The sequence below is a fragment of the Brachybacterium atlanticum genome (genome assembly GCF_025669985.1).
Taxonomy (GTDB): Bacteria; Actinomycetota; Actinomycetes; order Actinomycetales; family Dermabacteraceae; genus Brachybacterium; species Brachybacterium conglomeratum.
On the sequence record NZ_JAKJJW010000009.1, the window covers coordinates 1 to 113508 of the forward strand.

102 protein-coding genes, 3 tRNA genes and 1 pseudogene (1 of these 106 only partly in view) are annotated in these 113508 nt (G+C 73.1%); 66 read left to right on the plus strand and 40 right to left on the minus strand.

The genetic code is table 11. The features are described from left to right. Together L3K22_RS06065 and L3K22_RS06070 are read left to right on the plus strand one after the other, a co-directional pair. Positions 1–874 (plus strand): C40 family peptidase (locus L3K22_RS06065; RefSeq protein ID WP_263310589.1); only part of this gene is annotated, 874 nt, incomplete at its 5' end. Positions 875–987: 113 nt separating this feature from the next. Beyond that, entirely contained in the window at positions 988–1815 is an 828-nt protein-coding gene (locus L3K22_RS06070) for a hypothetical protein (protein WP_263310590.1), read from the plus strand. Here the strand turns inward: L3K22_RS06070 and L3K22_RS06075 are convergent. The 3 genes from L3K22_RS06075 to L3K22_RS06085 all read right to left on the minus strand — a co-directional run bounded on the left by L3K22_RS06075 (position 1812) and on the right by L3K22_RS06085 (position 4695). Beyond that, positions 1812–2654, minus strand: a complete 843-nt coding sequence (locus L3K22_RS06075) for an HAD hydrolase family protein (RefSeq protein WP_263310591.1) — start codon at positions 2652–2654, stop codon at positions 1812–1814. The genes L3K22_RS06070 and L3K22_RS06075 overlap by 4 nt on opposite strands. A gap of 79 nt (positions 2655–2733) precedes the next feature. Continuing rightward, on the minus strand, positions 2734–3588 hold the full coding sequence (locus tag L3K22_RS06080; RefSeq protein WP_263310592.1) for a putative RNA methyltransferase: 855 nt from the start codon (positions 3586–3588) through the stop codon (positions 2734–2736). Between the two features lie 234 nt (positions 3589–3822). Then, a complete protein-coding gene (locus L3K22_RS06085) occupies positions 3823–4695 on the minus strand; it encodes a C40 family peptidase (RefSeq protein ID WP_263310593.1) in 873 nt (290 codons plus the stop codon). Positions 4696–5047: 352 nt separating this feature from the next. Between L3K22_RS06085 and L3K22_RS06090 the strand changes: the two genes are divergently transcribed. Then, a complete protein-coding gene (locus tag L3K22_RS06090; protein WP_263310594.1) occupies positions 5048–6475 on the plus strand; it encodes a mycothione reductase in 1428 nt (475 codons plus the stop codon). A gap of 138 nt (positions 6476–6613) precedes the next feature. Here L3K22_RS06090 and L3K22_RS06095 read toward each other — a convergent pair whose 3' ends face one another. After that, the gene (locus L3K22_RS06095; RefSeq protein WP_263310595.1) at positions 6614–9538 is read right to left on the minus strand and encodes an LCP family protein; all 2925 of its coding nucleotides are present in this window, start codon (positions 9536–9538) and stop codon (positions 6614–6616) included. A gap of 121 nt (positions 9539–9659) precedes the next feature. On the opposite strand from L3K22_RS06095, the gene L3K22_RS06100 reads away from it, so the two are divergent. Next, the gene (locus tag L3K22_RS06100; RefSeq protein WP_263310596.1) at positions 9660–11120 is read left to right on the plus strand and encodes a GuaB1 family IMP dehydrogenase-related protein; all 1461 of its coding nucleotides are present in this window, start codon (positions 9660–9662) and stop codon (positions 11118–11120) included. A gap of 141 nt (positions 11121–11261) precedes the next feature. Beyond that, complete coding sequence (gene galE, locus L3K22_RS06105) at positions 11262–12260, plus strand: UDP-glucose 4-epimerase GalE (protein ID WP_263310597.1); 999 nt, start codon at positions 11262–11264, stop codon at positions 12258–12260. A 141-nt stretch (positions 12261–12401) separates the two neighbouring features. Here the strand turns inward: galE and ilvA are convergent, their stop codons facing one another. The 3 genes from ilvA to L3K22_RS06120 are packed head-to-tail and all read right to left on the minus strand — an operon-like array spanning position 12402 to position 14550. Next, positions 12402–13709 (minus strand): threonine ammonia-lyase IlvA, encoded by a 1308-nt coding sequence (gene ilvA / locus L3K22_RS06110; RefSeq protein ID WP_263310598.1) that lies wholly within the window; start codon positions 13707–13709, stop codon positions 12402–12404. Next, complete coding sequence (gene ispF, locus L3K22_RS06115) at positions 13706–14254, minus strand: 2-C-methyl-D-erythritol 2,4-cyclodiphosphate synthase (RefSeq protein WP_263310599.1); 549 nt, start codon at positions 14252–14254, stop codon at positions 13706–13708. The genes ilvA and ispF overlap by 4 nt, the downstream gene beginning before the upstream one ends. Beyond that, positions 14251–14550 (minus strand): PTS sugar transporter subunit IIB, encoded by a 300-nt coding sequence (locus tag L3K22_RS06120; RefSeq protein WP_263310600.1) that lies wholly within the window; start codon positions 14548–14550, stop codon positions 14251–14253. Before L3K22_RS06120 ends, ispF begins: the two co-directional genes overlap by 4 nt. 162 nt (positions 14551–14712) lie before the next feature. On the opposite strand from L3K22_RS06120, the gene L3K22_RS06125 reads away from it, so the two are divergent. Both L3K22_RS06125 and L3K22_RS06130 read left to right on the plus strand, forming a co-directional pair. After that, positions 14713–15489 carry an IspD/TarI family cytidylyltransferase gene (locus L3K22_RS06125; RefSeq protein WP_263310601.1) on the plus strand — a complete coding sequence of 259 codons (777 nt, stop codon included), beginning with the start codon at positions 14713–14715 and terminating at the stop codon, positions 15487–15489. A 10-nt stretch (positions 15490–15499) separates the two neighbouring features. Then, positions 15500–15811, plus strand: coding sequence for a hypothetical protein (locus tag L3K22_RS06130; protein ID WP_263310602.1), 312 nt, complete (start codon positions 15500–15502; stop codon positions 15809–15811). Between the two features lie 2 nt (positions 15812–15813). On the opposite strand, the gene L3K22_RS06135 is transcribed toward L3K22_RS06130, so the two are convergent. Next, positions 15814–16551, minus strand: a complete 738-nt coding sequence (locus L3K22_RS06135) for an IspD/TarI family cytidylyltransferase (protein WP_263310603.1) — start codon at positions 16549–16551, stop codon at positions 15814–15816. 8 nt (positions 16552–16559) lie between these two features. Further along, positions 16560–17042 (minus strand): CarD family transcriptional regulator, encoded by a 483-nt coding sequence (locus L3K22_RS06140; RefSeq protein WP_010551260.1) that lies wholly within the window; start codon positions 17040–17042, stop codon positions 16560–16562. A 276-nt stretch (positions 17043–17318) separates the two neighbouring features. Here L3K22_RS06140 and L3K22_RS06145 point away from each other — a divergent pair, with 276 nt between their 5' ends. Next, positions 17319–17816: a hypothetical protein gene (locus L3K22_RS06145; protein WP_263310604.1), complete on the plus strand. Its 498-nt coding sequence runs from the start codon at positions 17319–17321 to the stop codon at positions 17814–17816. 90 nt (positions 17817–17906) lie between these two features. Here the strand turns inward: L3K22_RS06145 and L3K22_RS06150 are convergent, their stop codons facing one another. Both L3K22_RS06150 and L3K22_RS06155 read right to left on the minus strand, forming a co-directional pair. Continuing rightward, complete coding sequence (locus tag L3K22_RS06150; protein WP_259813394.1) at positions 17907–18596, minus strand: response regulator; 690 nt, start codon at positions 18594–18596, stop codon at positions 17907–17909. 1 nt (position 18597) lies between these two features. Continuing rightward, the gene (locus L3K22_RS06155) at positions 18598–19863 is read right to left on the minus strand and encodes a sensor histidine kinase (RefSeq protein ID WP_259813393.1); all 1266 of its coding nucleotides are present in this window, start codon (positions 19861–19863) and stop codon (positions 18598–18600) included. Positions 19864–20036: 173 nt separating this feature from the next. Between L3K22_RS06155 and phoU the strand changes: the two genes are divergently transcribed. Next, positions 20037–20717, plus strand: a complete 681-nt coding sequence (phoU, locus tag L3K22_RS06160; protein ID WP_263310605.1) for a phosphate signaling complex protein PhoU — start codon at positions 20037–20039, stop codon at positions 20715–20717. A 176-nt stretch (positions 20718–20893) separates the two neighbouring features. Here phoU and L3K22_RS06165 read toward each other — a convergent pair whose 3' ends face one another. The 8 genes from L3K22_RS06165 to L3K22_RS06200 all read right to left on the minus strand — a co-directional run bounded on the left by L3K22_RS06165 (position 20894) and on the right by L3K22_RS06200 (position 28954). Next, positions 20894–21244 (minus strand): DUF4235 domain-containing protein, encoded by a 351-nt coding sequence (locus tag L3K22_RS06165; RefSeq protein ID WP_263310606.1) that lies wholly within the window; start codon positions 21242–21244, stop codon positions 20894–20896. Positions 21245–21306: 62 nt separating this feature from the next. Beyond that, entirely contained in the window at positions 21307–22350 is a 1044-nt protein-coding gene (locus tag L3K22_RS06170) for an LCP family protein (protein WP_263310607.1), read from the minus strand. A gap of 34 nt (positions 22351–22384) precedes the next feature. Further along, complete coding sequence (gene trmB / locus L3K22_RS06175) at positions 22385–23200, minus strand: tRNA (guanosine(46)-N7)-methyltransferase TrmB (protein ID WP_263310608.1); 816 nt, start codon at positions 23198–23200, stop codon at positions 22385–22387. A 7-nt stretch (positions 23201–23207) separates the two neighbouring features. Further along, positions 23208–23633: a QcrA and Rieske domain-containing protein gene (locus tag L3K22_RS06180; RefSeq protein ID WP_263310609.1), complete on the minus strand. Its 426-nt coding sequence runs from the start codon at positions 23631–23633 to the stop codon at positions 23208–23210. Positions 23634–23771: 138 nt separating this feature from the next. Next, positions 23772–24338, minus strand: coding sequence for a peptide deformylase (gene def / locus L3K22_RS06185; RefSeq protein WP_010551269.1), 567 nt, complete (start codon positions 24336–24338; stop codon positions 23772–23774). Continuing rightward, a complete protein-coding gene (locus tag L3K22_RS06190) occupies positions 24335–25516 on the minus strand; it encodes a YihY/virulence factor BrkB family protein (RefSeq protein ID WP_263310610.1) in 1182 nt (393 codons plus the stop codon). The genes def and L3K22_RS06190 overlap by 4 nt, the downstream gene beginning before the upstream one ends. A gap of 148 nt (positions 25517–25664) precedes the next feature. Next, positions 25665–28211 (minus strand): glycoside hydrolase family 65 protein, encoded by a 2547-nt coding sequence (locus tag L3K22_RS06195; RefSeq protein WP_263310611.1) that lies wholly within the window; start codon positions 28209–28211, stop codon positions 25665–25667. Beyond that, on the minus strand, positions 28208–28954 hold the full coding sequence (locus L3K22_RS06200) for an HAD family hydrolase (RefSeq protein ID WP_263310612.1): 747 nt from the start codon (positions 28952–28954) through the stop codon (positions 28208–28210). Before L3K22_RS06200 ends, L3K22_RS06195 begins: the two co-directional genes overlap by 4 nt. 91 nt (positions 28955–29045) lie before the next feature. On the opposite strand from L3K22_RS06200, the gene L3K22_RS06205 reads away from it, so the two are divergent. Together L3K22_RS06205 and L3K22_RS06210 are read left to right on the plus strand one after the other, a co-directional pair. Further along, the gene (locus L3K22_RS06205) at positions 29046–29717 is read left to right on the plus strand and encodes an SRPBCC domain-containing protein (RefSeq protein ID WP_263310613.1); all 672 of its coding nucleotides are present in this window, start codon (positions 29046–29048) and stop codon (positions 29715–29717) included. 70 nt (positions 29718–29787) lie between these two features. Continuing rightward, positions 29788–31101, plus strand: a complete 1314-nt coding sequence (locus L3K22_RS06210) for an MFS transporter (protein WP_263310614.1) — start codon at positions 29788–29790, stop codon at positions 31099–31101. Between the two features lie 57 nt (positions 31102–31158). Here L3K22_RS06210 and L3K22_RS06215 read toward each other — a convergent pair whose 3' ends face one another. Continuing rightward, positions 31159–31695 (minus strand): CarD family transcriptional regulator, encoded by a 537-nt coding sequence (locus tag L3K22_RS06215; RefSeq protein WP_263310615.1) that lies wholly within the window; start codon positions 31693–31695, stop codon positions 31159–31161. Between the two features lie 392 nt (positions 31696–32087). On the opposite strand from L3K22_RS06215, the gene L3K22_RS06220 reads away from it, so the two are divergent. From L3K22_RS06220 to L3K22_RS06230, 3 genes are read left to right on the plus strand one after another with little or no spacing between them, the layout of a single operon-like run. After that, positions 32088–32765: an ABC transporter ATP-binding protein gene (locus tag L3K22_RS06220; protein ID WP_263310616.1), complete on the plus strand. Its 678-nt coding sequence runs from the start codon at positions 32088–32090 to the stop codon at positions 32763–32765. After that, positions 32762–34288, plus strand: coding sequence for a hypothetical protein (locus L3K22_RS06225; protein ID WP_263310617.1), 1527 nt, complete (start codon positions 32762–32764; stop codon positions 34286–34288). The genes L3K22_RS06220 and L3K22_RS06225 overlap by 4 nt, the downstream gene beginning before the upstream one ends. 13 nt (positions 34289–34301) lie before the next feature. Continuing rightward, complete coding sequence (locus L3K22_RS06230; RefSeq protein ID WP_263310618.1) at positions 34302–35000, plus strand: class I SAM-dependent methyltransferase; 699 nt, start codon at positions 34302–34304, stop codon at positions 34998–35000. Positions 35001–35111: 111 nt separating this feature from the next. Here L3K22_RS06230 and L3K22_RS06235 read toward each other — a convergent pair whose 3' ends face one another. Both L3K22_RS06235 and L3K22_RS06240 read right to left on the minus strand, forming a co-directional pair. Then, a complete protein-coding gene (locus L3K22_RS06235) occupies positions 35112–36320 on the minus strand; it encodes an aminotransferase-like domain-containing protein (protein ID WP_263310619.1) in 1209 nt (402 codons plus the stop codon). A 197-nt stretch (positions 36321–36517) separates the two neighbouring features. Next, positions 36518–36591: transfer RNA gene (locus L3K22_RS06240), tRNA-Gly, on the minus strand. A 137-nt stretch (positions 36592–36728) separates the two neighbouring features. Here L3K22_RS06240 and L3K22_RS06245 point away from each other — a divergent pair. The 3 genes from L3K22_RS06245 (at position 36729) to L3K22_RS06255 (ending at position 38915) form a co-directional block, all read left to right on the plus strand. Beyond that, a tRNA-Pro gene (locus L3K22_RS06245) sits at positions 36729–36802 on the plus strand. An 85-nt stretch (positions 36803–36887) separates the two neighbouring features. Continuing rightward, positions 36888–38411, plus strand: a complete 1524-nt coding sequence (gene tig / locus L3K22_RS06250; RefSeq protein ID WP_263310620.1) for a trigger factor — start codon at positions 36888–36890, stop codon at positions 38409–38411. A 102-nt stretch (positions 38412–38513) separates the two neighbouring features. Further along, positions 38514–38915 (plus strand): dihydrofolate reductase family protein, encoded by a 402-nt coding sequence (locus L3K22_RS06255; protein ID WP_263310621.1) that lies wholly within the window; start codon positions 38514–38516, stop codon positions 38913–38915. A 166-nt stretch (positions 38916–39081) separates the two neighbouring features. Here L3K22_RS06255 and L3K22_RS06260 read toward each other — a convergent pair whose 3' ends face one another. Next, positions 39082–39918, minus strand: a complete 837-nt coding sequence (locus L3K22_RS06260; protein ID WP_263310622.1) for a C40 family peptidase — start codon at positions 39916–39918, stop codon at positions 39082–39084. A 399-nt stretch (positions 39919–40317) separates the two neighbouring features. On the opposite strand from L3K22_RS06260, the gene L3K22_RS06265 reads away from it, so the two are divergent. The 7 genes from L3K22_RS06265 to nrfD all read left to right on the plus strand — a co-directional run bounded on the left by L3K22_RS06265 (position 40318) and on the right by nrfD (position 48951). Continuing rightward, positions 40318–40893 (plus strand): ATP-dependent Clp protease proteolytic subunit, encoded by a 576-nt coding sequence (locus L3K22_RS06265; protein ID WP_050815762.1) that lies wholly within the window; start codon positions 40318–40320, stop codon positions 40891–40893. 82 nt (positions 40894–40975) lie between these two features. Next, on the plus strand, positions 40976–41641 hold the full coding sequence (locus L3K22_RS06270) for an ATP-dependent Clp protease proteolytic subunit (protein WP_259813396.1): 666 nt from the start codon (positions 40976–40978) through the stop codon (positions 41639–41641). 158 nt (positions 41642–41799) lie between these two features. Then, entirely contained in the window at positions 41800–43140 is a 1341-nt protein-coding gene (gene clpX, locus L3K22_RS06275) for an ATP-dependent Clp protease ATP-binding subunit ClpX (protein WP_263310623.1), read from the plus strand. After that, entirely contained in the window at positions 43137–43481 is a 345-nt protein-coding gene (locus L3K22_RS06280; protein WP_259883140.1) for a chorismate mutase, read from the plus strand. The genes clpX and L3K22_RS06280 overlap by 4 nt, the downstream gene beginning before the upstream one ends. Positions 43482–43541: 60 nt before the next feature. Beyond that, positions 43542–46838 (plus strand): formate dehydrogenase-N subunit alpha, encoded by a 3297-nt coding sequence (fdnG, locus tag L3K22_RS06285; RefSeq protein WP_263310624.1) that lies wholly within the window; start codon positions 43542–43544, stop codon positions 46836–46838. Next, positions 46835–47836 (plus strand): 4Fe-4S dicluster domain-containing protein, encoded by a 1002-nt coding sequence (locus tag L3K22_RS06290; protein ID WP_263310625.1) that lies wholly within the window; start codon positions 46835–46837, stop codon positions 47834–47836. Before fdnG ends, L3K22_RS06290 begins: the two co-directional genes overlap by 4 nt. Beyond that, entirely contained in the window at positions 47833–48951 is a 1119-nt protein-coding gene (nrfD, locus tag L3K22_RS06295) for an NrfD/PsrC family molybdoenzyme membrane anchor subunit (RefSeq protein WP_263310626.1), read from the plus strand. Before L3K22_RS06290 ends, nrfD begins: the two co-directional genes overlap by 4 nt. A 44-nt stretch (positions 48952–48995) precedes the next feature. Here the strand turns inward: nrfD and selD are convergent, their stop codons facing one another. Beyond that, the gene (selD, locus tag L3K22_RS06300) at positions 48996–50015 is read right to left on the minus strand and encodes a selenide, water dikinase SelD (protein ID WP_263310627.1); all 1020 of its coding nucleotides are present in this window, start codon (positions 50013–50015) and stop codon (positions 48996–48998) included. A gap of 73 nt (positions 50016–50088) precedes the next feature. Between selD and L3K22_RS06305 the strand changes: the two genes are divergently transcribed. From L3K22_RS06305 to selB, 3 genes are all read left to right on the plus strand, one after another. Continuing rightward, positions 50089–50183, plus strand: a tRNA-Sec gene (locus L3K22_RS06305). Positions 50184–50299: 116 nt separating this feature from the next. Continuing rightward, positions 50300–51778, plus strand: a complete 1479-nt coding sequence (locus L3K22_RS06310) for an L-seryl-tRNA(Sec) selenium transferase (protein WP_263310676.1) — start codon at positions 50300–50302, stop codon at positions 51776–51778. Continuing rightward, on the plus strand, positions 51778–53586 hold the full coding sequence (selB, locus tag L3K22_RS06315; protein ID WP_263310677.1) for a selenocysteine-specific translation elongation factor: 1809 nt from the start codon (positions 51778–51780) through the stop codon (positions 53584–53586). The genes L3K22_RS06310 and selB overlap by 1 nt, the downstream gene beginning before the upstream one ends. A gap of 96 nt (positions 53587–53682) precedes the next feature. Here the strand turns inward: selB and L3K22_RS06320 are convergent, their stop codons facing one another. After that, on the minus strand, positions 53683–53886 hold the full coding sequence (locus L3K22_RS06320) for a hypothetical protein (RefSeq protein WP_263310628.1): 204 nt from the start codon (positions 53884–53886) through the stop codon (positions 53683–53685). 188 nt (positions 53887–54074) lie between these two features. On the opposite strand from L3K22_RS06320, the gene L3K22_RS06325 reads away from it, so the two are divergent. Next, positions 54075–55385 (plus strand): hypothetical protein, encoded by a 1311-nt coding sequence (locus L3K22_RS06325; protein WP_263310629.1) that lies wholly within the window; start codon positions 54075–54077, stop codon positions 55383–55385. Between the two features lie 67 nt (positions 55386–55452). Here L3K22_RS06325 and L3K22_RS06330 read toward each other — a convergent pair whose 3' ends face one another. The 7 genes from L3K22_RS06330 to L3K22_RS06360 all read right to left on the minus strand — a co-directional run bounded on the left by L3K22_RS06330 (position 55453) and on the right by L3K22_RS06360 (position 64290). After that, a complete protein-coding gene (locus L3K22_RS06330; RefSeq protein WP_263310630.1) occupies positions 55453–55965 on the minus strand; it encodes a hypothetical protein in 513 nt (170 codons plus the stop codon). A gap of 28 nt (positions 55966–55993) precedes the next feature. Then, positions 55994–58675 carry a valine--tRNA ligase gene (gene valS, locus L3K22_RS06335; protein WP_263310631.1) on the minus strand — a complete coding sequence of 894 codons (2682 nt, stop codon included), beginning with the start codon at positions 58673–58675 and terminating at the stop codon, positions 55994–55996. A 186-nt stretch (positions 58676–58861) separates the two neighbouring features. After that, positions 58862–59920 carry a lipoate-protein ligase LplAB gene (lplAB, locus tag L3K22_RS06340; protein ID WP_263310678.1) on the minus strand — a complete coding sequence of 353 codons (1059 nt, stop codon included), beginning with the start codon at positions 59918–59920 and terminating at the stop codon, positions 58862–58864. Positions 59921–60067: 147 nt separating this feature from the next. Continuing rightward, a complete protein-coding gene (locus tag L3K22_RS06345) occupies positions 60068–61363 on the minus strand; it encodes a hypothetical protein (RefSeq protein WP_263310632.1) in 1296 nt (431 codons plus the stop codon). A 224-nt stretch (positions 61364–61587) separates the two neighbouring features. Then, positions 61588–62640: an ABC transporter ATP-binding protein gene (locus L3K22_RS06350; RefSeq protein ID WP_263310633.1), complete on the minus strand. Its 1053-nt coding sequence runs from the start codon at positions 62638–62640 to the stop codon at positions 61588–61590. Then, positions 62637–63422, minus strand: coding sequence for an ABC transporter permease (locus L3K22_RS06355; protein WP_263310634.1), 786 nt, complete (start codon positions 63420–63422; stop codon positions 62637–62639). The genes L3K22_RS06350 and L3K22_RS06355 overlap by 4 nt, the downstream gene beginning before the upstream one ends. Positions 63423–63495: 73 nt before the next feature. Next, positions 63496–64290: an ABC transporter permease gene (locus L3K22_RS06360; protein WP_263310635.1), complete on the minus strand. Its 795-nt coding sequence runs from the start codon at positions 64288–64290 to the stop codon at positions 63496–63498. 182 nt (positions 64291–64472) lie between these two features. On the opposite strand from L3K22_RS06360, the gene L3K22_RS06365 reads away from it, so the two are divergent. The 4 genes from L3K22_RS06365 to L3K22_RS06380 all read left to right on the plus strand — a co-directional run bounded on the left by L3K22_RS06365 (position 64473) and on the right by L3K22_RS06380 (position 69119). Beyond that, the gene (locus L3K22_RS06365; protein WP_263310636.1) at positions 64473–65783 is read left to right on the plus strand and encodes a dicarboxylate/amino acid:cation symporter; all 1311 of its coding nucleotides are present in this window, start codon (positions 64473–64475) and stop codon (positions 65781–65783) included. A 191-nt stretch (positions 65784–65974) separates the two neighbouring features. Next, on the plus strand, positions 65975–66754 hold the full coding sequence (locus tag L3K22_RS06370) for an SDR family oxidoreductase (protein ID WP_263310637.1): 780 nt from the start codon (positions 65975–65977) through the stop codon (positions 66752–66754). Further along, on the plus strand, positions 66754–68655 hold the full coding sequence (locus tag L3K22_RS06375) for an ABC transporter ATP-binding protein (RefSeq protein ID WP_263310638.1): 1902 nt from the start codon (positions 66754–66756) through the stop codon (positions 68653–68655). The genes L3K22_RS06370 and L3K22_RS06375 overlap by 1 nt, the downstream gene beginning before the upstream one ends. A gap of 188 nt (positions 68656–68843) precedes the next feature. After that, on the plus strand, positions 68844–69119 hold the full coding sequence (locus tag L3K22_RS06380) for a hypothetical protein (protein ID WP_263310639.1): 276 nt from the start codon (positions 68844–68846) through the stop codon (positions 69117–69119). A 22-nt stretch (positions 69120–69141) separates the two neighbouring features. Here the strand turns inward: L3K22_RS06380 and L3K22_RS06385 are convergent, their stop codons facing one another. Continuing rightward, complete coding sequence (locus L3K22_RS06385) at positions 69142–69414, minus strand: 2Fe-2S iron-sulfur cluster-binding protein (protein WP_010551319.1); 273 nt, start codon at positions 69412–69414, stop codon at positions 69142–69144. A 90-nt stretch (positions 69415–69504) separates the two neighbouring features. Further along, a complete protein-coding gene (locus L3K22_RS06390) occupies positions 69505–69765 on the minus strand; it encodes a hypothetical protein (RefSeq protein ID WP_263310640.1) in 261 nt (86 codons plus the stop codon). 478 nt (positions 69766–70243) lie between these two features. Here L3K22_RS06390 and ileS point away from each other — a divergent pair, with 478 nt between their 5' ends. The 3 genes from ileS (at position 70244) to L3K22_RS06405 (ending at position 75695) form a co-directional block, all read left to right on the plus strand. Further along, the gene (ileS, locus tag L3K22_RS06395) at positions 70244–73540 is read left to right on the plus strand and encodes an isoleucine--tRNA ligase (protein ID WP_263310641.1); all 3297 of its coding nucleotides are present in this window, start codon (positions 70244–70246) and stop codon (positions 73538–73540) included. 279 nt (positions 73541–73819) lie between these two features. Then, the gene (locus tag L3K22_RS06400; RefSeq protein WP_505661135.1) at positions 73820–75100 is read left to right on the plus strand and encodes an S-layer homology domain-containing protein; all 1281 of its coding nucleotides are present in this window, start codon (positions 73820–73822) and stop codon (positions 75098–75100) included. Positions 75101–75254: 154 nt separating this feature from the next. Continuing rightward, positions 75255–75695 (plus strand): hypothetical protein, encoded by a 441-nt coding sequence (locus tag L3K22_RS06405; RefSeq protein WP_263310643.1) that lies wholly within the window; start codon positions 75255–75257, stop codon positions 75693–75695. A 73-nt stretch (positions 75696–75768) separates the two neighbouring features. Here the strand turns inward: L3K22_RS06405 and L3K22_RS06410 are convergent, their stop codons facing one another. Beyond that, positions 75769–77382 (minus strand): hypothetical protein, encoded by a 1614-nt coding sequence (locus L3K22_RS06410; RefSeq protein WP_263310644.1) that lies wholly within the window; start codon positions 77380–77382, stop codon positions 75769–75771. A gap of 342 nt (positions 77383–77724) precedes the next feature. Between L3K22_RS06410 and L3K22_RS06415 the strand changes: the two genes are divergently transcribed. The 5 genes from L3K22_RS06415 (at position 77725) to ftsY (ending at position 81858) form a co-directional block, all read left to right on the plus strand. Further along, positions 77725–79074 (plus strand): bifunctional folylpolyglutamate synthase/dihydrofolate synthase, encoded by a 1350-nt coding sequence (locus L3K22_RS06415; RefSeq protein ID WP_263310645.1) that lies wholly within the window; start codon positions 77725–77727, stop codon positions 79072–79074. Positions 79075–79079: 5 nt separating this feature from the next. Further along, the gene (locus L3K22_RS06420; protein WP_263310679.1) at positions 79080–79484 is read left to right on the plus strand and encodes a DUF4233 domain-containing protein; all 405 of its coding nucleotides are present in this window, start codon (positions 79080–79082) and stop codon (positions 79482–79484) included. Positions 79485–79519: 35 nt separating this feature from the next. Continuing rightward, positions 79520–79945 (plus strand): nucleoside-diphosphate kinase, encoded by a 426-nt coding sequence (ndk, locus tag L3K22_RS06425; protein WP_053917468.1) that lies wholly within the window; start codon positions 79520–79522, stop codon positions 79943–79945. 106 nt (positions 79946–80051) lie between these two features. After that, a complete protein-coding gene (locus tag L3K22_RS06430) occupies positions 80052–80216 on the plus strand; it encodes a hypothetical protein (RefSeq protein WP_191460536.1) in 165 nt (54 codons plus the stop codon). A 136-nt stretch (positions 80217–80352) separates the two neighbouring features. Continuing rightward, complete coding sequence (gene ftsY / locus L3K22_RS06435) at positions 80353–81858, plus strand: signal recognition particle-docking protein FtsY (protein ID WP_263310646.1); 1506 nt, start codon at positions 80353–80355, stop codon at positions 81856–81858. 68 nt (positions 81859–81926) lie between these two features. On the opposite strand, the gene L3K22_RS06440 is transcribed toward ftsY, so the two are convergent. After that, the gene (locus L3K22_RS06440; protein WP_263310647.1) at positions 81927–83318 is read right to left on the minus strand and encodes an acetamidase/formamidase family protein; all 1392 of its coding nucleotides are present in this window, start codon (positions 83316–83318) and stop codon (positions 81927–81929) included. A gap of 288 nt (positions 83319–83606) precedes the next feature. Here L3K22_RS06440 and L3K22_RS06445 point away from each other — a divergent pair, with 288 nt between their 5' ends. Genes L3K22_RS06445 through L3K22_RS06455 form a run of 3 tightly spaced genes read left to right on the plus strand, consistent with a single transcriptional unit; the run spans position 83607 to position 87701 of the window. After that, positions 83607–85022, plus strand: coding sequence for an ammonium transporter (locus L3K22_RS06445; RefSeq protein ID WP_263310648.1), 1416 nt, complete (start codon positions 83607–83609; stop codon positions 85020–85022). Further along, positions 85019–85357: a P-II family nitrogen regulator gene (locus tag L3K22_RS06450; RefSeq protein ID WP_263310649.1), complete on the plus strand. Its 339-nt coding sequence runs from the start codon at positions 85019–85021 to the stop codon at positions 85355–85357. Before L3K22_RS06445 ends, L3K22_RS06450 begins: the two co-directional genes overlap by 4 nt. Continuing rightward, positions 85347–87701: a [protein-PII] uridylyltransferase family protein gene (locus L3K22_RS06455; RefSeq protein ID WP_263310650.1), complete on the plus strand. Its 2355-nt coding sequence runs from the start codon at positions 85347–85349 to the stop codon at positions 87699–87701. The genes L3K22_RS06450 and L3K22_RS06455 overlap by 11 nt, the downstream gene beginning before the upstream one ends. 138 nt (positions 87702–87839) lie before the next feature. On the opposite strand, the gene L3K22_RS06460 is transcribed toward L3K22_RS06455, so the two are convergent. The 3 genes from L3K22_RS06460 to L3K22_RS06470 form a co-directional block, all read right to left on the minus strand. Then, positions 87840–88871: a methionine synthase gene (locus tag L3K22_RS06460; protein ID WP_263310651.1), complete on the minus strand. Its 1032-nt coding sequence runs from the start codon at positions 88869–88871 to the stop codon at positions 87840–87842. Next, positions 88868–89866 carry a putative oxygenase MesX gene (locus tag L3K22_RS06465; protein WP_263310680.1) on the minus strand — a complete coding sequence of 333 codons (999 nt, stop codon included), beginning with the start codon at positions 89864–89866 and terminating at the stop codon, positions 88868–88870. Before L3K22_RS06465 ends, L3K22_RS06460 begins: the two co-directional genes overlap by 4 nt. A 178-nt stretch (positions 89867–90044) precedes the next feature. After that, the gene (locus L3K22_RS06470; protein WP_263310652.1) at positions 90045–90998 is read right to left on the minus strand and encodes a LysR family transcriptional regulator; all 954 of its coding nucleotides are present in this window, start codon (positions 90996–90998) and stop codon (positions 90045–90047) included. A gap of 97 nt (positions 90999–91095) precedes the next feature. Between L3K22_RS06470 and ffh the strand changes: the two genes are divergently transcribed. From ffh to L3K22_RS06560, 18 genes and pseudogenes are all read left to right on the plus strand, one after another. Continuing rightward, complete coding sequence (ffh, locus tag L3K22_RS06475; protein ID WP_263310653.1) at positions 91096–92706, plus strand: signal recognition particle protein; 1611 nt, start codon at positions 91096–91098, stop codon at positions 92704–92706. 655 nt (positions 92707–93361) lie between these two features. After that, entirely contained in the window at positions 93362–94345 is a 984-nt protein-coding gene (locus tag L3K22_RS06480; protein WP_263310654.1) for an endonuclease domain-containing protein, read from the plus strand. After that, positions 94342–95463 (plus strand): amidohydrolase family protein, encoded by a 1122-nt coding sequence (locus L3K22_RS06485; RefSeq protein ID WP_263310655.1) that lies wholly within the window; start codon positions 94342–94344, stop codon positions 95461–95463. Before L3K22_RS06480 ends, L3K22_RS06485 begins: the two co-directional genes overlap by 4 nt. A gap of 291 nt (positions 95464–95754) precedes the next feature. Further along, positions 95755–96739, plus strand: a pseudogene (locus L3K22_RS06490) (Nramp family divalent metal transporter). A 242-nt stretch (positions 96740–96981) separates the two neighbouring features. Next, positions 96982–97461 carry a 30S ribosomal protein S16 gene (gene rpsP, locus L3K22_RS06495; RefSeq protein WP_263310656.1) on the plus strand — a complete coding sequence of 160 codons (480 nt, stop codon included), beginning with the start codon at positions 96982–96984 and terminating at the stop codon, positions 97459–97461. Position 97462: 1 nt separating this feature from the next. Further along, a complete protein-coding gene (locus L3K22_RS06500; RefSeq protein WP_010551342.1) occupies positions 97463–97705 on the plus strand; it encodes an RNA-binding protein in 243 nt (80 codons plus the stop codon). Position 97706: 1 nt separating this feature from the next. After that, positions 97707–98750, plus strand: coding sequence for a hypothetical protein (locus tag L3K22_RS06505; RefSeq protein WP_263310657.1), 1044 nt, complete (start codon positions 97707–97709; stop codon positions 98748–98750). Continuing rightward, a complete protein-coding gene (rimM, locus tag L3K22_RS06510; protein WP_263310658.1) occupies positions 98747–99331 on the plus strand; it encodes a ribosome maturation factor RimM in 585 nt (194 codons plus the stop codon). The genes L3K22_RS06505 and rimM overlap by 4 nt, the downstream gene beginning before the upstream one ends. A 7-nt stretch (positions 99332–99338) precedes the next feature. Then, positions 99339–100067 carry a tRNA (guanosine(37)-N1)-methyltransferase TrmD gene (trmD, locus tag L3K22_RS06515; RefSeq protein WP_263310659.1) on the plus strand — a complete coding sequence of 243 codons (729 nt, stop codon included), beginning with the start codon at positions 99339–99341 and terminating at the stop codon, positions 100065–100067. Between the two features lie 343 nt (positions 100068–100410). Further along, positions 100411–100761: a 50S ribosomal protein L19 gene (gene rplS, locus L3K22_RS06520; protein ID WP_010551346.1), complete on the plus strand. Its 351-nt coding sequence runs from the start codon at positions 100411–100413 to the stop codon at positions 100759–100761. A gap of 28 nt (positions 100762–100789) precedes the next feature. Beyond that, on the plus strand, positions 100790–101359 hold the full coding sequence (gene lepB, locus L3K22_RS06525; protein ID WP_263310660.1) for a signal peptidase I: 570 nt from the start codon (positions 100790–100792) through the stop codon (positions 101357–101359). 31 nt (positions 101360–101390) lie between these two features. Beyond that, a complete protein-coding gene (lepB, locus tag L3K22_RS06530; protein WP_263310661.1) occupies positions 101391–102227 on the plus strand; it encodes a signal peptidase I in 837 nt (278 codons plus the stop codon). Next, positions 102224–103006 (plus strand): ribonuclease HII, encoded by a 783-nt coding sequence (gene rnhB / locus L3K22_RS06535; protein WP_263310662.1) that lies wholly within the window; start codon positions 102224–102226, stop codon positions 103004–103006. The genes lepB (L3K22_RS06530) and rnhB overlap by 4 nt, the downstream gene beginning before the upstream one ends. Beyond that, a complete protein-coding gene (locus L3K22_RS06540; protein ID WP_010551350.1) occupies positions 103003–103305 on the plus strand; it encodes a DUF2469 domain-containing protein in 303 nt (100 codons plus the stop codon). Before rnhB ends, L3K22_RS06540 begins: the two co-directional genes overlap by 4 nt. Positions 103306–103417: 112 nt before the next feature. Then, the gene (locus L3K22_RS06545) at positions 103418–103864 is read left to right on the plus strand and encodes a YraN family protein (RefSeq protein ID WP_263310663.1); all 447 of its coding nucleotides are present in this window, start codon (positions 103418–103420) and stop codon (positions 103862–103864) included. A 1-nt stretch (position 103865) separates the two neighbouring features. After that, positions 103866–105398 (plus strand): YifB family Mg chelatase-like AAA ATPase, encoded by a 1533-nt coding sequence (locus tag L3K22_RS06550; RefSeq protein WP_263310664.1) that lies wholly within the window; start codon positions 103866–103868, stop codon positions 105396–105398. Further along, entirely contained in the window at positions 105395–106612 is a 1218-nt protein-coding gene (gene dprA, locus L3K22_RS06555; protein ID WP_263310665.1) for a DNA-processing protein DprA, read from the plus strand. The genes L3K22_RS06550 and dprA overlap by 4 nt, the downstream gene beginning before the upstream one ends. Positions 106613–106668: 56 nt before the next feature. Next, the gene (locus L3K22_RS06560; protein ID WP_263310666.1) at positions 106669–107931 is read left to right on the plus strand and encodes a tyrosine recombinase XerC; all 1263 of its coding nucleotides are present in this window, start codon (positions 106669–106671) and stop codon (positions 107929–107931) included. A gap of 149 nt (positions 107932–108080) precedes the next feature. On the opposite strand, the gene L3K22_RS06565 is transcribed toward L3K22_RS06560, so the two are convergent. Then, positions 108081–108827 carry a murein hydrolase activator EnvC family protein gene (locus L3K22_RS06565; protein ID WP_263310667.1) on the minus strand — a complete coding sequence of 249 codons (747 nt, stop codon included), beginning with the start codon at positions 108825–108827 and terminating at the stop codon, positions 108081–108083. Positions 108828–109264: 437 nt separating this feature from the next. On the opposite strand from L3K22_RS06565, the gene rpsB reads away from it, so the two are divergent. The 5 genes from rpsB to L3K22_RS06590 all read left to right on the plus strand — a co-directional run. After that, positions 109265–110179, plus strand: a complete 915-nt coding sequence (gene rpsB, locus L3K22_RS06570) for a 30S ribosomal protein S2 (protein WP_263310668.1) — start codon at positions 109265–109267, stop codon at positions 110177–110179. A gap of 100 nt (positions 110180–110279) precedes the next feature. Continuing rightward, entirely contained in the window at positions 110280–111104 is an 825-nt protein-coding gene (gene tsf / locus L3K22_RS06575; protein WP_010551357.1) for a translation elongation factor Ts, read from the plus strand. 144 nt (positions 111105–111248) lie between these two features. After that, a complete protein-coding gene (gene pyrH / locus L3K22_RS06580) occupies positions 111249–112001 on the plus strand; it encodes a UMP kinase (protein WP_062949160.1) in 753 nt (250 codons plus the stop codon). Positions 112002–112086: 85 nt separating this feature from the next. Beyond that, positions 112087–112653, plus strand: a complete 567-nt coding sequence (gene frr / locus L3K22_RS06585) for a ribosome recycling factor (protein WP_263310669.1) — start codon at positions 112087–112089, stop codon at positions 112651–112653. Positions 112654–112698: 45 nt separating this feature from the next. Beyond that, positions 112699–113508, plus strand: the 5' portion of a protein-coding gene (locus L3K22_RS06590) for a phosphatidate cytidylyltransferase (RefSeq protein WP_263310670.1). It continues 90 nt past the right edge of the window; 810 of the gene's 900 nt are visible here — the first part of the coding sequence; it begins with the start codon at positions 112699–112701; the stop codon falls past the right edge of the window.

Consider the following 113508-nt stretch of genomic DNA (forward strand, 5'->3'; position numbering starts at 1 on the left):
GACGCTCTTCCGATCTCAGGCCGAGCCCCCCCGCGCCGACGCCGGCGCCGCGGTGCTGCCCGCCGTCGCCGCCCCCGCCGTCGGCATCCCCGCCGCGGGCGGTGCCGAGGATGCTGAGGGCGCCGGGGACGAGGCCGCCGTCGCCGCCCTCGCCCCCGCCGCCGGCACCGCCTTCTCCGTCGAGGTCGGCCCGACCGCCGAGGAGATCGCCGCCGCCGAGGCCGCCGAGCGCGAGGCCGCCGAGCAGGCCGCCCAGGAGCAGGCCGAGCAGGAGCAGGCCGAGCAAGAGCAGGCCGAGGCGCAGGAGACCGAGTCCGCCGACGAGCAGGCCGAGGCGCAGGAGACCGAGTCCGCCGACGAGCAGACCGAGACCCGCGAGGACGACTCCGCGGAGACCTCCTCCCGCTCCAACGAGCGCGAGGAGCCGGCCGAGGACGAGCAGCAGGAGAGCAGCTCGGACGATTCCCGCAGCTCCGAGCGCTCCGAGAGCAGCTCCTCCGAGGAGCAGGAGAAGTCCGCCCCGGCCCCCTCCGCCGCCAAGGGCAGCTCCATCCTCGCCACCGCCCGCTCCGGCATCGGCACCCCCTACGTCTACGGCGGCACCTCCCCGTCGGGCTGGGACTGCTCCGGCTTCGTGCAGTGGGTCTACGCCCAGCACGGCATCAGCCTTCCCCGCGGCGCGGGCGACCAGGCCGCCGCCGGCACCGTGATCCCGCGCTCCGAGGCCCGCCCCGGAGACCTCGTCTACAAGCCCGGTCACATCGGCATCTATGCCGGCGGCAACCAGTTCGTCGACGCCGGCAACAGCCGCGTGGACACCTCCGAGCGCAACATCTACTCCGGCAGCTGGACCTTCATCCGCATCGGCGGCTGAACGACCCTGCCCCTCGACGGCCCCGCCGCGCCCCTCCCGGGCGAGGCGGGGCCGTCGACATGCGTGGGGGAGGACACGGCGACGGACGAGAGGCACGGCGGTACCGTGTCCTGGTGTCCTCCCTGCGCGACCTGCTCTCCGTCCTGCTGCTGACCGCGGCGACGCTGCTCGGCGCCCTCTGGCTGCCCGGCGCATGGATCGAGCGCAACGTCGTGGACCAGGAGGGGTTCCTCGCGATCACCCAGCCGCTCGCCGAGGACGCCACGCTGCAGCGCTCCCTCACCGACAGCGCCGTGGACGAGGCGCTGGACCACGAGCTCGTCCCCGGGTTCGTCGCCGACCGGGCCACGCCGCTCCTCCAGGAGCAGGCCTCGAAGGTCACCGGCACCGAGGCCTACACGGAGGTGTGGGACCGGGCGATGGTCGAGCTGCACGGTGCGCTGTTCACCCCCGGCGCCTCGCCCCTGGACGTGGACCTGCTGCCGCTCGTCGACTCCCTGCTCACCGGGGTCGAGGACACCCTGCCGCTGATCGACGACCTGCCCCGCCCGGGGGAGGCGAGCGTGACCCTGGCCAGCATCCCCGACGTGCCGCTGCTGCATCGCGCCACGGTGCTGGACCCCTGGGCGCACCGGGCCGGCCCGATCGCCCTGGGCCTGGCCGTGCTCGCGGTCCTCGTCGCCGGGCACCGTCGCCTCATGCTCACGCTCGCCGGGATCGGCGCCGTGCTCGCCGGGCTCGCGACCTGGCTGCTCACCACCCGCATCGAGGGCCTCGTCCCCGACGCCGTCGACCAGGCGGTGTTCCTCGGCCCGATCGTGCAGGTCTTCGAGCAGCGCTTCGCCGCCGAGGTGATGCCCCAGGGCGTCATCATGCTCGGGGCCGGTGCGCTGGTCGCCGCCGCCGGGCTCGTGCTGATCGGGCTGCGCCGCAGCAGCTAGAGCATGCCGAGGCGGGCGAACGCCTCCTCCACGCCGTGCTCGGACGGGGGAGCGACCTCCATGTCCGCCGCGGCGAGCACCTCGGGACGGGAGCCGCGGATGGCGACGCCCGTGCCCGCGGCCCGCAGCATTCCCAGGTCGTTCGGTCCGTCGCCCACCGCGACCGTGTCCTCGATGCCCACCCCCAGGTGCTCGGCCGCCAGGCGCAGCCCGTCGGCCTTGTCGACCTCGGCGAGGTGCAGCTCCCCGGAGCCGCGGCCGTCCTCCGAGATCGAGTTCGGCAGCGCCCCGACCTCGGGACCGATCTCCGCGGCGAGCTGCTGGATCGGCACCGGCGAGCTCCACACCGAGATCTTCGCGAAGGAGACGGAGGCCGGATCCTCGGGCACCGAGATCGCCTCGAGGATGTCGGCGAAGCCCCGCCCCCGCTCGCCCGCGGCGGGGACGGGCGCCCCGCGGCGGCGACGCTCGAGCCGATCGGCCGACGAGGCCGAGCACCACAGCGCCTCGGGCGCCTCGAGCGCATAGGCGGCGCCGTGCGCCTCGAGCAGCTCGACCGTGCGCCGGGCGAGCGCGGCGGGGAAGCGCACATCGCGCAGCAGCTCCTCGCCGATCCGGAGGTGCCCGCCCGCCGAGGTGATCATGCCGTCGAACAGCGCGGCGACGTCAGGGGCGACGATCGAGGCGGGCCGTCCGGTGCTCAGCAGGATCGCATGGCCGGCCGCGCGGGCGGCGAGCACCGCCTCGGCCTGGGCGCGCGGGACGACTCCGCTCTCGGCGAGGGTGCCGTCGAAGTCGAGGAAGGCGGCACGGCGGCGGAAGGGGGTGGACGAGGACACGATGCTCCTGGGGTGGGACGGAGGGGACTCTCAGCCTAGGCGAGGGGGTGCATCGAGCCTGGGTGGCAGCGGCGAGCGCTCAGCGCGGACGGTACAGGCTGGCGAGCACCGAGACGGTCACCTCGCGGGGCGCCCCGCCGCGGCCGTCGAGGGCGGCGAGGTCCACGTGGCGGGCGCTGGGGGTCATCGCGACCAGGTCGCGGGCCATCGCGTCGTCGAGGGCGACCGTGAGCCGCAGCGGTCGGGAGTCCTCGACGGTGAAGTGCGGAGCGAGCGCCTCGGCGAGCCGCTCCTCCTTGCGCGGGTCCGGCCGGACCATCCCCGGCACGTGCTCGCGCAGCTCGGCCAGGTGCTCGGCCGCGGGCCGCACCACCAGCAGGTGCCCGCCAGGGCGCAGCACCCGCGCGAACTCCGCCGGGTTCCGCGGCGCGAACACGTCCATCACGAGGTCGACGCCCGCATCCCGCAGGGGGAAGGGCGAGAACACGTCCCAGCCGGCCGCGGCGGCCCGGTCGTGGGCGCGGGCGGCGAAGCGCAGGGCCCGCGGTGCGGTGTCCACGCCGAGCCCCTGCGCCCCGGGGACGCGGTCCAGCACCGAGGAGAGGTAGTGGCCGGTGCCGCAGCCGATGTCGAGCACGCGCGGATCGTCCGTGCCCTCGAGCGCCCGGGCGGCGAGATCCGCGGTGAGCGCCCGCAGGGCGTCGTACGCGCCGGTGGAGAGGAAGGAGTCCCGGGCCCGGGCCATGTCGTCGTCGTCCCCGCTGATGGGGGCGCTGCCGGGCAGCAGCGAGACGTACCCCGCGCGGGCCAGGTCGAAGCTGTGGCCGCTCGGGCAGCGGAGGGTGCGATCGGTGAGCGCGAACGGCTCCCGACAGTGGGGGCACAGCAGCGCGTCGAGCCAGGGGAGCAGGGAGGCGGGGACGGGACGGGACACGACCGACAGCGTACGTCCCGTCGCCGCCGGACTCTTCGGACGGCTGACGTGCCCGGAGCGCCGCCGGTCGCCCGGGCCTGCTCGAGAAGGCGCCGGGTCCGCCGCCGATCGGCTTCTTCCGCTCACCCGGCACACGCGGCAGGCCCGGCCCCGTGGAAGGGGACCGGGCCTGCGGCGCGGTGGTGCCGAGCGCCTCGGCGAGGGAGCCAGGGCTCGGCGGGCGAGCCGGTGGGCTCAGCGGTAGGTGACGAAACCGGTCGGGTTGCCCCAGATCGGGCGCTCGACGACCTGCTGCTTGGAGCCGGAGGCGTCGATGATCTTGCCGTCGCCGGAGTAGATCGCGATGTGGCCGGGCCACACCACGAGGTCGCCGGGCTGCAGCTCGGACTGCGAGATGCTCTGCCCTGCGGCGGCCTGCTGGCTGCTGGTGCGGGGCACGTCGATGCCTGCCTGACCGTAGGCGTAGGCCACCAGGCCCGAGCAGTCCATGCCGCTGAGCGAGGACTCGCCCCAGGCGTAGGGGGTGCCGAGGGCGGTGCGGGCCGCGTCGACGATCGCATTGCCGGAGGTGGAGGTCGAGGCGGTGCTGACCGCGGCGCTGCCGGCGGGGGCGGAGGTGGTCGAGATGGTGGCCTCGGAGCCGGAGTCGACCGAGCCGCTCCCGCCCTCGAGGGCGGCGCGGGTGTCGGGGCCGACCACGCCGTCCACGGCGATGCCGGCGGAGGACTGGACGTCCTGGACCGCGTCCTCGGTCATCGAGCCGAAGAAGCCCGTGACGGGCAGGTCGGCGCCGCGGTCGTTGAGCGCGGACTGGAGCTGCTCGACGGAGGCGCCGGAGTCGCCGCGGCGCAGCGTCTCGGCCGAGGTCTCGGCCGAGGTGGAGGCGGTGTCGGCGGCCGGGGCCTGCTCGGCGGAGGTGGACTGCGAGGAGGGGGAGTCCTCCATCAGCGCCAGGTCGTTCGCGTGGGCGGCGCCGCCGGTGAAGGCGGTGCCGAGCAGCACCGAACCGAGGACGGCGGCGCCGCCCGCTCCGGCCGCGGCGCGGCGGGCGGGGAGGAGAGGGGTGCGGGCGCGGCCGAGCGCGCGGTGCGAGTTGTTCAGAGCCATGATGCGGTGTGTTCCTAACGGCCTCGGGGCGAGGCGGGTGTCCTGCTGGTCCGTGCGTCCTGCGGTGACGACCCTCGGGGAGGGGGATCGTGCCCGGCTCCCCGGGCGGGGAGGCCGTTCCCGTGCCGCGCGGCCGCACCGCGGGGCGGGTGCCGGGCCGATGGGCTGTGGACGTGGCATCCACGATAGGAGCCGGGCCCCGGGGAGGAACACCGAGTTGAAAGGGCCGCCCCCTCGTTTTGAACGAGGTTTTGCCCGCGCCGGGCGAGCATGGTGCGACTTGGTGTGACTTGACGGTCCATGGGGGATCTGGGCCACATCATCGGCATCGGCGCGGGGCTAGCCTGAGGCGGTGACTGAGACGACCCATTACGACATCGCCCTCATCGGCTCCGGCTCGGCGAACTCCTTCCCGGGCCCCGACCTCGCCGACCGCACCATCGTGCAGATCGATCGGGGCGTCGGCCCCGACCGCGTGTTCGGCGGGACCTGCCTGAACCTGGGCTGCATCCCCACGAAGATGTTCGTGCACACCGCGGATCTCGCGGCGACCCCCGCGGACGCGGCCCGCTTCGGCCTGACCGAGCAGCTGCAGCACGTGGACTGGCCGGCGATCCGCGACCGCATCTTCGGGCGCATCGACCCGATCACCGCCGGCGGCGAGGCCTACCGCCGCGACCACGAGGACAACGCGAACCTCACCCTGCTGCGCGGCACCGCCCGCTTCGTGGGGGAGAAGGAGCTGCTGGTCGATGGCAACGACGGCAGCCGGCAGCGGATCACCGCCGACACCATCGTGCTCGGCGCCGGCTCCCGCCCCGTCCTCCCGCCGATCGACGGGCTCGCGGACCTCGCCCCGCACACCTCCGACACGATCATGCGCGTGGAGGCGCTGCCCGCCTCCCTCGCGATCCTCGGCTCCGGGGTGGTCGCCGTCGAGATGGCGCACGTGCTCTCCGCGCTCGGCGTCGAGGTCACCCTGATCGCCCGCTCGCAGCGGGTGCTGCGCGCCGCCGACGCCGACGTCTCCGCGCGCCTCACCGAGATCCTTGGCGAGCGGGTGCGCCTGGTGACCGGATTCGACACCACCTCGGCCCGGCGCACGGCCGTCGGGGTCGAGCTGCGGGGCACGCGAGAGGGCCGCGAGGAGACGCTGCGGGCCGAGGAGCTGCTGGTCGCCGTCGGCCGCCGCCCCAACTCCGACCTGCTGGATGTGCGGGCCGCGGGGATCGACGTGGCCGAGGACGGCCGCGTCGAGGTCGACGCGTACCAGCGCGTCCTCGCAGGGGGAGAGGTGCGCGAGGGCGTCTTCGCCTTCGGCGACCTCTCCAGCCCCCACCAGCTCAAGCACGTCGCGAACCACGAGCAGCGGATCGTGCGGCACAACGTGCTGCACCCCGAGCAGCTGCGGCGCTCCGACACGATGCCGGTCCCGAGCGGCGTGTTCACCCATCCCCACGTCGCCTGGGTGGGGATGGACGAGGAGACCGCGCGCGCGAGCGGCCGCGAGGTGCGCGTGGCGGTGCAGGAGTACGCCTCGATCGCCTACGGCTGGGCGCTGGAGGACACCACCGGCTTCGCGAAGATCATCGCGGACGCGGAGACCACCGAGATCCTCGGCGCCCACCTGATCGGCCCCGAGGCGACGACGCTGATCCAGCTGCTGATCCAGGCGATGAGCACCGGGCAGACCGCCCGCGACATCGCCACCACCCAGTACTGGATCCACCCGGCGATGCCCGAGCTGATCGAGAACGCGCTGCTCCAGCTCGTGGACTGATCCGGCTCGCGGACCGATCCCGCTCGCGGACTGATCCGGCTCGCGGACCGACCACCGTCGGTCTCCCGGCACACTGAACGGGGGCGGCCGGGGCATCTGCCCCGGGCCGCCCCCGGCTCCCCGCGTCGAGGGAGGTCCTCAGCCCTCCGCGCCCGGCAGGCAGGATTTCAGCGGGTCCTGCTCGATCTCCGGCGCGTCCGTCGGGGTGGCCTCCTCGGTGGGCGCCGAGGTCGTCGCGCTCGAGGACTCCTCCTCGGTGGTGGATTCCTCGGTGGTGGTCTCCTCCTCCGTGGTGGTCGCCTCGGCGGTCGGCTCCTCGGTGGTGGCGGTGTCCTCCTCCGGCGGGGCGCCGGTCTCCGCGGGCTCGGTCGAGCCGGGCTCGGTCTCGCCCTCCACGGACTCCGGCGGGTCGTTCTTCATCGAGTCCTTGATCGAGGCATCCGTCCACTCCTCGAGGTACTCCCAGTCCGGGTTCCCGGAGAAGGTGACGTCCTGCGTGATCGGGTAGGAGGTGAAGCCGCCGTCCTTGATGCGCAGAGCGAGCTCCACGAAGGCGTCGACGTTGCCCACGGGGATGTCGGTCTGGATGTTCTCCTCGGTCGCGGTCACCAGGCGCGGGATGGACAGCGCGAGGGAGGTGGGGTCCGCCTCCTCGCTCACGGCGCGCACGATGCGCTGCTGGCGGCACATGCGGTTGAAGTCGTCGGAGCCCTCGCGGGAGCGGGCGTACCACAGCGCGTGGTAGCCGTCGAGCTTCTGCTCGCCGGGCTCGATGTAGCCCTCGACCTCGCTCGCGCCGCCGCCGATCGGGATCCGCCGCTCGACGACGAGGTCCACGCCGCCCAGGGCGTTGACGAGGTCCTCGAAGCCCTTGAGGTTCACCATCGCGTAGTAGTCGGTGGAGATCCCGAGGGTCTCCTCGACGGCCCAGCGGGTCGCGGTCAGGCCCGGCTCGGGATCGCCCGGGAACAGGTTCTTGTTCTCCTCGGCCCACGCCCACACGGCGTTGATGAGGTTCTCGTTCTTCCCGTAGTAGTCGAAGCCGTCGGGGAACTCCTCCGCGGCGACCGTCCCCTCGGGGAACTCGACGTTCTCGAGGTTGCGGGGGATGGAGAACAGGGCGGTCTGGCCGGTCTCCGTGTCGATCGAGGCGACCATGATGGTGTCCGGCCGGGTGCCGGTGCGGTCGGCGCCGGCGTCCTGGCCCAGGAGCATGATGTTCAGGCGCGGGGTGTCCGCCCACGGGTCCGGGCCCTCGGCGAGCCCTTCGCCGTCGCCGCCGAAGACGCTCGTGGAGCCGAACAGGCCCTGCAGCGCCCAGAGGGACTGCACGCCGCGGCCGAAGGGCACCGCGACCGCGATGACCATCACGGCCGCCAGGGCGAGGGCGAGATAGCGCTTCGCGCCCTCGAGCCGTTCCTTGGTGGTCTGGGCGAGGTTCGCCAGCACGATCTGCAGGCACCACACGAGGCCGACGACCACCACCACGAGGAGCGCGCCGATCAGCACCCCGCGGTGGGTGCCCAGGGTCGCCGCGATCCGCAGCGGGTCGCCGATCACGAGGACCGCCGCGATCGTCGCGACCGCGAGGAGGAGCACGGCGAGCATGATCACGCCGATCTGTCGCATCCGCGTGGTGACGAGGCCGGAGCCGGGCAGCGCGGAGGTCAGCACGGTCCAGCCGGCGACCTTTGCGAGGGAGCCGTCGTCCGACGAGGGACGGTCCCCGCCGGAGCGCGAGTCGCCGGAGCCGCCGGAACCGCTGCGGCCTCCGCCCGAGGCCTCTCCGCCCCGACCGGCGCCCTGGCCGCCGCTCTCGCGGCTCGCGCCGCCGCCGACGTCACCGGTGCTCGCGGCGCCGGAGGCTGCGGTGCCGGTGCTCGGGGCGGTGGCCCCGGCTCCTGCCCCGAGAGCGGCCGCGGCGACGGCGACCGGACGGTCCCGGTCCTCCTCGCGGTCCTCGTCCCACGGTGCGGCGCGGTCGTGCGCGAGGGCGTTCTCCTCGTCGTGGGGGGAGGCGTGCTCCGCATCGTCCTCGGGCTCCGTGGGGGAGGGGACGACGGGGGCGACCTCGTGACCGGGGGCTAGAGGCGCCTCGGCCGGCGGGGGCGTCTGGTCGGACGTGATCCAGGCGTCCTGCGGGGAGGAGGTCGCAGAGCCCGCCGCCGAGGCGCTGTCCGCCGCCGAGGCGCTGTCCGCCGCCGCGGTGCCCGCGGCCGCCGCGGTGCCGGAGCCGGCTGCGGTGCTCGGGGCGGATGCGGTGCCCGAGGGGGCAGCGGCGGAGCCGCTCCCGGAGGGGGTGGCGCTCGCCGGCGTCGCCCCGTCGGCCGGGGTCGGGACGCCCGCTGCACGCCGTCCGCGCGGGGACGGGGACGGTGCCGACGCGCCCGGGCCGCCGTCGGCGGAGGTCTCGAGCTGCTCGAGTGGGAAGGCGGCGCGCCGTCCACGGGGCCGGCGCGGGACGGCCCGCTCGGGCCCCCGCGGCGCGGACGCACCGGTCTGTTCCGCTCCCGAGGAGGACGGCGTGACGCCGTTGGTCGCAGAGGCCGCCGCGGCAGGCTCGTCCGAGCGAGGTGCGGCGCCCGGGAAGGAGCGGCGCTCGGCGGTGTGCGGCAGGGAGCCGGTCGAGGCCGAGGACGCCCGCGACGCGGACCGTGCGCCTCGGACAGTGCGCGAGGAGCTCGAAGGAGTCGTGGCACGGGGTGCGGGGGCCTCCGCCGGACGCGCCTCGTCGGTCCGGGCGTCGGCCTCCCGCGGCTCGGCGGAGCGCTGGTCGACTCGTGGGGTGCCGGCGGGCACGGTGTCCGAGGGGCGCGCGTCGGCAGGTCGGTCGTCTGCGGTCGGCTCGTCGGCCGGCGCCTCAGGTGCCGAGGGCGCGGGGGCGGGCGTCGCCGCAGCGTCGATCCAGATGCGCTTGGGGTTCGGGGCGCCGAAGGCCGCGTCACGGTTCCGTCGAGCCTGCTCCTTGGGGAGCGGCGTGGATTCCGAGCGTCGGACCGGTTGCTGCCTGTGCCGTCCGGACCGACGGCGGCTGCGGCGCGGGGCCGAGAAGGGGTCCGTCATACGCCACATCCTAGGGATATGCCCGCGACAGGACGCGCAGATCGCTGTGTGGACCTCGTGGAGGTCCGCTCCCGAGCACCGCACGGGACCGCTCTCGCGCACCGTGCGTAGCATGGTGCCCATGCGCCTGGCCCATACCCCGACGACCGACCTGACCTACGACGACTGCTTCTTCCTGCCCGGTCGTTCCGCGATCACCTCCCGCTTCGACGTAGACCTCGGCAGCGACGACGGCACCGGCACCACGATCCCGCTGATCGCCGCGAACATGACCGCTGTCACAGGACGTCGCATGGCGGAGGTCATGGCGCGCCGCGGCGGCCTCGCCGTCCTTCCCCAGGACCTCGCCCCCGAGCGCATCGACTCGATCGTCCGCTCCGTGAAGTCCCGGGACCTGCTCGTGGACCACCCGCTCACCCTGACCGTCGACGGCACCCTCGGCCAGGCCGCGGACCTGCTGCCCAAGCGCCCCCACGGCATCGTCGTCGTGATCGACGAGGACCGCCGCGCCCTCGGCACCATCTCCGCCGAGGAGATCGCCGGGCGGGACTCCTTCGCCCAGGTCGGCGACGAGCTCAGCACCGACGTGCCGATCCTGACCCCCGAGGACCTCGAGGTCGAGCCCTCGCGCCTGCACGCCCGCATCGCCGCGACCCACCACGACGCCGCCGTGGTCGTCGACGCGGAGGGCGTGCTGCGCGGAGTGCTCACCGCCACCGGCGTGCTGCGCTCGACCATCTACCACCCGGCCACCGACGCCGAGGGCCGCCTGCGCATCGCTGTCGCCGTCGGGATCAACGCCGACGTCGCGGGCCGGGTCCGCGACCTCGTCGACGTCGGCGCGGACGTGATCGTGCTGGACACCGCCCACGGCCACCAGGACAAGATGATCGAGGCGATCCGCACCGCACGGACGGAGCTCGGCCCCCGCGAGGGGACGGCCGTGCGCCTGGCCGCGGGCAACATCGTCACCGCCGAGGGCACCCGCGAGCTGATCGAGGCCGGCGCCGACATCGTCAAGGTCGGCGTGGGCCCGGGCGCCATGTGCACCACCCGCATGATGACCGGCGTCGGCCGCCCCCAGTTCTCCGCCGTGCTCGAGTGCGCGTCCGAGGCCCGCCGCCTGGGTGGCAGCGTCTGGGCCGACGGCGGCGTGCGCCATCCCCGCGACGTCGCCCTCGCGCTCGCCGCCGGCGCCTCCAACGTGATGATCGGCTCCTGGTTCGCGGGCACCTACGAGTCGCCCGGGCAGATGCGCACCGACGAGTCCGGCCGACGCTACAAGGAGTCCTTCGGCATGGCCTCCAAGCGGGCCGTCTCCCACCGCACCGCCCACGAGGACGCCTTCGCCCGGGCCCGCAAGGGCCTGTTCGAGGAGGGCATCTCCACCTCCCGGATGTACCTCGCCGACGGCCGCGGCGGCGTCGAGGACCTCCTCGACGAGATCACCGCCGGGGTGCGCTCCTCCTTCACCTACGCGGGCGCGGCCAGCACCGAGGAGTTCCGCGAGCGGGCCGTGATCGGGCTGCAGAGCGCCGCCGGCTATGCCGAGGGCCGTCCGGTCGCCAGCTCCTGGAGCTGACCGACGCCGGGTGGCCGGGCGGAGCCTCCCGAGCGGTCGCCCCGCCGCGCCCGCAGCGGCCTGCCCGGTCGGCCGCCGCCCGCAGGCCCGCCGGGCGTGGGGAGGTCGGGGCGCGCGGCGGCGGCCGGTAGGCTTCGGACCATGACGACTCTCGTGATCGGTGGTGCCGGATACATCGGGTCGCACGTGGTGCGACTCCTCCTGGAGCAGGGGCAGCAGGTGGTCGTGGTCGATGACCTCTCGACCGGCCTGCGCAGCCGGACGGAGGGGGCCGAGCTCATCGAGCTCGACGTCACCCTGCCCGATGCGCGCGAGAAGCTCGCCTTCCACCTGCGCGCCTCCGGCGCGGACTCGGTGATCCACTTCGCCGCCCACAAGCAGGTCGGGGAGTCCGTCGAGAACCCGGAGATGTACTGGCACGACAACATCGCGGGCCTGGCCAACGTGCTCGCGGCCTGTGCGAGCGCCGGGGTGCGGGACGTGGTCTTCTCCTCCTCCGCCGCCGTCTACGGCGTGCCGGACGTGGACCTGGTCACCGAGGACCTCGCCCCGCAGCCGATCAACCCCTACGGCGCGACCAAGTACGTGGGGGAGTGGATGCTGGCCGATGCCGAGCGCGCCCACGGCATGCGCACCGTCGCCCTGCGCTACTTCAACGTCGCCGGGGCCGGCTGGCCCGAGCTCGCGGACACGGCCGTGATGAACCTGGTCCCGATCGTGCTGGACCGTCTCGAGCAGGGGAAGGCCCCGATCGTCTTCGGCGACGACTACGACACGCCCGACGGCACCTGCATCCGCGATTACGTGCACGTGCTCGACCTCGCCCACGCCCACATCGCGGCGCTGGACTACCTGCGCGGCGAGGAGCGGCCCCACCGCACCTTCAACGTCGGCACCGGCGAGGGCTCGAGCGTGCTCGAGGTGATCGAGGCGATCGCCCGCGCGAAGGGCATCGAGATCACCCCCGAGATCGGGGAGCGCCGCGCGGGCGACCCCGCGCGGCTCATCTGCTCCGCCGACCGCATCGCGAAGACCCTCGGATGGAAGTCCGAGCACGGCCTGGACGACATCGTGCGCTCCGCGGTCGAGGCCCGCTCGGCGGGGATCACGCGCGACGTCGAGGCGTATCCCGAGGCCTGAGACCACCTGCCGCCTGATGCCACGGCGCCCCTGCTCCACGAGGAGCAGGGGCGCCGTTCTGCGTGGGACTCTGCGTGGGGAGTCCCGGGCGTGCTCCCGCCGCTGCCGGGAGCGCTCCCGCTCAGGGAAGAGAGCGGTCGCTCAGGTGAGATAGCGGTAGATCGGGTCGTGCGGGTCGATCCGCTCGATCTCCATGTTCGAGGCCGCCATGCGCGCCATCAGCGGCTCGAGGTCCTCGCGGTGCCCGATCTCGAGGCCCACCAGCGCCGGGCCCTCCTCGCGGTTGTTGCGCTTGATGTAGTCGAACAGCACGATGTCGTCGTGCGGACCCAGCACCCGGTCCAGGAAGCGGCGCAGCGCGCCCGGCTCCTGCGGGAAGGTCACCAGGAAGTAGTGCTTGAGCCCCTCGTGGACGAGGGACCGCTCGACCACCTCGGTGTAGCGGGAGACGTCGTTGTTGCCGCCGGAGACGACAACGACCACGTCCCCGCCGTCCTCCCCGGCGCGGGCCAGGCCCTCGATCACGCCGGTCGCCACCGCGGTCGCGGCGAGCGCCCCGGCCGGCTCGGCGATGATCCCCTCGACCTGGTACAGCTCGAGCATCTGGGTGCACACCGCGCCCTCGTCCACCGCGATCAGCTCGGGAGCGATCGCCTGCACCATCCGCAGCGGGCCCGCGCCCACGCGGCGCACCGCCGCGCCATCGACGAATCGGTCCATCTCGTGGAGCGCGACCGGTCGACCCGCACGCACCGCCGCGGCCATCGAGACCGCGCCGGCGGGCTCGACGCCGACGATCCGGGTGGAAGGGCAGCGCTCCCGCAGCCAGGCGCCGCAGCCGCCCAGCAGCCCCCCGCCGCCGACGGGCAGCACCATCGTGCCCAGCTCCCGGCCGTGCTCCTCGCGCAGCTGCTCGGCGGCCTCGAGCGCGACGGTGCCCTGGCCGGCCATGATCGTGGGGTGGTCGAAGGGAGGGACCTGCACGGCGCCGGTGCGCTCGGCGTCGTCGGCCGCGGCCTCCGCGGCGTCGTCGAAGGTGTCCCCGATCAGCACCAGCTCGACCAGGTCCCCGCCGATCGAGGTGATCCGCTCGCGCTTCTGCCGCGGTGTGGTGCTGGGGACGTAGATCCGGCCGGACACCCCGAGGGTGCGGCAGGCCTGGGCCACGCCCTGGGCGTGGTTGCCCGCGCTCGCCGCGACCACGCCCGCCTCGCGCTGATCGGCGTCGAGGGAGTCGAGGAAGAGGTGGGCGCCGCGCAGCTTGTAGGAGCGCACGGGCTGGAGGTCCTCGCGCTTGAGCCAGACGTCCGCCCCGGCCAGGGCGCTCAGGCGCTCGCTGTGCTCGAGCGGGGTGCGGCGCACCGTCGTGCCCAGGCGCTCCGCGGCCTGCTCGACGTCCGGGGCGCGGACGGGCAGCGGGGACTGTTCGGAGCGGGAGGCGGTGGTCATGCTCCGTCCTCCTCGGGGCGGGTCTGCTCGGGTGCGCGGCCGGTCCCGGAGGCGCCGTCCGCGGGCACGAGCAGCGCGGTCGCCATCGCGGCCAGGCCCTCGCCCCGGCCGGTCAGCCCGAGCGCGTCGGTGGTGGTGCCGGAGACGGCGACCGGGGCGCCGGCGGCGGCGGTCATCGCCGCGCAGGCCTCCTCGCGGCGGCGGGACAGCCGCGGCCAGTTCCCGATCACCTGCACCGAGATGTTCCCGATCTCGTAGCCGGCCTCGCGGACCAGGCGCGCGGCCTCCCCGAGCAGTCGGGAGCCCGAGGCGCCCTCCCACTCGGGGCGGCCGACGCCGAAGTGCGTGCCGAGGTCGCCGATCCCGGCGGCGGAGAACAGGGCGTCGCAGGCGGCATGGCAGGCGACGTCGGCGTCGGAGTGCCCCTCCAGAGCCCGCTGGCCCTCCCAGCGCAGGCCCGCGATCCACAGATCGCGCGGGGAGTCCTCGGGTGCGGCGGCGTGCACGTCCACGCCGATGCCGATCCTGGGCGCTGCGGCCGTCATCGGGCCCCGTCCGGGTCGATGCGCTCCAGCAGGCGGTCGATGTCGTCGAAGGTGACCTTCGGGTTCGTGCCCAGCAGGAGGGGCATCGCGGAGACGCGCGGGATGCCGAGGGCATCGGGCAGGTCCACGGTGGAGACCACGAGGTCCGCGTGGAAGTCCGAGGAGAGCAGGTCCATCACCGTGGCCTGCACGACGGTGACGCGGCGGCCGCGGGCGGCGATGTGCTCGCGCACCTGCTCGGCGACCAGCGCGGAGGTCGCGATCCCGGCGCCGCACACGATGGCGATGGTGAGCATTCGAACTCCTGGTGCAGGGGAAGTGGGGGCGGGCGTCCCGGGGCGCGACGAAGGCGCCGACGGTCCGCCGACGGGATCGATTCTGTCACGTCCGGTCCGCGCCGGGCAGGCGGAGGTCCCGCCCCGCACGGTCCGCGCCCCACCACCGACTACGATGCCTGCGTGACCCAGCCCCGCCGCTCGCGCCCGGCCCGTCCCGTCGGACGGGCTGCGGGCGTCGTGCTCGCCGGAGGCTCCGGCACCCGGGTCGGGGCGGGCATCAACAAGGCCTTCCTGCAGCTGTCCGGGCGGAGCATCGCCGCCTGGGGTCTGAACACCCTCGCCAGCGTCGAGGGGGTGGGGATCCTCGTGTTCGTGGTCCGCCCCGAGGACCTCGAGCACGCCCGCTTCGTGGAGGCGCGCGAGACCGATGTGCCGCTGGAGATCATCCCCGGCGGGGACACCCGCCAGGAGTCCGAGCTGGCGGCCCTGCGCCATCTCGCCGACCGGATCGACAGCGGCGCGGTGGACACCGTGCTGATCCACGACGCGGCCCGCCCGCTGGTCTCCCACGGACTGGCCTCCGCGGTGCTGCACGCCGCGCGCGAGCACGGCGGCGCGGTCCCCGGGATCCCGGCCGTGGACATCGCCCCGGTCGCGCCGGGTGAGCGGCTCGCCGGCCCGGGGGAGCAGCGCGCCGGTGCGGGGGAGGCGGGCGCCGGACCTCTCGTGCGCGTGCAGACCCCGCAGGGCTTCCGCGCCGCGACCATCCTGGACGCCTACGAGGCGGCCGCGCGCGACGGCTTCGTCGGCACCGACACCGCCTCCTGCGCCGAGGAGTACACCGACATCCGGGTCACCTGGGTGCGCGGCGAGGAGACCAACTTCAAGATCACCTACGCCCAGGACCTCCTCCTGGCCCAGGACGTGGTCAGCGCGCTAGGTTTGAGGTCTTCGTGAGGAGGAGACGATGAGCGTCGAGGAGAGCTTCCTGCGGTGCACCGCGTGCGAGCAGGACGCGGAGCACGAGGTGGTCTATGCCGGGCGCTTCGTGTCCCAGATCCGCTGCACCGGCTGCGGCGCGGTGACCCGGCTGGACGTCTCGGAGGACTACCTCCCCGACCTGCGTCAGCGCATCTCCAGCAAGCCGCGCCGGCTCATGCGGCGGCTGCGCCGCGACCCGGGCGAGCTCGCGACCAGCCTCCCCGAGCGCACGCTGTCCAAACCGCTGCGGATGGCGCAGGAGTTCCGCACCGTCTGGCGCAACCGCCAGGACGGCTGAGCTCAGCCGCGGCGGGCCAGCCCCCGCCGGTGCGAGGTGTCCCTGGCCAGGCCCAGCGAGATCTGCGCCTGCCACAGGGTGAGCCGGTCCAGCACCGCGAAGCCCGAGTGCGATCCCTGGACGGTCCCCACCCGGGCGCCGGCGGCCAGGGCGGCGTGGATCTCGTCGAAGCGCCCGCCCGGAGGTGCCTGCTCCGCGCGGGTCTGAGCCGGGTCGAGGGCCGTCTCGAGCACCTCGCGCCGCAGCAGGCGGGGGCTCTGGAGGCCGGCGAGGGTGGAGCGGTCCACGTTGCGCAGCCCGCCCGGCAGCACCTCCTTGACCGAGTCGGTCATCGCGACCACCGGCACCACCGCGTCCAGGCCTCCGTGCAAGGAGGCGAGCACCTCGGCGACCACGGCCTGCGGGGTCAGGGCGCGCTCGGCGTCGTGGACGAGCAGGAGCGGGTCGTCGCAGACCTCGAGCGCGGCGCGCAGCGCCCGTCGGCGGTCCCCATCGGCCGCGAGGACCGTCAGGCGCGGGTCGAGCAGCGACCGCAGGTGTCCCGCCGCCTCGGAGCGGGCGACGACGACCGGGGCGGGCACGCCCAGCGCATGGAGGGTGCCCAGGAGCCGCTCGATCAGGCGCGAGCCGCCGAGCGTCTCGAGGGACGGCGTCTCGGCGTCGTGCGAGATCCCCGGCGCGGGCGGCGCCAGGGCGAGCACGAGCGGTCGGACCCGCCCCGGGGCGGACGAGGACGTCACCGGGGCGCTCAGGAGGCGAGGACCTCGTCGAGGATGGTCTCGGCCTCGGCCTCATCGGTCTTCTCGGCGAGGGCGAGCTCGGAGACGAGGATCTGGCGCGCCTTGGCCAACATCCGCTTCTCCCCGGCGGACAGGCCGCGGTCCTGGTCGCGGCGCCACAGATCGCGCACGACCTCGGCGACCTTCTTGACGTTGCCCGAGGCGAGCTTCTCGACGTTGGCCTTGTAGCGGCGGGACCAGTTCGTCGGCTCCTCCGTGTACGGCTGGCGGAGCACCTCGAAGACCTCGTCGAGGCCCTCCTTGTCCACGACGTCGCGGACGCCGACGAGGTCGACGTTGTCGGCGGGGACCTCGATCGTGAGATCGCCCTGGGCGACCTTGAGCTTGAGGTAGGTGCGGTCCTCGCCCTTGATGGTGCGGGTCTTGACCTCCTCGATGAGCGCGGCACCGTGGTGCGGGTAGACGACGGTCTCGCCGACAGCGAAGTTCATGTGGTGGGTCCCCTTTCCGTCGCTCATCCTACCATCCGGGTCGGATGGTGAAATGCCCGCCGACCAGCGCCGACCCGCTCTCGTCGCCGGTGCGGAAAGCGGTGCTGAGCGGGAGAGTCACCGGGCGGCCCGCAGCCTCCGGCGCGGCGCGGCGAGCGCCGAGGAGCCCGTCGCCGGACCTGCGGTGCGGTCCGTCCGAGGTGCCGCGGTGGGGTACCCTGTGAGGGCTGTCCCCGATCGTCCCCGCCGCTCCGCGGCATCGAACAGGAGTCCTCCGTGCGCCGTCCCCGCCGTCTCGCACTCTCCGTCGCCGCCCTGGGCCTTGCCCTCGCGGCGTCCGGCTGCACCTTCATGAGCCCGGTGCAGACCCACGAGTTCTACCAGGCGGGCGACGGCACCAACGCGAACCTCGAGGTCGACGGCGCCTTCCACGTCGGCGTGCGCAACGCCGTGCTGGTGATGGACGAGACTGGGACCGCGACCTTCTCCGCGACCGTCGTGAACTACTCCGACGAGGACCTCGTCGTCGAGCTCGAGGGCCAGGACGAGGGTGCCGCCGTGTTCTCCACGCGCGTGCAGGTCCCGGCGCAGGGCACGGTCGAGCTCGGCCCCGAGGAGGGTCAGCAGGCCGTGCAGATCGGTGCCCTCGACGTGCTCCCCGGGACGATCCTCGATCTCGCGGTCACCTCCGGGGACCTCTCCACCACGGTCTCGCTGCCCACGCTCGAGACCACCCTCAGCCACTACAGGGAGAGCGAGCCCGCCGCCGGCTGAGCCCGGCTCCGCGCGAGCCCCCTGGACGACGAGCGCCCCGCAGCCTGGCTGCGGGGCGCTCGCCTGTTCCGGGACGTCGCCGGCCCTCGCTCAGGCCCCGGACTCGAACTTGTAGCCCAGCCCGCGCACGGTCACGAGGTGGACGGGGTTCTTCGGGTCCTCCTCGATCTTCGCGCGCAGGCGCTTGACGTGGACGTCGAGGGTCTTGGTGTCGCCGACGTAGTTCGCGCCCCATACGCGGTCGATGAGCTGGCCGCGGGTGAGCACCCGGTCGACGTTGCGCAGCAGCATCTCCAGCAGCTCGAACTCCTTCAGCGGGAGGGCGACCTCGGTGCCGTGCACCTGCACCACGTGACGCTCGACGTCCATCATGATGCCGCCCGCGGTGAGGGTCGTGTCCTCCTCCGCCTCGGCCGTGTCCTGGCCGCGCCGCAGCACGGCCTTGATCCGGGCGAGCAGCTCGCGGGAGGAGTAGGGCTTGGTGACGTAGTCGTCGGCGCCCAGCTCGAGGCCCAGCACCTTGTCGAACTCGTCGTCCTTCGCGGTGAGCATGATGACCGGGACCGAGGAGGTGCGGCGGATCTCCCGGCACACCTCGGTGCCGCTCATCCCCGGGAGCATGAGGTCCAGGAGCACCAGGTCCGCGCCGTGGGCGGAGAAGATGCGCAGGCCGTCGGTGCCGGTGTCCGCGACGGCGACCTCGTAGCCCTCCTTCCGCAGCGAGTAGGAGAGCGGGTCCGAGAACGATTCCTCGTCCTCCACGATCAGGATGCGTGTCATCTCAACTTCCCTTTCCAGAGGGTCGGTCGGAGGGTCGGGGGCGCTCGTCGCCGGGAGCGTCGGTCGAGGCGGTCGCGCGCGGGTTCGCGGAGACCTCGAGCGTGCGGGAGCCGACGGTGATCGTCTCGGTGCGGCCCATCTCCGGCAGTCTGAGGGTGAAGGTCGAGCCCTGGCCCTTCATCGACCAGGCGGTCACCTCGCCGCCGTGGTCGGTCGCGATGTGCTTGACGATCGCGAGGCCCAGGCCGGAGCCGCCGGTGCTGCGCGAGCGGGCCCGGTCCACGCGGAAGAACCGCTCGAAGACCCGCTCGAGGTGGTCCTTCGCGATGCCGATGCCCTGGTCCTTCACGGACACCTCGACCATGCCGCCGTCGCGCCGCACCGAGATCCCGACCCGGGTGCGAGGGTCGGAGTAGGTGATCGCGTTGGAGATCAGGTTGGACAGCGCCGTGGTCAGCATCGAGGAGGAGCCGAAGACGCGCAGCCCGCTGCTGCCGCCGACGGCGACCTCGATGTTCGAGCCGAGCGCGAAGTTGCGGTTCAGCGCCACCGCCTCCTCGACCACCTCGTCGATCTCGACCGGCTCGGCGTCGGTGAGGGCGGAGCTGCCCTGCACGCGCGAGAGTTCGATGATCTCCTGCACCAGGTGGGAGAGGCGGCGGGTCTCCGTCTGCATCCGCTCGGCGAAGCGGCGCACCGCGTCGGGATCCTCCGCGGCGTCCTCCATCGTCTCGGCGAGCAGCGTGATCGCGCCGACGGGGGTCTTCAGCTCGTGGGACACGTTCGCGACGAAGTCGCGCCGCGTCTCCTCCACCCGCACCGCACGAGTGAGGTCGTCGGCCAGCAGCAGCACGCCGTGCTCGCCGAGCGCCCCGATCCGCACGTCGATCACCGCGTCGGTGTCGCCCTGGGCGGAGCGGCGCACCGTCAGGCGCTCGTCGCGGAACCCGCCGTTGCGGCCGACGTCCGACGCGAGCTCCATCAGCTGCGTGCTCGCCAGGCGCGGGTAGTCCCCCTCGGCGGCGCGCACGATCCCGTAGGAGTACGCCATGGGGGAGGCGCGCAGGACGTCGCCGACGGAGTCCAGCACCACGTAGGCGGAGGAGAGGATCGCGAGCACCTCCGCGGCGGCCTCGGGGACCACCTCGTCCCGCGCCGCCGGCTGCTCGGCGCGTCGGCTCTCGGAGCGGCGCAGCGCCGACGTGGCGACGACTCCGATCACGAGTCCGATCGCCGCGGCGAGCAGGAGCAGGGCAGACTGGGGCACCAGCACAGCCTAGGCCCCGTGCGCTCCGCGCTCCCGCCACCTGTCGCAGGGCGGGACGAACGAGGGGAGGAGTTCACGGGGACTACGCTTCGAGTTCACCCAACGGCGATGCACGTTCATCCGGCATTGCGAGGATCGGGGAGAAGTCCCCCATCAGACAGAGGAGCGAGAACATGCGCGAGGCCTACCAGAGCGATCTGCGGCACATCGTCGACGACCTGCTGGACATGGCCGAGCTGGTGAGCACGGCCCTGGCGGACGCGACCAGGGCCCTTCTCGAGGGCGACCTGGCCCTCGCCGAGCGGGTCATCACCGCCGACCCCCACATCGACGACCGTCACCTCGAGCTCGACGCGAAGGCCGTCGAGCTCCTCGCCCGACAGGCCCCGGTCGCCACGGACCTGCGCCTCCTGGTCGCCACCCTGCGCATGAGCTCCTCCCTCGAGCGCATGGGCGACCTCGCCGCGCACATCGCGCTGATCGCGCGCCGCACGCACCCGGAGGCCGCGGTCCCCGAGCAGTTCCGCGAGAAGATCGCGCGGATGTCCGAGGTGGGCCTGGAATCCCTCAAGGGGGCCTCCGAGGTGATCGCCAACCGCGACCTCGCCCAGGCCGCCGAGGTCGAGAAGGGCGACGAGGAGCTGGACGAGCTCATGCTCCAGGTCTCCCGCGAGATCTCCTCGGCCGCGCCCGGCACCTTCACCGCCGGCCAGGTCATCGACATGACGCTGCTGATCCGCTTCTACGAGCGGATCGGCGATCACGCGGTCTCCCTCGTGCGCCGCGTCGGGTTCCTCGTCACCGGCGACGCGATGGACACCCTCTCCGAGGGCGTCGACGTCCCGGAGTTCTGAGCCGGGCCCCGGAGCTACGGTCCGACCGCTCCCGGGCCCGACGGGTCCGCGGACGGCCGAGCGTGACGTAGTGCGCGCACTACGGAGCCCGAGCCCGACGGGTCCGAGCACGCCGAAGGGGCGCCCCGCAGAGTCTGCGGGGCGCCCCTTCGGCGTCAGGCCGTCGGCCGGTCGGGTCAGCCGCGGTTCGGGCGGGGCCGCCTGGTGGTCAGCCGCTCCGCGCCCGCCTTCGCCCCGCGCCGGGCCGCCGTTCGCAGGCCCTGCAGCAGCACGCCGGAGACCAGCGTCCACAGCATCAGCTTCCAGACCGGCTGGTCGTCGTCGGGATCCCTGATCGCCTGGATCTCCGCCTTCGAGGCGCCGTCCTTCTTCGCCTGCTTGCGCCGCGCGGCGACGTCCTTCTTGGCGGCCTTCTGGGACTTGGTGGTCGGGGCGTCCTCGCCGAACACGACTCCCCAGCCGGTCTCGGCCGCCTTCTTGCCGACGGAGGCGGCGATGATCCCCGCGACGGGGACGATGATGCTCACGAGCGGATTGGCCACGGTTTCCTCCAGGCGTCGGGTTCGCGGGTTCTCTCCTGCGAAGGGGCTCAGTAGGCCCCGGCGTACTGAGCGTAATAGGTTCCCATGTCGTCCGTGCGCAGTGCCTCGCGCAGCACGTCCATCGCCTCCTCGTCGGTCGCCACCACGCTCGCGCCGCCGCTGGTCGTGGTGGGGCCCCCGTGGGGGACGGAGAGGAAGTGGAGGTCGTCCCCTCGGATCGAGCGGAGCGACAGCCCGAGCTTCGTCATCTCGCCGGCGGTGAGGCCCTCGTCGGTGGTCAGGTACGGGGAGACCTCCTCGATCGTGTCGGCGAGCTTGCGCGGATCGGTGAGGGTGTCGGCGCTGATGAGCTTGTCGGCGATGCCCTTGAGGACCGCCTGCTGGTTGCGGTTGCGCTGGAAGTCGCCGTCGGCGAACTGCTTGCGCTGACGCACGAAGACCAGCGCCTCGTGGCCGTCCATCGACTGCGTGCCGGCGGTGTACTCGATGCCGTCCGCCTCGAAGTCCGTCGGGACCTGCACGTCGACTCCGCCGAGCGTGTCCACGAGCCCCTCGATGCCCTCGAAGTCGATCAGGGCCACATGGTCGATCGGCACTCCGGTGTAGTCCTCCACCGCCGTCACCGCCAGGGAGGGGCCGCCGAAGGCGAGGGCCGCGTTGATGCGGTCCTTGCCGTGGCCGGGGATGTCGATGTAGAGGTCGCGGGGGAACGAGGTGATGTACACGCTCTCGCCGTCGTCGGCGATGTGCACGAGCATCATCACGTCCGAGCGCTGGCCGGTGACGCCCTCCGCGGCCGCGGCCTCCTCGGAGCGCTTGTCCGAGCCGAGCAGGAGGATGTTCCGCCCGGTGCCCTCCTCCGCCTCGGGGCGCTCGCCCTCGGCGCGGGTGATGTCCACGACGGAGCGCTTCTCGTAGGAGCTGCGCAGCCCGCTCAGATAGCTGCCGACCACGATGCCGACGCCGATCACCAGCACGGCCACGAGGCCGAACGCGATGAGCGCCGCGCGGCGGCCTCGTCGGCGCTCCGTGCCGGCGTCCGAGTCGTCGTCCCAGTCGGCGGGCAGCTCGACGTCGTCGTTGCGGTTCATGGATCGGTCCCCTCGTCCGGTGCCGCCGGGGCGGTCACAGCCTGCGGTAGGCGAGATCCCATATTAGGCGTCCGGCCTGCATCCCCTTGGACTCGAAGCTGGTCTTCACACGACCTCCGTACCGCGGTGCCCAGCCGGTTCTCGCCATGCCCTCCGGGACGGCGTCGGAGCTCACCCCCTCGGGGCGCGGGCCGTCCGGATGCACGAGCTCCAGCTCGGGCCTGGCATCGAGCTGGCGGCGCATGTGGTGGGCGTACTGCGCCCAGTCGGTGGCCAGGCGCAGGTGCCCGCCGGGGGCGAGCAGCGGCAGCACCGCATCGAGGAAGGGCGGGTTGATCAGGCGCCGCTTGTGGTGCCTGGCCTTCGGCCACGGATCGGCGAAGTACACCCACAGCTCGGTGATCGAGGCCTCGGGCAGCATCGCGGGCAGCGCCCTCTGCGCGTCCAGGGGCAGCAGGCGCAGGTTCCGGGGGTGCTCCGCCTTCTCGACGCGGCTGAGCGTCTGGGCCAGTCCGGGGAGGTACACCTCGACGCCCAGGTGGTCGCGCTCGGGATGCGCGGTCGCGGCCGCGACGATGTTCTCGCCCAGGCCGCTGCCGACCTCGACGACCAGCTCCGCGCGGCGGCCGAAGACCTCCTCGAGATCCATCCGGGCCCCGTCGGCCGGGAGCGTGTCGCGCTCGCCGCGCGGCGGGTCCAGCACGTACTCGGGGGAGAGCCGGTCCCAGGAGTCGCGGCGCGAGGGCGTCAGCCGTTCGCCGCGGCGCACGAAGGAGACGACGTCGCGGCGGGTGGTGCCCGCATCACGTCGGGCGGGATGCAAGGGCGGGGGAGTGGTGGGCGGGGTCACGGCTGCCTCAGGACGCGCGACGGATCTGATCGCCCTCGACGACGATCTCCACGCTCGGCAGGTGACGGGTCGCGGGGCCGACGAGCACCTCGCCGCTGGTCGCGTCGAAGCGCGAGCCGTGGCAGGGGCAGTCCAGCTCGGTCTCCTGCTGGCGGAGGGCGCAGCCGTTGTGGGTGCAGTAGCCGGAGTAGGCGGAGACGTCCTCCCCGGTCCCGCGGACCAGGAGCACGAAGGGCTGCTGGCCGCCGAAGTTCACCAGCGTCGAGGCGTTCTCGGGCACGTCCGCCAGCGGGACCGAGCCCTCCTCCGCGCGCAGCGGCTCGGCCGTGCCGAAGCCCTGGTCCTCCGGAGCGCAGGCCGCGAGGCCTCCGAGACCGGCCGCGGAGGCGGGCAGCAGGAGGGCGTGGCGGCGGGAGAGGCAGGGGCGTTCCATGCCGCCAGGATAGTCAGGGGCGCCGGGTGTCGGGGCGCGGCGGGCAGCGGGTGTGACCGCCGCGACCGCGTCGTGATCGTCCCACGATCCTCCCGGGGCGCGCCGGTGCATGCACAGCGTCGCCGCCGCGCCCTCGGCTCAGACCTCCGCGGCCTCCATCTCGCTCGGGTCCCAGGTGAGGATGCCGCCCGCGCGCCAGCCCCGGTCGCGCACCGCGTCCAGCGCCTCCCGCTTCCTCGCCGGGGTGAGCCGGTCGAGATAGAGGGACCCCTCGAGATGGTCGACCTCGTGCTGGAGCGCGCGGGCGAGCACCCCGCCCTCGTCCTCCAGCACGACCTCGGCCCCGTCGAGATCCGTGCCCGTCACCCGGGCGCCGCGGTGCCGTGCGGTGGGGAACCCCTCGCCCGGCACGGAGAGGCACCCCTCGAGGGTCTCCTCGTCCAAGGTGATCCCGCCGAAGCGCTCGAGGACCGGGTTGAGCACGACCCCGCGTCGCAGCGTGTCGCTCACGTCGGGGCAGGAGTACACGAACAGCCGCCAGCGGGAGCCCACCTGCGGTGCGGCGAGGCCGACGCCGCCTGCCGCGTCCATCGTCTCGAACATGTCCGCGACGAGCGTGCGCAGCTCGTCGGTGACCTCTCGGACGCGGCGGGTGCGCTGCGAGAGCGCGCGGTGGCCGGCGATGGTGATCGGGCGGACGGTCATGCGGGGGAGCCTCCTTGGCTCGACGGGTCGGCGGAGGGCCCCGTTTCGGTGCTCTCCTCGGGGAGGGGGTCGCTGGTGACCCGGTGTCGGCGCGGCGGGTTCACCGCGAGAGGGTTGGTCGACTCGACGATCCAGGCGCCCCGCTCCCGCCGCAGGGGCTCCCCGCTGCGGACGGACTCGGCGACCGCGCGGCCCAGCTCCTCCGCCTCGTCGGCGTCACGGGCGAGGAAGTCCAGGGTGTGGGTCGCATGCGGCGCGAGCTCGAGCTTGTGCCATGCCTCCAGGCCGGTGGCGAGCTGACGGGCGCGCAGGAACTCGGCGTCCAGCGCCGCGCCGGTGATCACCACGATGTTCGCGATCCACATCAGCAGCAGGATCGCGATCAGGCCGTTGAGGACGGTGAGGACCTCCGCGAAGCGGGTCGCGTAGACGAGCAGCTGCCCGGCCAACAGCGCGGTCCCGAACAGGGTGAGCACGCTGAGGGTCGAGCCCAGCGTCATCAGCCGGTAGCGGGGCAGTCGCACGTTGGGGAACAGGTAGTAGGCCAGCGACACCCCGATGATCAGGATGACCAGCAGTACCGGCCACTTCACGATGTTCCAGGCGTGGAAGGCGATCATGGGGATGCCGATGAACTCGCCGATGCGCTGGCTCGCCTCGCCGCCCAGGATGATCATGCCGATCGCGAGCAGCACCACCGCGGTGATGAGCACCGTCTCGCCGAACACGATCGTGCGGAACCACAGGAAGGGTCGCCCCTCGCGGGTGTCGTAGACCCTGTGCAGCGCGCGGTGGAAGGCGGCGACGCCGTTGGACGCGGAGACCAGCGAGCCGAGCGTGCCCAGCAGCAGGCCCAGCAGGCCGCCGCTGGTGCTGGAGACGGCCTGGATCGCCCCGAGATAGGGACGCGGATCCAGGGTCGGGAAGATCTCGGTGATCAGCCCGGAGAGCGCGGAGAGCGTCTCCGTCTCGATCCCGATCAGCGACATCATCGACACGACGGCCACCGCGCCCGGGAACAGCGACAGCAGCAGGTAGAACGTCATCGTCCCGGCCACGTCCCACACCTGGATGTCCAGCAGCCGCATCCGCACCCGGTTCAGGACGTGCAGGATGCTCAGCCGGGGTCGGGCGAGCTCGACCTGCGGCCGTGGCCGACGCGGACGGGAGGTGGTCACCGTGGAGCTGCTCCGGAGGGGTGTCGGGTCCCGGGCCGGGAGGTCGGGACGGAGGGACGGGGGCCGTGCGGGCGCTGTGGAGCCTAGTCCACCGCGCCGCAGGGGCCCCGCCCTCGTGACGCGCCGGTCAGCCTCCGTCGATGATCTCTCAGCCCTCGTCGACGATGTCGTCGGGGTCGGAGGCGACCGGGTACTCCCACGGGTCCTCGGGATCGCCCGGCACGAAGGAGGTCATGATCGAGCCGTCCGCGCGGGCATCGCCCAGGCCGACGGGCCTGGACAGCACCGCATCGTCCAGCAGCGGGCCCTGGTCAGCGAGCGGGACGGAGACGCCGTCGGCGGTCACCCGCACGCTCTCGCCGCGCACGGAGACCTCGATCTCCTCGCCGGTCTCGAGCGTGAAGGAGATCTCCTCGCGCACCAGGCGCACCCGGAAGCGGGAGCCGCGCACCGTCAGCGGGAAGGAGAGCTCGGGCCACTGCGCCGGCAGGCGCGGGTCGAAGCTGATCCGGCCCTCGTCGTGGCGCATCCCGCCGAAGCCGTGCACGAGCGCGTTCCACACCCCGCCCGCCGAGGCGATGTGCACGCCGTCGGAGGTGTTGCCGTGGAGGTTCCCGAGGTCCACGAAGAGCCCGGCCCGGAAGTAGTCCAGCGCCGCCTCCTGATGGCCCACCTCGGCGGCCATGATCGACTGGACCACGGCGGAGAGCGAGGAGTCCCCGGTGGTGATCGGGTCGTAGTACTCGAAGTCGGCGCGCTTCTCCTCCGCGGTGAACTCGCTGCCGCGCAGGAACTGGGCCAGCACCACATCGGCCTGCTTGAGCACCTGGAAGCGGTAGATCACCAGCGGGTGGAAGTGCAGCAGCAGCGGGAACGCCTCCTCCGGAGTGTTCGCCACGTCCCAGATCTCCCGCTCCAGGAAGCGATCCTCCTGGAGGTGGATGCCGAGGGAGTCGTCCTTCGCCACGAACATGCCGTCCGCGCAGGCCTCCCACTGGTCCAGCTCCATCTCGTCCAGCTCGAGCTCGACGCGCAGCGCCTCGTAGGCGGCCTCGTCGGCCGCGCGCAGGTCCCGCACGGCGCGGGCCGCGCGGCGCAGGTTGTAGCGCGCCATCACGTTCGTGAACAGGTTGTTGTTCACGACCGTCGTGTACTCGTCCGGGCCGGTCACGCCGTTGATGTGGAAGCTCGAGACGCCCGCGGCGGTGACCCGCCAGAACCCGAGGTCCGCCCACATCCGGGCGGTCTCCACCAACACCTGCACCCCGTCGCGGCGCTCGAAGTCGACGTCGCCGGTCACGTCCGTGTACTGGCAGAAGGCGTAGGAGACGTCGGCGTCGATGTGGTACTGCGCGGTGCCGGCCGCGTAGTAGGCGGAGGCCTCGTCGCCGTTGATCGTGCGCCAGGGGAACAGGGCCCCGCGCTGGTTCAGCTCCCGTGCCCGCTCGCGCGCCTTGGGCAGCATGGTCGTGCGGAAGCGCAGCGCGTTACGGGCCCAGCGCGGCTGGGTGAAGGTGAGGAAGGGGACGACGTAGATCTCGCTGTCCCAGAAGTAGTGGCCCTCGTAGCCCGAGCCGGTCACGCCCTTGGCGGGGATGCCCCACTGGTCGGAGCGGGCCGTGGCCTGGGCGAGCTGGAACAGGCACCAGCGCGTCGCCTGCTGCGCCTCGGGCTGGCCCGGCAGCTGCACGTCCGAGCTCTGCCAGAAGTCCGCGAGGTACTCCCGCTGCGTCGCGAGATGCGCCTCGAAGCCGTCGCGACGCACCCGGTCCAGGGTGCGGCGGCAGCGGTCGAAGAGCTCGCGATGGGGCACCGAGCGCGAGGAGTGGTAGGCCACCGACTTGCGCACCGTCAGCACCGAGCCCTCCTCGAGATGGGCGCGGGTGACCTGTCGGCCGAAGTCGGCCGAGGTGTCCGTGAGGTGCTCGGTCTCGGCGTCGGACTCGATCACGTGGTCCGCGCCGACGGCGAGGGTCATGCCCGAGCGCGCCACCCGGTAGCCCAGCAGCATCCGCCGCTCGCTGTGCCAGTCCTGCATCGGCTCGAGCACCCGGTGGGTGAAGGCGGTGGTCTGGCGCGGATCGGCCTTGTCGGTGACGGGGCCGCCGTCCACGCCCTTGCCGAAGTCGTCGCGGTAGTCCTGCCGGTTCACGATCTGGGAGGAGATCGCGATCGGGGCGGAGCCCTCGAGCATCTCCACCCGCATCGTCATCAGCGCGAGGTGGCGCTGGGAGAAGGAGATCATCCGCGCGGTGGAGACCTTCACGCGCTTCCCGGCGGGGGTGCGCCAGATCAGCTCGCGCCGCAGCACGCCCTCGCGGAAGTCGATCCAGCGCTCGTACTCCTCGAGGTCCGCGATCGACAGCAGCAGCGGCTCGTCGTCCACGTACAGCTTGAGCGTGGAGGAGTCCGGCACCGAGATCATCGTCTGCCCGGTGCGGGCGAAGCCGAAGGCGGACTCGGCGTGGTTGATGTCCCAGGTCTCGTGGAAGCCGTTGAGGAAGGTGCCGTGGCTGTGCGCGTCCCGGCCCTCCTCGGGCGTGCCGCGCATGCCGAGATAGCCGTTGGCGGTCGCGAACAGCGTCTCCATCAGGCCCAGGTCGCCGCCCGGCCGCGACTCGACCAGGCGCCATTCGTCGACCGGCAGGCGGGTGCGGTCCACGGGGTCCTCGGGCAGCGAGCGCAGACGGGTCATGCCAGCTCCTCCAGATCGGCGACGACGAGGGTGGCTCCGGCGGCGGTCAGCTCCTCGCGCCCCGCCCCGCGGTCCACGCCGACGACGGCGCCGAAGCGCCCCGCGGCGCCGGCGGCGACGCCGGAGACAGCGTCCTCGTAGACCACCGCGTCGGCGGGCTCGACGCCCAGCAGCGCGGCGGCGCGGAGGAAGGTGTCCGGGGCGGGCTTGCCCGGCAGGCCCTCGCGGGCGGCGACGTTCCCGTCGACCACGTGCTCGAAGCGCTCCCGCAGCCCGGCCGAGCGCAGCACCTCCTCCGCGTTGCGGGAGGAGGAGACGATCGCCAGGCGCGCTCCCTCGCCCAGCGAGTCCAGATAGGCGACGGTGCCCGGATAGGGCGCCACGCCGTCGCGGCGCAGCAGCTCGAGCACGAGCTGGTTCTTGCGGTTGCCGAGGCCGCGCACGGTCTCCTCCCCGGCGCTCTGCTCGCCGGGGTCGGTGTCCTCGCCCTCGGGCAGCTCGAGGCCGCGGGAGGCGAGGACCGCACGGACGCCGTCGTAGCGGGGGCGGCCGTCGACGTGCTCGAAGTAGTCCGCCTCCGTGTACGGCGGCTCGACGCCGCGGGAGGAGAGGAACTGCTCGAACATCGTCGCCCAGGCGCGCATGTGCACCTCGGCCGTCGGGGTCACGACCCCGTCGAGATCGAAGAGATGAGCCGTGAGATCTGCTGGTCGGAAGGTTCGCGCTGAAGTCACATCGGCCATGCTACGGGCCCTGGCGGTGGGCTACGCTTCGGGGGTCCGTGCCCGCGCCCGTGCGCCGGCCCGGAACGGCTCGAGACCTTCCGAGGAGACGATGACTGCCACCGAGTCGCTGCCCGCCCTGCAGGCGGTGCGGCGCGAGCTCGAGATCGACGAGCAGGCCCCCGGCGGCCACCCGCAGGTGCGGGCGGTGCTCACCCTCACCACCAACCTGGACCTGGCCCCGGCGCAGCTGTGGCCCCTGCTGACCCGCCCCGAGGAGCTCGAGGCCTGGTACGGCCCCGTCCGGGGCGAGCTGCGCGAGGGCGGGCGCTTCACCGCGCCGCACGGCGCGAGCGGGACCGTGCTCGAGGTCGAGGAGCCCCACCGTCTCTCCCTGCTGTGGGAGCAGATCGGCGAGGAGGACCCGCTCCAGATCCGGCTGGACCCGGAGGACGACGGCACGACGCTGCTGCGGCTGCGCCACACCGTCCTCGTCCCCCGCGAGCGCTTCGACCGGGGCGGCCCGGGCGAGGCGGCGCTCGGCTGGGAGCTCGCGCTGCTCGCGCTCGTCGCGCACACCGACGGCTGGCGCCACGGCTGCCTCGCCGAGGCGCCCGTCCCCACCCGCGAGTGGATGCGGGGCGAGGAGGGACGTCGGTACCTGTGCGCCTGGTCCGTGCGCTGGGCCGCCGAGGCGGTCGCGGCCGGGGTGGACGAGGGCGTCGCACGGCGCGTCGAGGCGGAGGCGCTCCGCTCCCGCCTGGCCTCCCCGGAGGAGACCTGAGCGGGCGGGACGGCGTCCGCTCCCCGGGAGGTCTTCGCCCCGGCTCACGAACCGGTGCCACACTCGGGCGGTGACCACCCCTGCCCCCGGCCCCGCCTCGAGGGACGGGCGCTCACCTGCGGCGGTGCTGCGCGGGCTGGTCCCCTCGGTCTACGCGCCGAGCCTGCTGGAGTTCGTGGGCCTGGCCGCGCTGATGCCGGTGATCCCCCTGCTGGCGCGCGACCTCGGCTTCAGCATCCCGCAGGCCGCGGCGCTGTCGACCATCTTCGGCCTGACCTCCTTCCTCGGACCGATCCCCGCCGGACGCCTCATCTCCCGGATCGGGGCGCGCGCGGCGCTGGTGATCACGGGCTGCCTGCTCGTGCTCTCGAACGTCTTGGCCTTCGTGCTGATCGCGCCCGCGCTCGGGGGCGGCGGCGACCTCCTGCACCGGATCATGCTGGTGGTCCTGCTGCTGGTGATGGCCGCGAGCACCCAGGTGTGGCAGCTGGGACGGCAGGCGTATCTCGGCACCGCCCTGCCCGCGACGATGCGGGCGCGCGGCATGACCCTCTTCGGCGGGGTGATCCGGGTGGGGGAGGTGATCGGGCCGCTGCTCGGCGCGGTCGTGATGGCGGCCGGATCGATGGCCTGGGTGTTCCTGCTCTTCGCGCTCACCGCCGCGGCCGGCACCGTGATGGTGGCCGCGTTCCTCCCTCCGGGGGAGGCACGGTCCCGGGGTGCGGAGGGCCGACGCGGACGCGCCCCGCGCTCCCCGGCCCAGGTCACGCTGGACCGGGCGGTGCTGCGGCGGATGGTGGCCGTCGGCGTCGGGATCGCGCCGGTGATGATGGCCCGGGTGAACCGGCCCGTGATCGTCCCGCTGCTGGGCGACGCGCTGGGCCTGGACCCGGTGTGGATCTCGGTGGTCTTCGGGATCTCGGCGGCGCTGGAGATCCTGCTGGTGATCCCGGCCGGGACCCTGATGGACCGCTCTGGCCGCGCCGCCGTCGCGGTGCCCTGCGCGCTCGTGATGGGCGCGGGATTCCTCCTGCTCGCCCTGCTCGGGACCGCCTGGGCCGACGGTGGCGGCACCGCCTCGGTCCTCGCCCTGCTGCTGCCCAGTCTGCTGATCGGCGTCGGCAACGGGCTCGGCTCCGGGATCGTGATGACCCTCGGGATCGACGTCTCCCCGGTGCACGGGCGCACCCGCTATCTCTCCTGGTGGAACACGATGCTCGGCGCCGGGCGGCTCTCCGCCCCGCTGCTGGTCACCGCGATCACCCTGCTCGCCCCCGTCGCCGTCGCGGGCGCCGCCACCGGGGCGCTCTGCGTCGCGGGCGGGCTGTGGCTCTCACGCACGCTGCCCCGCGTCACACCCTCCGGGGGGACCCGGGGGCGCTGACACGGGGCAGCGGGGCGGTGCGGCGGCTCCTGGAGCTGGAGCGCGCCGGGTCGGCGGTCAGGCCGCGGCGTCGACCAGGGCGCCCTCGGCGGTGCTCTGCAGCAGCTCCGCGGCGTCCTCGCGGCTCACGGAGCGGGCGATGGCGATCTCCGAGGCCAGCGGGTCGATGGCCTGCTTGAGCAGGTTGCGCTCGGCGAGGGAGGACGGGGTGCCGCCGGAGTCGCGCACGATCGATCGGATGACCTCGATGCGGTCGGTGAGACGGCCGGACTGGAGCTGCATCTGCAGCGACTTGATGCGGTGGGCCCAGGACGCCTTCTTCGCCGGCGGCTCGATGGGCTCGCCGAGCTGGGAGATCAGCGTGTCGACCTCCTTCGTCCCGAGCACGGGGCGCAGGCCGACGACGTCCTTGCCGTCAGCGGGCACGGAGATCCGCATCTCGTCGCCGATGACCTCCAGGTCCACGTACTCGCGCGGCTCGCCTTTGACGGTGCGGGTCAGGGTCGAGACGATGCGCACCGGGCCGTGGACGGGGTGCGTGAGCACCTTGCCGACCTTCGAAGCGGTGGAGTCGGACGCAGTGGCAACGGACAAGGGGTTCCTCCTCGATGGACCTGTGCGCCGGCGGTACCGCGGCCCTGGTGGGGTCGAGGCGGCCGCCCGCGACCTCGGCCCGGCCCGGGAAGGACCGGTCCACGAGGGGAAACAGGGCGGCTCGAGCCCCGCTCGACCTGCAGGGACAGGGTGGCAGAGCCTACGACAGCGCCTCTCCATGGTCTCACGGATCTGACAATTTATCCAGGCCCTGACGTTTCCACGTGGGTCACATCCGGGCCGGGTCGCTCCGGTCGGACGGCCGCGATCGGACGGCCGCGATCGGACGGCCGCGGCCGTGCGGCTCCGGTCGGGCGCTCCTCCCCGGAGGCGCGACGGAGTGCCGACGATCGTCGGGGGCGGTCTGCGGGACGATGCGGTGGAATGGGGCCATGCCGGTCCCTCCCTCGACGACCCCACCGCCCTCGACCTCGCCGGAGGTCGTGGCCTTCGAGGGGATCGGCGTGCTGCGGGAGGAGAGCGTGCTGCTGCTGGAGGCGAGCGGCCGCGTCGACGCGGGCGAGGTCCTGGCCGTCACCGGCCCCAACGGCAGCGGCAAGACGACCCTGCTGCGGGTCATCGCCGGCCTCCTCGCACCGACGGCCGGACGGGTGCGCGTGGCGGGCAGGCGCCCCGACGACCGCGACCGCGTCTTCCGCGAGGCGCTCTCGGCGCTCATCGGACCGGCGCAGACCGCCCGGGACCTCACCGTCCTCGAGCACCTCCAGTTCGTCGGGGCGACCTGGGGGAGCGATGCCTCGGCCGCCCGTGCGCGGGGCCGAGAGCTCCTCGAGGAGCTGCGGATCCTCCCGCTCGCGGACCGCTTCCCCCACGAGCTCTCCAGCGGCCAGTCCCAGCTGGTCTCCCTCGCACTCGCCCTCGCCCGCCCCAGCGCCGTGCTGGTCCTGGACGAGCCCGAGCAGCGCCTGGACCCCGACCGGCTCGATCTGGTGATCGACGCGCTGCGCGGCAGGGCCCGGGCCGGCACCGCGATCGTGCTCGCGAGCCACAGCCCGCGTCTGGTCGATCAGCTCGCCGACGGCCGGCTCGCGCTCGAGGAGCCGTGGTGAGCGCCTCCCTCGGCCCCGTCCGAGAGGTGTGGGCGCAGCGGTCCCGCGCCCGCACCCGCGGCGACCTGCTCTATCTGCTCTACGTCGTCACGATGGGAGCCGTCGTGCTCGGGCTGCCGGCGCTGCTGTCGACGGGCCGGGCGCTGGCACGAGAGGACGTGCTCGCCCTCCTGCTGAGCGCCGGGGCGCCGCCCACGGCGATCGCGCTGTCCCTCGCCGTCGCCGCCGGCCTCGTCGGCCTCGGCGCGGTGCGGGGCCCCGCCCTGCTCCCGCCCTTCTTCACCGCGACCCTGGCCGGCGGCCCGCTCCCACGCGGCCGGGTGCTGCGACGCCCCTTCGCACGTGCACTGCTGCTGCCGCTGCTCGCCGCCGCGCTGCCCGCCGTGCTGGTGGCGGCGACGTTGATGGCGGCAGACCGGACGGGGCCGGGCACGGCGGCGCTCCTGGCGCTCGCCGGGGTCGGGGTGGGGCTGCTGTGGGGAGGAGCCTGGTCCGCGGGGCAGCTGCTGCGGTCGACGCCCCGGCGCCTCCTGCTCCTCCTGCTCGGGCTCGGAGCGGCGATCGCGGCAGCGCCGCCGCTGCTGGCCGTCCGGGAGCTCGCCCGCGGCATGTGGTCCCAGAGCGCCGCGCCGTCGGACGGACCGGTCGCGGCATGGGCGGTGGGTCTCGCGGCGGCGGGAGCGGCCGGCGTCGCGCTGTGCGCGGCCCTGCTCGGTCGGCTGCGGGGGACCGAGCTGGCCGCGCAGGCGGCGCGCTGGGAGGCCGCGACCACCAGCGCGACGGCGACGGACCTCGCCGGGGCGGCCGGCGCCTTCCGCGCCCTGCCCGCGGCGGGCCGTCGTCTGCGGGCGATCGGCGGGGGCCCGACGGTGCTGCTGTACGCGCGACGGGACGCGGTCGCCTGGCTGCGCACGCCCGACCGGTGCGCGGGCGGCGCGCTCGCGGTGCTGCTCGGCGCCGTCGCCCTGGGCGGGGCGCCGCTGCTGCCGGGGCCGGCGGCCTGGACGGTGCTGCTGCTGGGCGCCCTCTCGCTGCGGACCGGGGCGGGAGCCTTCGTCGACGGGATCCGTCACGGGGTGCACACCCTCGGCGCCCCGCCCCTGCTCGGTCAGCGCGCGGGGAGGCAGCTGCTGCTCCACGCCGCCGCGCCTGGGCTGCTCCTGGTGGCGCTCGGCGCGCTCGGCGGGACGCTCGTCGCGGTCGTCGGCGGCGGGGCGGGGAGCGGTTCCGTGCTGCTGCCCGTCGCCGTGGCCGCCACGGTCCTCGCCGCACGGGCCTGGGAGGCGGCGAAGGGCACCATGCCGCTCGCGCTCGCCACTCCGATCCCGACCCCTCAGGGGGACCTGTCGGTGCTGGTCATGCTGGCCTGGCAGGCCGACGCCGTCGTCGTGCCGCTGCTGGGCGCCGCGGCGCTGCTGCTCGTGCTCCCCTCCGGCCCCGGGGCCGTGCTCCTCGCCGCGGCCGTGCTCGTCGGCCTGCTCGTGCTGCTGACCCGACGACGCCTGCGGGAGCTGCAGGCATGAGAGGGGGCGAGAGGTGGACGTCCGCACGACGCCGAACCCCGTGATCCGCCGTGCGGAACGGGTTCTGCACCGCCTGAACGCGCGCCACCCCTGGGACCACAACCCCCATTTCCACCGCTGGGTGCTGCGCTCGCTGCCGCCGGGAGCGGCCCGGGTCCTCGACGTCGGCTGCGGACGCGGCGACCTCGTGCGCGCCCTCGCCGGGCGCGTCGCGCAGGTCGACGGCATCGACCCCGACCCCCAGATGGCTCTTGTCGCCGCCGAGCGGTGCCGTGACCTCGACGGCGTCACGATCCGGCGCCGCGGACTCGGGGCGCACGCTGAGATGCTGCGGGCCGAGGGGACGGGAGGGCACTACGACGCGCTGACCATGATAGCCTCCCTCCATCACATGGAGCTCGAGCCGGCCCTCGGCCAGGCCCGCGACCTGCTGCGTCCCGGCGGGCGTCTGCTCGTGGTCACCCTCACCGTGCCCCGCACGCGGCTCGACCTGCTGTGGGACATCGGCAATGTGCTGTCGAACCCGCTGATCGGGCTCGTGAAGCATCCGCGCCCCGTCCGGGATCCCGTCCCGGGGCCGAGCATCCCGGTCCGGGACCCGGCCTGGTCGTACGGGGAGCTGCGCGAGCGGGCCCGGGAGATCCTGCCGGGGGCCGTGCTGCACCGGCGCGAGGGCTTCCGCTCGACGCTGCGGTGGCAGAAGCCGATCTGACGTCTCTGCCCTGTCGCCGCGCCCGCCGTGCCGGGGCGCGGTGCGTCGCGACATCGCGCGTCGGAGGACGGGCCGTCGGGCGTCGGCCCAGGTGCCGGCCCGGGCGCCGGCTCAGGCGCGGTGCGCGGCGATGACCTCGCCGAGGCGGGCGACGGCGTCCTCGATCACGGCGGGGGAGTGGGTGACGAAGCTGAGCCGCATCGTGGAGCGGTCCGCATGGTCGGCGTAGAAGGACCAGCCGGGCAGATAGGCGACCCCGGCCTCGACGGCATCGGCGAGCATCTCCTGCGCGTCGTAGCTCTCGCCGAGCGCGGCCCACAGGAACATCCCGCCCTCGGGACGGGTCACGTGCGCTCCGTCCGGCAGCACCGGGGCGATCGCCGCGGACATCGCGTCGCGCCGCTCGCGGTAGACGGCGCTGACCCGGGCGACGTGGGCGTCGAGGTCCACGGTCTCGAGATAGCGGGCGACCATCAGCTGGTCCACCACGGAGGACTGCATCGAGATCGCGGCCTTCGCCACGGCGAGGGTGTCCAGCACCGGGCCCTCCGCGCGCATCCAGCCGATGCGCACGCCGGGGCTCATCAGCTTGCTCATCGAGTTCAGCAGGATCGTCCGCTCGCCCATGCCGGGCAGCGCCGCGATCGGCGCCCAGGTGCTGCCGGTGAAGCTCAGGGCGCCGTAGGGATCGTCCTCGATCAGCGGCACGTCCGTGCGCTGCAGCACCTCGGCGACAGCCTGGCGCCGCTCGAGCGGCATCGTGCGCCCGGTCGGGTTCTGGAACGTGGGGATCAGGTAGACCATCCGCGGGTGGTGGGTGCGGATCGCCTCCTCGAGCGCCTCGGGGATCACGCCGTCGTCGTCGGTGTCCACCCCGATCATCCGCGCGCCGTGCACCGAGAAGGCCTGGACCGCGGCGAGATAGGTCGGGGACTCCACCAGCACCACGTCGCCCGGCTCGAGCAGGGCCTGGGCGACGACGAACAGCCCCTCCTGGGAGCCGGACGTGACGCGGATCTGCGAGGCGTCGGTGGGGAGGTCGCGCGAGACGCGGCGCGCGGCCTGCTCGCGCAGCTCGAGCTCGCCCTCGCTGACCCCGTACTGCAGCGCGCGATTCCCCTGCTGGGAGAGCACCCAGTCGTAGCAGGCGGTGACCTCCTCGAGCGCGAACAGCTCCGGGTCCGGGATGCCGCCGGCGAAGGAGACCACGTCCTCGCGGGCGGCGAGGGCGAAGATGTCCTTGAGCGGGGAGGACTCCATCCCCGCATAGCGCGCGGCGACGGGGAAGCGGAACGGTGCGGAGCTCGGGGGCGTGGTCATCGCCCCATCGTGTCACGCAGGCCGTACGGGAGCAGGCGGCGTCGACGTGAGATCCGCTCGGCCCGGCGGACGACGTCCGTGCTGGAGGCTCCGCCCTGCCGGAAGGGGCTGTGGCGCAGTGGGAGGAGCTCGCGTGGGCGCGAGCCCGGACGAGGCCGGGCCGCACCCCCTGAACAGGAAGGATGCGGCCCGGATGCTGGAGCGGGCGACGGGAATCGAACCCGCGTAATCAGTTTGGAAGACTGAGGCTCTACCATTGAGCTACGCCCGCATACGGCCCTATTGAACCAGATCAGAGCCGTCCGAGCACATCCCGCGTGGCCGGGACGACATGCATCTGCTCACAGGGCCCCGGGCGCCCCCCGCCACCGCACGGGCGGAACGGGTAATATCCCCTGGGTTGCCCTCCGGGGTGTAGCTCAGCTTGGTAGAGCACCCGCTTTGGGAGCGGGAAGTCGCAGGTTCGAATCCTGTCACCCCGACTCCGCCGCCGGGTCGCCGACGCGCGAGCTCCGGGGCGCCATCAGAATCGTCCATCCGATGTCCATCTACAGGGAGACCTGACCAGTGAAGACCGAGTCCGAGAAGCTCAGCCCCACCCGGGTGAAGCTCACCGTCGAGGTGCCCTTCGACGAGCTCAAGCCCGCCGTCGAGGCGGCCACCACGAAGATCGCCGATCAGGTGCAGATCCCCGGCTTCCGCAAGGGCAAGGTCCCCTCCAAGCTCGTCGAGCAGCGCTTCGGCCGCCCCGCGATCATGCAGGAGGCCGTCAACGACGCCCTGCCCGACTTCTACCAGCAGGCCGCGGCCGAGGCGGAGCTCAAGCCCGTCGGCCGCCCCGAGGTCGAGGTCACCGAGGTGCCGGGCCTGGACGGCTCCGAGGAGGGCAACCTGCTCTTCACCGTCGAGCAGGACGTCCGCCCCGAGATCGAGCTGCCCGACTTCGCCTCCTACGAGGTCGAGATCGAGGAGCCCGAGGTCGACGCCGACGCCGTCCAGGTGCGCCTGGACGAGCTGCGCGAGCGCTTCGGCACCCTCGTGGGCGTGGACCGCCCGGCCGAGGACGGCGACTTCGTCTCCGTCGACATGATCGCCACCATCGACGACGAGGAGATCGAGTCCGTCGAGGGCGTCTCCTACCGCATCGGCGAGGGCAACATGCTCGAGGGCCTCGACGAGGCGCTCATCGGCCTGTCCGCCGAGGAGTCCACCACCTTCGTCTCGAAGCTCGCCGGCGGCGACCGCGCGGGCGAGGAGGCGCAGGTCAAGGTCACCGCGCAGTCCGTGAAGGTGCGCGAGCTGCCCGAGGCCGACGACGAGTTCGCCGAGATGGCCTCCGAGTTCGACACCATCGACGAGCTCAAGGAGGACCTCAAGGTCCAGGCCGAGAAGGACGCCGAGGGCAACCGCGTGGCGCTCGCCCGCAACGCCCTGCTCGAGAAGCTCCTCGAGGAGCTCGAGATCCCCGTGCCCGAGCAGCTGGTCGAGGACGAGATCCTCACCCACCTGCAGAACGAGGGCAAGGAGGCCGGCGACCCGCACGGCGAAGAGATCCGCGAGGACACCGAGAAGGCGATCCGCGCCCAGTTCGTGCTCGACGAGATCAACGGCACCCGCCAGGTCGACGTCGACCAGAACGACCTCATGAGCTACATGACGCAGCTCTCCGCGCAGTACGGCATCGAGTCGAACCAGCTGCTGCAGATGCTCGCCCAGTCCGGCCAGCTCGAGCAGATCTTCGCCGAGGTGCAGCGCTCCAAGGCGCTCGACGTGGTCCTCGCCGACGTCACCGTCAAGAACGCGAAGGGCGACGTGCTCGACCTCGGCCTGAAGGCCGAGGAGGCCGACGACGCCGAGCAGGCCGAGGACGCCGAGGAGAAGCCCGCCGCGAAGAACGCCCCGGCCAAGAAGGCTCCGGCCAAGAAGGCCGCTGCGGCCGACGAGGCCGCCGCCGACGAGTCCGCCGAGGACGCGGAGTCCGAGAAGCCCGCCGCTAAGAAGGCTCCGGCCAAGAAGGCCCCCGCCAAGAAGCCGGCCGCCAAGAAGGCGTCGGCGAAGGACGAGTCCGCCGCGGACGAGTCCGCCGAATGACCCTCCGCCGCTGACGGGGTCACGCCCCGCGCGGCAGATCGAACGGGCCGTCACCCCTTCCGGGGTGGCGGCCCGTCGGCGTCGGTGGGAGACTGCCCGCCCATGGACGGCGAGGTCGTGGCGCGGCTCGCCGAACCCGTCGGCGTGATCATCTCCGGCCGGCGCGGCTACGACGCCGCGATCGCGCTGGCGGCCGAGCGCGGCGAGCTGACCTCCGAGGCCTACGGCGGGGCCTGGGACGGGGTCGAGATCGTGCTGACCCATCGGCCCGAGGAGCTCGCCGGCGATCCCTCGGTGACCGCCCCGGACGTCGACGTGGCCGAGGCGATACGTCGCGCCCATGAGCTCGCGGACGGCAAGGACGTGCAGATCATCAGCGCCGACATCGCCCGCCAGGCCCTCGAGCTCGACCTCGTCGACGAGCTGCAGATCTTCTCCGCGCCGGTGATGCTCGGCGACGGGACGCGCGCCTTCTCGGTGCCCGGCGGGCGACGGATCGACTAGGAGCTGGTCGGCCCGATCACGGGCGCGGAAGCAGGATGCGGCCGGATCTACCGTCCCCGCGGGGCGGCGGGGAGCGGTGCAGCGGCCGGATCGAGCGGGGACGGATGAACGAGAACGGCCCGGCTCCCGCGAGGGGAGCCGGGCCGTGGACCGGGGAGCCGGTGGCTCAGCGGTAGGTGACGAAGCCGATCGGGTTGCCCCAGATGGAGCGCTCGACGACGCGCTGCTTCGAGCCGGAGGCGTCGATGATCTGGCCGTTGCCGGCGTAGATCGCGACGTGGCCGGACCAGGCGACGATGTCGCCGGGCTGGGCCTGCGACTGGGAGATCCAGCGGCCGCCGTTGGCGATCTGGCCGGAGGTGCGCGGCAGCGAGATGCCGGCGGCCTGGTAGGCGTAGTTCACCAGGCCCGAGCAGTCCATGCCGCTGAGCGAGGAGCCGCCCCAGGAGTAGGGGGTGCCCACGGCGGAGCGGGCCGCGTTCACGATGGTGCTGGAGGAGCTGGAGGAGGAGCTCGAGGCGCTCGAGGACGGAGCGGACGCGCCGCCGGTGGAGACGCCGCCGTTCAGGGCCGCGCGGGTGTTCGGGCCGACGACCCCGTCGACCTGGAGGCCCTTGGCGGACTGGTAGTCCTTGACCGCCGCGTGGGTGCGCTTGCCGAACACGCCGTCGACCGCGAGGCCCGCGCCGTTCGCGTTCAGCGCCGTCTGCAGCTCCTGCACGGCGCCGCCGCGGGAGCCCCAGCGGAGCTTCTGGGTGGAGTTCAGGGCGGCCGACGGGGCGACCGAGGGGGCGGCGTCGGCGGTGGCCGGAGCGGCGGCGGCCGGAGCGGCCGGGGCGCTCGGGGCGGCGGGCGCGGCCTGGGCCGAGGCGCCCGTGAAGGCGGTTCCGAGGACGACGGTGCCGAGGACGGCGGCGCCGCCGAGGCCGCGGGCCGCGGTGCCGGCCTGGCGGGTGGGGAGCTGAGCACGGCCGGGGAGACGGTGGGAGTTGTGCTGAGCCATGATGAGCGGGAGTTCCTTCCGATCCCGACCGGGGGTCGGGGGCATTCCTGCGGGATGTCGCGACCTCTGGGGCCGGGGTGGTGACTTCACGGTAGAAGGGTCGCCGGGCCGTTCTGAAGGCGCTTGGCAGACCCGGAGAACGCTCTTTGTCTCTTTTTTACACATCGGCAGGAAGTCGTGACCGACTCTCGCCCCTCCTTGACGTTCCCGGGGGCGGGGCGCCACAGGGGCTGCGCCGCGTTGCCAGTGCGCCTGCGGCGAACAGGGCCCGCCACCCTCCCGCCCAGCGCCTAGAGTCGACGCATCGACGATTCCCGCGATCAAGGAGCCCCCGTGACCTCTCAGACCCCGCAGAGCAGCCAGCCCTCCGCGCCCCGTGACGCGGCCGGCGATTCCCCGATGGGCCTCGACGACAACGTCTACCAGCGCCTTCTGCGCGAGCGCATCGTGTGGCTCGGCTCGGAGGTCCGCGACGAGAACGCCAACGCGATCTGCGCCAAGATCCTGCTGCTGGCCGCCGAGGACCCGGACAAGGACATCTACCTCTACATCAACAGCCCCGGCGGCTCGATCACCGCGGGCATGGCCATCTACGACACGATGAAGTTCGTCAAGCCGGACATCGTGACCGTCGGCATGGGCATGGCGGCCTCGATGGGCCAGTTCCTGCTCTCCTCCGGCACGAAGGGCAAGCGCTACGCCACCCCGCACACCCGCGTGCTCATGCACCAGCCGCTCGGCGGCCTCGGCGGCACCGCCACCGACATCCGCATCCAGGCCGACCTCATCCTCTCGATGAAGAACCAGCTCGCCGAGCTGATCGCCGAGCAGACCGGCAAGAGCGTCGAGCAGATCCACGCCGACTCCGACCGCGACCACTGGTTCACGGCGGCGGAGGCCCTGGAGTACGGCTTCATCGACAAGATCGTCGCCGGCTCCGGCGACGTCACGGGCGGCGGCGGCACCGACAGCTGATCGCCCCCTCCAGCACCTTCCGACACCTTCGAGACCAGGAGACCCCGTGACCTTCGATCCCCGCACCATCGGCGCGCTGCCCATGGCCCAGGCCGGCGCGCAGCCCGCCGCCGCTCAGATGCCGACCTCCCGCTACGTGCTGCCCCAGTACGAGGAGCGCACGCCCTACGGCTTCAAGCGCCAGGACCCCTACACCAAGCTCTTCGACGACCGCATCATCTTCCTCGGCGTGCAGGTGGACGACGCCTCGGCCGACGACGTCATGGCGCAGCTGCTCGTGCTCGAGTCCCAGGACCCGGACCGCGACATCACGCTGTACATCAACAGCCCCGGCGGCTCGTTCACCGCGCTGACCGCGATCTACGACACGATGCAGTACATCAAGCCCGAGATCACCACCGTGTGCCTCGGCCAGGCGGCCTCCGCCGCCGCCGTGCTGCTCGCGGCCGGCGCGCCCGGCAAGCGGCTCGCGCTGCCGAACGCGCGCATCCTCATCCACCAGCCGGCCATGGGCGGCGAGGGCGGCGGCGGCCAGGCCTCCGACCTCGAGATCCAGGCCAACGAGATCATGCGCATGCGCGAGTGGCTCGAGGAGACCCTCGCCCACCACTCGGGCCGCACCAAGGAGCAGGTGAGCGCCGACATCGAGCGCGACAAGATCCTCACCGCGCAGGGCGCCCTCGAGTACGGCCTGGTCGACCAGGTGCTCACCTCCCGCAAGGAGCCGCGTCCGGCGCTCGGGCGCTGACGCGTCGGCGGACCGCCGCGACGGCTCCGCCGCACGACGATCGACCGCGACGGCCCCGCTGCGGCGGGGCCGTCGTTCTGCCCACAGCGAGCCTGCGCGGTCACGCTAGGAGCGGCGGGTAGGCTGGACGGACCTGAGCGCCGAGGAGGAGGACAGCTGTGGCACGTACGAGCGAGAACGGAGACGTTTTCAAGTGCTCCTTCTGCGGCAAGTCGCAGAAGCAGGTCGAGCGCCTGATCTCGGGGCCGGGGGTGTACATCTGCGAGGAGTGCATCGAGCTGTGCAACGAGATCATCGCCGAGGAGATCCAGGCCGCTCGGCCCGCCGCCGAGGAGCAGGCCCCGCTGCCCGCCCCGCGTGAGATCTTCGACTTCCTCGAGGAGTACGTGGTCGGCCAGGAGCCCGCCAAGCGCGCCCTCGCCGTCGCGGTCTACAACCACTACAAGCGCGTGCGCGCGCAGGACGCCGCACAGGCGGCTCCGAACGCGAAGAGCGCCGCCGCGAGCCTCGCCGAGGAGGCGAGCGACGACCACGAGGACATCGAGGTCTCCAAGTCCAACGTCATGCTGGTGGGCCCCACCGGCTGCGGCAAGACCTACCTCGCCCAGACCCTCGCCAAGATGCTCGACGTCCCCTTCGCGATGGCGGACGCCACCGCGCTGACCGAGGCCGGTTACGTCGGCGAGGACGTCGAGAACATCCTGCTCAAGCTCCTGCAGGCCGCGGACTACGACGTGAAGAAGGCCGAGCGCGGCATCATCTACATCGACGAGGTGGACAAGATCGGCCGCAAGGCCGAGAACCCCTCGATCACCCGTGACGTCTCCGGCGAGGGCGTGCAGCAGGCGCTGCTGAAGATCCTCGAGGGCACGGTCGCGGCGGTGCCGCCGCAGGGCGGGCGCAAGCACCCCCATCAGGAGTTCATCCAGATCGACACGACGAACGTGCTGTTCATCGTGGCGGGCGCCTTCGCCGGCATCGAGGACATCATCGGCTCCCGCATCGGCAAGCGCGGCATCGGCTTCGGCTCCGAGCTGCACTCCCCGCTCGCGCAGGAGGCGCTGTACTCGAAGCTGCTGCCCGAGGACCTGCTGAAGTTCGGGCTGATCCCCGAGTTCATCGGCCGCCTGCCGGTGATCACGAGCGTCTCGAACCTCGATCGGGAGGCGCTGATCACGATCCTCACCGAGCCCCGCAACGCGCTGGTGAAGCAGTACCGCAAGATGTTCGCCCTGGACGGCGTCGAGCTCGACTTCGAGCGCAGCGCCCTGGAGGCCATCGCGGACAAGGCGGTCGAGCGGGAGACCGGTGCGCGCGGCCTGCGCGCCATCCTCGAGGAGTCCCTCCAGCCGGTCATGTTCGAGGTCCCCTCCCGGGACGATGTGGTCAAGGTGGTCATCACCGAGGGCGTCGTGACCGAGGGTCGGGCGCCCCTGATGCTCACGGGCAAGGACGCGGACCGCGAGCACGAGAGCGGCCGGCAGGAGCGCACCGCATGAGCGCATCCGGCCACGCGGGTGCCCCGCGGGAGGCGGAGGTCGCCCGGGCTCGGGAGCTGCTGGGCGAGGAGCGGCGCAGCATCGACAACATCGACGCCGCCCTCGTGCACCTGCTCGCCGAGCGCTTCTCCCACACCCAGCGCGTCGGTCTGCTGAAGGCCGAGCACGGCCTGCCGCCGGCGGACCCGGACCGCGAGCAGCAGCAGATCGAGCGCCTGCGCTCCCTCGCCGATGCCGCGGGGCTGGACCCCACCTTCGCGGAGGCCTTCATGCGCTTCATCGTCACCGAGGTGATCCGCCACCACGAGCGGATCCGCGACGAGGGTGCCGCCGGGGCCTGACCCGGCCCGGACCTCGTCGAACGCGCCCTTCGAGCCGAAACGGCTGATAGCATCCGGGGCATGGCTCGAAAGACGTTCCTCGACTGGCCGGTGATCCGGCAGCTGCGCGGGGCGGATCCGACGGGACGCGGCACCGCCGTCACGTCCCCGCGGACCCGCAGCACGACGCCGCGCACCGCGGAGGCGGACGGTGTCGTCGACAGCGTCTGCCCGTACTGCGCCGTCGGCTGCAGCCAGCGCGTCTTCCACAAGGACGGGCGCGTCATCAACATCGAGGGCAACCCGGACTCCCCGGTCTCCCGGGGCCGGCTGTGTCCGAAGGGCGCCGCGAGCGAGCAGCTCGCGAACTCCTACCTGCGCCAGACGAAGGTCCGCTACCGCCGCCCCTACGGGACCGAGTGGGAGGACCTCGACCTCGACACCGCGATGGACATGATCGCGGACCGCTTCCTCGAGGCGCGCCGGAAGCACTGGGAGGACGAGGACGAGCAGGGCAACCCCCTCCGGCGGACGATGGGCATCGCGAGCCTCGGCGGCGCGACCATCGACAACGAGGAGAACTATCTGATCAAGAAGTTCTTCACCGCTGCGGGCGCCATCCAGATGGAGAACCAGGCCCGCATATGACACTCCGCCACGGTTCCCAGTCTGGGAGCCTCGTTCGGTCGTGGCGGTGCCACGAACACGGTGCAGGACTTCGCCAACGCTGACCTCATCGTCATCGAGGGCTCGAACATGGCCGAGGCCCACCCGGTCGCCTTCCAATGGGTGGTCGAGGCGCGCAAGCGCGGCTCCCGGGTCATCCACGTCGACCCGCGGTTCACACGCACCTCCGCGAACGCCGATCGGCACATCCCGATCCGCACCGGCACGGACATCGTGCTGCTCGGCGGCGTGATCCGGCACGTGCTCGAGAACGAGCTGTACTTCAAGGAGTACGTGCAGGCGTACACGAACGCCTCGACGCTCGTCTCCGAGGCGTACGGCGACCCCGAGGACCTCGGCGGCCTGTTCTCCGGCTACGACCCGGAGACCGGCACCTACGACAACACCACCTGGGCGTATGCGGGTGATCCCGACGCGGTCGCGCGCGGCCTGCCCGAGCGGGACGAGACCTTGCAGCACCCCCGCACCGTCTTCCAGATCCTGAAGCGTCACTACGCGCGCTACACCCCGGAGATGGTGCAGGAGACCTGCGGCATCGCTCCGGAGGACTTCGAGTACCTCGCGAGTTCGATCGCGGAGAACTCGGGCCGTGAGAAGACGACGATGTTCGCCTATGCGCTGGGCTGGACCCAGCACCAGGGCGGTGCGCAGATGATTCGCACCTCCGGCATCCTCCAGCTGCTCATGGGCAATATGGGACGGCCCGGCGGCGGCATCATGGCGCTGCGCGGACACGCCACCATCCAGGGCTCCACCGACATCCCGACGCTCTACCACATCCTGCCCGGCTACCTTCCGATGCCGAAGGCCGGACAGGACGACTTCGACGAGTACACGCGGCTGGTGGGGAAGAAGGAGCAGAAGGGCTTCTGGGCCAATGCGGACATCTACACGATCAATCTGCTGAAGGCCTGGTGGGGGAAGCACGCCACCGCCGAGAACGACTGGAGGTATCACTACCTGCCCCGGCTCACCGGCGCGCACGGCACGTACCAGACCGTCATGCGGATGCTCGAGGGCGGGGTCGACGGGTACTTCCTGTTCGGCCAGAACCCTGCTGTCGGCTCGGCCAACGGGCGTATGCAGCGTCTGGGCCTGACGCATCTGAAGTGGATGGTGGTGCGCGACTTCTACATGATCGAATCGGCGACCTTCTGGAAGGACGGACCCGAGATCGAGTCGGGGGAGCTCTCCCCGGAGCAGATCGGCACCGAGATGTTCTTCCTCCCGGCCGCGAACCACACCGAGAAGGCCGGGTCGTTCACGCAGACCCAGCGCATGGTGCAGTGGCGCGACCAGGCCGTCGAGCCGCCGGGCGACGCGAAGAGCGATCTCGAGTTCATGTACGAGCTGGGACGCCGCGTGCGGGAGAAGCTCAAGGACTCCTCCGACCCTCGCGACCGGCCGATCCTCGACCTGACCTGGGATTATCCTGTCAACGAGCACGGCGAGCCGGACGCCGAGGCGGTCCTCGCCGAGATCAACGGCCGACACCTCTCCGGTGAGAGGGCCGGGCAGCCGCTGGCCTCCTTCGGGGAGATGAAGGACGACGGCTCCACGAGCGGAGGCTGCTGGATCTACTCCGGCGTCTACGCGGACGGGATCAACCGTGCCCGGAAGCGGACACCCGGTCAGGAGCAGGACGAGACCGCAGCCGACTGGGGCTGGGCCTGGCCCGGGAACCGACGGATCCTCTACAACCGGGCCTCGGCCGATCCCGAGGGCCGCCCGTGGAGCGAGCGGAAGAAGTGGGTCTGGTGGGACGAGGAGACCGGGACATGGACCGGGAAGGACGTGCCCGACTTCCCGCCCACGAAGCGTCCCGACGACCCCGGTGACCCGGGCAAGGGCGGCGCGGCGGCGCTGGCGGGGACCGATGCGTTCACGATGCAGTCCGACGGGCGCGGATGGCTCTTCGCGCCGACCGGCATGGTGGACGGGCCGTTGCCGACCCATTACGAGTCGCCGGAGTCGAACATCCCCAATCCTCTGTACCCCCAGCAGTCCAACCCCACCCGCGTCACCTTCCAGGACGAGGACAACCTCAGCTCGCCGGGCGCGTCGGCGCAGGGCGGTGAGGTGTATCCGTACGTGTTCACCACCTACCGGATCACCGAGCACCACACCGCCGGCGGCATGAGTCGGTTCCTGCCCTATCTCTCCGAGCTCCAGCCGGAGATGTACTGTGAGGTCTCCCCGGAGCTCGCCGCGGAGATCGGGCTCGAGCCCTACGGGTGGGCGACGATCATCTCGGCCCGCAACGCGATCGAGGCGAAGGTTCTGGTCACCGAGCGCATGACCCCGCTCCACGTGGGCGGGCGCACTGTCCACCAGATCGGCCTCCCGTTCCACTGGGGCCGCGGCAGCGCCGCGGTGGTGCAGGGCGACGGGGCGAACGACCTGATCGGGATGAACCTCGACGCCAACACGCAGATCCAGAACAGCAAGAACAACTCGTGCACGATCCTGCCCGGGCGCCGCCCCCGCGGGCCGGGCCGTGCCGAGCTGGTGGAGGAGTACCGCCGCAGGGCAGGTCTGATCCCCGCGCTGCACCCGCAGGTCGACGGGGCCGAGGGCGCTCCCGGTGCCGGCCCGGCCACGGGCGGGACCCCGCACGAGGTGCGCGGTCCGGAGGAGGCCACTGCCGTGCCCACGGGGGAGCCGTCGATGAAGGAGATGAGGAACCGATGAGCCTGCTCGCCGGACCGGAAGGACCCTCCGCGGACGCGGGATGGGACCACGACCACGAGCGCAAGGGGTTCTTCACCGACACCTCCATCTGCATCGGCTGCAAGGCCTGCGAGGTGGCGTGCAAGGAGTGGAACCGCAACCCGATCGACGGCAACCTCGAGATCCTCGGCTCGAGCTACGACAACACCGGCGAGCTCGGCGCGAACACCTGGCGCCATGTCGCCTTCGTCGAGCAGGGCCAGGAGCGGATCGAGGAGGCGCGGGAGTCCGGGCGCAGGCTCGTCAGCCTCGGCATGCCGGGGATCGGCCCGAAGTCCTCCGGCAGGCGCGGCGCGACCCCCGCCGGTGATCTCTCGGACGTGGACCGCACCCCGCCGGACACCCCCGAGTTCCGCTGGCTGATGTCCTCGGACGTGTGCAAGCACTGCACCAACGCCGGTTGCCTGGACGTCTGCCCGACCGGTGCGATCTTCCGCTCCGAGTACGGCTCCGTCGTGGTGCAGCAGGACGTGTGCAACGGCTGCGGCACCTGCGTGAGCGCCTGCCCCTTCGGCGTCATCGAGCGCCGCGACGACGGGACCGTCTCCCCGTTCGCCGTGCGCGAGGAGGAGGACCCCCGCCGCAACACCGCGAGCAAGTGCACGCTGTGCTACGACCGGCTGGTCGACGGCGAGCAGCCGGCCTGCTCCGCCACCTGCCCCACGCAGTCGATCACCTTCGGCGACCACCCCGATCTCACCGCCGACGCGAAGCAGCGGGTCGCGGACCTGCATGAGCGCGGCATGACCGAGGCGCGCCTGTACGGCGCGAACCCCAAGGACGGCGTGGGCGGCACCGGCTCGGTGTTCCTGCTGCTGGACGAGCCCGAGGTGTACGGCCTCCCGCCGGACCCGCAGGTGCCCACCAAGGCGCTGCCGAAGCTCTACGCCCGCACCGGCCTCGCGGCCGCGGGAATGGTCGCGGCCGTCGCGCTGTCCTTCCTGGGGGCGCGTCGATGAGCATCACCGAGTACGACGCGGACCGGCCGCCGGAGAAGCCCCGCCGTCGCGGCGGCGGAGGGAAGCGCCGTCGGCGTCGCGGCCTCGGCGAGGTCGGGATGGGCGACGGCTCCCGCGAGGGCGCCGTCGTCGAGGACGTCGAGATCGAGCGGTCCGAGCAGTACGACTCCTACTACGGCCGGCCCGTGGTCAAGGCGCCGCCGTGGAAGGCACCGATCGCCGTGTACCTGTTCCTCGGCGGCGTCGCCGGCGGCTCGGCGCTGCTGGCCTTCGGCGCGCAGTGCACGGATCGCCCGCTGCTGCGGCGCAATGCGCGCCTCACGGCGCTCGGCACCGTCGGTGTCGGCACGATGGCGCTCATCGAGGACCTCGGCCGCCCCGAGCGGTTCCTGAACATGATGCGCACCGTCAAGGTCACCAGCCCCATGAGCCTCGGCACCTGGGTGGTGGGAGGCTTCGCCTCGCTGTCCGGTGTGCTCGGCGCGCTCGAGGTCGACCGCCTGGCGGGGGAGAAGCTCCCGCTCGGGGCGCTGCGCCCCCTACTCCGGGCCGCCGAGAGACCGGCCTCTCTCGGCCAGGTCGCCCTCGCCCCGGTGCTCGCCTCGTACACCGGCGCGCTGCTGGGCAACACCGTGGTCCCCACCTGGGAGGCAGGCCGCGGCCACCTCCCGTACCTCTTCGCGTCCTCCGCGAGCCTCGCCGCCGGCGGTGCCGCGATGGTCACCACCCCTGTCGCCGAGGCCGGTCCCGCCCGGCTCCTCGCGGCCGCGGGGGTCGCCGGGGACGTGGCGAGCATGCACCTGATGAAGGAGTCGATGCATCCCCTGGAGCGGGAGCCGCTCGAGACCGGGACGCCGGGCAAGCTCCTGACCTGGGCGGAGCGCCTCGCGATCGCGGGCGGCATCGGCACCCTCCTCGGCGGGCGTAGCCGCGTGATCGCGGCGGCGAGCGGCGCCGCGCTGCTGACCGCCTCGGCGCTGACCCGCTTCGGGGTGCTGAACGCCGGGCTCGAGTCCGTGAAGGACCCGCGCCGCGTGATCGAGCCGCAGAAGGCGCGCCTGGCGGCCCGCCGCGCCGCCGGCATCACCGACGACTCGATCACCACCGCCGGCTGAGCGCTCGGGCCGACGGGCGCCTGCGTCCCGTCGGCCCGACGCGGTCAGCGCACCTGGATGCCCTCGCCCGCGACGGTCTCGCCGATCACCGGATAGCCGGGCACCTCGCCGATCACCAGCAGGCCGCCCGAGGTCTGCGCGTCGGCGAGCAGCAGCAGATCGTCCTCGTCGATGCCGGGCCCGGCCTGGACCGCATGGCGCACCCACTCGAGGTTCCGTCGCGTCCCGCCGGAGACGAACCCGTCCCGCAGCGCCTCCGCCGCGCCGTCGACCAGCGGCACCGACGCCCTGTCCAGGATCATCCCGACCCCGGAGGCGCGGCCCATCTTGTACAGGTGGCCCAGCAGGCCGAAGCCCGTCACGTCGGTCGCGGCCTTCGCCCCGGCGGCCAGAGCCGCCTTCGAGGCGTCCCGGTTCAGGGTCGTCATCACCTCGATCGCGGCGGCGGAGACCTCGCCGGTGGACTTCATGCGGTTGTTCAGCAGGCCCACCCCGAGCGGCTTGGTCAGCGTGATCGGCAGGCCCGCCTCCGCGGCGTCGTTGCGCAGCAGACGGTCCGGGCGGGCGGTGCCGGTGATAGCCATGCCGTACTTGGGCTCGGGATCGTCGACCGAGTGCCCGCCGATGACCGGCACCCCGGCCTCCGTCGCGATCGCGAGACCGCCGGCGAGCACCTCCTGCAGCAGCTCGTAGGGCAGGACCTCGCGGGGCCAGCCGACGAGGTTGATCGCGACCACGGGGTCGCCGCCCATCGCGTAGATGTCGCTGAGCGCGTTCGCGCCCGCGATCCGGCCCCAGTCGTGGGCGTCGTCGACCACGGGGGTGAAGAAGTCCGCGGTGGAGAGCACGGCCGTGTCGCCGTCGGGCCCGCCGATCCGCACGGCGGCGGCGTCGTCCCCGTCGTCCAGGCCCACGATCACCTGGTCGTACTGCTGCCCGGCGAGGGAGGAGACGACCTCCTCGAGCTCGCCCGGTGGGATCTTCGAGGCGCAGCCGCCTCCGTGCGCCATCGTGGTCAGGCGGATCGCGGGGCGGGACAGGGGCTGGATGGGGGAGTCGCTCATGGCCCGACCCTAGCCCGGGCCGCCTGGGGAGGGCGAGCGTCGTCCCAGGTCCGGCGGTGATATCGTCGCTCGCGGAGGCGTACGTGTCCTGGTGGGCGCCCCAGTCTTCAAAACTGGTGAGACCGAGCATCTCGGTCTGGCGGGTTCGATTCCCGTCCGCCTCCGCCAACTCTGCCGTCCGCCGCCGGGCGGACGCTCCGATCCCGTGCGCAGGAGGTCCCGTGCCCCAGTCCCCGAGCGACGCCGAGGGCACGACGACCCCGGGCCGGGGAGGCCACGGCGCCATCGGCCACGACGCGAAGGGCCCCGGCACGGCAGGCCCCGGCGCGGAGGACCCGCGTCGGCGGATCCCGCGCACGGATCGCCTGCTCGCCCTGCCCGAGGTCGCCGCGGCGAGCGGCGCGATGGGGGAGCGCGTGGTGCACGACCTGGTCCGCGCGGCCCAGGACCGGGCCCGCCGCGGCGAGATCGCCCCGGAGGACGTGACCGCCGCGGTGCTCGCCTCCCTCGGGGAGCACAGCGCCTCCACGTTGCGCCCCGTGCTGAACGCGACCGGCGTCATCGTCCACACGAACCTCGGCCGGGCCCCGCTCTCGGCAGCGGCCCGGCAGGCGGTCCAGGACGCCGCCGGGTACACCGACGTCGAGTTCGACCTCGCCACCGGCGCCCGCTCCCGCCGCGGCGCCGGCGCCCGGGCCGCGCTGCTCGCCGCCTGCCCCGCGGCGGAGGACGCGCTCGTGGTGAACAACGGCGCGGCCGCCCTGCTGCTGGCCACGACCGCGCTCGCCGCGGGCCGCGAAGTGCTGTGGAGCCGCGGGGAGCTCGTCGAGATCGGGGCCGGTTTCCGGCTCGCGGAGCTCGTCGCCTCCGCCGGGGCGCGGGTGCGGGAGGTCGGCACCACCAACCGCACCCATGCGAGCGACTATCGTGACGCGCTCACGGCCGGGACCGGTGGGGACCCGGGCTCCGCCGCCCCGGGGCCGGGCGCGCAGCCGGCTCCCGCGGACGAGCCGCCCGTCGGCGCGATCCTCAAGGTCCACACCAGCAACTACCGCATCGAGGGCTTCACCAGCGAGGTCGGGATCGCCGAGCTCGCCGCGCTCGCGCACGAGCACGGACTGCCGCTGATCGCCGATCTCGGCTCGGGTCTGCTGCGCCCCGAGACCGCGCTGCCCGACGAGCCCGACGCCGCCTCGGCTCTCGCCGCGGGGGCCGGCGTGGTCATCACCAGCGGCGACAAGCTCCTCGGCGGTCCTCAGGCCGGTATCCTGCTGGGCCGACGCGAGGTGATCGCGCGCCTCGCCCGCCACCCGCTGGCCCGCGCGGTCCGCGCCGACAAGCTCGCGCTCGCCGCGATCGAGGCGACCCTCGCCGGACCCGTCCCGCCCGTCCTCACGGCGCTGCGCACCGACCCGGACACGCTGCGGGAGCGGACCGACGCGCTCGCCGCCCGGCTCGGCGGCCGCACTATCGCCCATGACGGCCGCGTCGGCGGCGGGGGAGGGGCCGAGGTGCCGCTGCCCGGCTGGGCGATCGCGCTCGAGGAGGAGCTCGCCGCGGAGCTCCGCACCGGGGACCCGGCCGTCGTCGGCACCGTCCAGGGCGGCGCGTGCCTGCTGGACCTGCGCTGCGTGCCCGCCGAGGACGAGGACACGCTGGTCGGCGCCGTCGCCGCGGCGAGGGAGCGGCTGCGCGTCCGCGAGGACCGCCGGCGCCCCGAGCGCGCCTCCGCGCAGGATGCTGAGCAGGATCCCGGGCGATGATGCAGGTCATCGCCACCGCCGGGCACGTCGACCACGGCAAGTCCACCCTGATCCGCGCGCTGACCGGCATCGAGCCGGACCGCCTCGCCGAGGAGAAGCGGCGCGGCCTCACGATCGACCTCGGCTTCGCCTGGACCGTCCTGCCCTCCGGCCGGGAGGTCTCCTTCGTCGACGTGCCCGGCCACGAGCGATTCCTCGGCAACATGCTCGCCGGCATCGGCCCCGCCCCGATCGTCTGCTTCGTCGTCGCGGCCGACGAGGGCTGGCAGGCCCAGTCCAGCGACCATCGCGACGCCGTCGCCGCCCTCGGCATCGACCAGGGCCTGCTCGTGATCACCCGCGCCGACCTCGCCCCCGACAGGGTCCCGGAGGTCATCGCGCAGGCCCGCACGGAGCTCGTCGGCACCGGACTCGCCGACGCGCCCGCCCTCGCGGTCTCCGCCGTGACCGGGGAGGGGATGGACGCGCTGCGCGAGCGGCTCGACGAGCTCGTCGCCGCCGCACGCCGTCCCGACCCCGGGCAGCGGGTGCGGCTGTGGGTGGACCGCGCCTTCACCGTCTCGGGCGCCGGCACCGTGATCACCGGGACCCTCGCCGCCGGCACCCTGCACCGCGAGGACCGGCTGGCGCTGATCGGCACGCACGGCGGCGCAGAGCCCGGGGACGAGGGCACCGAGGTGCAGGTCCGCGGTCTGCAGTCCCGCGGCGGACAGCTCGCCGAGCTCGGCCCCGTCAGCCGCGCCGCCGTGAACCTCCGCGGCGTCGACGCGGAGCAGGTCGGCCGCGGCGACGCGCTGATCACCCCCGGGGCGTGGCACCTCAGCACCCAGGTCGACGTGCGCCGCAGCACCGGCGAGGACCTCGCGGCTGCCCCGGGCGAGCTGATCGCGCACCTCGGCACCGCCCAGGTCACCGCCCGGGTGCGCCCCTTCGGCGAAGAGCATGCCCGGCTCACCCTCGAGCGTCCGCTGCCGCTGGCCGTCGGCGATGCGCTCGTGCTGCGCGGCAGCGGCAGCCACGCCGTGCGCACCGGGGTGCGCGTCCTCGACGTCGACCCGCCCGCCCTGGCGGGGCGCGGCGACGGCCGCCGGCGGCAGGCCGTGCTCGAGGCGATGCCCGCGGGCGGGGACCTCGCCGGGGAGGTCGCACGCCGCGGCGCCGTGAGCGAGCAGGTGCTGCGCCGCTACGGCCTCGTCGTCCCCGAGGAGCTGCCCGACGGGGTGGAGCGCCGCGGCGAGCAGCTCGTCGACGCTCGGGCGCTCGCCGACTGGCGGGAGAGGCTGACCGCCCTCGTCGCCGAGGCTGTGCAGGCCGATCCGCTCTCCGCAGGCCTGCCCCGCAAGGCCGCCGCCGATGCGCTGGCGCTGCCCGCCCCGGAGCTGCTCGACGCGGTCGTGGCCGCTGCCGGCCTCACGCTCGAGGCCGGCCGGGTGAAGGACCCCTCCGCAGTCGCAGGCCTCGGCGCCGCCGAGGCACGGGTCGCGCAGCTCGAGCGGCGGCTCGCAGAGGCCCCCTTCCGCGCCCCGGAGGCCGAGGATCTCGCCGCCCTCCGCCTCGGGGCCCGCGAGCTCGCCGCCGCCTCGGCGCAGGGCCGGCTGCTGCGACTGCCCGACGAGGTCGTGCTGCTGCCCACCGCGCCCGCGCTCGCGATGCGGGAGCTGGCCCGGCTCGAGCAGCCCTTCACCACCAGCGAGGCCCGCCAGGCGCTGGGGACGACGCGCCGCGTCGCGATCCCGCTGCTCGAGCATCTCGACGGCCGCGGCTGGACCCGCCGGGTGGACGCCGGGCACCGGGAGATCGTGCGCTGAGCCCTGGCCGCGGAGCCTCCTGACTCACCGCTGTCCCCGGCATCGTCCCGGGGCGTGCACCGACTGCTCGGGGCGGGCGCCGACGTGCCGAGCGCGTCAGCGGTGGCCGGCGAGCCAGGCGCGGTGCGCGCCGAGCAGGGCGTTCTGGGCGCGGCTGTGGTTCGGGGGACCGAGCAGCACGGCCGGCGAGGTCGGCGACTCCCACAGGGCCCGCACCTCGACCTGGCGTCCGTCGCGCAGCTGCGCGATCGCGACCACCCGTCGGCTCGTGGGCGGGGTCGGCGAGCTCAGTGCGGTCACCTCGTGCTCGCCGTCGTCGCAGCACGGCGGGCCTCGAGGCCCGTCGATGGGGAGTACTCCCCATGGTCGGCGCAGTACGGTCTGCCTAGGCTGAGCTGCGTCGCCGTGCCCGGCTCGGCCGACAGAAGCAGAGGGGCGGGGCGGGACCGGACACGATCCCGTCGCACGACGAGGACTTCGGGGGAGAGATGTTGGCAGGCTTCCAGGGCGGCGACACGGAGCAGATGCGACAGCAGGGGGCCGCCTTCGAGCAGGGATCGCGGACGGTCGATGAGATCACCGACGCCGCGACGAGGCTCATCGACTCCGTGCCGTGGATGGGACCGGACGCGATGGCGTTCCGCGCTCTATGGCACGGGGTGATCGCGCCCGGCCTGCGCGCGAAGGCCGAGGACCTCCAGGGCCGCGGCGAGGAGATCCGCCGCCACGCCGAGGAGCAGGACGAGGCCTCCGCCGGGGACGGGGGCGGACTGCTGGACGTCCTGCGTGACCTGTTCCCGGTGCCCTTCCCGGGCCCGCTGATGCCGCTGCCCGCGCCGATCCCCGGACTGCCCCTCACCCCGGGCGTCATCGACCACCTCCGCAAGGACCTCGAGGACTGGTTCACCGGCGGCGACGGCGACGGGCCGCAGGAGTTCTTCGGCGATCCCGGCTTCACCTCGCGCGGCGCGAAGTACGGGGACGACCGACCGATCGGCGAGCAGATCGCCGGCGGCGACTCGCTGTGGGACGGGCGCGAGATCGACGAGAGCTTCGGATTCCTCGACGGGTACGCGGGATACGACTACAGCGCCGGCACCAACGTCACCACCGATCCGTACGGCAACGTGACCGGGACCCTCGGCGGGCGGGGGAGCGCGGAGATCGGCATCGACGACCGCCTCGAAGGACCTCTCGGGACCGGGATCCAGGCCGGCGCCCGGGTGGGCGCGGAGGGCTACGCGGAGGCCGGAGGCACCGTCGGACCGGACGGCTTCGCCGCCGGAGCCCGCGCCGGGCTCGGCGCCTATTCCACGCAGTACGCCACCGTCGACTCGCCGCTCGGCAGTTCGGGGACCATCAGGCAGGACCTGTACGCCGGAGCGAACGCCAGCGCGAACGCGTACTCCCACGTCACGCGCAACGAGGACGGTCAGGTCAACGGCGTCAGCCAGGGCTTCGACGCCCGGGCCTTCGCCGGGGCGCAGGCGACCCAGACCTTCGAGGCGACCGCGCCCGGCGGTTGGTTCTCGGGCTCGACCTCGATCAGCGAGAAGGTCGGCTACGGGGTCGGGGCGGGCGCGGGGCGGACGATCTCCACCGACGAGATCTCCGTCAGCGTCGCCGGATCGATCGCGAAGGATCTCGGACTCGGCGGCTCCACCACCATGGCGGTCCATCCCAACCAGATCGTGAACACCTTCACCCCCGGCGACTACGACATCGACGACGCGATCGGCGACGCGTCCGGAGCGTTCCAGGGGGCCACTGACTACGTCTCCGACAAGTGGCCGTTCTGAGCAGCGTCGCCGTCGGCCGGATCACCGTCGCACCCAGCACCGAGCGCCGGCGGTCAGCCGCGGCGGGTCAGCGTCGTCCCGGCGTCCAGCCCTGCTGAGGGCCCCGGGCCTGCGCCCACCACCGGGCATGCGAGGCGACGAGGTCGCTCGCCGCCTCCCGGTAGGCGCCGTCCGCGCTGTTGCCGCCCTCTCCCGAGGACATGGCCAGCGCGCCGATCACCTGCACCCTCCCGTCGCGGCGATGCAGCGCGACGGCGCGGGGACCCCCGCGGCCCGAGGGCACTTCGACGTGGGCGATCTCCGAGAACAGGACGACGCTGGGGGCCCCGAGCGCCCCGTACCAGGTCACCCGGTCCGGGCCGACGAGCACGCGGCGCCGCGCCCCGACCAGTGCCATCACCGCTCCGGCGAGGCCGAACACCGGGAGGCCGAACAGCATCCCGAGCAGGGCCGGGCTGCGCGTGAGGGACCAGCCGAGCACCGGCACGGCGCCGAAGAGCAGGACCGCGACCACGACGATGGCCACGCCCATCCACAGGAACATCCGGTTGACCCCGGAACGGTACGTGCGGATCGGCATGGCCCTCGCTCCTCCCGCGTCCGGTCGCTCAGGCCTTGCTGCGCGGCTGCTTGACCGGCGGCTCGCCCAGCTCGACGTCGCGGGCGGTGATCCCCTCGCCCGCCCCGGCGACCAGCTCGAGCTTCTCGATCCGGCCGAGCGCCGTGAGGTCCGCCGCGGCGGCCTCGAGGTGCGCGAGCGCCGCCTCGGGAGCCTCGACGGTCACGGCGAGGATCGGGGTCTTCTGGGAGACCTTCGCGTCGGACTTGATGCGCCGCACCACGATCGCGGCCTGGGCGACGGAGTCCACGAGCGCGGAGTCCTGGCCCTGGGCGGCCTCGCGCAGCGGCGCGGACTCCGGCCAGGGCTGGGTGTGCACGGAGCCGCCGCGCCACCACGACCAGACCTCCTCGGTCGCGAACACGATCACCGGCGCGAACAGGCGCAGCAGCACCTCGAGCGCGATCGCGAGCGCCGCCCGCGCGGAGGCGGCACCGGCCTCGCCGGCCGGAGAGTTGCCGTGGGCGCGCTCCTTGACCAGCTCGATGTAGTCGTCGCAGAAGGCCCAGAAGAACGGCTCGACGGCCTCGAGGGCACGGGCGTAGTCCATGTCCTCGTTCGCGGTGGTGGCCTGGTCGACCACGTCCGCGAGCTGCGCGAGCAGCGCCCGGTCCAGCGGATCGGTGACCGCCGACGGATCCGCGGCGAGACGGCCCGACGGGTCCGCGGGAGCCTCGCCGAAGCCGAGCGCGAACTTCGAGGCGTTGAGGATCTTGATCGCGAGGCGTCGGCCGATCTTCATCTGCCCCTCGTCGAAGGCGGTGTCCACGCCCTGACGCGCCCGGCCCGCCCAGTAGCGCACGCCGTCCGAGCCGTGCTGCTGCAGCAGGCCGATCGGGGTGACCACGTTGCCCTTGGACTTCGACATCTTCTTGCGGTCGGGGTCCAGGATCCAGCCGTTGATCGAGGCGTGCTTCCACGGCAGCGCGTCCTGCTGCAGGTGGGAGCGCACGACCGTGGAGAACAGCCAGGTGCGGATGATGTCGTGGCCCTGCGGGCGGAGGTCCATGGGGAAGATCTTGGAGAACAGCCCGTCCTCCCCGTCGTCCGAGTTCCAGCCGCCCGCGAGCTGCGGGGTCAGGGACGAGGTCGCCCAGGTGTCGAGGATGTCAGGGTCGGCGACGAAGCCGCCGGCCTGGCCTCGCTGCTCCTCGGTGAAGCCGGCCGGCACATCGATCGTCGGATCGATCGGGAGCTCGTCGACGCTCGGGGTGAGCACCGTGTCGTAGTCGGTCTCGCCGTCGGTGCCCACGGCGTACCAGACCGGGAAGGGCACACCGTAGAAGCGCTGGCGGGAGATCAGCCAGTCGCCCGCCAGGCCCTCGACCCAGTTGCGGTATCGGGACTCCATGTACGCGGGATGCCAGGTCAGCTCCTCGCCGCGGGCGATGAGCTCGTCGCGCAGCCCGCCCTCGGAGGAGTCGCGGCCGCCGTTGGTGAGGTACCACTGGCGGGAGGTGACGAACTCGAGCGGCTTGTCGCCGTTCTCGTAGAACTTCACCGGGTGGGAGATCTTCTTCGGCTCGCCGACGAGATCGCCGGACTCGGTGACCATCTCGACCACGCGCTTCTGCGCGCTGAACACGGTCAGGCCCGCGAGCTCGGCGTAGGCGGCCTGGCCCTCGGCGGTGGTGATCCACGGCGCCTCGGGCAGGAAGCGGCCGTCGCGGCCGACGACGGAGCGGGTGGGCAGCTCCAGCTCGCGCCACCAGATCACGTCGGTGGAGTCGCCGAAGGTGCAGATCATCGCGATGCCGGCGCCCTTGTCCGCCTGGGCCAGCGGATGCGCCTTCACGGGCACCTCCACGCCGAACAGGGGAGAGGTGACGGTGGTGCCGAACAGGTCCTGGTAGCGCTCGTCGTCGGGGTGGGCGACCAGGGCCACGCAGGCGGGGAGCAGCTCGGGGCGGGTGGTCTCGATGCAGACCTTGTCGCCGGTGCCGTCGGTGCGGGTGAAGCCGATGCGGTGGTAGGCGCCCTCGCGGTCGCGGTCCTCCTGCTCGGCCTGCGCGACGGCGGTGCGGTAGGTGACGTCCCACATGGTGGGGGCCTCGGACTGGTACGCCTGCCCGGCCTCGAGGTTCTCGAGGAAGGCGCGCTGAGAGGTGGCGCGGGAGTGGGCGTCGATCGTCTGGTAGCTGTGGTTCCAGTCCACCGACAGGCCCAGGGTGCGGAAGACCTCCTCGAAGGACTTCTCGTCCATCGTGGTCAGCTTCTCGCACAGCTCGATGAAGTTGCGGCGGGAGATCGGGACCTGGTTCGCGGCCTTGGAGGACTTGTTCGAGCCGCCCTCCATCGGGGGCGTGAAGTCCGGGTCGTAGGGCAGCGAGGGATCGCAGCGCACCCCGTAGTAGTTCTGGGCGCGGCGCTCGGTGGGCAGGCCGTTGTCGTCCCAGCCCAGCGGGTAGAAGCAGTTCTTGCCGCGCATGCGCTGGTAGCGCACGATCATGTCGGCCTGCGAGTAGCCGAAGACGTGGCCGATGTGCAGCGAGCCCGAGGCCGTGGGCGGCGGGGTGTCGACGCTGAACACCTGGTCACGGGTGGTGTCCTCGTCGAAGGCGTAGAGCTGCTGCTCGCTCCATACGCCGTCCCACTTCTCCTCGAGGCCCTCGAGCGAGGGGCGATCGGGGATCGAGGTCTGGGCGTCAGGGCGCGATGCGGTGTCGGTCATGGGGGTCATTGTTCCAGGTCTGCGTCCCCGTGCAACGCAGGCGTCAGCACTGTGAGCGCTCTCGCGCCACGGCCTTCCCCGCTTCCCGAGCCGAGCGGCCGATGGCCTGAGCGGGTCCGTGGCGGCACGGTCGGGCGAATGCACCATCTGATGCCGCCATGAGCCCGTCGGCGACGCAGCCGACGCTCACGGCACGCGCGCGGTCCACTCCTCGGTGCCGAACTTCGTCTCCACCAGCTCGCGGGCCTTCGCGAGCTCGTCCTCGGTGTACAGCGAGTCGACGGTGTCGTAGCGGGCGCGGAAGTACTCGAGGAACCCCTCGATGATCTGCTCGCGGGCGAGGCCGGTCTGGGAGCGCATCGGGTCCACGCGCTTGTTCGCGCTGCGGGTGCCCTTGTCGGAGAGCTTCTCGCGGCCGATCCGCAGCACCTCGCCCATCTTGTCCGCGTCGATGTCGTAGCTCATCGTCACGTGGTGCAGCAGCACGCCGCCGGCGAAGCGGCGCTGGGCGGCGCCGCCGATCTTGCCCTGCTCGGAGGCGATGTCGTTCAGCGGCACGTAGTGGGCCCTCACCCCGATCTCCGCGAGCGCGCCCATCACCCAGCCGTCCAGGTACGCGTAGGCCTGCTCGAAGCTCAGCCCCTCCACCAGCGAGGTGGGCACCACGAGGGAGTAGGTGATGCAGTTGCCCTGCTCCATGAACATCGCGCCGCCGCCGGTGATGCGGCGCACCACCCCGATGTCGTGCTTCGCGGCGCCCTCGGCGTCGATCTCGTTGCGCAGCGACTGGTAGGAGCCGATCACCACCAGCGAGGAGTCCCAGTCCCAGATCCGGAAGTGGGGGCGGCGCCGCCCGGCGATGACCTCCTTCGGCAGCACCTCGTCGAGCGCCACGTGCATCACCGGGGGGAGGACGACGGGCGGGATCACGTCGAAGGTGAGGTCGTCCCAGCTCGAGGCGTGCCCGAGGGCGCGCCGCACGGCGATCGCGACCGCCTCGGAATCGAAGCCGATCATCTGCACCGGCTCGGGGAGGGCGGCGAGACGGTCGGTGATCGCGGCGCCGAGCTCGGCGGCCGTCGCCTCGGTCGCCATACCCTCGAGCGCGGCGTTCAGGTCCTCGAGCGCCTCGTCCGGCTCGAGGAAGAAGTCGCCGAACACGTGCGCCGTGGCGATCCGGCCGTCCTGGGCGGTGACGTCGACGGCGACGAGCTTGCCGCCGCGGACCTTGTACTCGCCGTGCATCACCGGTGTCTCGCTCGAAGCATCCATGACCCCATCCTCGCGCATCGCCGTGCGCCGCGGCGGGGCCGACGGGTCATGCCGCGCCGGCCGGCCGTGCGGAGTCGCCGTGCCGACGGGGCACGGGGCCGACGAGCACGGGCCGCGAGATCACGGGATCGTCAGCGAGCGCAGCGCCCGGTGGACCTCCCACACGAAGTCCGCGGTGGACTGGCTCTTGCGGGGCGCCACCGCATAGGTCTCCTCCGGCCGATCCGCCGTCGCCTCGCGCGTCACCTTCGGGATCAGATGGGTCCAGTCCCGCTCACCGCCCACCCAGATCCGGTAGGTGGTCCCGGTCTCGTCGCCGCGATGGAGCAGGCGCAGCCCCATCGAGGTCGCGGTCAGCGCCGGCTGTCGCCGTGCAGGGGCGGCGTCGAAGCCGCGGTCCCGCAGCAGCAACGGGTTCAGCACCGCCCACAGCAGAAGGCGCGCCCCCTCCACCTCCGGGGAGGCGGGGGCGCCGATCAGCTCCTGCGGCGCGGGCATCGCGCCCTCGTCGGTGCGCCAGGCCGTGCGGCGGGCGAGCGTCTCCAGGCGCTCCGTCGCCTCCGCCCTCTCCTCGTCGGTGCGGGGCAGGCCGATGCCCAGCGGAACCGGCTCGTGGCCGGCGCGCTGGAGGTGCACGGGCGTGCCCTGCTCGACCTCGCCGAACTCGAGGCCGGTGCGGTGCAGGCGCACCCCCGCCTGGAGATGGGCGTCGGTCTGGCCGCGCCGGGTCGAGAAATGCGGGCTGGTGCCCAGCAGGTCGCGGGAGGCGCGGTGCATGACGTCGAGGTGGCCGCGGAACTCCCGGGCGACCGACTTCTTCGTCAGCAGCCGCTTCGCCTCCACCGGGTACTGCACGATGGGCCGGCCCGAGTTCTCGCCGATCTCCCCGATCGTCTCCCACAGCGCCTGATGGCCGGGGTCGGCCTTCGCCATCCGCCGGGCGAGGGAGCGCCAGCTCGTGGCCTGCACCCGCTCGGGCAGCTGCTCCTCGCCGCCGACGAGGTCGCTGCGGCGTGAGACCGTCAGCAGCAGATGGTGCTCCGAGGTGCCGAGCGCGGCCAGGTGCTTCTCGAGCTGGGTGGTGCGCAGCAGCCCGTCCGTGCTCACCACGATGCCGAGGCGGGCGCCGTCGTCGGACTCGGGGGAGGTCGGGAGGATCTCGGCGACCAGGTCGGGGGAATGGCGGTCCAGGCGCGGCGCGGCGACGATGCTGCCGGTGGCGCGCTCGGTCCGGAGCACCGTGCGCAGGAACGCACGGCGGCTGCGCGGGGCCATCAGCACGAACTCGAGCATGTGGCGGAGGATCGCGTCGGCGCGCACGGGGCGCTCGGTGCGCTCGGCGCTCTCCGGGGCGTTGACCGTGCGCTCGACGGCGTAGGTGAGCATCTGTCCGACGGTGGCGTAGGAGCGGGCCATGGTCCTCCTTCTCTCGCGTCCCGGCCGCCGCGGCGGGCCCTGCCGGGGAGGGAACGTGGATCAACCAGTATCCCCCGGGGACAGTGTTTATCAGCGCAGGTCGCAGCGCACCGTGTGTCGTCGTGTGACGGCGGCGTCGGGAACGCGGTCGCGGAAGCGTTCGTAAGCGCCTCCCGGAACACTTGCGCGACCGCGGCCGCGGCCGGGCGCTCGCCGGTCGGCCCTCAGGCGGGACGGTCCCCGGCGTTGATGCGGCGCACGAGGTCCTCGACCGCCGGTTCGGTGAGGGAGAGGTCCTGCACCTCGGCCTGGGTGCCGATCCCGGTCAGCAGCGCCGGCACGGTCAGCTCCGCCCCGGAGAACGCGATCCGGTGACGGATCCCCTCCGCCTCGATCGCCAGGGTCCGCGCCCCCTCGGGCAGCGCGAGCGCCTCGAGACGCGGCGCGGCGAGGTCGAGCACGAGCTCGCGCGGCGAGCCGAGCCGCTCCCGGAAGCCGGCGAGCGCGCCGTCGTAGGCGACCTGCCCGGAGGCGACCACCACGATCCGATCGCACAGCCGCTCGACGTCGCCCATGTCGTGGGTGGTGAGGAACAGGGTGGTGCCGCGCTCGGCCCGGTCCTCGCGCAGGAAGCGACGCAGCCCCTCCTTGGAGACCATGTCCAGCCCGATCGTCGGCTCGTCGAGGACCACCAGCTGCGGGGAGTGCAGCAGCGCCGCGGCGACCTCCCCGCGCATCCGCTGCCCGAGCGACAGCTGACGCACCGGCCGGTCGAGGAACCCGGCGAGGTCCAGCCCCTCCACGAGCCGGTCCAGGCGCGCGCCGAGGGCCCGGTCGGTCAGGCGGTGCATCGCGCCGAGGATCCGGTAGCTGTCCCGCAGCGGCAGGTCCCACCACAGCTGCGAGCGCTGCCCGAACACCACCCCGATCTCGCGGGCGAGACGTCGACGTGCCGGCACCGGGTCGCGCCCCAGCACCCGCACGGAGCCCGCCGTGGGCTGCAGGATGCCGGTGATCATCTTGATGGTGGTGGACTTCCCGGCGCCGTTCGCGCCGACGAACCCGACGGCCTCTCCGCGCTCGATGCGCAGCGAGATCTCGTCGACCGCGCGCACCTGCTGCCGCCGGCGCCGGCGGGAGCCCGGGGCGGCGGCGCGCACGACATAGTCACGGCGCAGCTGCGCGAGCTCGAGCGCGGGGGAGGGCGCGACGTCGGGGCCGCGGGCGGCCGACGGGTCCGACGGGGTCGGGCGGGACGGGACGGGGTGAGAGGTCATCCACCTGCTCCTGTGTAGCGACGGACCCCCGCACGCCAGAGCACCAGGGCGAGGGTCCAGGCGAGGACCGCCACGGGCAGGCCGATCCAGCCCGCCCAGGACGGGACCAGGGCGGGGCCGGGCAGACCCAGCAGTGCGAGGGCGGGGGCGTAGGCGATCAGGGTCGCCGGGATCACGAAGGTGAAGAAGGCCCGCATCGGCAGGGCGAACACGGCGCCGGGGGTGGTGGCGACGTAGTTGCCGCCGTAGGTGAAGGCATTGGCGAACTCGCGCCCGTCCACCAGCCAGAACTGCAGTGCCCCGGCCATCGTGAACAGCGCGCCGAAGATCAGCGCTCCGGCGAACGGGGCCAGCACCGCGAGCAGCAGCAGCGCCGGGGTGGGGGAGAAGCCAGCGATGACCAGCGCGGTCACGTACATCCCGAGCCCCACCGCGATCCTTCCGATGCGGCGCAGCGAGAGGTCCAGGCTCGAGATCTGCAGCAGCAGCGGCACCGGGCGGATCAGCAGCGTCTCCAGGCGCCCGGAGCGGATCTGCGCCGAGAGCCCGTCGATCTCCCCGAAGAACATGTCGCCGATCCCGAAGGCGAGGGCGCCGAGCCCGTAGACCACCGCGACCTGCGAGAGCGTCATCCCGCCGAGGACGCCGACCTGGGAGAGGATCACCCACAGCTCGAGGAACTCGGTGCCGACGATCAGCACCTGGCCGAGCACGTCGGCGAGGAAGCTGGTGCGGAAGGTCGCCTGCGAGCGCAGGCGCGAGCCGTAGAGGCTCGCGACCATGCGCGCGGTCGAGACGGCACGGTCCTGCGACCCCGTTCGGCTCCGTGCGCTCGCGGCGCCCGGCCTCTCCTGCTCAGCCACCCTGCACCTCCAGGCTCCGCGTGCCCGCGCGCAGCATCGCCCAGGCCGCGAGCGCCAGCACCGCCGTCCAGCCGATCTGCACGCCGATCAGTCCGAGCGCCTCGGCGGGCGGGACGCGGCCGGAGAGGGTGTCGATCGGGGTCTGGATCATCGAGGGGAACGGGGTCGCCCGCGCGATCGCCAGCAGCCAGTCCGGGAACCACACGATCGGGATGAGGAAGCCCGAGAGCAGGTTCATCGTGGCGTTGTAGACGACGGTCAACCCGCGGGTCTCCACCAGCCAGAAGGCGGCGAGGTTCACCATCATGTCGGCGAGGAAGGCGACCGTGACCGCGAGCAGCAGCGAGAGGGCGCCGAGCAGGTAGGAGACCGGATCCTCGGGCAGGGCGAGCCCGGTGACGAGGGCGCCCACCACCAGCGGCGGGATGCCGCGGGCCAGCAGCAGGAACGCCGAGCGGCCGAGCTTCTGGGCGTAGTGGAGGCTCAGCAGGTCCACGGGGCGCAGCAGGTCCACGGCGATGTCGCCCTGGTGGACCCGCTGGGACACCTCCCGGGTGCCGAAGGCCTCGATCGGGGCGAGCAGCGCCTGGCCCAGCCATACATAGGTCGCCGCCTGCAGCAACGTGTACCCGCCGAGCTCGCCGCCCGCCGTGCCGATCGCGGCGAACATGATCGAGGCGCGGATGAACCCGAACACCGTGTTGGTGAAGATGCCCGCGGCGGTCGCCATCCGGTAGGTGGAGTACTGGCGGAAGGCGGCAGCGGCGATCCGTCCGTGAGCAGACACTCGCGCGAGCTTAGTGCGCTGTGGGGCGTGCCACAAGACAGAGGCGGCTGCCGCGCGGGCCTGCACCTCGGCCCCGTCGGCGCTCCCGGCGCTCGGACGGTGCTTCCCACAGGGGAGCGCCTGCGGGCACCGGCCGTCTACGCTGTCTCGGTCCCCGTCCCTCCTCAGCGAACCGGACCCCCATGAACTCGAATCGCGACAGCGCCGTCGACCCCGCCGCGGAGGATCCCGCGGCGGCGCGCGGCGCCGCTGACTCCGCCGCGGCAACCCCCTCCGCGGCTCCTCGTCGTCCCCGCTTCGGCCTCCTGCCCCGCATCCTCGTCGCGATCGTGCTCGCGATCGGTCTGGGCCTGGTGATGCCCGAGTCGATCGCCCGCGTCTTCACCACCTTCAACGGGATCTTCTCCGGCTTCCTCGGCTTCCTCATCCCGCTGATCATCGTGGGCCTGGTGACCCCGGCGATCGCGGAGCTCGGCCGCGGCGCCGGGAAGATGCTCGCCGCCACCACCGGCATCGCCTATCTCTCCACCGTGCTGTGCGGGCTGTTCGCTCTGGGGATCTCCCTGGTGCTGCTGCCGCGGATGCTGGACGGCGCGAGCATCGGCACGCTCGAGAACCCCGAGGACTCGGCGATCGCGGCCTACTTCGAGATCGAGATCCCGCCGGTGTTCGACGTGATGACGGCGCTGGTGCTCTCCTTCTGCCTCGGCATCGGGCTGACCCTCGTGACGAAGGGCGCCCTGCAGGAGTCCTTCGAGCAGCTGCGCACGATCATCGTGCGGATCATCGAGGCGATCATCGTGCCGCTGCTGCCGCTGTACATCTTCGGCATGTTCCTGGGCCTGACCATGAACGGCCAGATCTGGACCGTCATCGGCACCTTCCTCGCCGTGATCCTGCTGGTCTTCGCGATGACCGTGGTGGTGCTGCTGGCCCAGTACGGCGTCGCAGGCCTCGCGATGGGGAGGAACCCGCTGCGGATGCTGGGCCGGATGCTCCCGGCCTACATGACGGCGCTGGGCACCAGCTCCTCGGCCGCGACCATCCCCGTCACCGTCGAGTGCACCAAGCGCAACGGCATCCCCGATGCGATCGCTGAGTTCGTGATCCCGCTGGGCGCCACGATCCACCTCGCCGGCTCCACCCTGAAGATCACCACCTTCGCCGTCGCGATCATGATCGTCACCGGCATGGAGCTGAACGTCCCGGCGCTGCTGGGCTTCGTCTTCATGCTCGGCATCGTGATGATCGCCGCGCCCGGCGTGCCCGGCGGCGCGATCATGGCCGCCGCCGGCGTGCTCTCCTCGATCCTCGGCTTCGACGAGGCGGCCGTGGGCCTGATGATCGCCGCCTACATCGCGATCGACTCCTTCGGCACCGCCACCAACGTCACCGGCGACGGCGCGATCGCCGCGGTCATGGCCCGGCTCTCGAAGGGCCGGGTCGAGGGCGACCTCACCGTGGGCCGGCACGAGCAGGTCCACGGGGTCTGAGGCCCCGCATCTCGCAGGAGCGGCCGACGGCAAGGCCGTCGGCCGCTCCTGTCGTCTCGGCCGCTCCTGTCGTCCGGCCGCGTCCTCCTTCCCTGCCACCATGGCCGCGCCGGCGGCCCTGCCGACGGCGGTCCCCGCGGCCGACGGGATGGCCGTGCTCGCGCGGCCCGCGCCGACGTAGGCTCGGCACCATGACTGCTCACAGCCCTGCCGACGCCCCTCTGACCGCTGTCGTCACCGGTGCCTCCTCCGGCATCGGCCGTGCCACCGCCGTCCGTCTGGTCGCCGACGGCTGGCGGGTCCTGGCCGTCGCACGGCGCGAGGAGCGCCTGGCCGAGCTCGCCGCCGAGACCGGCTGCGAGGTCCTCGCCGTGGACGTCACCTCCGACGAGTCCGTCGCCGCGCTCGTCGCCCGCGTCGAGGAGCTCTTCGACGGGAGCTTGAACGCTGTCGTCCATGTCGCCGGCGGCGCCCTCGGCGTCGAGACCGCCGCCGAGGCCGACCTCGAGAAGTGGCAGCGGATGTACGACATCAACGTGCTCGGCGCCGTCCGCGTCACCCGCGCGCTGCTGCCCGCCGTGCGGGCGAGCGGCCGCGGCGACCTCCTCTTCGTCACCTCCGTGGCCGGGCACGAGGCCTACCCCGGCGGCTCGGGCTACAACGCCGCCAAGGCCGGCGAGCACATGCTCGCCCATGCCCTGCGGCTCGAGCTGAACGGCGAGAAGGTGCGCGTCATCGAGGTCGCCCCCGGCATGGTCCGCACCGAGGAGTTCTCCCTCGTCCGCCTCGGCGACCAGGAGAAGGCCGATGCTGTCTACGACGGGGTCGACCAGCCGCTGACCGCGGAGGACTGCGCCGACGTCATCTCCTACGCCCTGAATGCCCCGCACCACGTGAATCTCGACCTGGTCACCGTGCGCCCCCTCGCCCAGGCCGCAGCCCACCGGGTGGCACGCCACCAGGGACTCTGATGGCCCACGGCGGCATGCCCGGCTACGGCATGGGCGGCGGCGGGGGCCGGGGCGGCAGCGACCTGGAGCTCGCCCCCGGACAGAAGCCCGACGTTCGCCGGGTGCTCAGCCTGTTCCGCCCCTACCGCGGCACCCTCGCCGCCGTGCTCTCGCTGATCGTCCTCGCCGCGGCCGCCGGGGTGGTCTCCCCGTTCCTGATCCGCGAGATCGTCGACGTGGCCCTGCCCGAGCAGCGCGCTGACGTGCTCGCCTGGTCCGTCGGCGGGCTCATCACCGTCACCGTCGTCGCGAGCGCCCTCGGCGTCACCCAGTCGATGCTCTCGGCCCGCGTGGGCCAGTCGGTGATGCACGACCTGCGCGTGGCGGTCTACTCCCACCTGCAGCGGATGGGGCTGGGCTTCTTCACCCGCACCCGCACCGGCGAGATCCAGTCGCGGATCTTCTCCGACATCGGCTCGATGCAGTCCGTGGTCACCTCCGTGATGACCCAGATCGTCTCCTCCGGCGCCGGGGTCGCGATGGCGCTGGTCGCCATGATCGCGATGGACTGGCGCCTCACCCTCTTCTCCCTGATCGCCCTCCCCTTCGCGGTGTGGATGAACCGGCGCGTGGGCCGGCGCCGCCGCGCCATCGTCCGCACCCGGCAGGAGAAGGCCGCGGACCTCTCCGCTGGGATCCAGGAGTCGCTGTCCGTCTCCGGGATCCTGCTCGGCGTGACGATGGGACGCACCGAGACGCTCAGCAGCGCCTTCGCCGACGACTCCCGCGAGCTCGCCGAGCTCGAGGTCCGCTCCCAGATGGCCGGGCGCTGGCAGATGGCCGTGTTCACCACGATCATGGCGCTGTTCCCGGCGCTGACCTACTTCCTGGGCGGGCACCTGCTGTTCGCCGACCCCGAGGGCGGCGGCATCACCATCGGCACCCTCGTCGCGTTCATCGCCCTGCAGTCCTCCCTGTTCCCGCAGATCAACGGCCTGCTGCGGGTCGCGACCCAGGTCAACAGCTCCCTCGCCCTGTTCACGCGGGTCTTCGAGTACCTCGACACACCGATCCTCATCGCCGACGCCGACGACGCGATCGCCCTGGACCCCGGGACGGTGCGCGGCGAGATCCGCTTCGAGGACGTCACCTTCGCCTATCCCGGCGCCGAGGAGCCCGCGCTCGCGCACCTTGACCTCGTGGTCCCGGCCGGGACGCACACGGCCCTCGTCGGCGCGACCGGATCGGGCAAGACCACCACCGGCTATCTCATGGCGAGGCTCTACGAGCCGACCGACGGCCGGATCACCCTGGACGGCCACGACCTGCGGGAGATCACGCTGTCCTCTCTCGCCGCGAGCATCGGCGTGGTCACCCAGGAGACCTACCTCCTGCACGCCACCATCGCCGAGAACCTGCGCTTCGCCCGCCCGGACGCCACCGACGCGGAGCTCGTCGCCGCCTGCCGCATCGCCCAGATCCACGACCACATCGCCGCCCTCCCGGACGGCTACGCGACGGTCGTGGGGGAGCGGGGCTACCGCTTCTCCGGCGGGGAGAAGCAGCGCCTCGCGCTCGCCCGCACGATCCTCCGCGACCCGCCGGTGCTGGTGCTGGACGAGGCGACGTCGGCCCTCGACGTCGCCACGGAACGGGCGATGTCCGGGGCGCTCGACGCGGTCGCGCGCGGACGCACCACCGTCTCGATCGCCCACCGTCTCTCCACCGTCCGGCACGCCGACCAGATCGTCGTGATGGAGCGGGGGAGGATCGTCGAGCGCGGCACCTACGAGGAGCTGCTCGCGCGCGGCGGCGTGTTCGCGGACCTCGCCCGGCAGGACGCCCGGGAGGATGAGCAGGACGCCCGACGCGACGACGAGCCGATCCCGGAACCCGCCGGTCCCGACCCCGGTGCCCGCTGAGCGCGGTCGCCCGAGAGGAGACGCCATGACCGTCGCGGGCGCGCCTACGACCAAAGGCGGAGGCGGGAGTCCTCCCTGCGCGGGATGTGCGCGCCGTGCGGACCGGGGGAGGATCGTGCAATCGGGCGGCGCAGCACGCGCCGCACCCGCACCAGGGCACGGCACGACCTGGGGAAGAGGGTCATCGCATGACCACGATGCTCCCGGAGGACGCGATGAGGCGGCAGCGCGCTGTGACGGGTCGGAAGGCGATGTCTGGCCAGGACCCCGCGACCGGACAGGGCGGCAAGCCCGTCTCGGGACGGCCCGCGCTGTTCGTGACGATGCTGGCGCTCGCCGCCCTCGGCGTGCTCGTGCTGCTCGTGGTCGGGCCCGTGCTGCCGATGCCGCTGGCGGTGCTCGGCGCCGCGGCGCTCATGGGCGTCGTCGGCCTCGCCTGGTGGGTGGCCGGCCCGCGCCTGTGAGGCAGCGGGCGGTCGCGTCGTCTCAGACGTCGATCTCGATCTCACCCTCGCCGCGCGAGACGCAGGTGATCATCTGGCTGTCCTGCTCGTCGTCCATGAGGAACTCGTCCATGTGCTCGACCTGTCCGGAGACCAGCGGCACCACGCAGGTGCCGCACACCCCGCCCTCGCAGGAGTAGTCCATCGGGACGCCCGCGTCGAGCAGAGCCTGGAGGAGGGACTGGCCCTCCTCGACCTCGACCGTGATCCCCGACTTCAGGCACTTGGCGGTGAAGGGCTCTCCGAACAGCGACATCCTCGCTCCTTCTGCGTCGACCGCGCCGAGCGGCGCGCGGTTCCGTGGAAGCACCAGTGTTCCATGACTGTCACCGTCGAAGGAGGTGACTCACGCCTCCTCGGCGGTGGTGGACGCGGCGGTGTCGGTGCCCTCGGCGTCCTCCTCGTCCTGCGAGCGCGTCGTCTGTATCGCGGCCGCGGCCGCGACCGGGGCGGAGACCACCACGCGCGGCGGCACGGCGGCCGCGGAGGCGGCGGTCGAGGGGCTCAGCGCGAGCGCGGACGGGCCGAAGGTCAGCACCAGCAGCGCCGCCGCCGAGAGGGTCGATGCGCCGAGGCGCGATCGTCGGTGAGGGATGTCGTCGTCCATGTCGTCTCCTTCGTCCACGGCGTCCCCGGTGGGGCCGCCGTGATCATGAGACCCCGCCCACCTGGCAGGCGGCTGAGGATCCCGACCGCATGAGCTGGGACCCGGGAGTGACGGAGCCCCGGGAGCCGGAGGGCCCCGCGGACCCGGCGCGGCTGTTCCTCGCGTCTCTTCCCCCGGGGCGGTCGTGACCGCGCGGGCGAGCCCGCGTACACTGCACGCCATCGGCATCGACCCGGCCATCACCGGTGAGCCGCGGGAAGAACAGCACGAGCACGGTCCGCGAGGACAGGCGCCGCGCCCAGTAGAACCCGCCGGGACCAGCCCGTCACAGCTGAGGAACGAGGGGAGGCCCCGCGTCGGCAGCGCCGGCGCGCGCGGCGTCAACCGAGGTGGTACCGCGCCGCCGGCCCGTGCCGGGAGCGTCCTCGGGCAGCAGTCCGCCCGCCCGCCGCCCCTGTTCCGCCTCGGAGGTTGTTCCATGGTCTACCCGGTCTCCGGAGACCCGCTCGTCCCCTCGCCGCACCTGCCCGCGCTCGAGAACGCGATCCAGGAGTTCTGGCGCACCGACCACACCTTCCGCGCCTCGATCGCCCAGCGCGAGGGCGCCGAGGAGTTCGTCTTCTACGACGGCCCGCCCTTCGCCAACGGTCTGCCCCACTACGGTCACCTGCTCACGGGCTTCGTCAAGGACGTCGTGCCGCGCTTCCGCACCATGGACGGGCTGAAGGTCGACCGCCGCTTCGGCTGGGACACCCACGGCCTGCCCGCCGAGCTGGAGGCGATGCGGGAGCTCGGGATGACCGAGAAGTCCGAGATCGAGGACATGGGCCTGCAGGCCTTCAACAACGCCGCCCGCGCCTCCGTGCTGAAGTACACGAAGGAGTGGGAGGAGTACGTCACCCGCCAGGCCCGCTGGGTCGACTTCGAGAACGACTACAAGACCCTCGACGTCACCTTCATGGAGTCGGTGCTGTGGGCGTTCAAGACCCTGCACGACAAGGGCCGCGCCTACGAGGGCTACTACGTCCTCCCGTACTGCTGGAAGGACCAGACGCCGCTGTCCGCCCACGAGCTGCGGATGGACGACGACGTCTACCAGGAGCGCCAGGACCAGACCGTCACCGTCACCTTCCCCTTCACCGGCGAGAAGGCCGAGCAGCTGGGCCTGGCGGGCGTGAAGGCGCTCGCCTGGACGACCACGCCCTGGACCCTGCCCACCAACTTCTCCCTCGCCGTCGGCCCCGAGCTCGCCTACGCCGTGCTGCCGGCCGGCCCGCTCGGCGCGGCCGACGGCGCCGCCGCGGGCGAGGGCCGCTACCTGCTGGCCGAAGCGCTCGTCGGCGCGCACGCCAAGGAGCTCGGCTACGAGAGCGCCGAGGACGCCGTCGCCGCGATCGAGGAGCGCCGCTACGCGGGCAACGAGCTCGAGCACATGACCTACCAGCCGCTGTGGACGGTCTACTCCGAGGACCGCGCCAAGTGGGGCACCGAGAACGCCTGGATCGTCACCGTCGCCGACTACGTCTCCACCGACGACGGCACCGGCGTGGTCCATCAGGCCACCGCCTACGGCGAGGTCGATCAGCAGGTCAACGCCGCCTACGGCATCCCCGTCATCGTCTCCGTCGACGAGGGCGCGCAGTTCCACGACTACTTCCGCGGCACCGAGCTCGACGAGATCGCCGGTCTGCAGGTGTTCGAGGCGAACCGCCCGATCATCCGCAACCTCCAGCGCGAGGGCCGCCTGCTGCGCGAGACCAGCTACGTGCACTCCTACCCGCACTGCTGGCGCTGCCGGAACCCGCTGATCTACAAGGCCGTCTCCTCCTGGTACGTGAAGGTCGCCGACCAGCGCGAGCGGATGCTCGAGCTCAACGAGCAGATCGACTGGGTGCCCGGCAACGTCAAGCACGGCCAGTTCGGCAAGTGGCTCGAGGGCGCCCGCGACTGGGCCGTCTCCCGCAACCGCTACTGGGGCACCCCGATCCCGGTGTGGAAGAGCGACGACCCCGACCATCCCCGCGTCGAGGTCTACGGCTCCCTCGCCGAGATCGAGGAGGCCTTCGGCACCCTCCCGCGCGACGAGCACGGCGAGGTCAACCTCCACCGCCCCTACATCGACGAGCTCACCCGCCCGAACCCGGAGGACCCCACGGGCCGCTCCACCATGCGCCGCGTCACCGACGTGTTCGACGTCTGGTTCGACTCCGGCTCCATGCCCTTCGCGCAGGTGCACTACCCCTTCGAGAACGGCGACTGGTTCGAGGCGCACAACCCCGCGGACTTCATCGTGGAGTACATCGGGCAGACCCGCGGCTGGTTCTACGTCATGCACGTGCTGTCCACCGCGCTGTTCGACCGTCCCGCCTTCACCTCCGTCATCTGCCACGGCATCGTCCTCGGCGAGGACGGGCAGAAGATGTCCAAGTCGCTGCGCAACTACCCCGACGTGCGCGAGATGTTCGACAAGTACGGCGCCGACGCGATGCGCTGGTTCCTCATGTCCTCGCCGATCCTGCGCGGCGGCAACCTGGTCGTGGACGAGCCGAAGATCCGCGACGCCACGCGCCACGTCGTGCTGCCGCTGTGGAACGTCTGGTACTTCCTGGCGCTGTACGCCAACGCGGCGGGGGAGAAGGACGCCTCCGGCCGGCCGACGGGGCACCGCGGCGCCCCCCGGCACGAGTCCACCGACGTGATGGACCGCTACCTCCTCTCCCGCACCGGCGAGCTGGTGCGCGGGGTGCGGGCCTCCTTCCGCGAGCTCGCGATCGCCGACGCCGCCGAGCAGATCCAGGACCACCTGGACATGCTCACCAACTGGTACGTGCGCCGCTCCCGCGACCGATTCTGGGAGGGCGATGCGCAGGCCATCGACGTGCTGGCCACCTGCCTGGAGACCCTGCTGCAGGTCGCCGCGCCGCTGCTGCCGATGGTCACCGAGGAGATCTGGAAGGAGCTCACCGGCGGCCGCTCCGTGCACCTGACCGACTGGCCCGACGACTCCCTCTTCCCCCGGGACGAGCAGCTCGTCGCCCAGATGGACGACGTGCGCGCGATCGCCAGCGCCGGCAACGCGCTGCGCAAGAAGGAGGGCCTGCGCGCCCGCCTGCCGCTCGCCGAGCTGACCGTCGTCCACCACGATCCCGCCTCGCTCGAGCCGTTCACGGCGATCATCGCCGACGAGCTGAACGTGAAGCACGTGCGCCTGCTGGACGTCACCAGCGAGGAGGCGCAGGGCATGGGCGTGGAGCAGAAGCTCACCGTCAACGCCCGCGCCGCCGGGCCGCGGCTGGGCAAGCAGATGCAGGTCGCGATCAAGGGCTCCAAGACCGGGGACTGGTCCGTGGCCGAGGACGGCACCGTCACCTCCGGCGGGATCGCGCTCGAGGAAGGCGAGTACTCCCTCGACCTCGTCGCCGGTGAGAGCGCCGCCCTCGAGGGCCGGACCGTCGGCGTGCTGCGCGGCGGCGACTTCCTCGCCCTCGACATCCGGGTCACCCCCGAGCTCGAGGCGGAGGGCACCGCCCGTGACGTGGTCCGCGCGATCCAGTCCGCGCGCCGCGAGGCGGGGCTGGACATCTCCGACCGGATCCGTCTGACCGTGGACGGCGACGAGCCCGTCGTCGCCGCGGTCGCCGCCCACCGCGAGCTGGTCGCGGGGGAGGTCCTCGCGCTCGAGCTCGAGGTCCCCGCGCGGCCCGCCGAGGGCGCGCACGAGGCGCGCGAGAAGGTCACCGGCGGCACCGTCACCGTCTCGGTGCAGCGGGCCTGAGGCGGGACGGGGCGGCGCGAGGAGCGCCGCCCCGTCGGCCCTCCCACGCCGTCCCGGCAGCTCGCCCGAGCTGTCCTGTCGGCCCTCCCGCGCGTCCCGATCACAGCGGTGGACGTCAGTTCGCCCGCTTCGTGACGATTTGCGGCCCCGCTCGGTTCACGACTGCGTATCGGCTGGTCAGCACGGGTTCAAGGGAATCGGTCGGGCCTATCATGGGGAGGGATCCAGCTGGGGATCCCCCCCCCCGCGGGCCTGGGCGGCTTCGTCCCCGGCACCCTCATCAGCGATGCGCAGATGTTCGCGGGCACCTCCATGACCGCCGCCCAGGTCGACGCGTTCCTCGACCAGAAGGGCGCGAGCTGCACCCGCGGCACCGACGGCGCCGACTGCCTCAAGGACCTCCGGATGGACACCCCGCAGCGAGCGAAGGACGCCCACTGCGCCGCGATCCCCGCGAAGAAGGCGGCGAGCGCCGGGACGATCATCGCGGACGTCTCCCGCGCCTGCAGCATCAGCCCCAAGGTGCTGCTGACCATGCTCCAGAAGGAGCAGGGCCTGGTCACCACGCGCAATGCGACCCCGAAGATGCTGCGGGAGGCGCTGGGCTTCGCCTGCCCCGACTTCCAGACCTGCGACCCGAAGTACGCGGGCTTCGCCCAGCAGATCTATAACGCCGGAGTGCGCCTGCAGCAGTACGGCGATGCGAAGCGCGGCTACCGCTACCAGGCGGGTCGCACCTACGACATCCAGTACAGCCCCTTCGCCTTCTGCGGCTACGGGAAGGTGACCATCTCGAACCGGGCCACCGCCGCGCTGTACAACTACACCCCCTTCACCCCCACCCAGGCGACCCTCGACGCGGGCTCCGCGGCCGTGGCCGACGACGTCTGCGCCACCTACGGCAACCGCAACTTCTCCCGCCTGTACTCGCAGTGGTTCGGCTCCCCGACGGGCGCGAGCACCTCGCGGTACCCGGTCGCCGCGCCGCTCGGGAAGAAGCCCGCGGACCCCTTCGCGGACGTCCCCTACGACACCACGATCTTCTTCACCGAGATCGCCTGGATGAAGCACATTGGCTACTCCACGGGGTGGGGGAGCGGCGCGAGCGCCGTCTACCGCCCCTACGACCCGATCAAGCGCGACGCCGTGATCGCCTTCCTGTACCGGGCGGCGGGCTCGCCCGCGTTCACCCCGCCGAAGGTCTCGCCCTTCAAGGACGTGAACTCGAAGGACACGATCTTCTACAAGGAGATCACCTGGGCGCATTCGGTGGGGCTGGCGCGGGGCTGGTCCGATGGCACCTTCCGTCCGTACGAGCCGATCAAGCGCGACGCGATGGCCGCCTTCCTCTACCGCGCCGCCGGCGAGCCCTCGTACACCGCGCCGACCCGGTCCCCGTTCAAGGACATGAACCGGGGTTCGGAGGTCTTCTACGAGGAGATCAGCTGGATGGCGTCCCAGGGGTACGCCAACGGCTGGTCCGACGGCACCTTCCGCCCCTACGAGCCGATCAAGCGCGACGCCGTCGCCGCCTTCGTCTACCGCTGGAAGGTCGCCTGAGCGGGACGGAGCGCTGCGCCCGCGTGCGGTGACGGCGTCCGCGATCGGGGCCGTTGCAGTGCCGTTCACGCGGCCGCCGGCGCGCGCGAGCTCGCCGGCGGCAGCTCGACCGTCAGGTGAGATCCTGAGGGCCGACGGCCCGAAGGGCGAGGCCATGGACGTCAGACTCGGGCGGCGAGCAGCGCTCCTCGGGGCGGGGATCGCGGTCGCATCGCCGCTGGCCGGCTGCTCCGGGAGCCGGCGGACCCGTCGGGTCACCGAGGCGGTGCTCGAGGTCGAGGGCGTGGACGGGTGCGAGCTCGACAGCTCCATCAGCGGGACCTTCCAGCGTCTGCTGCACGGCAGGATCGACCTCGGCAGCGACGATCGTGACGTCGCGTTCGAGATCTACGACGAGGCCATGCGCGCCGTCGTGACGACGCTGCACGACGGCGATGAGGACGACGGGAACATCACCGTCGGCGGGATCATGGGCTTCATCAGGGGAGCCGAGGAGTTCACGGTCCGGGGCCTCGACCCGGACATGCCCGTCGAGGACTACCGCCTGGACCGGGTGACCGCGAGCACTCTCTACGCGAGATACGGGCTGACCTGAGCCGGGGTCCGCGGCATCGTCGCGCGGCGCCCGCCCGAGTCCTCCGTCGGCGGAACCCGGACCTGCTCCGCACTCACCGGAGATCCTCCCTGCCCACCTCGATCACGACGTCCTCGACCAGCGTGACCCCGTCGCCCAGGTAGACGCCCTCCAGGTCCTCCTGCAGCGCGGCGAGCACAGGGTCGGTCCCCGACCCTGCCTGCAGGCTGCCGTGATAGCCGCCGGTGGGGTCCACGCCCTGCTCCGTGCGCAGCACCGACTCATGGGCGTTCTCGAGCGGGGAGGCCCCGCCGAGAGCGGGAGCCGGTGCCTCGAGCACCACCTCGCGGACGGCGGGGGAGGAGACGCGGCTGCCGTCGATCCGGTACCCGTCCAGGTCCAGCAGCGGCACCGGATCGGCGATCCGCAGCGGCGCCGGCCAGGTCACGGGATGCCGCAGCAGCAGGGACGGCTCGAGCGCCGAGCTGTGCGAGACGTTGACCGTGCTGGTCGAGGCCTGCGCCGGCACCACGGTCCCCACCGGGGACCCGACCGAGAAGCTGTGGGTGATGTCGTAGCTGCCCGTTGCTCCGTCGGCCCGGTTGACGCCGGGGTCCGCCGCCAGATGCGCGGCTGTCAGCCCGCCCTGCGAATGGCCCACGATCATCACCCGCGACCCGTCGGGGATCCCTGCCGCGGCCATCGCCGTGCGGAGGTCGGCCATCGCCGCGGACTCCTGCCCGGCCATGGTCCGCAGGTTCGAGTCCCAGCCGGCGGAGTTCCCCTGCGGTCCCCAGGAGTCGGGATCCCAGATCGGCTCGCCCCCGGTCGGCGGGGCGTGGACGATGAACGCCTCGCCCCCGTCCCGGCCGCGCACGGTCTGGATCCGCACCCGTCCCGCCGCGGCACCGTCCCGGTCGGCGTCGCCGGGGACGCCTGCGAGCGGTCGGCGGGCCTCGTCGTTCGCCGCGATGAGGTCGGCGAGGCGGCGCGGTGCCGTGCTCGAAGGGACCTCCACGACGGCGTGCACGGTGACGTCGGTGCGCGGGTCGAGGAGACCGGTGTCGGTCACGGTCTCCACCGGTGCGAGCGCGATCGCGCCGCTGAGGAGGAGAGTGCTCGCGCCGAGCTGGGCGAGGGTGGGGGCGGCCCCGCCTGCCCCCCAGATCTCGAACATCCCGCCGAGGTGCCCGAGCTCGTCCCGGACCTGGTCGATCCCGTCCGAGTCGCCGCCGAGCCCGACCACGACGCCCGTGAGCTCCGCGGTGCCGAGCGCGACCCCGGCGCCGAGGGCGTCGGAGACGAGGGCGGCGGGCGCGGGAGCACGGCGGAGGGGGAGGGACGCCGCGGCGGAGGGACCCGCGAGGAGACGTCTTCCTGCTCCGGTGGGAGCGAATGCACGGTGCGGGGAGGCCACGCCGTGCCCCTCGGCCGCCGACGCGCGCTCCTGCGCCTCGGCCTCGACGCGGATCCGGCGGGCGAGGAGATCCAGGCGATCGCCGGCCTCACGCAGACGGCCCCGGGACAGCAGGGTCCAGCGGCGCCGGAAGGCGTCGGCGTCCGGGCCGTGCCAGGTAGTGGCGCCGACGGCGTCGTCGACTCTCGCTCGCAGCCCCGTGAGCCGGTCGACGGCCGCTTCCAGGCGGTCGGCCTGCAGGCGGCATCGGTCCGTGTCCATGCCGAGCATCGCGTCGGCCCCGTCCCCCATGCCGTCCCTCCCGTCTCGTCGCCCTGCCGCGCCCGTGGATCGGCGTCCTCCGCCCCGACGGCGCCGGCGCTCGCGGTCAGGCTAGGGAGGCCGCGGTCGAGCATGAGCGGGGGAGAGCCGGGCTGTGGACGACCGCGACGTGGGGAGGAGCGGTCGCCCGTGCCCCGGACGTCTGTGCCCCGGACGTCTGTGCCCCGGACGTCCGGTCCCCGGCTGCCCGCGCCCGGGATCGTCCGGTCCCCGGGTCCCAGGTGCCCCTCGTACACTGATCCGGCCCGTCCCGCCCCGCACCCAGGAGCCGCAGTGCCCAGTTCTCCCCGCCCGGGTTCCTCCCGTCCGGCGATGTCCCCCGAGCTGCGGGAGGTCTATGCCGCGCTCCTCGAGCGCGCCCCGGAGAACCGCATCGAGCCGGACCTCAGCCGGATCCGCCGGGTGATGGAGCTGATGGGCGACCCCCAGAACTCCTACCGCTCGATCCGCATCGCCGGCACCAATGGCAAGACCACCACCGCGCGGATCCTCGAGCGGATCCTGCGCGAGGCCGGGCTGCGCACGGGCCGCACCACGAGCCCCCACCTCCACTCGCCCACCGAGCGGATCGCGATCGACGGCGCGCCCATCGACGAGGAGGGCTTCCTCCAGGCCTATCGCGACGTCGAGCCCTTCGCGCAGATCGTCGACGCCGAGTCGCAGGCCGCCGGCGGACCGCCGCTGACCTACTTCGAGTACCTCACCGCGATGGCCTTCCAGGCCTTCGCCTCCGCCCCCGTGGACGTCGCCGTGGTCGAGACCGGCCTCGGCGGCACCTGGGACGCGACCGGCGCGGTCGCCCCCGACGTCGCCGTGATCACTCCGATATCCCTGGACCACCAGGAGTACCTCGGCGAGACGATCGCCGAGATCGCGGGGGAGAAGGCCGGGATCCTCACCTCCGAGGCGATCGCGGTCCTCGCCGAGCAGCCCTACCAGGACGCCGCCGACGTGCTGCGCGAGCGGGTTGCGGAGCTCGGCGCGGAGGCCTCCGTCGAGGGGCAGCAGATCGGCGTGCTCGCCCGCACCCCGGGCGTCGGCGGGCAGATGCTCTCGCTGCAGGGGATCGCCGGCCGCTACGAGGAGGTGTTCCTCTCCCTCCTCGGCGAGCACCAGGCCCGCAACGCCCTGCTCGCCGTCGCCGCCGCGGAGGCGCTGCTGGGCGGCGGCACCTCCCCGCTGGACGGCGAGCTGCTGCAGGCGGCGCTGTCGAGCGTCACCTCCCCGGGGCGGGCCGAGGTGGTGCGCCAGGCGCCGACGGTGCTGCTGGACGCCGCGCACAACCCCGCCGGCGCCCTGACCCTCGTCGCGACCGTGCGCGAGAACTTCCGCTTCACCCGCACCATCGGCGTGGTCGGCATCCTCCAGGAGAAGGAGGCCGACGACATCCTCGAGGTGCTCGAGCCGCTGCTGGACGCCGTGGTCATCACCCGCTCCAGCTCCCCTCGCGCGATCCCCGCGGACCGCCTGGCCGACATCGCCCGCGAGATCTTCGAGGACGAGGACCGGGTGCTCGAGCAGGAGAGCCTGCCCGACGCGATCCAGATCGCGGTCGACCTCGCCGAGGCCGACGGCGACCAGTTCGGCGGCGTCGTCGTCGCCGGGTCCGTCACCCTCGCTGCCGAGGTCCGCGACCTGCTCGGCGTCCCCGAGGAGGCGTGAGAGAGATGGACCTCGACCTCACCCCCTCCCCCCGCTCCCACGGCGCACAGCGGATGATCACCGCGACGGTGCTCGTGTGCGAGGCGCTCGTCGTCTTCTTCGCGGTGCTCGTCGCCCATCAGCTCGCCCCCGGCGACCGGGCCCTGACCTGGACCTGGGGACTCGTCACCGCGATCGCCCTGCTGCTGAACGGGGGACTGCTCAGCCGCGGGGCCTGGGCGTACTGGCTGGCCCTCGCCCTCCAGATCCCGGCGATCCTGCTCGGCCTCCAGGTCTCTGCGATGTGGGTGATCGGCCTCGGCTTCGCCGCCATGCTCGCCTACGGCATCGTCAAGGGACACCAGCTGGACCGCGAGAAGGACGCCGTGGACGCGAGGCTGCTGGACTCCGACGGGACGGACGAGCGCTGACATGACCACGGCTGACCTGTGGGTACCCTGATCCCATGACCGCACAGCGCACTCTCGTCCTGCTCAAGCCCGACGCCGTCCAGCGCAGCCTGCGCGGCGAGATCCTCCGCCGCATCGAGGCGAAGGGCTACGACATCGTCGCCCTCGCCCAGCGCACCGCCACCGCCGAGGAGCTCGCCGCCCACTACGCCGAGCACGAGGGCAAGCCCTTCTACCCCGGCCTCGTGGAGTACATGGGCGCCGCCCCGCTCGTCGCGCTCGTCGTCGAGGGCGTGAACGTCATCAAGGGCTTCCGCTCCCTGGCCGGCGCCACCAACCCCACCGAGGCCGCGCCCGGCACCATCCGCGGCGACCTCGCCTGCGAGCAGGACCTCCCCGTCATCCAGAACCTCGTCCACGGCTCCGACTCCGAGGAGTCCGCCGAGCGCGAGATCGGGATCTGGTTCCCGGGCCTCGGCTGAGCCCTGCGATCGGCGGGCCGTGCCGGCGTCGGGCCCTGCGGTCCCCGGTGACGCGCCGTCCAGGACGCTCCCGGGGACCGCGCCGTCGTCGGTGCACAATATGGGCATGCAGCTGCCCTTCGTCGTCGTGCTCTTCCTGATCCTCGCCGTGGTCCTGGCCGTCGTGATCCTGGCAGCCGTCGCGATGCCCCACCTGCGCCTCCCGCGCGAGGACGAGGACGGCACGGCCGCGGAGCACCCGCGCCACACCTCCCGCACCGGTCGCGGCTGACCCGCCCCCTTCCACCGGGCCCGGCGCTGCAGGTCGCGCCCGGATCCGGGACTCACGCAGGGACGGCCCGGCGACGGCCCTAGACTGGAAGCTGTCCTCGCCGCATCGCCGGCTTCCCCGACCTCGGAGGTGACCCGTGGATCCCGATGCCCTACTCGCCCTGATCGCCGGAGGCGGCGGTGGTGTCGTCGTGCTCGGCGTCGGTGCCTGGGCCTACATCCGCAGCCGCGGCCGCTCGTCCTCCTCGAAGGACCGCGACGAGCAGCGGGGCAATGAGGACTCCTCGAGGAGCGAGCCCGGCTCCACCACCGGCACCGCGACCGCGGTCAAGGAGCGCCCCGCCGCCCCGACCTGGGCCGACACCCTCTCCGCCCCGGCCCCGAAGACCGCTGAGCGGCCCGCCGCGGGCGAGCAGGCGCCGGACGGCGCCGCATCCGCGGAGAAGACCGCGCCCGCCGAGGACGTCCCCTTCGACCAGGAGGCGCCCGAGGCCCCCGCCGCGTCCGCACCCGCTGACGTCCCCGCCGAGACGGCCCCGGCCGACACCGCCGGGACCGGCACGGCGGAGCCCGACACCGCCGCTCCGACGGAGAACGCCCCGACGGAGACCGCACCGGCCGGGACCGCGCAGCCCGAGGCTCCTGCCGAGGACGCCGCCACGACCGCCCCTGCCGGCCCCGTCATCGAGACCCCCGAGGCGCCCGAGAGCCGCATGCTGCGCCTGCGCGAGCGGCTCTCGCGCTCCGGCGCCCTCGGCCGCGGCATCCTCACCCTCCTCACCCGCTCCACGGTCGACGAGGAGACCTGGGAGGAGATCGAGGAGACGCTGCTGATGGCCGACCTCGGCCCGGCCGCGACCGACGAGATGCTCGAGAACCTCAAGCGACGCATCCAGGTGCTCGGCACCGACGACGTGGCCGCCGTGCGCGAGGTGCTGCGCGAGGAGCTCGTCGCGCTCGTCGACCCGGACCTCGACCGCCGCCTCGCCGCGACCCGCCGCACCGCAGAGGACGGCACCGAGGTCCCCTCCGTGCTGCTGATGGTCGGCGTCAACGGCACTGGCAAGACCACCACCGTCGGCAAGCTCGCCCGCGTGCTCGTCGCCGCGGATCGCACCGTCGTGCTCGGCGCGGCCGACACCTTCCGCGCCGCCGCCGCCGACCAGCTCGAGACCTGGGGCTCCCGGGTCGGCGTGGACACCGTCCGCGCCGACCGCGACGGCGCCGACCCCGCCGCCGTCGCCTTCGACGCCGTGAAGAAGGGCATCGAGCAGGAGGTCGACGTGGTCATCATCGACACCGCCGGCCGCCTGCAGAACAAGAAGGGCCTGATGGACGAGCTCGGCAAGGTGCGCCGGGTCGCCGAGAAGGGCCTGCACGGCGACGAGGTCGCCGAGGTGCTGCTCGTCATCGACGCCACCACCGGCCAGAACGGCATGCAGCAGGCCCGCGTGTTCTCCGAGGCCGTGAACATCACCGGCATCGTGCTCACCAAGCTCGACGGCACCGCCAAGGGCGGCATCGTCGTCAACGTCCAGCGCGAGCTCGGCGTGCCCGTGAAGATGGTCGGCCTCGGCGAGGGCATGGACGACCTCACGCCCTTCGACCCGCACGGCTTCGTCGACGCGCTGCTGGAGGGCTGAGCGACCAGGCCCCGCAGCACCCCGACGGCCCGGGCGATCCCCAGCGATCGCCCGGACCGTCCCGCGTCTCAGGCGAAGTGGCCCTTGGCGATGATCCCGTGCACCCCGACGGTGCGGTCCACGACCTGGGAGATCGTGAAGCCCGCGGCGGCGGAGAGATAGGCGTAGGCGACCGCGCGGTCCATGCCGAGCTCCTGCTCCAGGAACTCCAGCGCGTTGACGACGGCCGTGCGCAGCGCGACGTCGAGGTCGCTGCCCTGGCCGTCGACCGACCCGTCGGGATCGGACAGCCCGATCGGGATCCACGCGTCGGCGGTCTCCGCGAAGGGATAGCGGTGCGCGAGCCGCGGCGCGTCCCCCTCGCCCTCCTTGCACACCGTCAGACGGAAGGTGCCGCGCAGCGAGCCCTCCATAGCGGTCAGCGCCACCTCCCCGTCGCCCATCGCATGGTGCGGGTCGCCGACGTAGAACAGGGCACCGGGGGCATGGACCGGCAGGTAGAACGTGGAGCCGGGGCCGAGCAGCCGGATGTCGATGTTGCCGCCCCCGAGGGTCGGCGGAACCGAGTTGGCGGAGGGATCCGTGGGGGAGGAGGCCTCCGCGCGGGCGACGCCCATCATCCCCATGAAGGGCCTCAGCGGGAACCGGGCCGCCCCGCCGTCGAAGGCCATCACGCCGTGGCCGTCCTCGATCGGGGTGAACACCGAGACGTTGCCCCAGGCCATCGGGTCGGCCGTGCCCCGGCCGTCCGTCGACGCCGCCGGCATCACCTGCTCGAGGGATACTCCCTCCGGCGCGGCGCCGTCGGCGGTGAGCGCGAGCGCGCCCTTGCCGTGCCGGCTGGAGACCACGCCGTAGGGGACGCGGGGGACCGCCTCGAGGGTCTCGATCTTCAGCACGTCGCCGATCTCGGCGCCCTCGACGGCGATGGGCCCGGTGACCACGTGAGGGCCGTCGGCGGCGAAGTCACGGGCGGTGCGGTCGTAGTCGGCGGCGATCGCGATCGCGTCCTCGAGCACCGAGCCGGCCTCCACGCCGTGCGCGCCGAAGAACTCCCGCGGGTCCCGGCCCTGGTCCTCGGGGATCCCCTCGTGGGAGACTGCGTCAATGGTCACGGTGTCGCCGGAGCCGACGGTCAGCACCGGATCGGAATGGACGGTGGGCACATAGCCCCACATCACCTGGTCCGTCTCCGAGCCGAGGTAGTGGTCGCCGGGGATCTCCCCGCGTCCCGGCTGCAGGATCTGCCCGGCCCCGGAGGGCGCCGTCGGATCCCCTGCCGCGGGCTCCCCGGACGACGGGGCGCAGGCCGACATCAGTGCGCCGCCCGCCCCCAGGGCCGCGGCGACCTGCAGCATCTGCCGCCGGCCCACCCCGCGTCGGAGCGTGGCGGCGGCATGCCGCGCGAAGCGGTCCGAGGACAGGTCGTCGGTCGGCGGCGGGGTCGTCGATGGGCTCACGGGCGGGATCGTCTCCTCGAGGTCGTCCGCCGAGGGGCGGAGCGGAGTGCTCCCGCGACGCTGCGGAGGGCTCGGCGGGTGCCGTCCGGCCGACGCTAGGCGGCGGGACAGCACCTCCGCCCGGTCCGTCCCGCGTCCCGGAACCCTCGGTCACGGAACGATCACGGCGGCCCTCCCGCCTAGGTGATTCCCGGCTGCTACCGCACTCTGTGATCACGGCCCACCCGGCCGTACGGCAGGTCGGCACCTCGATCCCGGCCGCCGGCCCCTCCTCTGACTGGAGCCGCCATGGACTTCACCCTCGACACGGGGGCGACCGCCTGGATCCTCACCAGCGCGGCGCTCGTGCTGCTGATGACCCCCGGCCTGTCCCTCTTCTACGGAGGCATGGTGCGCGCCCGCACCGTGCTGAACATGATGCTGATGTCCTTCAGCGCCATCGCCGTGGTCGCGATCGCCTGGACCGTCGCCGGATACTCGATCGCCTTCGGCACCGACGTCGGCGGCCTGTTCGGGAGTCCGCTGGAGTTCCTGGGCCTGGCCGGCACCGACGACCAGTCCATCCTCGCCGAGAGCGGCGTGCCCTTCCTCGTCGCCGCAGGCTTCCAGATGACCTTCGCGATCATCTCCACCGCCCTGATCTCCGGCGCGATCGCCGACCGCGTCAAGCTCGGCACCTGGCTGGTCTTCGCCGCGCTGTGGGTGCTGATCGTGTACGCACCCCTGGCCCACATGGTCTGGGGCGGCGGCCTGCTCAGCGGCGACGGCCCCTTCGCCGCGATCGCCGAGCCGGTCGACTTCGCCGGCGGCACCGTGGTCCACATCAACGCCGGCGTCGCCGGTCTCGTGCTCGCCCTGGTGGTCGGAGCGCGCAAGGGCTTCGGCAAGGAGCCGATGAAGCCCCACAACCTGCCGCTGGTCATGCTCGGCGCCGCGCTGCTGTGGTTCGGCTGGTTCGGCTTCAACGGCGGCTCCGCCGGCACGGCCGACGGGACCGCGGGCCTGGCCTGGGTCAACACCACGGTGGCCACGGCGGGTGCCATGCTCGGCTGGGCACTCGTGGAGCGGCTCCGCGACAAGCACGTCACCTCGCTCGGCATGGCCTCGGGCGTCGTCGCCGGCCTGGTCGCGATCACCCCGGCCGCCGCCGCGCTCACGCCGCTCACCTCGATCGTGCTCGGACTCGCGGCAGGTCTCGCCTGCGCCCTCGCCGTCGGCCTGAAGTACCGCTTCGGCATCGACGACTCCCTGGACGTGGTCGGCGTGCACCTGGTCGGCGGCCTCGTCGGCACCATCGGGATCGGCTTCCTCGCCGTGGACGGCGGTCTCCTCCTCGGCGGCGGCGCGAGCCTGCTGCTGGTCCAGACCCTCGTCGCGATCGTGGCCATGCTGATCTCCGCGGTGCTGACCCTCGCCATCGCCCTGGTGCTCAAGTACACGATGGGATGGAGGATCCCCGAGGCCGACGAACGGGCCGGGATCGACATCACCCATCACGCCGAGGCCGGATACGATCTGGTCGGCGCCCTGGCCTCCCGCCGGGACCGCCCCTCGGCCCCCGCCTTCTCGCCCCGGGACCCCGGTCCCGAGCCCCGCAACCCGGCCCCCGTCGACGGGCCCGGCCCGGTCCGCGAGGCCGCCGGACCCGGCGCGGACGCCGCCGAGGAGACCACCCGTCCCGCCGTCGCAGGAGAGCCCCGATGAAGCTGATCACCGCCATCATCCAGCCGCACGCCCTGCAGGATGTCACCGACTCCCTGCGCGAGTACGGGGTGACGGGCCTGACCCTCACCGAGGTCGCCGGCTACGGCCGCCAGGGCGGCCACACCGAGGTCTACCGCGGCGCCGAGTACACCATCGACACCATCCCCAAGATCAAGGTCGAGGTGCTCGCGCTGGAGAGCGACGAGTCCGCGATCATCGACCTGATCCTCGCCGCCTCCCGCAGCGGGAGGATCGGCGACGGGAAGATCTGGACCACCGACGTCGGCACCGCGGTGCGCGTGCGCACCGGGGAACGGGGGGCGGATGCCCTCTGAGGAGCTCTCCTCCCGCCGGATCACCCAGGTGCTCCACGAGGGCTTCGCGGACCCCTCCGCCGGTCCCTCCCGCAGGCTCGCCCAGTCCGACCTCGTCGACGACTGGCTGCGCACCCTGTGGGAGCGGGCCGGCGAGGCCGTGCCCGGGGACGGCGGCGCGGCGCTCGCCGCGATCGGCTCGCTCGGCCGGCGCTCCCTCGGCCCCGCCAGCGACCTCGACCTCGTGCTGCTCGTGGACCCCGCCCGGGTGGGCCCCGAGCAGGCCGCCGCGCTCGCCGGGGCGCTGTGGTACCCGATCTGGGACTCGGGCACCTCGCTGGACCATTCGGTGCGCAGCCCCGAGGAGTGCGAGGAGGTCGCCGGCACCGACCTCCGCACGGCCATCGCGCTGCTGGACCTGCGGTGCGTCGCCGGGGACGAGCAGCTCGCCCTCGACACCGCCGCCCGGGTCCGTGCCCGGTGGCGGCGAGAGGCGCGCCGGCGGGTCGGGGAGGTCGTGGACCTCGCCGCGGACCGCGATCGACGCTACGGCTCCCTCGCCCACTCCACCGAGCCGAACCTCAAGTCCGACCGCGGCGGGCTGCGCGACATCACCGTGATCCGCGCGCTCGCCGAGAGCTGGCTGGCCGATCACGACCACGAAGTCGTCGACGCCGCCTCCCGCACCCTCCGCGACGCGCGCGACGCGCTCCAGGCCGTCACCGGCACCTCGGGCACGCGCCTGGGCCGCGCCGACCAGGACGCGGTCGCGGCGCTGACCGGCCACGCCACCGCCGACGACCACCACGCCGTCCTCGCCGAGGCCGCCCGGGCCGTGACCTGGGAGCTGCACCGCGCGGTGCGTGCCGCGGAGGCCGCGATCGCCCCCGGCGGGAGCGCCACCCGCGGCGTCGGCACGGCGCGTCGTCCCGCCCTCGAACGCCTCGGGCACGGCGTGATCGTGCAGGCCGGAGAGGTGTCCGTCGACCCCTCCTCCCGCGATCTGCTGCGGGACGTAGCCGCGGTGCGCCGCGCCGCGACCACGGGGCTCCCGCTCGCCGAGGCGACCCTCGCCCGCATGGCGCAGGAGCCCGTGGCGCCGCTGCTGCCCGCCCAGCGCGACGTGCTGGTGGACGCGCTCGCCGGCGAGCACCTCGCCGACGCCTACGAGGCCCTCGACGTCAAGGGAGTCTTCTCCCGCTGGGTGCCCGGCTGGGCCGAGATCCGCAACCGGCCCCAGCGCTCGGCCGTGCACCGCTTCACCGTGGACCGCCACCAGATCGAGACCGTGCTCGAGACGCAGCGCTTCCTGCCCCGCGTCAGCCGACCCGACCTGCTGCTGGTCACGGCGCTGCTGCACGACCTCGGCAAGCGGCCCGGGATGCGCGACCACGCCGCGGAGGGCGCGCCGCTCGCCGAGACCGCGGCCCGGCACCTCGGCTTCGACCGGGCTGATGCCCGCACGATCGCGATCCTCGTGCGCGAGCACCTGACCCTGGTGGGCCTCGCCACCGGCCGCGACCTCGCCGACCCCTCGACCCTGCGCGAGCTGCTGCGCGCGGTGGACGAGGACCCCGACACCCTCGAGCTGCTGCGGGCGCTGACCGAGGCCGACGCGATCGCCGCCGGTCCGTCGGCCTGGTCCACCTGGCGCGCCGACCTCGTCGACCACCTCACCGACCTCGGACGCGACGCCCTGCGCGGCACCGCGACCGCGCCCCGCACGCGCCTCGCCCCGCAGCGCTCCGCCCAGGACGCCGTGCTCGCCGCGGTGCGCCGCAGCGACAGCGCCCAGGTCATCTACCCCGCCCCGCTGGACGACGAGCCGATCTCCCAGCTGTGCCTCGGCGCGCTCGACGGCCCCGGCGTGTTCGCGGCGATGGCGCGGGTGCTGGTGCGACTGCGGCTGGACGTGCACAGCGCCGTGGTCAGCACCCAGGACGGGATCGCCGTGAACACCTGGTGGGTCACCGGCACCCAGGCCGACCTCCCGCACCCCTCCGTGGTGCGCACGGCACTGGACCGCGAGCTCGCGCACCGGGAGCGGGCCGACGCGAGGGTGCTCGAGCTGCCGCCGGCTCCGCCGCTGCGCACCACCGAGGACACCCCCGTGGTGACCGTCCTGCCCGGAGCCTCCTGCGAGGCGACCGTCGTGCAGGTCAACGCCCGCAACCGCCCGAGCCTGCTGGCCGACGTCGCCGAGACGATCACCGTCCACGGGCTGGAGGTGCGCAGCGCCCACGTCATGACCCTGGGACGGCGCGCGGTCGACGTGCTCTACCTGACCGACCAGCACGGTCGCGCCCTGGATCCGCCGACCGTCGGCCGGATCGTCGCCGCGCTGATGGACGCCGCCTCGACCTGAGCCGGCCGGCTCGGCGTCGCCGTGCCGGCTGGGCCGCGGCGCAGGCTCCGCTGCGGCGCAGGCTCCGTCGCGGCGCGGGGTCGGCGCCCTTCGCCGGGCCGGGCTCCCTCCGTCCGTCCGTCCCTCGGCGGAGCGTTCTCAGCTCCCTGCGAGCTCGGCGCGCAGCAGCGCCGTCCCCGCGGCGAGCGCCCGCATCTTGCCCTGCGCGACGTCGCGGGACAGCGGCGCCATGCCGCAGTTCGTGCTCGGGCAGAGCCTGTCCGCGTCCACGAAGGCGAGGGCGCGGCGGAGCGTGTCGGCGACCTCCTCGGGGGTCTCGACCCGCGGATCAGCGACGTCGATCGCGCCGAGCATCACCTTCTTGCCGCGCAGCAGCTCGACGAGCTCCATCGGGACGTGCGAGCCGCGGCTCTCGAGAGAGACCGTGTCGATCGCCGAGTCGCGCAGCAGCGGGAAGGTCTCCTCGTACTGGCGCCACTCCGTGCCCAGGCTCGCCTTCCAGTCGGTGTTGGCCTTGATGCCGTAGCCGTAGCAGATGTGCACGACGGTCTCGGCGCGCAGCCCCTCGGCCGCCCGCTCGAGGACCTCCACGCCCCAATCCCGCACGTCGTCGAAGAAGACGTTGAAGGCGGGCTCGTCGAACTGGATGATGTCCACGCCCGCCGCCTCCAGCTCCCGCGCCTCCTGGTTGAGGAGGGCAGCGAACTCGCGGGCGAGCTCCTCGCGGCTGCCGTAGTGCGCGTCGTACAGCGTGTCGATCATGGTCATCGGGCCGGGGAGCGCCCACTTGAGGGGCTTGTCCGTCCGTGTGCGGAGGGAGACCGCGTCGTCGACGAAGACCGGCCGCTCACGACGCACCGGACCGACGACCGTCGGGACGCTCGCGTCGTAGCGATCGCGGATGCGCACCGTCTCGCGACGTGCGAAGTCCACGCCGCTGAGGTGCTCGATGAAGGTGGTGACGAAGTGCTGGCGGGTCTGCTCCCCGTCGCTGATCACGTCGAGGCCGGCGAGGGTCTGCTCGGCCGCGGCGAGGTGCAGCGCATCGAGCCTTCCCTCGTCCAGCTCCGCGCCCTCGAGGCGCCAGGGGGACCAGAGCGTCTCGGGCTCGGAGAGCCACGAGGGCTTGGGGAGGCTGCCGACGATCGAGGTGGGGAGGAGGGTGCTCATCGGGCGACCTCCTCGGCCAGCCACTGCTCGAGGTGCTCCTGGTGCGGCGCGATCAGCCGCTCCTGGATGAACCTGCCCTGGGTCACGCCGAGACGGCTGCGCTCCTCGCGGTCGTACACGATCCCCGTGTCCGCGTGGTCGGTGCTGCCCAGGCTCGGCCGGTACACCTCCCCGGCGCTCTCGCGGGCGTTGTAGATCTCGGGGCGATAGATCCGCTGGAACGTCTCCATCGTGGCGATCGTGCCGATGAGCGCCAGGTCGGAGTGATCGGCGAGCAGATCGCCCTCGAAGTAGAACGCCAGCGGGGCGACGGCGCCGCGGGGCTTGAAGCACCGCACCTGCAGCCCCATCCGCGCGAAGTAGAGATCGGTGAGGGAGGAGCCGTCGGCCTCGTACTCGTCGCCCAGCACCGGATGCGGCGCGCCGATGCGGCGATAGGTCCGGCTGGTGGAGACGCTGATGCAGACCACGGGCGGTCCGGCGAAGCGCTCGCGATAGGCGTCCGAGGAGAGGAAGCGGCGGAAGAGCCTGCCGTGCAGCACGCCGAAGTCCTCCGGCACGCCGCCGCCGGATCCCCCGTCGCCCGCGGCCTGCTGATGGGCGGGCAGGCGCACGCTGAAGTCGTGGTCCCGCACGTAGGAGGAGAAGTTGTTCCCGGTGATCCCCGGCAGGCGCTCGCCGGTCGCGCGGTCCCGGATCCGCACGTCGAGCATCTCGATCAGCGGGAGACCCTCACCGCCGTCGGCGGGTTCCGCCCCTGCGCCCAGGTGCAGGTCCGCCGAGACGATGTCGAGCTCCACGGCGTAGCGGTCCCCGCCGCCCGCGAGCTCGTTCGCGCGCTCGTCGATCATGCGCAGGGCGCGGCGGAGGTTCTCGCGGCGATGCTCCCCGCGGGCGAGGTTGGCGAAGTTCGTGGTGATCCGCGAGCCGCTCGAGGGGACGTAGTCCTCGTCGAAGCGGGTCGTGCGGATGCTGAAGGAGAAGTCGGTCGTCATCATGCCCCCGGTCGTCGTGGTGGGGGCGAGCCTACGCAGGACCACCCGCCATAGTGTCATCATGACACTTGGGGGCTCTTCATAGGTGCTGCCTATAATGGTGGATCGGACCCGGCGTCGGGGCGGTCGCCATACCGGGGACGGCCCGGTCGAAGGGGCTCCGGCGGCGGAGCGGCCGCTACGGCAGCGGCTCGACCCCGAAGTTCGAGACCACCTCGCGCATCTCGGCGACGAACCGCTCCGCCTGACCGGTCAGCGGCGCGGAGGCATGCCCGATCCAGCCGATCTCGATGCGCTCGTCCACCTCGAGCGGCACGGCAACGATGGACGGGTCCAGGTCGTCGGAGACGATCCCGGTGGAGATCGTGTAGCCGTCCAGCCCGATCATCAGGTTGAAGATCGTGGCCCGATCGCTGACCCGGATGTCCTGCGCGGCCGAGCGCGTGGAGAGGATCTCCTCGGCGAAGTAGAAGGAGTTGTCGGTCCCCTGGTCGAAGGTGAGCCGGGGCAGGCCCTCGAGGTCCTCGAGGGTGACCCGTCGGCGCGAGGCCAGCGGGTTCGTGCGGGCGACGAAGATGTGCGGGCTCGCCAGGAACAGCGGCGTGAAGACGAGCTCGGAGTCGCGCAGCAGCTTGTCGATGACCTTGCGGTTGAAGTCGCTGCGGTAGAGGACGCCGAGCTCGCTGCGCAGCGTCCGCACGTCCTCGATGATGTCCGCGGTGCGGGTCTCGCGCAGCGTGAACGCGTACTCCGCCGCCTCCGAGGCCTTCACCATCCGCACGAACGCCTCGACCACGAAGGAGTAGTGCTGCGCGGAGACCGCCAGCAGGCGGCGGGCCGGCGGGCGTCCCAGATAGCGGTGCTCGAGCAGCTCGGCCTGCTCGACCACCTGACGGGCGTAGCCGAGGAACTCGATGCCGTCCTCGGTGAGGGCCGCGCCGCGCACGGAGCGGCGCAGCAGGACGCGTCCCACCCGGCGCTCGAGGTCCTTCATCGCCGCGGACATCGTCGGCTGGGAGACCTGGAGCAGGTCCGCCGCCGCGGTGATCGAGCCCTCCGCGGCGACCTCGACGAAGTAGCGCAGCTGCTGCAGTGTGATCCCGTGCGCCGTCCCGACGCCCCCGCGTGCCATCGGTGCAGGTTAGCTCACCGTGCGCCGGGGAGGGCTCGGGAGTGCGCGGCCCAGCCTCTACACTGGTGCGGTCCGACCGACCAAGGGGAAGCGCTTCGTGTTCAACAACCTCTCCGACCGCATCACAGAGTCGCTCAAGGGCCTGCGTGGCCACGGCCGCCTCAGCGAGGCGGACGTCGACAAGACGATCCGCGAGATCCGTCGAGCCCTGCTCGACGCCGACGTCGCGGTGTCCGTGGTGCGCACCTTCACCGCCGCGGTGCGCGAGCGCGCCCTCGGCGAGGAGGTCTCCAAGGCGCTGAACCCCGCCCAGCAGGTCGTCAAGATCGTCAACGACGAGCTGGTGCAGGTCCTCGGCGGCGAGGCCCGCGACCTGAACTGGTCGAAGAACCCGCCCACGGTCATCATGCTCGCCGGCCTCCAGGGCGCCGGCAAGACGACCCTCGCCGGCAAGCTCGCGCAGTGGATGAAGTCCGAGGGCCACACGCCGCTGCTGATCGCCGCGGACCTCCAGCGCCCCAACGCCGTGAACCAGCTGCAGATCGTCGGCGAGCGCGCGGGCGTGCCCGTCTTCGCCCCCGAGCCGGGCAACGGCGTGGGCGATCCGGTCCTGGTCGCGATGAACGGCGTCTCCACCGCGCAGTTCCAGCAGCACGACGTGGTCATCGTCGACACGGCCGGCCGCCTCGGCATCGACGAGGAGATGATGCAGCAGGCGCGGGACATCCGCGACGCCGTGGGCCCCCACGAGACCCTCTTCGTCGTCGACGCGATGATCGGCCAGGACGCCGCCCGGGTCGCCGAGGCGTTCCGCGACGGCGTCGGCTTCACCGGCGTGGTCCTCTCCAAGCTCGACGGCGACGCGCGCGGCGGCGCGGCGCTGTCCATCACCGGTGTCACCGAGCGCCCGATCCTCTTCGCCTCCACCGGCGAGAGCCTCGACGACTTCGAGCGCTTCCACCCGGACCGCATGGCCGGCCGCATCCTCGACATGGGCGACGTGATGACCCTGATCGAGCAGGCGGAGAAGGCCTTCGACCAGAAGGAGGCCGAGAAGACCGCGGCGAAGCTCGCCTCGGGCGAGGACTTCACCCTCGACGACTTCCTGAACCAGATGCAGCAGCTCAAGAACATGGGCAGCATCAAGAAGATGCTCGGCATGCTGCCGAACATGGGGCAGTACCGTGAGGCGCTGGACAACTTCGACGAGTCCGAGATCGGGAGGATCGAGGCGATCATCCGCTCGATGACCCCCGAGGAGCGCAACGACCCCAAGATCATCAACGGCTCGCGCCGCAACCGCATCGCCCGGGGCTCCGGCACCACGGTCCAGCAGATCAACCAGCTGCTCGAGCGGTTCAAGCAGGCCCAGCAGATGATGCGCACCATGGGCCGCGGCATGTCCGGCGGCGGCGGAGGCATGCCGGGGATGCCCGGCGGTCCCGGCATGGGCATGGGCAAGAAATCCCGCGGCCGGCAGGCCCCGCAGCGCCCCCAGGGCAAGAAGTCGAAGTCGAAGAATCCGGCCAAGGCCGCGCGCGAGCAGGCCGAGGCCGCCAAGCGCGCCGCGGAGGGCGGCGGTCAGGGCGGCTCCGCCTTCGGCGCGGGGGCCGCGAAGGGCGGCCAGGACGTCGGCCAGCCGGACCTGTCCGACTTCGACCCCAGTCAGCTCCCGCCGGAGATGCAGAAGCTCCTCGGCGGCAAGTGACCCCGCGCCGCTGAGCGCCCGCCCGGCGCCGCCTCACGTCGCGCCGCGCTGCACCCGCCTCACGCCGCGCACGTAGCCGACCCGCACCCGTTTCGCGCCGCGCCACGTGCCGCGCGCCGCGCCAGCCCCGCGCGCGTCGCCGCCCCGTTGGAGTTCTTCGACGTCCGGTACCGGTCCCGCCAGGTTGTTCGACGTCCGGTACCACTTCTCTGGTACTTCCCGTCGATCAGCGAGCCAGGGCAGGCGTTCCGGTGTCGTGCTGCGTGACGGGGTGTGCAGCTGGCCGACTTGATCGACGCCAGGTACCACTTTCCTGGTACTTCGCGTCGATCTGCTAGTCGGGACAGCCGCTTGTGGGCCGTGTGGGTGGGTTGCTCTGCTCCGCATGGGGTTGTTCGACGTCCGGTACCGGTCCCGCCAGGTTGTTCGACGTCCGGTACCACTTATCTGGTACCTCGTGTCGATCAACTGTGCGGAGAGCGCTGACAGCCGAGCGGAAATCGGCGCTGCCGGCTCACGCCCCGGACACTGTCCGCGGGTTCTCCGACGACCGAGCACGCGGTGGGCCGACCGACCGTTCCTCCCCACGGCGCCGTCGTCCCCAGACCCGGAGCCGATCTGGGGCGGTCATCCGGTGACGACTACGGTCCGGGGCATGGGACTGAGACCGGAGGATCTCGAGCGAGGTGAGGTGTACCGACGCGAGTGGCTTCTCGAGCGCGGGATGCACCGGCGTCATCTCTCGTCGCCCGCGATGACCAGGGTGCTCCCCACCTGCTACACGCGCACCGACTACCCGGCCGACCTGCGTCGGGTAGCCCTCGAGGCGCAGGACCTGCTCGACTGCCCGTCGGTCGTCGCGGGGGCGACTGCGGCCGAGCTGTTCGGGGTCCGGCTGCCGCGGCGAGCGAGGCGCGAGGGCGGAGCGCGCGTGCACCTCGACATCAGCGGAGGCAGCTCTCCCCGGCGCACCGAGAAGCTCGTCGTCCACCGCTGCGCCCCGCCTCCGACCATCCGTCTCCATGGGGTGACCATGGTCGAACCGCTGATGGCGCTCCAGGAGATCGCCGGAGGCCTCACGCTCGACGAGCTCGTCATCGCCATCGACTCCCTGGTCGCGGACCGCTTCGGCACCGCGTGGCGCATCCCGCTAGCGAAGGTGAGAGAACAGGCCGGTGCAGCGCGCGGCCGCGGGGCGAAACAGCTGCGGGAGGCGGCCGCGCTGGCTCGGGAGCGTGTGTGGTCGCCGCGGGAGACGCAGATGCACCTGCTGCTGAGGCGGTACGGGCGACCCGTCACCGTGATGAACCACGAGGTCGTCGACCCCGCGACCGGCATCGTCTACTACATCGACCTCGCCTACCCGGAACGACGCATCGCGATCGAGTACGACGGGGCCGAGCACCTGACGGCGCCCGACCGAGTGAGGCACGACCACCGCAAGAGCGCCGTCCTGACCGCCGAAGGATGGACGGTCATCAGGGTGTACTCGGATGACCTCCACGAGCCGACCGACTTCTTCGCCCGGCTCGAACACGCCTGGGTCTCCGAGACGACGACGAGCCCGCCCGACTCGTACGGTCCGGGCAGCACCTTCGCTGCCCCGGCCGCGGCCGGATCGATAGGCTCGGCGGCATGAGCACCACCGATGTCGCCGAGACCACCGCACCGTTCCTCCGCCTGCGCGGACCGATCCTGCTCGGTGCCGAGGAGGAGCTCGACGGCGCCTGGGTCGTCGGCGGCCGGATCCACCACGAGAAGCCCGAGCTGCCCGCCGGCGCGGAGGTCCGCGAGATCGACGGCTTCGTGCTCCCCGGCCTCGCCGACCTGCACTGCCACCTCGGCATCGCCGACGGGGGAGGGGGCACCACCCTGGCCGAGGCGCGCGAGCAGGCCCTCGTCGACCGCGACTCCGGGGTGCTGCTGATCCGCGACGCCGGCTCGATCATCGACAACTCCCCGCTGCAGCGGCAGGACGACCTGCCGCGGCTGATCCGCTGCGGCCGCCATCTCGCCCGCACCCGCCGCTACCTGATCGGCTACGCCGACGAGCTCGAGCCCGAGGACCTGCCCGCCGCCGTCACCCGCGAGGCCGGCCGCGGCGACGGCTGGGTCAAGCTCGTCGGCGACTGGATCGACCGCGGCGTCGGCGATCTGACCCCGTGCTGGGAGGCGCAGGACTTCGTCGCCGCGGCCGACGCCGCCCACGCCGCGGGCGCCAGGATCACCACCCACACCTTCGACGAGGAGACCCTTCCGCTCGTCCTCGACGCGGGCTTCGACTGCCTCGAGCACGCCACGGGCCTGACCGACGAGACGATCCGCCGAGTCGCCGAGACGGGCATCCCGGTGGTGACCACGCTGGTGAACGTCGACGAGTTCGAGACCTACGCCTCCCAGGGTGAGAAGAAGTTCCCCGCCTATGCCGAGCACATGCGCCGCCTGCGCGCCGGCCGCTACGACCGTACCCGCGACGCCCACGACGCCGGGGTGCAGCTGCTGGTCGGCACCGATTCCGGGGGAGTGCTCGGCCACGGCATCATCCACGACGAGCTCGACGAGCTCGACGCCGCCGGGCTCTCCGCGACCGAGATCCTCGAGGCCGCGGCCTGGGCGCCGCGCCGCTTCCTCGGCGCCCCCGGGCTCGAGGACGGCGCCCCGGCGGACCTGCTCGTCGTCCCCGCCGACCCGCGCGAGGACCATCGGATCCTGCGCGAACGCAGCCACGTGGTGCTCGGCGGTCGCCAGGTCGCGTGAGCTGATCGTCCGAGCGGCACCGGCCGCGGAACCCGAACCCGGCAGAGCGGACGACCTCGCGCCGCGCGCGGCTCCGCCTCCGCTCCCGTCCCCGGCCTCGCCGCGCACGGCCCGTCCGACGTCCCGCAGGACCCCGCCGGCGCCGGCACCGCCGTCGAGGACGCCGAGGGCGCCCCGCCGCGCTGGAAGGTCGTCGGCCTGGGCCTTCTCGACGCCGCGACCGGCATCGGCGCCGGCCTGGGCCTTCTCGTCGCCGCGACCGGCATCGGCGCCGGCGACCTCGTCGCGACCCTGGTCGCCGGCTCCCGCTACGGCTACGCGCTCCTGTGGGCCGCGGTCGCCGGCGTGATCATCAAGATCGTGCTGGTCGAGGGTGCGGGGCGCTGGACCCTCGCCACCGGCCACTCGATCTTCGAGGGCTGGCGCCGCGTGGGCCGATGGACCTCCTGGTACTTCGGTCCGTACATCATGGTCTGGGGCTTCGTGTACGGCGCGACGGCGATGAGCGCCTCCGCCCTCCCGCTCGCGGCGCTCGTCCCGTAGCTGCCCGTGCTCGGGGACGTCGGCTGGATCGCGGACATGCCGTTCATCGTCTACGCGGTCCTCTCGGGCCTGATCGGCGCGGGGCTCGTCTGGGTGGGGCGCTACCACGCGCTCGAGAAGATCGTCGCGGTGCTCGTCGGCCTGATGTTCCTGACCGTCGTGGGCGCCGCCGTGGTCACCCTCCCGAACCTCGGCGAGGTGCTCGGCGGGCTCGTGCCCCGCATCCCCGAGGGAGGGCTCGTCTACACGCTGTCCATCGCCGGAGGCGTCGGCGGCACGATCACGCTGGCCGCCTACGGCTACTGGCTGAAGGAGAAGGGCTGGTCCACGCCGCGCTGGATGCGGGTGATGCGGATCGACAACGCGATGGCGTACGTCATCTCCGGCATCTTCGTCATCGCCATGCTGGTCGTCGGCGCGGAGCTGCTGTACTCCTCCTCGTCCCGACCGCAGGATCGGCGGGAAGTACTACCGCTTCTACGTGCTGTGGCTGACCTTTCCGCCGATGCTGCTGCTCCTGCTCGGCCGGCCGGTGCAGGTGATCATCGCCTACGGTGTCCTCGGCGCGTTCTTCATGCCCTTCCTCGCGATCACGCTGCTGGTGCTGATGAACTCCCGGCACATGCCGGAGAAGTGGCGCAACGGGCCGATCCTGAACATCGCCCTCGGCGTGCTGACGCTGCTGTTCGTGGTGCTCGGCGCGAACCAGCTGATCGAGGCGTTCTCCGGCTGAGGCCGACGGACCCGTCTGCCCGGCGCGCCGAGGTCGGCCCTGCCCCTCGGGCCGTTGTGCCCCGCCGCACAGGATGCGGGGTGGAACGGGGGAGGGGATCCCTGGCATAATCATGCGCTGTATGCGTCCGGGCCGGCCCTCTACCCGCCCGGGAGCGACACCCCGAGAACCGTCAGCGCCCGCATCACCCCACAGGCTGCGGCGGGACTCACCCGAACATCCCTGAAGGAGAGTCCACCCACGTGGCTGTCAAGATCCGTCTGAAGCGCATGGGCAAGATCCGTGCACCGTTCTACCGCGTCGTGGTCGCCGATTCGCGCAAGAAGCGCGACGGCGCCGTGATCGAGGAGATCGGCAAGTACCACCCCACCGAGAACCCCTCGGTCATCGAGATCGACTCCGAGCGCGCCCAGTACTGGCTGGGCGTCGGCGCGCAGCCGTCCGAGCAGGTCGCCGCGCTGCTGAAGGTCACCGGCGACTGGGCGAAGTTCAAGGGCGAGGGCGATGCCGCCGGCTCCCTGAAGACCGCCGAGGCCAAGCAGACCGCCGAAGAGCGGATCGCGGAGGCCGACAAGGCCGCCACCGAGTCCCGTGAGGGCGCGAAGAAGGCCAAGGCTGACGAGCAGGCCGAGGCCGCGGACGTCGCCCCCGGCTCCGAGGAGGCTCCGGCCGAGGGCGAGACCACCGAGGACGCCGAGGCCGCGGCGACCGACGAGGCCTGAGATGAGCGCCCGCGCCGAAGCGCTCGATCATCTGGTCCGCGGCATCGTCGACGACCCCGACGCCGTGCGCGTCACGGAGAAGTCCACCCGTCGCGGCCCGCTGCTCGAGGTCCGGGTCGGCGCCGCCGACCTGGGACGCGTCATCGGCCGGTCCGGCCGCACCGCCCGTGCCCTGCGCACGGTCACCGCGGCCCTCTCCGAGGACGACGTGCGCGTCGACATCGTCGACGTCGACCGTCGCTGAGGTGCCCCGCAGGATCCTGAGGAGCGGCGCTGCCGAGCGGACCGAGAGGTCCCGGCAGCGCCGCTCCTCGCCGTCCGGGGGTCGTCGCCGCGCTCACCGCGCCGCCCTCCCCGGCGCCGCGCTCGCCGTCCTCGCCCTCACGCTCGGCGGCTGCACGGACGAGGGGGCCGGTGAGGAGCCGGAGGCGCCGTCGGCCGCACCCGAGGAGGCGAGCGCCGATCCCGCCCTCGCCGCGGCCTGCACCGAGTTCTGGGGAGACCCCGACTATGCGGGCCCGCTCTCCCGCGAGGTCCTGGACCGTGCCGGGAGCGCACCGGAGGTCGGCCCCTCCGATCCCGGTTTCTACGGCATGACCGGCGACGACGTCGAGGACCTCTTCGCCGACGCGCCCGAGGGCGCACGGGCGGCCGCCACGGTGCTGGCCGACTGGTTCCGCACCCAGCCCGAGCGCGGCGCCGAGTCCGACCGTGAGGCCTTCGCCGACGCGTTCGAAGGCGTCGCCGCCGGCTGCCAGGACGTCTCCGTCGCGGCGCTCTGGGCCGCCGGGGGAGGGGAGGTCGGCGCCAAGCCCGCCGCCCTCGTCTGCGCCGACGTCTTCGACACCCCCGGCACACTCACCCACTTCGCGAACTCGAACGTCCTGACCTCGAACATGTTCAAGCTCGTCGGCCTCTCCCCGCGCGAGATCCCCTCCGGGCGCACCGACGACCTCCGCGCGACCGCCGAGCTGCTGGACGCGCAGATCGCCGCCGTGGACGACGACGCCGTGCGCACCGCCCTCGAGCAGGTCCGCGCCCCCTTCGTCGACGCCCTGGACGGCGACACCTGGTCCGACGGGCTCCAGGACCCCCTCGACCAGCTCGCGACCGCCTGCGCCGAGCAGGGCTACCACGCCCCGACGCCCGCCGAGGAGGGAGGCGATGCCGTCGTCGGCGCCCCCGCCCCGGAGGACGCGCCCGCCCCGGCAGATGCCTCCCACCCGGCCGACGGCTCTCCCGCCCACCTCGCAGCCCTTCCCGCCCCCTCGAACGGAGCCACCGCATGAGCACCCTCGACGTGATCGTCGCGACGATCGGCCGCGCCCACGGCCTGCGCGGCGAGGTCGCCCTCGTCCTGCGCACGGACCAGCCCGAGGAGCGGCTGAGCCGCGGCACCGCATTCCAGGTCGAGGTCGCCGGCCGTTCCCGCACCCTCACCGTGGCCCGCACCCGACTCCAGCAGGAGCGCTGGTACGCGAGCTTCGAGGAGGTCGCGGACCGCACCGACGCCGAGTCCCTGCGCGGGGTGGACCTCCAGATCGCGGTCGACGCCGAGGAGGAGGCCTCCGAGGATCCCGATGCCTGGTATCCCGCGCAGCTCAAGGGCCTCGCCGTCCGCCACGTCGACGGGCGCGAGCTCGGCGTCGTCGCGGGCGTGGACCACTACCCGGCGCAGGACCTCCTCGTCGTGCGCACCCCCGACCGGCGACGCGTGCAGCTTCCGCTGGTCGAGCAGCTCGTGCCCGAGGTCGACCTCGAGGCCGGCGTCGTCATCGCCGATCCGCCCGGCGGGCTGTTCGACGCGCTGCCCGAGGACGAGCAGGGCCCCGAGCCGGAGACCTCCGGCCCCGCCCGGACGGAGCGCTGAGCCCGCCGTGCGCATCGACGTCCTCACCATCTTCCCCGAGTACCTCGCCCCGCTCGACCTCTCCCTGATCGGCAAGGCGCGCCGCGACGGGCTCGTGGACCTGCACGTCCACGACCTGCGCAGCTGGACCCACGACCGCCACCGCACCGTGGACGACACCCCGCTCGGCGGCGGTGCCGGCATGGTGATGAAGCCCGAGCCGTGGGCGGAGGCCTTCGCCGCCGTGCGCGCCGAGGGGCAGGCGGCGCTCGGCGCCGACACCGAGCCGGTGATCATCTTCCCCAACCCCGCCGGCACCCCCTTCGCCCAGGACACCGCCCAGGAATGGTCCGAGTGCGAATGGCTGGTCCTCGCCTGCGGCCGCTACGAGGGGATCGACGAGCGGGTCTACGAGCACCTCGCCGACATCGGCTGCGAGGTCCACCTCGCCTCCCTCGGCGACTACGTGCTCAACGGCGGCGAGGTCGCGGTCCTCGCGATCACCGAGGCCGTGGTGCGGCTCGTCCCGGGCGTGGTCGGCAACGCCGAGTCCCTCGTCGAGGAGTCCCACTCCGACGGGCTGCTGGAGTACCCGCTCTACACCCGCCCCGCCCGCTGGGAGGACCCGGCCGGGGTGGTGCGGGAGGCGCCCGCGATCCTGCTCTCCGGCGACCACGGGAGGATCGCCGCCTGGCGGCGCGAGCAGTCGCTCGAGCGCACCCGGCAGCGCCGCCCCGATCTGCTCGACGAGGCCTGAGGGCGTCGTCCGACGCGCCGGGGACGCCCCGCCCGCGACCCGGACGTGAGCGATCCGACAGCCCTCCACGGTGATCACCGGCACGAACGCCCCGGTGCGGGCTTGCCGCCCCTTCCCGTGCGCTGGCAGAATGACCCCTCGTGCGCACCGCGCGCCTCTCTGCCTCAGGGGAGGGCGCATCACGCGGTCGGGCAGGTCCGTGGCGATGGGAGTCGCCGCCAGAGGCCCAGCACACCGGCACGGGGAGCCAGCTCCCCGCCGGATCGACGGTTCATGACGGGTCGCCCGCGAGGCGGCGCGACGAACGAGGCCGACGACCTGAGGCGGAGGCCAGGAGAGAGACATGCAGAAGCTCGACGAGCTCGACAAGGCGTCCCTGCGCGAGGACGTCCCCGCCTTCCGCGCCGGCGACAACGTCAAGGTGCACGTGAAGGTCATCGAGGGCAACCGCTCCCGAATCCAGGTCTTCCAGGGCTACGTCATCGGCCGCCAGGGCCACGGCGTCGGTGAGACCTTCCGCGTCCGCAAGATCTCCTTCGGCGTCGGCGTGGAGCGCGTGTTCCCCGTGCACGCCCCGACGGTCGACAAGATCGAGGTCGTCACCCGCGGTGACGTCCGCCGCGCGAAGCTGTACTACCTGCGCAACCTCACGGGCAAGAAGGCCCGCATCAAGGAGAAGCGCGACCACTCCTGATCCGCTCCCGGATCCCAGGATCACCCGCGTGAGCGCGGCGAGACGGCGACGGCCCCACCCGGTGGCGGCCGTCGCCGTCTGCATCGTGCTGGCGCTGCTCGCGGTGCTCGCCGTGCGGCACTTCGTGGTCCAGCCCTTCCGCGTTCCGTCGGCCTCAATGGCTCCGACCCTCGAGGCCGGGGACGTGCTGTTGGCCGACCGCACGAGCGCCGGCGAGGCCGAGCGCGGGGACGTGGTCGTCTTCGACGGGAGGGGATACTTCGCCCCCTCGGCGGAGGACGGCGACCGCTACTGGGTCAAGCGGGTGATCGCCGTCGGCGGCGACTCGATCGCCTGCTGCGGCGACGACGGCGCGCTGCTGCTGAACGGCGAGGAGCTGGAGGAGCCCTACCTGCCGGGCGGCATGGCGCCCAGCACCACCGAGTTCGACCTCGTCGTCCCCGAGGGGCGCATGTTCGTGCTCGGCGACAACCGTTCCGACTCCACCGACTCCCGGCACCTGCTCGGCGCCCCCGGCGGCGGGATGATCCCCGTGGATCGGGTGGTCGGCAGGGTCGAGCGGATCGTGTGGCCACCGCCTCGCGGCGGCTCCCTCTGACTCCCAGCCCCCAGCGGCTATCCTTGCCGCGATGAATGCGTCCGACGAGAACCGCCGAGCCGGCTCCCCGACCGGGGACGCCGCTCCCGCCGAGGACGCCGCGGCCGCGACGACCGCGTCCGAGGGCAGCGCCCCGCAGGGGGACGAGCGCCCTGCGGCGCAGGACCGCCCCGAGGGCGAGGGCCGCACCCACCGCCGCAGGCAGCGGATGCCGCTGTGGCTGGACACGCTCGTGACCATGGTGGTCGCGCTGGTCATCGCGGTGCTCGTGAAGACCTTCCTGATCCAGCCGTTCTACATCCCCTCCGCCTCGATGAACCCCACGCTGCTGGAGGACGACAAGATCATCGTCTCCAAGCTCAGCCCCGGGGTGTTCGACCTCGAGCGCGGCGACGTCATCGTCTTCGAGGACCCGGCGGACTGGATCCCCGGCGACGCGACCGAGAACCCCACCCCCCGGGTGCGGGTCATGATGGCTCTCTCGCTCATCGGGCTCGCCCCCGACCCCTCCCAGGACCACCTGGTCAAGCGGCTGATCGGCCTGCCCGGCGATCACGTGGTGTGCGAGGAGGAGGGTGCCGCCCTGCAGGTCAACGGCACTGCCCTCGACGAGCCGTACATCAACCCGGAGACCCCCGCCTGCCAGGCGGCCTTCGACGTCACCGTCCCCGGCGACAAGGTCTGGGTGATGGGCGACAACCGCTACGCCTCTGCGGACTCCGCCTGGCACGAGGTGCAGGGCGACGGCGGCTTCGTCGACGAGTCGGACATCACCGGCCGCGCCGAGGTCGTGTTCTGGCCCGCGAGCCGCTGGACCGGCCTCGGGGACGGGTCGGACGCGTTCGCCGACGTGCCCGACCAGCCGTGACCGCCCCCGTGCCGACCCTCGACCTCGAACGCGAGCTCGCCCGCCGCGCGGGCCCCGGGCGCCGGGTCGTGGTGGGGCTGGACGAGGTGGGCCGCGGCGCCCTCGCCGGCCCCGTCGCCGTCGGCGCGGTCGCCCTCGAGATCACCGACGGCGAGGTCGCACCCCTGCCCGACGGGGTGAGGGACTCCAAGAAGCTCACCGCCCGCCGCCGCGAGGCGCTCGTCGACCCGATCCGCGAGTCGGCGCTGGCCGGCGCCGTCGGCTGGGCGGAGGCGTCCGAGATCGACGAGATCGGGATCATGGCCGCCCTGACCCGCGCCGCGCTGCGCGCGCTCGAGGGGCTCGGCGTCGAGGCCGACGCGCTCCTGCTCGACGGGGACGCGGACGTGCTCACCCCGGCGCTGACGGCCGCGCAGCGCCCCGCGCCGCTGGTCCAGCTGCGGGTCGCCGCCGACCGGGACTGCGCGAGCGTGTCCGCGGCGAGCGTCCTCGCGAAGGTCGCGCGGGACGCGCGGATGGTCGAGCTGGACGCTGAGGCCCCCGAGTACCGCTGGGCCTCGAACAAGGGCTACGGCGCCGCGGTGCACCGCGCGGCGATCGACCGGATCGGCGTGCACGAGCACCATCGCCGCAGCTGGCGACTCGGCTCCGCCCCCGCCGCTGCCCGCACCGCCCGCCCCGCAGCGGCATCCGTCGCGGGCACCGTCCCGACGCCCGGCTCCGCTGGCGTACTGTGGGAGGGCCCGTGGAGCCCGCAGGACCAGGAGGAGCGCCGATGAGCAGCCAGGATCTCGAGAACTACGAGTCCGACCTCGAGCTCCAGCTCTTCCGCGAGTACCGCGACGTGGTCAGCCTGTTCACCTACGTCGTGGAGACGGAGCGCCGCTTCTACCTCGCCAACCAGGTGGACCTGCAGGTCCGCTCGGGCGGCGGCGAGGTGTTCTACGAGCTGCGCCTGGCGGACGTGTGGGTGTGGGACATCTACCGCTCCAACCGCTTCGTGCGCTCGGTGCGGGTGGTGACCTTCAAGGACGTCAACATCGAGGAGCTCAACAAGCAGGACATCTCCCTGCCCTGAGCCCGAGGCGCGGCCCTCCGGCGCCGCGCGACCTCTCCTCCACAGCGCCCCGTCGTCCCCAGGATCCCGGGGCCGCTTCCCCGTCCAGGACGCTCCGGCGAGGCTGACGGGCATGAACAGCCTCGCTCCCGTCCCCGGCACCCCGCCCGCCTCCCTCCGCGCCGACAGGCCGCGCCCGGCCCCGGCACCGCCCCGCGTGCGGGAGATGACCACCCTCGAGCTCGGTCGTGCGGGGGAGGACCTCGCCGCCGACCACCTGGTGGCCTGCGGCTGGCAGATCGTGGAGCGGAACCTGCGGCTCGAGCACGGCGAGCTGGACATCGTCGCCCTCGCGCACACGACCCTCGTCTTCGTCGAGGTCAAGACCCGCCGCTCCTTCGTCACCGGGGTGCCGCAGGCCGCCGTCACCCCCGCGAAGCTGCGCAGGCTGCGCCGCCTGGCGGGGGAGTACCTCATGGAGCGCTCGACCCCGCACCGCGACGTGCGGATCGACGTGATCGCCGTGCACGCCCACCTGGACGGAGTCTTCTCCCTCGAGCACCTCGAAGGGGTGCACTGAGATGGGCCAGGCGCGCACCCTCTCGATCAGCCTCACCGGCCTCGAGGGCACCCTGGTCGAGGTCGAGGCCGACGTCTCCCCGGGCCTGCCCGCGTTCTCGCTCGTGGGCCTGCCGGACTCCTCCACCCTCCAGGCCAAGGACAGGGTCCGCGCCGCCGCGGCCCGCAGCGGTCTCCGCCTCGCCCAGCGCCGGATCACCGTGAACATGACCCCGGCCTGGCAGCCCAAGCACGGCTCCGGCTTCGACCTCGCGATCGCGCTCGCGGTCCTCGACGCGCAGGGCGACCTGCTCACCCATGTCCCCTCGGACACCGTGCTGCTCGGCGAGCTCGGGCTCGATGGGAGGCTGCGTCCCGTCCCCGGGGTGCTGCCCGCCCTGCTCGCCGCCCGTGGTCAGGGGCTCTCCCGCGCCGTGGTCCCCGAGGTGAACCTCGCCGAGGCCCGACTCGTCGGCGGCATCGAGGTCGACGCGGCGCCCGACCTCACCACCCTCCTGCACCGCTTCGGCGCGGACGTCCCGCCGTCCCCCGCCCGCGAGCCCCTGCCCGCGGGCGCCGTGATGGAGCGGGGCGCGGGCAGCACAGTCGACTTCGCCGACGTGATCGGCCAGGAGCAGGCCCGCCGTGCCGCGGAGGTGGCCGCGGCCGGCGCCCACCATCTGCTGCTGCAGGGACCGCCCGGCGCCGGTAAGACGATGATCGCCGCGCGCCTGCCCGGCATCCTGCCCGAGCTCAGCACCGAGGACGCCCTGGACGTCTCCGCCGTCCATTCGCTCGACGGCCGCTTCGACGCCCGCGACGGGCTCCTGCGCACCCCGCCGCTGGAGAGCCCCCACCACACCGCCACCGCCGCCGCGATCGTCGGCGGGGGAGGAGGTCTCGCCCGGCCCGGCGCGATCTCCCGCGCCCACTGCGGGGTGCTCTTCCTCGACGAGGCGCCGGAGTTCTCCGCCCGCGTGCTCGAGGCGCTGCGCGAACCCCTGGAGACCGGGGACATCACCCTGCACCGGGCACGCGGGGTCACCCGCTACCCGGCCCGCTTCCAGCTGGTCCTGGCCGCGAACCCCTGCCCCTGCGGGAACGCCTGGGGCAAGGGCGAGAAGTGCACCTGCACCCCGCTGCAGCGTCGCCGGTACCTCTCCCGGCTCTCCGGCCCCGTGATGGACCGGATCGACATGCGCGTCGACGTCGGCCCGGTGGACCTCCACCGCAGCGGCACCGAGCCCGCCGAGCCCAGCGCCGCGATCGCCGCCCGCGTCGGCCGGGCCCGCACCCGCCAGGCCCGCCGCTACGAGGGGCGCGGCTGGAGCACCAACGCCCACCTGCCCGGCCCGCTGCTGCGGACCGAGTTCGCCCCCGCCCCGGCGGACCTCGCGCTGCTGCGCCACTCCCTCAGCCAGGGCCGGCTGACCCTGCGCGGCTACGACCGCGTGCTGCGCCTGGCCTGGACCCTCGCCGACCTCGACGGCGCCGACCGGCCCGACGCCCTGCACATCGGCGAGGCCCTCACCCTGCGACAGGCGGACGCCCGATGACCGAGAACCCCGAGAACCCCGACATCACGCACGAGATCGAGCGCCGGGCCCGGCTCACCTGGTCCCTGCTCGCCGAGCCGTCCGACTCCGTCGCGCTCCTGGCCCGGGAACGGCTCGGACCCCGCGCCGCGCTCGAGCTCGCGCGCGAGGCGACGCCGACCGAGCTGCTCGCCGCGCTGGACGGACAGGTGCCGGCCGAGGCCGCCGACCCCGGCGCCGGCACGCCCGACACCCGCGCCTCCCGCGCCCTCCAGCGCTGGCGCGGCCGGCTCGCCGCCGTCGACGTCGAGGCCGTGCTGGAGGACGCCGACCGGCGGAGGATCCGGGTCCTGATCCCCGGGGACGAGGAATGGCCGAGCACCCTCGACGACCTCCAGGAGACCGCCCCCCACTGCCTGTGGGTGCAGGGCCCCGGCCGGCTCGACCGCCTGGCCGGGGAGCGCGCCGCGGCGCTCGTCGGCTCCCGCGCCTCGACCCCCTACGGGGAGGACGTCGCCTCCTCCCTCGGCGCCGCCTTCGCAGGCGCCGGCGGGACCGTCGTCTCCGGCGGCGCGTACGGCATCGACGCCGCGGCGCACCGCGGGGCGCTCGCCGCCCAGGACGGCGCGACCCTCGCCGTCCTCGCCGGCGGGCTCGACCGCCTCTACCCCCGCGGGAACACGCAGCTGCTCGAGCGGATCCGCGAGCAGCACCTCCTGCTCAGCGAGGCCCCGATGGGCACCGCCCCCACACGGTGGAGGTTCCTGGCCCGCAACCGGCTGATCGCCGCCCTGTCCCGCGCGGTGGTGGTCGTCGAGGCGGCCTGGCGCTCCGGGGCCCTGTCCACGGCGCGGCTCGCCGATCAGCTCTCCCGACCGGTCGGAGCGGTGCCCGGCCCGGTCACCTCCGCCGCCAGCGCCGGCTGCCACCGCCTGATCCGCGAACGCGGCGCGGTGCTCGTGACCGAACCCGCCGAGCTGCTGGACCTGCTGCCCGGAGGGCCCGCCGCAGGGGAGGGGAGCTTCGCCCGCCAGGACGAGCTCGATCTGCTCTCACCAGCGGATCGGCGTGTGCTCGATGCCGTGCCGCCCCGCTCGGGCATCTCCCCGGGCAGCCTCGCGGACGAGATCGGCTTCGCGCCGCGCGAGGTCGGCGCAGCGCTGGCCCGGCTCGAGCTCCTGGGCCTGATCGAGCAGGGAGGGCCGCGGGTGCGGCGCACCCGCCGCACGGGCTGACGGCCGGCTCGGCGGGAGCACTGCCCCCGGCAGCGAGGATGGGCGAGAATGACGAAATGAGCACGGAGCGCGCGACGGAGACCGACGAGCAGATCGTCGACGCCTTCGCCGCCCATCTCGACCTCGAACGAGGCAGGTCCGAGCACACCGTCCGGGCCTACCGTCGCGAGGCCGCGGCGCTGCTGGCGCATCTGCGGGAGGTCGAGCGGATCGCCCCGGCCGACCTCGACGTGACCGCGCTGCGCTCCTGGCTCGGAGCTCGCGCGGAGACCGGGGCCGGAGCGAGCACCCTCGCCCGCTCCGCCGCGGCCGCGCGGACCTTCACCACCTGGCTCGCCGCTACCGGCAGGATCCCGCACGACGTCGGCGGCCGGCTCCGCGCACCCCGCCGCGGCCGGCACCTGCCCACCGTCCTCACTGACGAGCAGGCCGGCGCGCTCCTCGACGGGATCGTCACCGAGCCCGCTCCGAGGAGGAGCGACGTCCCGGCACCGGGCGCCGACGCGGACTCCGAGGACGCCGCCCCGGCACGAGGCGACACCCCGACGCCGGGCAGCACCTCGAAGCAGGGCGGCGCTACGATGCCGGCCAGCGCCGCGACGCAGGGCGGCACGGCGACGAGGGACGGCGCCGTGACGCGTGACGGGACAGCGACGGAGGGCGACACAGCAGGGGAGGGCACCTCCGCAGGCGGAGCGCCCGCCGAGGAGCCGTCCGAGGTCGATCCCGTCCAGCGCGCGGTGCAGCTGCGCGACGCCGCCGTGCTCGAGCTGCTCTACTCCTCCGGCCTGCGCGTCTCCGAGCTCGTGGCCCTCGACCTGGGCGGGATCGACATGGCCCAGGGCACCGTCCGCGTGCGCGGCAAGGGCGACAAGGAGCGGATCGTCCCCGTCGGCGTCCCCGCCCTGGAGGCGCTGCGCCGCTGGGAGACGGAGGGCAGGCCGGTGCTCGCCGGAGCGACCGCCGCCGGTCGAGGCAGGGCACAGGCCCCGGGGAACGGTCGGGCCGGGACCTCCGCGGCGCGCCGAGCGAAGGCGCCGGGGCGGGCGCTCTTCCTCGGGGTGCGGGGCGGGAGGCTCGGGGACCGCGCCGTGCGCACCCTCGTGGACCGCTACGCGGCCCGCGCCGGGATCGCCCGCCACGTCACCCCGCACACCCTGCGGCACAGCGCGGCCACCCACCTCGTCGAGGGCGGCGCGGACCTCCGCAGCGTCCAGGACTTCCTCGGGCACTCCTCGCTCGCCACCACGCAGATCTACACCCATGTCAGCGCAGAACGCCTGCGCAGCACCGTCGAGCAGGCGCATCCGCGCGCCTGATCCTCGGCAGACGCGCCGCGCCGCGCCCGCGCCCGCGCCCGTCGCGCCGGGCTCGCCACCATCGCCGACGGTCCTGGGCACTGGAGCCCCAGCGGCCCCCCGCGGTCCCGACGGTCCCGGGCCCTGCAGCCCCGGCGGCTCCGGGCAGGTCAGGCCAGGGCGACCGCCCGCGCGCCGTGACGTGCGACCTGCGCCCCGACCGGGGCGAAGATCCGGGGCGCGACGCTCGTCCCTGCCGCAGGCCCTGCCTCTGCTCCTGATCCCGACCCCGCCGCCGTCCCCGCAGGCCCTGCCCCGACGTCGCGGGAAGCCCCCGGCCCGACCGCTCCCGCGCCGCCCCCGGAGGCGCCGTCCGCCCAGGGCAGCAGGACGCTCGGTCCGCGCCCGCCGAGCAGCAGCAGCGGATCGACGTACAGCTCGCCCCGTCGAGCGCCCAGATGCAGACAGTCCCGACCCTCGCAGTGGGAGGCGGGCGAGGTGCCCTCGAGGGTGCCGAGCACCTGACCGGCCCCGATCGGGTCCCCGGCGCTCACCGCCCCGTTGACCGGCTCGTAGGTCGAGATCAGCCCGTCGGCATGCACCACCGAGACGACGCCGCGCCCGGCGACCGACCCGTTGAACCGCACGGTCCCGCCCTCGACCGCCCGGACCTCCCCACCGCCCGGGACCGCGATGTCGATCCCGCGATGACCCGGGCCGTAGGGCGTCGCCGGCGCGTCGAAGGGCGCGATCACCTCGTGCGGCGGCGGCACCGGCCACTGCCAGCGCGGACCGTCAGCCCGCGCCGCGGCGGACGGCATCACGGCCAGCGGCAGGAGCAGCACCAGCAGCGCGAGCACCCGCGCCGCCTGGGAGGCGGGCGGGGAAGAGGGCGGAGGCGCCGACGAGGGGATCATGTCGGCATCGTCCGCGCCCCGCCGCGGTTCGGCGAGCCCCGCCCGGCGGCGGTGGACCCGCAGGGTCTGTGGAGGAGAGATCGCGCGAGGGCCCGGCGAGGACTCGCCGGGACGGAGGCGACCCGCGGGGCCCGGCGAGGACTCGCCGGGACGCGGGTGACGCAGGACGCGCGCGAGGAGACGGCGGCGTCCGATAGACTCCACTCAGCATCCGGTCCGTCCGGATGACTTCGCGTGCCCACCAGGGCTCGTCGGCCATCGGTCCTTCCCGTCCCCGCCCCGTGCGGAGGCAGGTGCAGGGCGGCCGACACCCGGGCACCAGGCCCCGCACCGATCGGTGGCGGGGGAACAACCGAGAAAGCAGGTCCTGCGCGATGACCGCGGACGCCTTCGGGCGCGCCGTGCGAGCCCAGGACCGGAGAACAGAGGACACCATCATGGCAGTCGTCACCATGCGCCAGCTCCTGGAGAGCGGCGTCCACTTCGGTCACCAGACCCGTCGTTGGAACCCGAAGGTCCGTCGCTTCATCTTCACCGAGCGCAACGGCATCTACATCGTCGACCTCATGCAGACCCTGTCGTACATCGACAAGGCCTACGACTTCGTCAAGCAGACCGTCGCCCACGGCGGCACCATCCTGTTCGTCGGCACCAAGAAGCAGGCGCAGGAGTCCGTGCAGGAGCAGGCCACCCGCGTGGGCATGCCCTACGTGAACCAGCGCTGGCTGGGCGGCATGCTCACCAACCTGCAGACCGTCTCCGCGCGCGTGAACCGCCTCAAGGAGCTCGAGCAGATCGACTTCGACGATGTGGCCTCCTCCGGCCGCACCAAGAAGGAGCTGCTGATGATGCGCCGCGAGAAGGACAAGCTCGAGAAGACCCTCGGCGGCATCCGCGACATGGGCAAGGCCCCCTCCGCCCTCTGGGTCGTGGACACGAACAAGGAGCACCTCGCCGTCGACGAGGCGCAGAAGCTCAACATCCCCGTCGTCGCGATCCTGGACACCAACTGCGATCCCGACGAGATCACCTACCCGATCCCGGGCAACGACGACGCGATCCGCTCCGTCACGCTGCTGACCCGCGTGGTCGCCGACGCGGTCGCCGCCGGCCTCCAGGAGCGTCACGCCAAGTCCACCGGCGGCGAGAAGAACGTCTCCGCCGTGGACGCCGAGCCGCTGGCCGAGTGGGAGCAGGAGCTGCTCAAGCAGTCCGAGGTCCAGTCCCAGGACGCTCCCGCCGAGGAGTCCGTCGCCGCCGCCGAGGAGAAGCCCGCCGAGGAGGCCCCCGCCGCGGAGTCCTCCGAGGAGACCGCCGAGGAGACCTCCACCGAGGCCCCCGCCGCCGAGTGATCCGCGGGCCCGGGACCGACACGTCGGTCCCGGGCCCCTCCACGGGGAGGCCGAGCGCCTCCCGCCACCTCCCGAAGCAGCTCCCACAAGGAAGAGGAACATGGCCAACTACACGGCAGCAGACATCAAGGAGATCCGCGAGGCCACCGGCGCGGGCATGCTCGACGTCAAGAAGGCGCTCGACGAGGCGGACGGCGACAAGGCCAAGGCCGTCGAGGTCATCCGCGTCAAGGGCCTCAAGGGCATCGCCAAGCGCGAGGGCCGCACCGCCTCCGAGGGCCTCATCGCCTTCGACATCCGCGACAGCGCCGAGGGCCGCACCGGCACCCTCGTCGAGCTCAACTCCGAGACCGACTTCGTCGCCAAGAACGACAAGTTCGTGGCGCTCGGCGACGAGGCCGTGGCCGCCGCCGTCGAGTCCGGCGCCACCGAGCCCGAGCAGCTCGCCGAGACCCCCTTCGGCGAGGCGCTGACCAATGCCGGCGCGTCCATGGGCGAGAAGATCCTGGTGCGCCGCATCGGCCGCGTCTCCGGCGAGGCCGTCACCGAGTACATGCACCGCACCAACAAGGACCTGCCCCCGCAGGTCGGCGTGCTGGTCGCGACCGACGCGGCCGGCGCCGAGGTCGCGCGCGACGTGGCGATGCACATCGCCGCGTTCACCCCCGCGTACCTGAGCCGCGACGAGGTCCCCGCCGAGCTCGTCGAGAACGAGCGCCGCATCGCGCAGGAGACCGCCGAGAACGAGGGCAAGCCCGAGAAGGCGATCCCCAAGATCGTCGAGGGCCGCCTGAACGGGTTCTACAAGGAGAACGTCCTGCTCGACCAGGCCTTCGCGAAGGACCCGAAGAAGTCCGTCGGCCAGGTCGTCGAGGAGGCCGGCGGCACCGTCACCGGCTTCGTCCGCTTCCGCGTCGGCAACTGACGCCACCGGGCCGGGCCGGGCGCGCTGCGCGCCCTCCCCGCCCGCCGGCCACGTGAGCGTGGCCACCGCCCCGCGGCCCCCCCCCCGAGGGGCGGGGCCGCGCCGGTATCATCGCCGAGGACCCCGCGCGGAAGGACCCCTCCCATGACCCAGACGTTCACGTCCCCCATCCCTGTTCTGCCCAAGCGACAGGACGGGCGACGCGTCCTCCTGAAGCTCTCGGGCGAGGCCTTCGGCGGAGGCGCCGTGGGCGTCGACCCCGATGTGGTCTCCCGCATCGCGGCGGAGATCGCCGAGGGCGTGGCCCAGGGCGTCCAGTGCGCGATCGTCGTCGGCGGCGGCAACTTCTTCCGCGGCGCCGAGCTGTCCCAGCGCGGCATGGACCGCCGTCGCGCGGACTACATGGGCATGCTCGGCACGGTCATGAACTGCCTGGCCCTGCAGGACTTCCTCGAGCAGCGCGGGGTCTCCACCCGGGTCCAGACCGCGATCGAGATGGGCCAGGTCGCCGAGCCGTACATCCCGCTGCGCGCGGTGCGCCACCTGGAGAAGGGGCGCGTGGTCATCTTCGGCGCCGGCGCCGGCATGCCCTACTTCTCCACCGACACCGTCGCCGTCCAGCGCGCGCTCGAGATCGGCTGCGAGGAGGTCCTGATGGCGAAGAACGGCGTCGACGGCGTCTACGACGCCGACCCCCGCACCAACCCCGACGCCACGAAGCTCGAGCACGTCACCTACGGCGACGCGCTCCAGCGCGGCCTCAAGGTCGTGGACTCCACCGCCTTCAGCCTCTGCATGGACAACGCCCAGCAGATGATGGTCTTCGGCCTCGACACCCCGGGGAACATCACCCGGGCGATGCGCGGCGACCGGATCGGCACCGTCGTCACCAAGTGACACCGGCCCGCAGGTCGCGGCGCCCGGACGCCGCGACGTGCGGGACAATGGACCCGAACACCCTTCGACAACCGAGGAGCACCCCGTGAGCGACGACACCGCGAGCATCCTGAAGGACGCCCAGTCCAAGATGACCAAGACCGTCGAGGTGACCAAGGACGAGTTCACCGCGATCCGCACCGGCCGGGCGAGCGCCGCGATGTTCCAGGGGATCACGGTCGAGTACTACGGCGCGCCGACCCCGCTGAACCAGCTGGCCTCGCTGCAGTTCCCCGAGGCCCGCACCGTCATCGTCACCCCCTACGACAAGACGGCGATGTCCGCGACCGAGACCGCCCTGCGCGAGTCCGATCTCGGCGTGAACCCCACCAACAACGGCGACACCCTGCGCGTGGTGCTGCCGGCGCTGACCGAGGAGCGCCGCCGCGACTACATCAAGCTCGCCCGCACCAAGGCCGAGGACGGCCGCATCGCGATCCGCGGCTCCCGCGGCAATGCGAAGAAGGCCATCGAGAAGCTGGTGAAGGACGGGGAGATCGGCGAGGACGACGGCGCACGCGCCGAGAAGGACCTCGAGGCCCTGACCAAGAAGTTCATCGAGCAGGTCGACGAGGCGCTCGCCCTCAAGGAGACCGAGCTCGAGACCGTCTGAGCCGCGGAGCCACCGCCCCGCCGTGCAGACCGTGAGCGCTCCGCGATGAGCACCTCCGCGCCGGACCCCGCCGCAGCGACCGCCTCGACCTCCGTCGAGGCGGTCGCTGTCGCGCCGGAAGGCGAGCATGCCAAGCGGCGCGGCCCCGGCAGGAACCTCCCCGCCGCGATCGGCGTCGGCCTCGCGCTCGTGGCGGTGCTGGCGCTGTCCGTGCTGGTGGTGCCGCAGGCGTTCCCGGTCGTCGCCGCCATCGCGATGGTCGCCGCGGTGCTCGAGCTCACCCGGGCGCTCGCCCACGGAGGGCTCGAGGTCCCGGCCGTGCCGCTGCTGGTCGGCGTGATCGGGATGGTCGTCTCGACGGTCGTGTTCGGGGCGGAGGGGCTGATGCTCTCCACCGCCGCCGCGGTCTGCGTGCTGATCCTGTGGCGGGTCAGCGAGTCGATGGGCCTGGCCGCCCTGCGCGACGTCGCCGGGGGAGTGTTCGCCCTGGCCTGGGTGCCCTTCCTCGGCTGCTTCCTGCTCCTGCTGATGCAGCGGGACCAGGGAGCCATGCTGGTGCTGCTCGCCGTGCTCGGCCCCGTCGGCAACGACGTCGGCGGCTACATCGCCGGGGTGCTCTTCGGCCGCCACCCGATGGCGCCCGGCATCAGCCCGAAGAAGAGCTGGGAGGGCTTCGCGGGCTCGCTCGTGCTCGGCACCGCGATGGTCACCCTGATCGCGGTGCTCGCGCTCGAGCTGCCCTGGTGGGTGGGAGTCGCGATCGGTGCGGTGCTGGTCGTGATCTCCACCTGCGGGGACCTCGCCGAGTCGCTGCTGAAGCGGGACCTCGGGATCAAGGACATGGGGCACCTGCTG

Bases quoted from the DNA above. Each gene is read 5' to 3' on its own strand.
- L3K22_RS06280 (WP_259883140.1), top strand. From the start codon at position 43,137: ATGAGCGCATCCGGCCACGCGGGTGCCCCGCGGGAGGCGGAGGTCGCC.
- L3K22_RS06120 (WP_263310600.1), bottom strand. From the start codon at position 14,550: ATGCTCACCATCGCCATCGTGTGCGGCGCCGGGATCGCGACCTCCGCG.
- L3K22_RS06265 (WP_050815762.1), top strand. From the start codon at position 40,318: ATGGGCCTCGACGACAACGTCTACCAGCGCCTTCTGCGCGAGCGCATC.
- L3K22_RS06255 (WP_263310621.1), top strand. From the start codon at position 38,514: ATGGACGGCGAGGTCGTGGCGCGGCTCGCCGAACCCGTCGGCGTGATC.
- L3K22_RS06195 (WP_263310611.1), bottom strand. From the start codon at position 28,211: ATGACCCGTCTGCGCTCGCTGCCCGAGGACCCCGTGGACCGCACCCGC.
- L3K22_RS06150 (WP_259813394.1), bottom strand. From the start codon at position 18,596: ATGACACGCATCCTGATCGTGGAGGACGAGGAATCGTTCTCGGACCCG.
- rpsB (WP_263310668.1), top strand. From the start codon at position 109,265: ATGGCAGTCGTCACCATGCGCCAGCTCCTGGAGAGCGGCGTCCACTTC.
- L3K22_RS06455 (WP_263310650.1), top strand. From the start codon at position 85,347: ATGCCCTCTGAGGAGCTCTCCTCCCGCCGGATCACCCAGGTGCTCCAC.
- L3K22_RS06290 (WP_263310625.1), top strand. From the start codon at position 46,835: ATGAGCCTGCTCGCCGGACCGGAAGGACCCTCCGCGGACGCGGGATGG.
- L3K22_RS06140 (WP_010551260.1), bottom strand. From the start codon at position 17,042: ATGAACTTCGCTGTCGGCGAGACCGTCGTCTACCCGCACCACGGTGCC.
- L3K22_RS06330 (WP_263310630.1), bottom strand. From the start codon at position 55,965: ATGCCGATCCGCACGTACCGTTCCGGGGTCAACCGGATGTTCCTGTGG.
- L3K22_RS06445 (WP_263310648.1), top strand. From the start codon at position 83,607: ATGGACTTCACCCTCGACACGGGGGCGACCGCCTGGATCCTCACCAGC.
- L3K22_RS06390 (WP_263310640.1), bottom strand. From the start codon at position 69,765: ATGGACGACGACATCCCTCACCGACGATCGCGCCTCGGCGCATCGACC.
- tsf (WP_010551357.1), top strand. From the start codon at position 110,280: ATGGCCAACTACACGGCAGCAGACATCAAGGAGATCCGCGAGGCCACC.
- L3K22_RS06550 (WP_263310664.1), top strand. From the start codon at position 103,866: ATGGGCCAGGCGCGCACCCTCTCGATCAGCCTCACCGGCCTCGAGGGC.
- L3K22_RS06380 (WP_263310639.1), top strand. From the start codon at position 68,844: ATGACCACGATGCTCCCGGAGGACGCGATGAGGCGGCAGCGCGCTGTG.
- nrfD (WP_263310626.1), top strand. From the start codon at position 47,833: ATGAGCATCACCGAGTACGACGCGGACCGGCCGCCGGAGAAGCCCCGC.
- L3K22_RS06410 (WP_263310644.1), bottom strand. From the start codon at position 77,382: ATGGGGGACGGGGCCGACGCGATGCTCGGCATGGACACGGACCGATGC.
- L3K22_RS06100 (WP_263310596.1), top strand. From the start codon at position 9,660: ATGCGCCTGGCCCATACCCCGACGACCGACCTGACCTACGACGACTGC.
- L3K22_RS06370 (WP_263310637.1), top strand. From the start codon at position 65,975: ATGACTGCTCACAGCCCTGCCGACGCCCCTCTGACCGCTGTCGTCACC.
- dprA (WP_263310665.1), top strand. From the start codon at position 105,395: ATGACCGAGAACCCCGAGAACCCCGACATCACGCACGAGATCGAGCGC.
- L3K22_RS06325 (WP_263310629.1), top strand. From the start codon at position 54,075: ATGTTGGCAGGCTTCCAGGGCGGCGACACGGAGCAGATGCGACAGCAG.
- L3K22_RS06180 (WP_263310609.1), bottom strand. From the start codon at position 23,633: ATGGAACGCCCCTGCCTCTCCCGCCGCCACGCCCTCCTGCTGCCCGCC.
- rimM (WP_263310658.1), top strand. From the start codon at position 98,747: ATGAGCACCCTCGACGTGATCGTCGCGACGATCGGCCGCGCCCACGGC.
- L3K22_RS06235 (WP_263310619.1), bottom strand. From the start codon at position 36,320: ATGACCACGCCCCCGAGCTCCGCACCGTTCCGCTTCCCCGTCGCCGCG.
- ilvA (WP_263310598.1), bottom strand. From the start codon at position 13,709: ATGACCACCGCCTCCCGCTCCGAACAGTCCCCGCTGCCCGTCCGCGCC.
- lplAB (WP_263310678.1), bottom strand. From the start codon at position 59,920: ATGCACGGCGAGTACAAGGTCCGCGGCGGCAAGCTCGTCGCCGTCGAC.
- L3K22_RS06560 (WP_263310666.1), top strand. From the start codon at position 106,669: ATGAGCACGGAGCGCGCGACGGAGACCGACGAGCAGATCGTCGACGCC.
- L3K22_RS06130 (WP_263310602.1), top strand. From the start codon at position 15,500: ATGAGCGTCGAGGAGAGCTTCCTGCGGTGCACCGCGTGCGAGCAGGAC.
- rplS (WP_010551346.1), top strand. From the start codon at position 100,411: ATGCAGAAGCTCGACGAGCTCGACAAGGCGTCCCTGCGCGAGGACGTC.
- L3K22_RS06460 (WP_263310651.1), bottom strand. From the start codon at position 88,871: ATGAGCACCCTCCTCCCCACCTCGATCGTCGGCAGCCTCCCCAAGCCC.
- galE (WP_263310597.1), top strand. From the start codon at position 11,262: ATGACGACTCTCGTGATCGGTGGTGCCGGATACATCGGGTCGCACGTG.
- pyrH (WP_062949160.1), top strand. From the start codon at position 111,249: ATGACCCAGACGTTCACGTCCCCCATCCCTGTTCTGCCCAAGCGACAG.
- def (WP_010551269.1), bottom strand. From the start codon at position 24,338: ATGACCGTCCGCCCGATCACCATCGCCGGCCACCGCGCGCTCTCGCAG.
- L3K22_RS06470 (WP_263310652.1), bottom strand. From the start codon at position 90,998: ATGGCACGCGGGGGCGTCGGGACGGCGCACGGGATCACACTGCAGCAG.
- L3K22_RS06545 (WP_263310663.1), top strand. From the start codon at position 103,418: ATGAACAGCCTCGCTCCCGTCCCCGGCACCCCGCCCGCCTCCCTCCGC.
- L3K22_RS06270 (WP_259813396.1), top strand. From the start codon at position 40,976: ATGGCCCAGGCCGGCGCGCAGCCCGCCGCCGCTCAGATGCCGACCTCC.
- L3K22_RS06385 (WP_010551319.1), bottom strand. From the start codon at position 69,414: ATGTCGCTGTTCGGAGAGCCCTTCACCGCCAAGTGCCTGAAGTCGGGG.
- L3K22_RS06430 (WP_191460536.1), top strand. From the start codon at position 80,052: ATGCAGCTGCCCTTCGTCGTCGTGCTCTTCCTGATCCTCGCCGTGGTC.
- L3K22_RS06405 (WP_263310643.1), top strand. From the start codon at position 75,255: ATGGACGTCAGACTCGGGCGGCGAGCAGCGCTCCTCGGGGCGGGGATC.
- L3K22_RS06085 (WP_263310593.1), bottom strand. From the start codon at position 4,695: ATGGCTCTGAACAACTCGCACCGCGCGCTCGGCCGCGCCCGCACCCCT.
- L3K22_RS06565 (WP_263310667.1), bottom strand. From the start codon at position 108,827: ATGATCCCCTCGTCGGCGCCTCCGCCCTCTTCCCCGCCCGCCTCCCAG.
- selD (WP_263310627.1), bottom strand. From the start codon at position 50,015: ATGAGCGACTCCCCCATCCAGCCCCTGTCCCGCCCCGCGATCCGCCTG.
- L3K22_RS06260 (WP_263310622.1), bottom strand. From the start codon at position 39,918: ATGGCTCAGCACAACTCCCACCGTCTCCCCGGCCGTGCTCAGCTCCCC.
- ndk (WP_053917468.1), top strand. From the start codon at position 79,520: ATGACCGCACAGCGCACTCTCGTCCTGCTCAAGCCCGACGCCGTCCAG.
- L3K22_RS06200 (WP_263310612.1), bottom strand. From the start codon at position 28,954: ATGGCCGATGTGACTTCAGCGCGAACCTTCCGACCAGCAGATCTCACG.
- phoU (WP_263310605.1), top strand. From the start codon at position 20,037: ATGCGCGAGGCCTACCAGAGCGATCTGCGGCACATCGTCGACGACCTG.
- L3K22_RS06420 (WP_263310679.1), top strand. From the start codon at position 79,080: ATGGACCTCGACCTCACCCCCTCCCCCCGCTCCCACGGCGCACAGCGG.
- L3K22_RS06365 (WP_263310636.1), top strand. From the start codon at position 64,473: ATGAACTCGAATCGCGACAGCGCCGTCGACCCCGCCGCGGAGGATCCC.
- selB (WP_263310677.1), top strand. From the start codon at position 51,778: ATGCAGGTCATCGCCACCGCCGGGCACGTCGACCACGGCAAGTCCACC.
- L3K22_RS06450 (WP_263310649.1), top strand. From the start codon at position 85,019: ATGAAGCTGATCACCGCCATCATCCAGCCGCACGCCCTGCAGGATGTC.
- lepB (WP_263310661.1), top strand. From the start codon at position 101,391: ATGAATGCGTCCGACGAGAACCGCCGAGCCGGCTCCCCGACCGGGGAC.
- L3K22_RS06485 (WP_263310655.1), top strand. From the start codon at position 94,342: ATGAGCACCACCGATGTCGCCGAGACCACCGCACCGTTCCTCCGCCTG.
- L3K22_RS06480 (WP_263310654.1), top strand. From the start codon at position 93,362: ATGGGACTGAGACCGGAGGATCTCGAGCGAGGTGAGGTGTACCGACGC.
- L3K22_RS06500 (WP_010551342.1), top strand. From the start codon at position 97,463: ATGAGCGCCCGCGCCGAAGCGCTCGATCATCTGGTCCGCGGCATCGTC.
- L3K22_RS06345 (WP_263310632.1), bottom strand. From the start codon at position 61,363: ATGGCCCGCTCCTACGCCACCGTCGGACAGATGCTCACCTACGCCGTC.
- L3K22_RS06170 (WP_263310607.1), bottom strand. From the start codon at position 22,350: ATGAACCGCAACGACGACGTCGAGCTGCCCGCCGACTGGGACGACGAC.
- ispF (WP_263310599.1), bottom strand. From the start codon at position 14,254: ATGACGGCCGCAGCGCCCAGGATCGGCATCGGCGTGGACGTGCACGCC.
- valS (WP_263310631.1), bottom strand. From the start codon at position 58,675: ATGACCGACACCGCATCGCGCCCTGACGCCCAGACCTCGATCCCCGAT.
- L3K22_RS06375 (WP_263310638.1), top strand. From the start codon at position 66,754: ATGGCCCACGGCGGCATGCCCGGCTACGGCATGGGCGGCGGCGGGGGC.
- L3K22_RS06465 (WP_263310680.1), bottom strand. From the start codon at position 89,866: ATGACGACCGACTTCTCCTTCAGCATCCGCACGACCCGCTTCGACGAG.
- ileS (WP_263310641.1), top strand. From the start codon at position 70,244: ATGGTCTACCCGGTCTCCGGAGACCCGCTCGTCCCCTCGCCGCACCTG.
- L3K22_RS06220 (WP_263310616.1), top strand. From the start codon at position 32,088: ATGCCGGTCCCTCCCTCGACGACCCCACCGCCCTCGACCTCGCCGGAG.
- L3K22_RS06350 (WP_263310633.1), bottom strand. From the start codon at position 62,640: ATGACCTCTCACCCCGTCCCGTCCCGCCCGACCCCGTCGGACCCGTCG.
- L3K22_RS06415 (WP_263310645.1), top strand. From the start codon at position 77,725: ATGTCCCCCGAGCTGCGGGAGGTCTATGCCGCGCTCCTCGAGCGCGCC.
- L3K22_RS06095 (WP_263310595.1), bottom strand. From the start codon at position 9,538: ATGACGGACCCCTTCTCGGCCCCGCGCCGCAGCCGCCGTCGGTCCGGA.
- L3K22_RS06205 (WP_263310613.1), top strand. From the start codon at position 29,046: ATGACTGCCACCGAGTCGCTGCCCGCCCTGCAGGCGGTGCGGCGCGAG.
- L3K22_RS06355 (WP_263310634.1), bottom strand. From the start codon at position 63,422: ATGGTCGCGAGCCTCTACGGCTCGCGCCTGCGCTCGCAGGCGACCTTC.
- L3K22_RS06540 (WP_010551350.1), top strand. From the start codon at position 103,003: ATGAGCAGCCAGGATCTCGAGAACTACGAGTCCGACCTCGAGCTCCAG.